This window comes from Rhodococcus ruber (assembly GCF_016804345.1).
In the GTDB taxonomy this organism is placed as follows: Bacteria; Actinomycetota; Actinomycetes; order Mycobacteriales; family Mycobacteriaceae; genus Rhodococcus; species Rhodococcus ruber.
Genome location: NZ_CP044211.1, coordinates 226,052 through 340,351, shown reverse-complemented (window position 1 = coordinate 340,351; position 114,300 = coordinate 226,052). Strand labels below are relative to the sequence as shown.

Genomic DNA, 114,300 nt, shown 5'->3' with positions numbered 1-114,300 from the left:
TGAGGATCAGGCTCACCGGTTCGTTCTCGATCTCCGCCGCCAACGCGCGCAGCACCGGCCGGGCCGCCCGGGTGAGGACGGTGTCGGTGGGAAGGGCTTCGACGTAGTCCGCGGCCGGGCGATCGGCGTCGACCTTGGCCTCCCGGGAACGCACCCAGGACACCCGCAGCCAGTTGCGGACCCGCCGATCGCCGAGATCGGGGAAGTCGCCCGCACGGACCGATTCGCCCGATTCCTGAAGCGAATGCCCGTCCCGGGAACCGCTCCGGTTGTGTTCACCCACCTCGATCTCCCGGTCGTCCGGAGTTGTCACGCCACCTTCTCCTCGGATCTCGCAAGAGCAAAGGTAATCACATCGATTGTGACCTGAGTCTCACATTGAGACAGATCGGGGTTGCACACCGGGGTTGTATCGGCACCCACACCCCACCGTCCACGGCTGGCACAGAGCCGGCTCCCGATCCAGGAGGCGCACATTGAGTAGGCAGAGCCTGACCAAGGCCCATGCAAAGATCACCGAGCTGACGTGGGAACCGACGTTCGCGACGCCGGCCACCCGCTTCGGCACCGACTACACGTTCGAGAAGGCCCCCAAGAAGGACCCTCTCAAGCAGATCATGCGGTCCTACTTCCCCATGGAGGAGGAGAAGGACAACCGGGTCTACGGCGCGATGGACGGCGCGATCCGCGGCAACATGTTCCGCCAGGTCCAGCAGCGCTGGCTGGAGTGGCAGAAGCTGTTCCTCTCGATCATCCCGTTCCCGGAGATCTCCGCGGCCCGCGCGATGCCGATGGCCATCGACGCGGTGCCCAACCCCGAGATCCACAACGGTCTCGCGGTGCAGATGATCGACGAGGTCCGGCACTCGACGATCCAGATGAACCTCAAGAAGCTCTACATGAACAACTACATCGATCCCGCCGGGTTCGACATGACCGAGAAGGCGTTCGCGAACAACTACGCGGGCACCATCGGCCGGCAGTTCGGGGAGGGCTTCATCACCGGTGACGCGATCACCGCGGCCAACATCTACCTGACCGTGGTCGCGGAGACCGCCTTCACGAACACCCTGTTCGTGGCGATGCCCGACGAGGCCGCCGCCAACGGTGACTACCTGCTGCCCACCGTGTTCCACTCGGTGCAGTCCGACGAGTCGCGCCACATCTCCAACGGCTACTCGATCCTGCTCATGGCCCTGGCCGACGAGCGGAACCGGCCGCTGCTCGAACGCGACCTGCGCTACGCCTGGTGGAACAACCACTGCGTGGTCGACGCCGCGATCGGCACGTTCATCGAATACGGCACCAAGGACCGCCGCAAGGACCGCGAGAGCTACGCCGAGATGTGGCGGCGGTGGATCTACGACGACTACTACCGCAGCTACCTGCTCCCCCTCGAGAAGTACGGGCTCACCATTCCGCACGATCTCGTCGAGGAGGCGTGGAAGCGCATCACCGAGAAGGGTTACGTCCACGAGGTGGCCCGGTTCTTCGCCACGGGCTGGCCGGTGAACTACTGGCGGATCGACGCCATGACCGACGCGGACTTCGAGTGGTTCGAGGAGAAGTACCCCGGCTGGTACTCCAAGTTCGGCAAGTGGTGGGAGAACTACAACCGCCTCGCCTACCCCGGCCGCAACAAGCCGATCGCGTTCGAGGAAGTCGGATACCAGTACCCGCACCGCTGCTGGACCTGCATGGTGCCGGCCCTGGTCCGCGAGGACATGGTCGTGGAGAAGGTCGACGACCAGTGGCGGACCTACTGCTCGGAGACGTGCTACTGGACCGACGCGGTCGCCTTCCGCGGTGAGTACGAGGGCCGGCCCACGCCGAACATGGGCCGTCTCACCGGTTTCCGGGAATGGGAGACCCTGCACCACGACAAGGATCTCGCCGACATCGTGCAGGACCTCGGGTATGTGCGCGACGACGGCAAGACCCTCGTCGGCCAGCCGCACCTCGATCTCGACCCGAAGAAGATGTGGACCCTCGACGACGTGCGGGGCAACACCTTCCAGAGCCCGAACGTCCTGCTGAACCAGATGACGGACGAGGAGCGCGCAGCGCACATCGCGGAGTACCGCGCCGGCGCCACGCCGCTCTGACACCGGGCCCGGCGGGCGGCGCCGCACCACATCCCGGCGCCGCCCGCCGACACCACCAGCACAGAAATTCACGAGCCCAGGAGACACCCCCGTGGCCGACACGCACCGTATCAACTTCGAGCCCGTCGACATCGAGATGGAGGTCGGCGAGGACGAGTACATCCTCGACGCCGCCTTCCGGCAGGGCATCCACCTGATGCACGGCTGCCGCGAGGGTCGCTGCTCGGCCTGCAAGTCCTTCGTCCTCGACGGCGACATCCAGATGGAGGACTACTCGACGTTCGCCTGCAACGACGCCGAGACCGACGAGGGGCACGTGCTGCTCTGCCGTTCGACGGCCTACAGCGACTGCACCATCGAACTGCTCAACTTCGACGAGGACGAACTCCTGGGTGGTATCCCCATCCAGGAGGTGCGCACCCGGATCACCGCGATCGAGCCGATGACCAAGGACATCGTGTCGCTGCAACTGCAGCCCGTCGAACCCACGGAGTACGACTTCAAACCGGGTCAGTACTCGGACCTGCAGATACCGGGAACCGAGGAACATAGGTCGTTCTCCATGGCGACGACCCGATCGACGCCGGGACACGTCGAGTTCCTCGTCAAGAAGTACCCCGGCGGAAAGTTCGCCGGCCTGCTCGAGGACGGTATCGCGGTGGGCGACGAGATCGCGCTCACCGGGCCCTACGGATCCTTCACCATCAAGGACGGTCACGTCCTGCCGATCGTCTTCATCGGCGGCGGCGCCGGCATGGCCCCGATCCTCTCGCTCCTGCGGCACCTGAGCGAGACCGGCAGCACGCGACCCGTCCGGTTCTACTACGGTGCCCGCACGCCGGCCGATCTGTTCTACGTCGACGAGATCCTCGAACTGGGAAAGACGTTGACGGACTTCGTGTTCACGCCCTGTCTCTCGGAGTCGTCGGAGCCGGCACCGTCCGGCCTGCCGGACGTCGAGGAGGGCAACGTCACCGACGTCGTGGGCCGCCGCGAACCGGAGATCCACCGGTGCGAGGTCTACCTGTGCGGGCCACCGCCCATGGTCGACGCGGCTCTGGAACTGCTCGAGGTGCACAACACCCCGAAGGACCAGATCTTCTACGACAAGTTCACCAGCTCGGCCTTCGAGTAGGCGCCGTAGGAAACCACACCGCTCCTTCACCGACAGAAGTGAGATACGAGATGACCGCAACCACCGAGTCCAAGCAACGCAGTTTCCCGAAGATCGAGTTCACCGACTCCGAGGCCGGCGCGCTGGAGTTCCCCAGCTCCCGCAGCCGCACCTTCACCTACTACACGCCCGCCAAGAAGCGCTCGACGATGTACGAGGACGTCACCGTCGACGTGCAGCCCGATCCCGAACGGCACCTGTCGCAGGGCTGGATCTACGGCTTCGGCGACGGGCCGGGCGGATACCCCAAGGAATGGACGACCGCGAAGTCGTCGAACTGGCACGCCTTCCTCGACCCCAACGAGGAATGGGACCAGACGATCTACCGCAACAACGCGGCGGTCGTGCGCCAGGTGGACCTGTGCCTGCAGAACGCCAAGCGTGCCCGCGCCTACGACGGCTGGAACACGCCGTGGCTGAAGTTCATCGAGCGCAATCTCGGCGCCTGGATGCACGCGGAGAACGGTCTGGCGCTGCACGTGTTCACCTCCATCCAGCGCTCCGGCCCCACGAACATGATCAACACCGCGGTGGCGGTCAACGCGGCGCACAAGATGCGGTTCGCGCAGGACCTGGCGCTGTTCAACCTCGACCTGTCCGAGGCCGGGATCCCGTTCGAGGGGGCCGCCCACCGGGAGGTCTGGCAGTCCGCGCCGGAATGGCAGCCCACCCGCGAGGTCGTCGAGCGGCTGACCGCGGTGCCGGACTGGTGCGAGCTGCTCTTCGCCACCAACATCGTCTTCGAGCAGCTCGTCGGCTCGCTGTTCCGCACCGAACTGATCATGCAGATCGCCGCCCGCAACGGCGACTACATCACGCCGACGATCGTCGGCACCGGAGAGCACGACTACGACCGGGATCTCGCCTACACGCGCAACCTCTTCCGGATGCTCGTCCGCGACGAGCAGCACGGGGAGTCGAACAAGGAGTTGTTCGGGGCATGGCTGGCGACGTGGGTGCCGCGCTGCCTCGACGCGGCCCGCGCCCTGCAGCCGATCTGGTCCCAGCCGGCGGACAAGGCGGTCACGTTCGCCTCCAGCCTCGACGCCGCCGAGGCGAAGTTCCGTTCCCTGCTCGAGGATCTCGGGCTCGACATCCCGAAGGAGTTGGACCAGTGAGCATGCAATTCGGATCGGCCACCGAGTTCTCCAACATGTGTGGCGTCACCCTGATGAACACCCCGATCGGACGTGTCGTCGCCGACGTCATGGGCGCCAAGGAGGGAGTGGAGCTGACGGAGTACCCGTCGATGATCCGCGTCGACGGCGTGAACCGCCTCGAATTCGACTACGCCGAGCTCACCGACGCCCTCGGTGAGGACTTCGACGGATCGATCTTCGAGGAGATCAGCTCCACCCACTACGGGCGCATGGTGCATCTCGACGACAAGACCATGCTCTTCGCCAGCCCCGAGGACGCCGCCGAGTACATCGGATTCGATCTCACGGCGCACTGACCGCAGCCGTCCGGGCCCGCCCGCCGGGCCCGGACGGCTCCCGATCCACCACCGGCACACGACAGAACGAGGGAAGCGATGTACGAGAAGGACGGCCAGCAGTACTTCATCGTGGACGGCCACGTGCACATCTGGGACGGCCGCGAGTCGAACCAGAAGAACGTGCACGGACGGCAGTTCATCGACTGCTTCTACGACTACCACAAGAACCTCAGCCCCGAGGAGGAGGTGTGGGACTACGACACCTACACCTACTACGGTGGCGAACGCCTCATGAAGGACCTCTTCGTGGACGGGCACGTGGATCATGCGATCTTCCAGGCCACCCTGCTGAGCGAGTTCTACCACAACGGGTTCGGGCAGACCGAGGAGGCGTTCGAGCTCACCCGCAAGCACCCGGACAAGCTCACCTACAACCACGCCTACGACCCCCGCCACGGCGAGGCCGGACTCGAGCAGCTGCGCCGGGACGCCGAGCGGATGAACCTTCAGGGCGTCAAGCTGTACACCGCCGAATGGCACGGTGACTCCCGCGGATACAAGCTCGACGACCCGTGGTCGAGGCGTTACCTCGAGGAGTGCATCGAGCTGGGCATCAAGAACATCCACGTGCACAAGGGCCCGACCATCCGCCCGCTCGACCGGGACGCCTTCGACGTCGCCGACGTGGACAAGGTCGCCACCGACTACCTCGAGCTGCGGTTCGTCGTCGAGCACGTGGGCCTGCCCCGGCTCGAGGACTTCTGCTGGATCGCGACCCAGGAATCGAACGTGTACGGCGGTCTGGCCGTGGCGATTCCGTTCATCCACACCCGTCCCCGGTACTTCGCCCAGATCATCGGCGAACTGCTCTACTGGCTCGGCGAGGACAAGATCCTGTTCTCCAGCGACTACGCGCTGTGGACACCGAAGTGGCTGATCGAGAAGTTCGTGGACTTCCAGATCCCCGAGGACATGACCGAATACGCGCCGATCACGATCGAGCAGAAGAAGAAGATCCTCGGTCTCAACGCCGCGGCGCTCTACGACATCGACGTTCCGGAACACCTGCGGCTGCCCGAGCCGGCCGGACAGGAGGGCGTGGAGGTGGCGGCGGGAGCTCGAGAGGCGGTGTCGTCGTGACCGCCGCACCGGTGTCGGGCAGCGACGTGCTCGCCGCGCTCGGCACCGTGGTCGACCCCGAACTGGACGAACCGATCACCGATCTCGGTTTCGTGCGGTCGGTGGTGCTCGACGACGACGGGGTCACCGTGCACCTGCGGCTGCCCACCGCGTTCTGTTCACCGAACTTCGCGTACCTCATGGCCTCCGACGCCCAGGACGCGCTGCGCGCGATCGAGGGCATCGGCGAGGTGCGGATCCTGCTGGACGACCACCACGACAGCGCCAAGATCAACGCGGGGCTCGCCGCCGACGCCGGCTACCGGGGCACCTTCGGGTCCGAGGCGGAGGAGAACCTCGACGAGCTGCGCCGCACGTTCCGGCGCAAGGCGCACCTCGCCGCGCTGGAGCGCTGCCTCGAATCCCTGTTGCAGCACTCGTCCCTCACCGTCGACGACATCCCGTCGCTCACCCTGAGCGACCTGCCGCCGGGCCGGCACAAGTCGGCGCTGATGCGGCGACGGTTCGACATCGGCCTGAGCCTGTGCCCGGCCGGCCGGGTGTTCGTCGACGACGACGGGCGGCCGATCCCCCACGAGGCGGTGCCGATGCGGCTGCGTTTCGCGAAGTCCGTGCGGATCTCCATGGAGGGGAACGCGCATTTCTGCCGGGGCCTGCTGGCCACCCGGTACGCCGACGACGGCGAATCGGCAGCGCCCCGGGTCGCCGACGTCCGTTGTTCCGAGATCGTCAGGAGAGTGTCATGAAGGCCGTGCAGGTCGTGGGTTACCACACCAAGCTTCAACTCGACGACATCCCCGAGCCGAAGGTCGAAGGCCCGCTCGACGTCATCGTCCGCATCGGCGGGGCGGGGGTGTGCCGCACCGACATCCACATCCTCGAGGGACAGTGGGCCGAGAAGAGCGGCGTCGTCCTGCCGTACACCATCGGCCACGAGAACGCCGGCTGGGTGCATGCCGTCGGCGACGCCGTCACCAACGTCGCCGTCGGTGACAAGGTCATCCTCCACCCCCTCATCACGTGCGGGCTCTGCCGCGCGTGCCGGTTCGGCGACGACGTGCACTGCGAGAACAGCCAGTTCCCCGGCATCGACACCCACGGCGGCTACGCCGAGTACCTGCGCACCACCGCGCGCAGCGTGGTCCGGATCGACGACTCGCTCGAGCCGTCCGACGTCGCGGCGCTCGCCGACGCCGGGCTCACGGCCTACCACGCCGTCGCGAAGGCGGCGCGTGCGACGCGGCCCGGCGACGTGTGCGTCATGATCGGCGCCGGCGGTCTCGGCCACATCGGCATCCAGGTGCTCAAGGCGATCTCCGCGGCCACCCTGATCGTGGTGGACCGCAATCCGGCCGCGGTCGCCCTGGCCGTCGAGATCGGCGCCGACCACGGCATCGTCGCCGACGGCACCCACGTGCAGCAGATCCTGGAACTGACCGGCGGGCGCGGCGCCGAAGCCGTCGTGGACTTCGTCGGTGAGGGCGGCGCCACGAAGGACGGTGTCGCGATGCTGCGCCGCGCCGGCAACTACTACGTCGTCGGCTACGGCGAGAACATCGACGTGCCCACGATCGACGTGATCTCCACCGAGATCAACTTCGTCGGCAACCTCGTCGGCTCCTACAACGACCTGCAGGAGCTCATGGTCCTCGCCGCGCAGGGCAAGGTCGCGCTGCACACGACCAAGTACCCGCTCGAGCAGTTCCAGCAGGCGATCGAAGACCTCGACGCGGGACGGGTCCGCGGCCGCGCGATCCTGGTCCCCTGAACCGCATCCACCGGTCGGCACGAAAGGAAACCCAGTCATGGCAAAGGATCTGCGGTTCGCTCAGGAAGCCCGCACCCTGCTCGAGTACGGCGTCAACGCCCTCGCCGACGCGGTCAAGGTGACGCTCGGTCCGAAGGGCCGCAACGCGGTGCTCGAAAAGCTCACCGGCCCACCCACCATCACCAACGACGGCGTCACGATCGCCCGGGAGATCCAGCTGCGGGACCCGTTCGCCAACATGGGTGCGCAGCTGGTCAAGGAAGTGGCGATGAAGACCAACGGCGTGGTCGGTGACGGCACCACCACCGCGACGGTGCTCGCGCAGGCCATGGTCCGCGAGGGCCTGCGCGCCGTCGATGCCGGCGCGAACCCGATGCGGGTGCGCCGCGGCATCGAACGCACCGTTCCCGTCGTCGTCGAGGCGCTGCGCGACCGGTCCGTGCCGGTGGAGGACCGCGCGGACCTGCGGCGCGTCGCGACGCTCGCCGCCAGCGACGACGAGTCCATCGGCGAGGCCATCGCCGAGGCCGTCTCGTACGTCGGCAGGTCCGGCATCGTCACCACCGAGGAGAGCGACACCCTCGGGATGTCGGTGAGCGTCGTCGACGGCATCGAATTCGACCACGGCTACATCTCCGGCTACATGGTCACCGACCCGGAACGCATGGAAGCGGTCCACGACAATCCGCTGATCCTGCTCACCAACAAGAAGATCAGCCAGGTGCAGGACATCATGCCGAGCATCGAGGCCGCCAAACGCGCCGACCGGCCCCTCGTCGTGCTCGCCGAGGACGTCGACGGCCCCGCCCTGCAGCTCCTCGTCGGCGGCAACATGCACAAGACGATGCAGTCCGTCGTCGTACGCGCGCCCGGATTCGGTCACCGGCGGGTCGCCGAGTTGCAGGACCTCGCGGTGGCGCTGGGCGGGCACGTGATCGCCAAGGACACCGGCGTCGAGCTGTCCGAGGTGACACGCGAGCATCTCGGGTCCTGCGACCGCATCACCGTCACCGAGAACGAGACCACCATCGTCGGCGGCCACGGCGACGCGAAGCTGCTCGAGGCCCGGATCGCGCAGCTCGAGACGCAGCTGGACCGCGCCCGGATCGACGCCGACCAGGACAGCCTCCAGCTGCGCATCGCCCGGCTCACCGGGCGGGTCGCGGTCATCCGGGTGGGCGGCGCCACGAGCGTCGAACTCAAGGAGCGCATGCTGCGCGTCGAGGACGCCCTCGCCGCCACCCGGGCCGCCCTCGAGGACGGCATCGTCGCCGGCGGCGGCACCGCGCTCGGTCAGGCGCACCGCGCGCTGGCCGATCTCGAGTTGCCCGGCGACGAGGCCATCGGCCGGGACGTCGTGCGGCGGGCCCTGCCCGAGCCGCTGCGGTGGATCGCGGTCAATGCCGGCTTCGACGGCGACGAGGTCGTCGAGGTCGTCGCGGGCCTGCCGTCGGGGCACGGCTTCGACGCCCTGACCGGTGAGTACGGCGACATGTTCGACGAGGGCATCGTCGACCCCCTCAAGGTCACGCGCGCCGCGCTCGAGAGCGCCGCGTCCATCGCGGCGCTGCTCATCACCACCGAGACCGCGATCGTGGAGGAGGTCGTCGGCAATCCCGGCGCGATCCACGCGCCCGGCTTCGGGGACCTGGCCGAGGGCATGGTCCGCCCGTCCAACATCTACTGAGCGCGGGGGACGGTCTCGGCGGCGGCCGGGCCCCGTCGGTCGCTTCCCTCCGGGGCGACCGGCCGCCGCCGTGTCCACCCGGCAGAATCGGAGTACGCAATGATCTTCATCGTGGTCAAGTTCCGGGTCCGTCCCGAGTACCGGGACGACTGGCTCTCGCTCACAAGGGAATTCACCGAGGCGACCCGCGCCGAACCCGGCAACCTGTGGTTCGAGTGGTCCCGCAGCGTGGACGATCCGTCCGAGTACGTGCTCGTCGAGGCGTTCCGCGACGGGGAGGCCGGCGCCGCGCACGTCGGTGCCGACCACTTCCGCAAGGGACTCGACGCCATGCGCCCCGCGCTGAGCGAGACGCCGAGGATCCTCAACACCGAGCTCCCCGGCGTCGAGTGGGCCCGCATGGGTGAACTCGAGATGGCCGGCTGAGGCGGTCACCGCTCCGTCGCGCGCACGAGCAGGCGCAGTTCCGCGCCGAGGGTGCACGCCCGCGGCAGATCGACGGGCCCGTTCTCACGCAGCTCGGTGGTCAGGCGCGTGACCCGGGCGATCGCGTCCGGGACTCGCGCCTGCCACCGCGCCAGGACCTCGTCGACGTCCGCCGGGCCGGTCGGCGCGCCGTCCCGGCGCAGGATCGCGGCGACGAGACCGTGGTGGCGATCGGCGAGTTCGTCCCGCGCGGTGGCGATCGCCGTGCTGTCCCACCAGGTGTGGGATCCGGTGGACAGGTCCGGTGACATCCCCTCGATCCCGAGCAGCGATCCCGTGGCGGCGTGCACCCGGGCGACGAGGCGGGCCGGGCAGTCCAGCGTGTGCGCGGTGTCGACCAGGGCCGGGCACTCGGCGAGAAACCGGAAGTCGGGGCCGTCGCCCGGCGCGTCGTCTGCGAGCAGATCCTCGACCCCGGCACGCAGCCGCGCGATCTCGGCGGTCACGTCGAGCGGCGACGGCCGCAGCCGCAGAATCCACGAGGCCGCATGCTCGACGAATCCCTGCACGGCGCCGAGCCGTTCCCAGCGGTCGGCGCCGTCGCGTGCCTCGGCCCACCACCGGTCGGTGTCGAACACCGCCCGGATCACCGCGTACGCCCGGGCGACCGCCGGGGTGCGCACCCCGAGCCGTTCCTCGAGCTGATAGATCATCCCCGGACCGACGTGGTCGACGAGATCGGAGGCGATCCGGGTCGCGACGATCTCGCGGCGCAGGGGATGGTCCCGGATCTCGTCCCGCAGCACGGCGCGCATGCCGGCGGGGAAGTACTCGAGGGCGACGTCGGCGAAGACGGGGTCGTCGGGCACGTCCGACTCGAGCAGATCCCGGCACACGACGTTCTTCGACCGGGCGAGCAGCACCGCGATCTCCGGCCTGGTCAACCCGCGGCCGGCGCCGGCGCGGGCGGCCAGTTCCTGCACGGTGGGCAGCACCTCGGTGCTGCGCCGGAGTCCGCCGCCGGTCTCGAGGTGGATGATGAGCCGCTCGTGCCTGCCGAGCAGCCGGGCCGCGCGCGAGACGGCGAGTCCGAGCGCCACCGCCTGGTCCCGGTTCGTGCGCAGCACCGTCCGGGCCACCTCGTCGCGGGCGTCGTCGAGCAGCCGGTTGCGTTCCTCGAGGGTCAGACCTCCCCTGCGCCGGGCGGATTCGAGGGCGATCTTCAGGTTCACCTCGGCGTCGGAGGTGGCCACGCCGGCCGCGTTGTCGATGAAGTCCGCATTGACGCGCCCGCCCGCGGCCGCGAACTCGATGCGGGCCCGCTGCGTGAAACCGAGGTTCCCGCCCTCGCCGACGACGCGGCACCGCAGCTGCGAGGCGTCGACACGGACGGGGTCGTTTGCCGGATCCGCTGCTTCGGTGTGGCTTTCGGAGGATGCCTTGACGTAGGTGCCGACGCCGCCGTTCCAGAGCAGATCCACCGGGGCCGTCAGCAGCGCCTTGATCAACTCGTCCGGGGTGGTGGTCGGGTGGGACAGTCCGAGCAGGCGCCGTGCCGGTTCCGGGACGGTGACGGACTTCGCGGAGCGCGGCCACACGCCGCCCCCGGCGGAGAGGACGTCGCGGTCGAAGTCGTCCCAGCTCGATCCGGGAAGCTCGAACAGCCGCCGGCGCTCCGCGTAGGCACGGGCGGTGTCCGGGTCGGGGTCGAGGAAGATGTGCCGGTGGTCGAAGGCGCCGACGAGGCGCAGGTGCGGCGAGAGCAGCATCCCGTTGCCGAACACGTCGCCGGACATGTCCCCGATCCCCACCGCCGTCACCTCGGTGGTCTCGACGTCGATGCCGAGGTCGGTGAAGTGCTCGCGGACCGCGACCCACGCGCCGCGCGCGGTGATGCCCATCGCCTTGTGGTCGTATCCGCTCGATCCGCCCGAGGCGAAGGCGTCGCCGAGCCAGTAGTCGTACTCCGCGGCGATGGAGTTCGCCAGGTCGGAGAACCGGGCCGTGCCCTTGTCCGCGGCCACCACCAGATAGGCGTCGTCCCCGCCGTGGACGACGGTGCGGTCCGGATGCACGATCCGACCGTCGACGATGTTGTCGGCGAGGTCGAGCATTCCCCGGACGAACGTCGAATATGCCTGGGCGGGAGAAGTATCCGGGTTTCTGCGGACGAACGCGCCCTTGGCGCCGACGGGGACGATGGGGGCGTTCTTCACGACCTGGGTCTTCATCAGGCCGAGGACCTCGGTGCGGTAGTCCTCCGGACGGTCCGAGAACCGCAGCCCCCCGCGGGCGACGGTGCCGCTCCGCACGTGGATGCCCTCCACGTCGTCCGAGTGGACGAAGATCTCGCGGTGCGGAACGACCGGTCCGGGGTCGGCCAGACGAGCGGAATCGAGCATGAATGCCCCGTACGGTTTCGCCGCACCGCGATCGTCGCGCTGGTACCAGTTGGTGCGCACGGTGGCGGTGACGAACGACTCGAGGCTGCGCAGGATGCGGTCCTCGTCGAGGCTTTCCGCCGCGCCGCGCCGTTCGGCGAGCGCCTGTCCGGCGGCGACGTCCCGATCGTGCCGGTCCGGGTCGAAGCGCGCGGCGAAGCAGGCGACGAGTGCCTCGACGAATCCGGCATGCCGGCAGAGCGTGTCGACGACGTACCGTTCCGACATGATCAGTCCCGCCTGGCGGGCGAAGCGGGCGGCGGCGCGGACCAGGGCGATGTCCCGCACGCCCACCTCGGCGACGACGGCGAGGCGGGAGTACCCGTCGACGACGGTGCGGCCCTGTGCGTGGGCGTCGAAGACCGCCGCCACCCGGCGCGGCGAACCCGGTTCCCACTCCGGGGGCGTGACGAACGCGAATCGATGCACCCGGCGGTCCGCGTCGCCGGTGGTCAGGAGTTCGTGATCGTCGATCCGCAGGCCGAAGTGCTCGAACGTGTGGACGGAGTCGGCGAGCAGCGGGTCCCGGCCCGGCCATCGCATGACGGCACAGGCGGTGCCGTCGGAGGACGAGTCCTCCACGAACAGCAGTGCCGGTCCGGCATCCTGTGCGCGCGCGAGGCGCCGCGCGGCCCCGGCGACGTCGGTGGGCGCCGGTTCGTACGGGTGCGTGGGGGCGGTGGTCATCGGTATGTCCTTTCGGTCACCCGGTGTGGGCCGTGGTGTGCCGCCAGTCTGCGGCGGACCGCCGAGAACGGACATGTACTCGATGTCCATGCAGACGGCTGAACTTGTACTCGAGGTCCATCAGAAACCCGGGTCTGCGCTCCTACAGTTCGAGGAAACCGACGAAGGGAGAAGGACATGACCGCAGTCGAACTCGTACGGGGTGGCCCCGGGCTCGAGCAGGCACGTCGCATCGTGACGGAGATCCCGGGACCCCGGTCCCGCGAGCTGGCGCAGCGCCGCGCCGCCGCGCTGCCGGCGGGCCTGGCCAGCGGCGCCGAGATCTACGCGGCCGCCGGGGGCGGGGGTGTGCTCGTCGACGTGGACGGGAACTCCTTCATCGACCTCGGCTCCGGCATCGCCGTCACCACCGTCGGCAACTCCGCGCCGCGGGTCGTCGAACGCGCCACCGCACAACTGCAGCAGTTCACCCACACCTGCTTCCTCGCCACCCCCTACGAGCCGTACATCGAGGTCGCCGAGGCCCTCAACCGGCTGACCCCGGGCACGCACGCCAAGCGCACGGCCCTGTTCAACACCGGCAGCGAGGCCGTCGAGAACGCCGTGAAGTACGCCCGCGCGGCGACCGGCCGGTCCGCCGTGGTCACGTTCGACCACGCCTTCCACGGCCGCACGCTGATGACGATGACCATGACGGCGAAGAACCAGCCCTACAAGCACTCCTTCGGCCCGTTCGCCCCGGAGGTCTACCGCGCGCCGATGGCCTACCCCTACCGGTGGCCGAGCGGGCCCGACCGCGCCGCGGACGAGGCGTTCGAGCAGTTCCGGCTGCTCGTCGACGCCCAGATCGGCGCGGACCAGGTGGCGTGCGTCGTCGTCGAACCCATCCAGGGCGAGGGTGGGTTCATCGTCCCCGCCGACGGCTTCCTGCGGCGCGTCGCCGACTTCTGCCGGGACCGCGGCATCCTCGTCGTCGCCGACGAGGTCCAGACCGGAATCGCCCGCACCGGAGCGTGGTTCGCGTGTGAGCACGAGGGCCTCGTGCCGGATCTGATCGTCACGGCGAAGGGACTCGCCGGCGGGCTCCCGCTCGCGGCCGTCACCGGCCGAGCCGAGATCATGGACCGTGCCCATCCGGGCGGCATCGGCGGCACCTACAGCGGCAACCCCGCCGCGTGTGCCGCGGCGCTCGGCGTCTTCGAGACGATCGAGGCCGAGCATCTGCTCGACCGCGCCCAGGAGATCGGCGCGCTGATGCTGCGGGAACTGCGCGAGATCGGCACCCGTCACCCCGTCGTCGGCGACGTCCGTGGCCGCGGCGCCATGGTCGCCGTCGAACTCGTCGAGCCCGGTACGACCACCCCCAACCGCGAAGCCGTCGCGGAGATCGCCCGGTACTGCCAGGCCCACGGAGTCCTCACCCTGACGGCCGGCACCTTCGGGAACGTGCTCCGGTTCCTGCCGCCGCTGTCGATCTCCGACGCGCTGCTCACCGAGGCGTTCTCGGTGCTGCGCGACGCGTTCGCCGCCCTCTGACCACCCCTACTTCCCCCCGAGGACCAGCACATGACCACCACCGCACCCGCACGCACGACCGGCCCCCTGCGGCCGCTCGAACTCCTCGGCGCCGACACCCTGCTCGACGCCGACGAACGCGACATCGCCGCCACCGTCCGGCGCTTCGTCGAGACCCGGCTCGCCCCCGAGGTCGGCAACTGGTTCGAATCCGCCACGCTGCCCAAGGAACTGGCGAAGGAGTTCGGCGCCCTCGGCGTCCTCGGCATGCACCTGGACGGATACGGGTGCGCCGGCACCAACGCCGTCAGCTACGGCCTGGCCTGCCTGGAACTCGAGGCCGGCGACAGCGGATTCCGCAGCTTCGTCTCGGTGCAGGGCTCGCTGTCGATGTTCTCGATCCACCGCTACGGCTCCGACGAACAGAAGGAGCACTGGCTGCCCCGGCTCGCCTCCGGCGACGCCATCGGATGCTTCGGCCTGACGGAACCCGACTTCGGTTCCAACCCCGGGGGAATGCGCACCCGCGCCCGCCGGGACGGGTCGGACTGGATCCTCACCGGCACCAAGATGTGGATCACCAACGGTAATCTCGCGGACGTCGCCACCGTGTGGGCCCAGACCGACGAGGGCGTGCGCGGGTTCGTCGTGCCCACCGACACCCCCGGCTTCACCGCCAACCCGATCCACCGGAAGCTGTCGCTGCGGGCCTCGGTGACCTCCGAACTGGTGCTCGACAACGTGCGTCTGCCGGCATCGGCCGAGCTGCCGCTCGCCCGCGGACTCGGCGCTCCCCTGTCCTGCCTCAACGAGGCCCGGTTCGGCATCGTGTTCGGCGCGCTCGGCGCCGCCCGCAACAGCCTCGAGACCGCGTTGGACTACGCCGCCTCCCGGGAGGTCTTCGATCGGCCGCTCGCCTCCTACCAGCTCACCCAGGAGAAGCTGGCCGACATGACACTCGAGCTCGGCAAGGGCTTCCTGCTCGCGCTGCACCTCGGCCGCCTCAAGGACGAGTCCGGGGTCACTCCCGAGCAGATCAGCCTCGGCAAGCTCAACAACGTGCGCGAGGCCCTGGCCATCGCCCGCGAATGCCGGACCATTCTCGGCGCCAGCGGAATCACGCTCGAGTACTCGCCGCTGCGGCATGCCAACAACCTCGAGTCGGTGCTGACCTACGAGGGCACCAGCGAGATGCACCTGCTCTCGATCGGCCGCGCCCTGACCGGTCACGCCGCATTCCGCTGACCCGCACCGTCGACGCGTCGAAGGGACACACGATGACGACACCCGTTCTGCTGCAGCACTACATCGACGGCGAGTGGTTCGACGGCGAGGCCGATGCCCTGGTGAGCATCAGCCCCGCCGAGCCGGACGTCACCGTCGCGCACGGCCGCGCGGCCACCGGCGACGACGTCGACCGGGCCGTCGCCGCCGCGCGGGCCGCGGCCCGGCACTGGGCGCGGACCCCGGCGCACGAGCGCGGTGCCGTCCTGGCCCGGGCGGCCGCCGTCGTCGAATCGTCCGCGTCACGGTGGGGTGCGGAGCTCGCCCGGGAGGAGGGCAAGACGCGGGGCGAGGGCGTCGCCGAGGTGCTCCGCGCGGCCCAGATCCTGCGCTTCTACGGCGGCGAGGGCGACCGGGAGGCCGGCGAGGTGTTCGCCTCCCCGCGCCGGGGGGAGCAGATCCTGGTCGCGCGCAAGCCCGTCGGCGTGGTGGGGGTCGTCACCCCCTTCAACTTCCCCATCGCCATCCCCGCCTGGAAGATCGCCCCGGCACTGACCTACGGCAACACCGTGGTGTGGAAGCCGGCAGGCACCGTGCCGCTGCTGGCGATGCGGCTCGTGCAGGCCCTCGCCGATGCGGGCCTGCCGCCGGGGGTGCTCAACCTCGTCATCGGCGGCCGGGAGGTCGGCGCCGGCATCGCCGACCATCCGGGGATCGACGCGCTGACCTTCACCGGTTCGACCGCGGTCGGCCGGAGCCTCGCGGCGGCCGGGGCCGCGCGGGGCGTGCCCGTGCAGGCGGAGATGGGCGGCAAGAACGCGGCCGTCGTGCTCGGCGACGCGGACCTCGATCTCGCCGCCGAACAGGTGCTCCTCGGCGCGTTCCGGTCGTCGGGGCAGAAGTGCACGGCGACCTCCCGGCTGATCGTCACCGACGACGTCGCCGACGAGTTCGTCGGTGAACTCGTTGCCCGGATCGGCAAGTGGACCGTCGGCAATCCCCTCGACGAGCACGTCCACATGGGTCCGGTGGTCGATGCCGCGGCGCGGACCTCGATCCAGGCAGGTGTCGACGAGGCGGTCCGGCAGGGTGCCCGCGTGCTGTGCGGCGGCCGGCTGTACGAGGACGGTGCACTCGCAGCCGGGTTCTACGTGCCGCCCACCGTGCTCGAACTGCCCGGCACCGGGCTCGACGTGTGGCGGGAGGAGTTGTTCGGACCCGTCCTGGCCGTGTGCCGCGCGGCGGACGCCGAGGCGGCGTTCGCGCTCGCCGACGACAGCGACTACGGCTTGTCGGCGGCCGTGTTCACCCAGGACCTCACCCGCGCGCTCGGGGCGCTCGAGGACCTGGACGTGGGCATCCTGCACATCAACTCCGAATCCGCCGGCGCCGATCCGCACGTCCCGTTCGGCGGCGCGAAGAAGAGCGGCTACGGCCCGAAGGAACAGGGCCGCGTCGCGCGGGAGTTCTTCACCCACACCACGACCGTCTACCTCCGCGGCGGGAGGCCGATCGCATGAGCCAGGGCGCACTCGACGGCATCGTCGTCGCCGATTTCACCCGGGTCCTCGCCGGCCCCTACGCCACGATGATGCTCGCGGACATGGGCGCCGAGGTCGTCAAGATCGAACGTCCCGGCACCGGCGACGACACCCGCGCGTGGGGACCGCCCTACGACGACGCGGGCTCGGCCACGTACTTCAACTCGGTCAACCGCAACAAGACCTCCGTGGTCCTCGACCTCGCGTCGGAGCAGGGCCGGGCCGAGGCCCGCCGGATTGTCGCGCGCGCGGACATCGTGGTCGAGAACTTCCGCGCGGGCACCATGGAGCGGCTCGGCCTGGGCTACGACGACCTGCTCGACGTCAACCCGGGGCTGATCTACTGCTCCGTCACCGGGTTCGGGAGCGGCGACGGAGCGGCCCTGCCGGGTTACGACCTGCTCGTGCAGGCCGTCGGCGGGCTCATGAGCATCACCGGACCCGAGGCCGGCACGCCGACGAAGGTGGGCGTCGCGGTCGTCGACGTGCTCACGGGCCTGCACGCCCTCGCCGGGATCCTCGCTGCGCTGCACCACCGGCAGCGCACCGGCGAGGGGCAGCGCGTCGAGACCAATCTCCTTGCTGCGCTGCTGTCGTCGCTCGTCAACCAGGGCTCGGCGTACCTCGGTGCCGGGGTGGTGCCGGGGATTCTCGGCAACCGGCACCCCAGCATCGCCCCGTACGAGGTGTTCCCGACCAAGGACCGGCCGCTGGCGCTGGCGGTGGGCAACGACAAGCAGTTCACCCGGCTCGCCGAGACGATCGGCGCGCCGGAACTGGCCACCGACCCGCGGTTCTGCAGCAACCCGCTGCGGGTCGCACACCGCGAGGAACTGTGCGAGGAGATCACCTCGATCCTCGCGACGGCCGGGGCCGACCACTGGTACGACGAACTCGCCCGCGTGGGTGTTCCGGCCGGACCCATCAACGACGTCGCCGAGGCCTTCGAGTTCGCGCGGCGACTCGGTCTCGACGCCGTCGTGTCGGTGCCCGGAAGTGCCACACCGCAGGTCGGAAACCCGTTGACCTTCTCCAGGACTCCGGTCCGGTACCGGTCGGCTCCGCCACCCCTGGGTGGAGCCGCGGACTGACCGGAGCGGCCCGGAGGAGTGCCCGTCCCGTCGCGTCCGGACGCGGCGGGACGGGCGTCGCGCGCCGACGGGAGCGCCGCCGGATCAGGGATGCGCGACGGCGCGATCCTCGGGCGCGGGAACGGCGGGCCGGCGGATCCCGAAGGACTCGAAACCGACGACGTACAGAAGGGTCACCAACGCGAACAGGTCCATGAACCCGAGGGCATTGCCGTGCAGGCCGTCGGCGACAGCCGGTTCGTGCAGCACGATCTCGGCGACCACGTAGTAGTACAGGACGAACGTGGTCACGGCGAGGGCGAACGTGATCGCCGCGCGGGACACCAGATTCGCTACGGCCCCGGCTGCCGTCGGCTTGTTACCGAAGGCGTTGGCCCACAGAATCATCCAGGCGACCCAGCACACGCCCAGCTGGGCCGGGAACTGATCGAGCGGGAAGCCCGGGTCGGCGGCTGTGCCGGAGCCGACGAGCACCGCACACACGGCGCGCAGTGCCACGAACAACACGGTGCCGAGCGCGATGTTGCCGATCGTCGAGACCAGCGCGACCCGCAGGCGGCTCCCGGCCAGTCGCCACGGCCAGTTCTCCAGGGTCTGCCCGGTGAGCACGATCGCGACGATGATCGAGTAGTACCAGCCGAGCAGTGTGTCGATGCCGAACAGAGCTGCGCCCTCTCGGACGGTGTCCGAGACCGCGGGTACTCCCAGGACGACGTAGAGCAGTGCGGTGGGGACGAGGAGGGTGACGATCTCGCAAGCACCGACCCACGGCTGTTTCAGGCCCAGATCGGTCCACGGCCAGTGCCCCCAGTTGAGCACCACCAGAACCCACGTGGAGAAGCCGAACAGGACGAACAGCGCGCCCGTGAAGTAGCCCAGGCCGTCGGGACGGTCGGCCGCGTAGGCGGGATACAGGTGACCGATCCCGCTCGCCAGGACGTAGGTGACGACGACGGCGAAAACCGAGGTGGCGCCGAGGAACACCAGTCCGCGCCACGGCTGCCGTAGCCGGTCGAATCCCCAGAACTCGAGGTTGAATCCGGCCCACACGACGAACAGGAGCGCCCAGAACAGGAGGGCATTGAACGGTAGCGGATACAGGTCGAACGGACTGAACTGCGGGTCGGCGAGCAGATACCACGCCGAGACGGAGACGGTGAGGACCACGGCGGTGTTGACGACACCGAATCCGAGCCACCCCGGGGACGTGTCGGCGTGCGAGCGTTCGGGCATGGGATACCGGAACCTTCTGTGATGCCCTCGAATCGAGGGGTGAGGGGAACGTCGGCCGAGGAGATCGGTGAGTGGCGTGGTGGCCGGAGCCGGCTGCCGGATCGCGGACCGTGTCCTCGACGGTTCTTCGTCAGCTCCGGCGGCGCAGTTCGGGACCGGCCGTGGGAGCGTGGAGCATCGGAGTGTCCTTCCCGTGAGGATGCGACTCGTGAGAATGTGACTCGGAGCACACTCGAAACGATCACGCGTCACAACCGTTGCGCCGCGTTGCATTCTCCGCCCGGGTCCGGATCGTCCGCCACCGCCGGCATCTGCCGGACCTCGACGGCCGCTCACCACTCCGTCGGGGTGTGGATCGCGTCGAGTTCCCGGCCACATCGTTCGCGGTGTGCGCGCTGTCGGTCACCCCGGACAACTCCCACTCTCACCTCACTAACAGCGCGATACACTGTTAGTGACTGTTAGGAGGTGGTGGGGATGGCCGACACGGAAGACCGCTACCTGGCCGGTGACGTCGACTTCGAAAGCGCCGCCGCCGACGCGCTCGGCACCCCGAGCATCGATCGCCGCGATCTGTTGCCCCTGTTGCGTGCGCTGCGGGCCGCGAAGCGTCCCGCAGCGTCCCTGCCCGCCCATGAAGCCGACCTCCTCGACGCCGGCGACGCACCCGAATCGCTCCTCGCCCTCGCCACCGCCGTCGCCGACCGGACCGCACGGATGCGCCGTCTGCTCGAGAACACCCTGACCGTCGAGCAGGCCGCCGAACGACTCGGCGGTGTCGGCCCCTCGCGCGTCCGACAGCGCGTCGGCGACCGCAGCCTGTGGGCGCTCAAGCGAGCGAACCGACTGCTGCTCCCCGCCGTGCAGTTCACCGACGACGGCCAGGTGCCCGGCCTCGACGCCGTCCTGCAGGCCCTGCCTGAGAACATGCAGCCCCTGTCGATCCACGGTCTGCTGACGACGCCGCAACCGTCCCTTGTCGTCGACGGTGCACCGACCTCGGTCGTCGACTGGCTGCTCACCGGCGGCGCCGTCGAGGACGCCCTGTCGGTCGTCGACCAGTACCTGACGGCCTGAGCCGCCGGTGCCCCCAGCTCTGCCCCATCCGCCGGGCGTGGAGGCGCTCCGCGCGGCCGAAATCACCCCTGACGAATACCTGATCCTCGACACCGACACGATCGTCTGGCGGGTGCACTCCACGAGCGGCGACCACGTCCTGCCGTGGAACACCCCGCGCACCTTCGGGCCGGTCCTGCGGTTCGACCCGCACCCGATGCCGCGCCGGGACCACGCCCGCCACGGGGTCTGGTACGGCGCCGCCGATGTGCCCGGTGCGTTGGCCGAGGCGTTCCAGACCACTCGAGTGATCGATACCCGCACCCGCGTCCCCTACCTGACCGCGGTGCGGTTCACCCGTCCCCTGCACCTGCTCGACGTCGCCGCCCACGGTCCCGGCCGACGGCCGACTCGCGTCGGAGCGAATTTCGCGCTCTCGACCGCAGCACACGGCATCGCCCAGCACTGGGCGCGCACCATTCGCGCCGCCCACCCGGATCTCGACGGGCTCGCCTACCGCGGCCGGTTCGCCGGTGGACTGTGCGTTGCGCTCTTCACGCCCGCCGCCCGGGCGTTCCCGGATCAGCCTGAGATGACCATCCCCCTCGACCACCCGGGATTCGCATCCCGGTTGGCCGGAGCTGCCGACCGAATCGGCTACGCGATCGAATAACCGGCCGGTCCACTCCAGTGCCTCGCTCGCCCCGCGCCTGCTCTGTCCCGCCCTGGACGGCTGTATCCCCGGGAGGCGCAGACGAGATGCCTCTGCTCTGGTGCCGGACTCTTCGTGTGGTAACTCGGACGCCGGCGCCTATCCGTCACGGCCGTCCAGCATCTCCCGGGCCTTGACGGCCAGCCACCACTCCACGCGGGTGTGGATCGAGTCGAGGTCGCGGCCGGTGAGTTCGGTGATGCGGGCGAGCCGGTTGCGCAGGGTGTGCCGGTGGATGCCGAGGGCAACGGCGGTGCTCTCGGCCTGACCGTTGTGCTCGAGGTACGCCGCAAGGGTCTCGACCAGTCGTCCACTCGCTCCGTGCTTCTCGTCGTAGTCATCGAGTGCTTCGAGACCCGAGCGGGCGATGGCGTGCAGCGCATCCGGATCCTGCATGCCCAGCAACACGGAGAAGGTGCCCAGCTCGGTGAACACCACCGGTTCCCGGCTGCCGTCCCGCGCCGCGTGGGCCGCCGAGAGCGCCTGATGCACACTGGTGTTCGCGTCTGTCACGGCGCCCGGACTACCCAGCCCGCACCGGACCGGGCGGCCGAGCTGCGCGCGGACGCGGTCCTGGACCCGGGTCGCGATCTCGCGGGCGCGGTCGGCCGGCAGGACCACCGCGACATCCGCGCCGACCGAGGCCGTGAGGTGGGGGATCCCCTCGACGGCGAGGGCGGCGCCGACCTGCCGTTCCGCCGGCAGCAGCGGACCGACGTCGGTCAGCACGGCGACCGCGACGGTGTCGGTCGGTTCGAACCCGAAGTACCGGAGCAGGCCGGCGTCCATGCGTTCGGGTGCGTCGAAGAGGGTCCGGGTGACGACGGCCCGCAACCGCTGCTCCGCGCTCTGCACCTTCGCGGGCTTGCCGAGTTCGATGGAGATCAGCGACACGGCGTGGGCGAGGAGCAGACGGTCGGCCGGCGGGAGCGGTTCCGCGGTGCCGACGGCGAGGTATCCGTAGAGGTCCTGGGCGGCCGCGATGCTCTGCACGGTGTAGTGCCCGCCGTCGTCGGCCAGCACCTTGCTCAGCTGCCGCCGCCGCGGGGATCGGGACGCCGACTCCGACACCGCGCGGGCGTGCCGGATCGCCCGGCTCGTGTCCGATCCGTACTCCGCGAGCACGCGATCGTCGGGGTCGACGACGGCGACGACGCCGGCGAGCGCCTGGCCGAGCGCGGTCACCACCGCGGGCACGCCCCCGCGCAGCGTGGCCCGGGCCAGCCGCTCCTGCTGGTCGACGACCCGCTGCACCGCCCGCACCTGATCGGCGGTCAGTTCGTCGATGACCGCCCGGGTGATGGCGATGAACGGCGTCGAGGCGGGCACGGCGAGCACCGGGAACCCGAGCGCGTCACCCGCGGCGCGCAGACCGTCGGGCACGCGGTCGAACCGGGTGCCGGTGTCGAACGCCAATGCCACGCAGCCGGCTCCGACCAGGCCCTGGAGGTACGCGAACTGCGCGTCCGCGTCGGCGCCGATCTCCAGGCCGGTGGTCATCACGAGCTCTCCGCCCGAGAGCCACGGGGTGGGGTCGGGAAGCTCGATCGGATGCGCCCACTCGATGACACGGTCGGCGCCGTCGCGACCGGCCACGAGAGTGAGCCCGAGATCCGGCAGCGTCGTGAGCCGACGCACGGTGACAGCCATGACGACGATCCTTCCGCACACCGGGCGACTATGAGGTGGGGCGTTCGGCGAGGACTTCGAGGGCCAGGTGGAGGTCGGTGACGTCCCGCGGGGAGCGCAGGGACCGGCCCAGCAGGTCCTCGACGCGTTTCACCCGGTGCCGCACGGTGTTCGGGTGCAGATTCAGCTCCCGTGCCGTGCGTCCCACGTCCAGGTCCCGGGCCAGGTGCAGCACGAGGAAATCGACCAGGTCGTCGTGGCCGTCGAGCAGGGGACCCAGCACCGCGGTGGCGCGCCCGAGGGCCTGCTCCGGGTCGCGGCCCGCCAGCAGCCAGTCGGCGAGGCTCACGTCCTCGAAGCGCTGGGCGGTCCTGCCGAGCCGCTCGGCGGACCGTCGTGCCCAGCGCGCCTCCCGCAGTTTGCCGGGCCCGCGCGCGGGATCGGTGAACGGCTCGCTCGAGCCGCACGTCAATCCCTGCGGGAGGTTGTGGGACCACGACTCGAAGGCCTCGGCCCGGGCCGGGACCACTCCGATCAGGCCGCCGTCGCCGCGGGCGAGCAGCAGGGTCAGCCCGATGTCGCGGGCCAGACCGGACACGTCCGACTCGACGGCGTCGAGCAGGGAGTTCGCCCGGAACACCCATCGGCGGTTGTCGTAGTCGGGGGCGGCGGACAGGACCAGCATCCGCATGTCGGGTTCGGGGCCGAATCGGAGCATCTCGAGCTGATCCAGGACGGTGTCGGTGTCGGATGGATCGCCCGACGCCAGTGCCCGCACCAGTGCGGCGTGCCGCGCACGGTTCTCGACGGTGGCGCGCTGGCGGGTGCGTTCGATCGTGTTGAGCAGCCGCAGCGACACCTCGACCGCGGGTGCGGTGAGCGGGTCGGCGAGTTCGTTGCTCTTGGACGCGAGGGCCAGCCAGTAGTGCTGGTCGCCCGGCGAGATCGAGTGCGCGCTCACCGACCAGCGGCCCACCCGGAACAGCAGCCGCCCGTCCCGGCCGCGCAACTGATTGCGGATCAGGTGCACGGGCGCGCCGCCGGCCGAGGCCACGACGTCGCCGACCTCGTTGTAGAGAACCACGCTGCTGCGGAGCAGTCCGGTGAGACGGGCCACGAGGTCGGCCTCGGGGGACTCGGCGGTCATCGCCTCGAGCAGGTGGTTCTGCATCTGCAGCGTACGTCGCAGCAGCATCGAGTCCTGCGCCTGCACTGCCGCATTGACGCGTCCGACCACCTCCATGAACGGCAGCTCCGGCGGGATCGCCACCACGGCGAACCGGTGGCGTTCGGCCTCGTCGAGCAGGGACCGGGGAATGTCGCCGGTGATCACTCCCACGCCGTACCCGAGTGCGGTGATGCCCGAACCGACGAGTTCGCGGATCAGCTCGCGGCAGGCCTGCTGCGGGTGCTCGAGGCTGGGAAAGCGCGAGCCGGTGGTGAGCATCATCGACCCCGGCCGCAGCCACCGGGTCGGGTTCTCGATCTCGATCGGGTGCGCTCCGGTGATTCCCACGTTCGGGTCGGCGTCGGTCACCAGCCGGAGCCCGAGATCGGGTTCGAGCAGCAGGTCGACGAGCCGGAAACGGTCCGGAAGCATGCCCGACATCTTTCCCCCTCCGATGTGAGAATCTCCAACGATTCGCCGAACTCGATTCACTTTCTCCAATTGATGAGGCGTCGACCAGGCCGAATACTGAGTCCACCCGATTCAGGAGTATGACGATGATCACATCTCGCAACCCCCACCTGCGCGTCGCCGTGGACGTCGGCGGCACTTTCACGGACGTGTGCATCTTCGACGAGAGCGCATCGACCACCCGCATCGCGAAGGTCCCCTCGACCCCCGACGACCCCATGCGCGCCGTGGTCGACGGTGTGCGCACCGCGGGCATCGACCTGACCGAGGTGACCCTGTTCTCCCACGGCACCACCGTCGCGACCAACGCGCTCATCACCCGCAACTTCCCGCCCGCCGCCCTGGTCACCACCCGCGGGTTCCGCGACGTGCTCGAGATCCGCGACGGCACCAAGGACGAGCTGTGGGACACGTACGTCGACGTCGGCACCCCCTACATCCGCCGCCGTGACCGGTACGAGGTCACCGAACGCATCGACTACGCCGGCGAGGTCGTCACCCCGCTCGACGAAACCGAGGTCCGCGAGATCGCCCGGATCCTGCGCCGCAAGGACATCAAGACCGTCGCGGTGTGCCTGATCAACAGCTACGTCAACAGCGCTCACGAGCAGCGTGTACGGGCCCTGCTCGAGGCCGAGCTGCCCGACGTCACCGTCTCGACGTCGAGCGAGATCCTCCCCGAGATCTTCGAGTACGACCGCGCCTCCACCACCGTCGCCAACGCCGTGCTCGCCCCGCTGGTCAGCGGATACGTCAACCGGCTCGAAGCGCAGTTGCGCACCGACGGGTACGACGGCGACCTGCTCCTGCTCCATTCCGGCGGCGGTTCCATGACCCCCGCGATGGTGGGGAAGTACCCCGTCCGGCTGGCCGCCTCGGGCATCGCCGCCGGCGCGATCGCCGTCGCGGACATCGCGACCCGCTGCGGATACCCCAACGCGATCGGCCTGGACATGGGCGGCACCAGCACCGACATCTCGCTCGTCTACGACGGTGAGGTCCGCACCACCAAGCAGTGGCAGGTCGAGTACGGCTTCCCCATCTCCTTCCCCAGCATCGAGGTGCTCACCATCGGGGCGGGCGGCGGCTCCCTGGCCTGGCTCGACGAGGCTGGCTCGCTGCGCAACGGGCCGCAGTCCGCCGGCGCCTCCCCCGGCCCGGCCTGCTACCTGCGCGGCGGCACCGAGCCGACCAACACCGACGCGAACGTGCTGCTCGGCCGCCTGGGCACCGCCCTCATCGGCGGCGGACTCACCCTGGACGTGGCGGCCGCGGAGAACGCGATCAAGCAGAGCGTGGCCGGACCGCTGGGTCTCGACGCCGACACGGCGGCGAGCAACATCATCCAGGTGGCCAACGCGAACATGGCGGATGCGGTGCGGCTGTTGTCGATTCGTAGGGGCTACGATCCGCGTGACTTCGTCCTCGTCGTCTGCGGCGGCGCGGGCGCCCTGCACGGCGCGGCCCTCGCGAAGGAACTGTCCATTCCCACCGTCGTGGTGCCGCCCCACCCGGGCATCACCTCGGCGCAGGGCTGCCTGCTCGTCGACATCCGCCACGACCTGTCGGCGATGTTCCAGGGCCGCGTCGACGAGATCGACACGACCGCACTCGAACGCGAGTTCCTGCGCCTCGAGCAGGAGGGCACGCAGCGTCTGCGCCACGAGGGGGTCGCACCCGAACGGATGGTGCTCGACCGTCACATCAGCATGCGCTACGCGGGGCAATGGCGCTCGCTCACCGTCACCGCCGGCAGCGGCCCCGGCTTCCTCGCGGAGGCCGTCGAACGATTCCACGAGGAGCACGAGCGGGACTACTCGTTCCGGCGCGACGACACGCCCGTGGAGATCTACCAGATCGGCCTGCGCGCGGTGGGCACCACGCCGAAGCCGAACTTCCCCCGCACCACCGAACCCACCACCGCGGAGCCGGTGCCCGTGGAACGGCGCAGCGTCTACTTCGACGAGGCGCGCGGGCGGCTCGACACCCCCGTCTTCGACCGCGACACACTGGAGTTCGGTACGCGCATTCCCGGTCCGGCCGTGATCACCCAGCTCGACTCCACCACCGTCGTCCCCCCGGGGACCACCGCCACCATCGACGAGTGGGCGAACATCCGCATCGACATCCAGGAGTCCTGATGACCACCACCTCCCCCACCCTCGATCCGGTCACGTTCGAGGTCCTCAAGAACGCGTTCGCCACGTCGGTCGACCTGATGTCCGAGCAGATCCTGCGCACCTGCTACTCGTTCGTCATCTACTCGCGGGACTTCTCTTCCGCGCTCTGCGACGCCGAGGGCAACACCGTGATGCAGGGCAGCCAGGACATCGCCGTCCACGTCGGCACCCTCCACTTCCAGTGCAAGGCCGTGCTGGAGGAATTCGGCTCCGACATCAACCCCGGCGACATCTTCATGGTCAACGACCCCTACAGGGGCGGCACCCACCTCAACGACGTCAGCTTCATCCGGCCCATCTTCGCGGACGGGGTCCTCATCGCCTTCGCGCAGAACAAGGGACACTGGGCCGACATCGGCGGCAGCGTCCCCGGCTCGTTCGACGTGACCGCCACCGAACATTTCGGTGAGGGCCTGCGGATCACCCCGGTGCGGGTGTGGCACGAGGGCCGCTTCCTCGCCGACGTCGCGAAACTGCTCGTCGCGAACACCCGGTCGCCGGAGATCAGCATGGGCGACCTGCACGCCCAGGCCGAGGCGACGGGCGTGTGTGAACGCGAAATCCACCGGCTGGTGGACAAATACGGTCGCGGCACCGTCACCGATGCGATGCGCGAGGTCCAGGACTACGTCGAGCGCATCGTGCGCAGCCGGGTCGCCGACCTGCCGGATGGCACCTGGACCACCGAGGACTACCTCGACTCCGATCCGGCGCGTCCCGAGGGCCTCGTCCCGATCCGCGTCACCATGACGATCGAGGGCGACCAGCTCAGCTACGACCTGACCGGCAGCGCACCCGCCGTCGCCAGCTTCCTCAACAGCGGCTACGGCACCGCGTTCTCCGGGATCGTGGCGGGTACCAAGTCGTTCTTCCCCGACGTGCCGCTGAACTCGGGTCTGTACAACGCGATCCGCACCGACCTCGGACCGGAGGGCACCGTCGTCAACGCGGGCTGGCCGCACGCGGTGACCGGGTTCTGTTCCGGTCCCTACGAGAAGATCATGAACGCGATCTTCGAACTGTGGTCGAAGGTCGTGCCCTCCCGGGCCATCGCCTGTTCGTTCAACCTCGAGTACCTGCTCGTCGGCGGGCGCGACGCCCGCACCGAGGAGCGGCCGTTCTTCATGTGGTACGACTGGATGGCCGGCGGCTGGGGAGGCCGCAGCTCGAAGGACGGATCGAGCGCCACGGCACCGGTGTTCGGCATCGGCCTGGCCGTGCAGCCGTGCGAGGGACAGGAACGCCTCACGCCCGTGCTCACCACCGAGCACGCCATCATCACCGATTCCGGTGGGCCCGGCGAATACCGCGGTGGGTGCGGCCTGTCCAAGGGCGGCGTCCTCACCGACAGCGACAACAGTGTGATGTCGTACTGCTGTGACCGTTCCCGCTCGGTCACGTGGGGCATCGAGGGTGGTCTGCCGTCCATCCCGCACGGCGTCTGGCTCAACCGCGGCACCCCCGAGGAGCGCTTCCTGGGGTCCGTGTTCTCGAATGTGCCGGTCCAGTCCGGGGATTCGTTCGAGCGGCCGTCGGCGGGCGGTGGGGGGTACGGGGATCCGCTGCAGCGGGACCCGGAGGCCGTGCTCGAGGACGTGATCGACGGCTACGTCTCCGTCGAGCGCGCTGCCCTGGACTACGGCGTCGTCGTCGTGCCGGTGGACCCCGAGATCGACCGCTACGAGCTCGACGACGACGCCACCGATCGGCTCCGCACGGAGATCCGTGCATCGCGCGAGGGCTGGCTCGGCGAGGACCCCGAAGCCGTCGCCGCCCGCTACCGTAGCGGGGAGCTGTCCATGCTCGACCTCGTGCGCCGTTACGGCGTGATCGTCGACTGGGGCACCGGCGCGCTGCTGCCCACCACCACCGCCCAGTTCCGCGACCTGCTGCGGACCCGCTCCGTCGCGCACTGGTCCTGACGCGTGAGGCGGGGCAGCGATCCCGCTGCCCCGCCTGAGGTTTCCCGCTCTCCCCTCCCCGAAGACTCTCCCCTCCCCGAAGACTCCCCTTGCCGAACCTCCCGTGCCGCGGGCGGTCGAGCGCCCCTGCGCCGGTTCGGATTCCCTCCCCTCGAGAGGCGACCCCCATGTCCGATCACCTCACCGACTCCGCCCCCGAATCCCCCGTGGACCGCCATCGCGTGCCCGAATCCGGCCGGCTGTCCCGCTGGTCGCTGACGATGGCCTGGTGGGCCATGTTCAGCGCCATGTTCTGGCTCTACATCGCGGTCGCCTCGGCCGGCGCGGTCGGGGTACCGGCCACCCTCGCCGGGATGGCCGCCTCCATCGCCACCTTCGGCGTCGTCAATCTGCTGCTCTCCCGCTATGCGATCCACACCGGCCTGTCCGTCGAGCTGCTGTCCCGGCGCATGTTCGGCGCCGTCGGCTCGCTGCTCGCCCCGGCGCTGTTCGCAGCCACCGCGCTCTACTACGGGGTCTTCGAAGGCTCCATCGTCGCGGTGGCGCTGCAGGAGTACTTCGGCGGCGACATCCGGCTGTGGTACCTGCTGTGCACGGTGTACATGATCCCGGTGGTGATCGGGGGCGTGGCCGCATGGCTCGACAAGCTCAACGGGATCCTGCTGCCGTTCTACCTCGTCGGCATGGTCGCCGTCGTGGTGGCTGCGACCGTGCAGCAGGGTTACCCCACCGGGTGGCTCACCGCCACGGTGGCCTCGGGTCCGCTTCCGGGCTGGCTCACCGCCTACCTCGTCTACATGGGCGTCTGGGTGCTGATGATGTACACCTTCGACTACGCGCGGCTCGGTCGCCGCGCCGACGCCGGCTTCCACGGCACCGTCACCTTCGGCTGGGTGTTCTACGCGCTGACCTTCGGCGTCAACGGACTCGTCGGGCTCTACCTCCTCGGCGCCTGGGACATCGCCGGCACCGAGACCGGCGTGGTCGAGGCGGTCGTCGGCTCCCTCGGCTTCGCCGGGGTGCTGCTGATCATCGTGTCCCAGACCCGCATCAACTCGGCCAACTTCTACCTCGCCTCCACCAACCTGCAGGTGTTCGTCCACCGGGCCCTGCGCCTCGACGTGCCCCGGGCGGTGTGGGTGGTGGTCACCGCCGTGCTCGCCTACCTGCTCATGCTCACCGACGTGCTGGGATACCTGCTGCAGGCCCTCGCCTGGCAGGGCGTGCTCATCACCGCGTGGGTGGCGATCGCGGTGGTCTACGTGCTGCGCGATCGGGGGCGCATCATGCCCCGCACCGCGTCCGGCGGCGCGCTGGCGTGGCTGCTCTCCTCCGTCGCGGGCATCGTGCTCACCGTGCAGGAGGTCAGCGCGACGTGGGCGCAGCTCGCCCCGGTGGTGACGGTGCTGCTGGCCGCGGGCAGCTACGTGCTGCTCACCCCGACGGATCGTGCGCCCTCGGAACCCGAGGCGGCGCAGGGACCCGAAACGCCGCAGGGACCCGAAACGCCGCAGGGACCCGAAACGTCGCAGAAGCCCGAAACGTCGCAGGCACCCGAGGCGGCGCCGGACGAGGCGCAACCGGTCTGAATCCGACGGACAATCGCCCCGACGGCGGATGTGACTCACGATTGTGTACATCACGGACATGTCGTGGGTCACATCGCGGTCGTAGGGTTCTCCCATCCGAGCGACAGCGCCGCCGGGACGCCGGAACCGGCACCCCACGGCGCCGCACACCAGGTCTCGAAGGGAGTGCCGTGCACACCGATTCACCGGCCGAAAGGTCCGACACCCTGGGTCACGCGCTGAAGAGGCGTCATCTCACCATGCTGTCCATGGGCGGGGTGATCGGCGCGGGATTCTTCGTGGGCATCAGCGCGATCATCGGCCAGGCCGGCCCCGGCGCGATCCTCACCTGCCTGATCTGCGGACTCATCGTCTTCCTGGTCATGCGCATGCTCGGGGAGATGGCCGTCGCCAAGCCCTGCACCGGCTCGTTCACCGAGTACGCCCGCGACGCTATGGGCAACTGGGCGGGCTTCGCCACCGGCTGGCTGTTCTGGTACTTCTGGGTGGTCGTCGTCGGAATCGAGGCCGTGGTCGGGGCCACCCTGCTCGGCCGCTGGCTCCCCGGTGTTCCGTTGTGGCTGATGGCGGCCGGCCTGCTGTTGATCATGACCGTGGTGAACCTGTTGTCGGTCGGCAACTTCGGTGAGGCCGAGTACTGGTTCGCCGGAATCAAGGTCGCGGTGATCATCGCGTTCCTCGTCCTGGCCGGTCTCTACGTGCTGGGCGTCTGGCCGGGGGCCGACCTGTCGTTCGTAAACCTGACCGCCCACGGCGGCTTCCTGCCGAACGGCTTCACCCCCGTCCTGGTCGGAGTGGTCGCCGTCATCTTCTCGATGACGGGAGCCGAGCTGGTCACGATCGCCGCGGCGGAGTCGAAGGAGCCGGCCGCGGCGATCCGCCGCGCCACCAGCACCGTCGTGTTCCGGATCCTCGCGTTCTTCGTCGGCGCGACGTTCCTGCTCGTCACCATGCTGCCGTGGGACCGCTACGTCGTCGGCGAATCCCCGTTCGTGTCCGCCCTCGAGGTCCTGGGCATTCCCGGCGCGGCCGAGATCCTCAACTTCGTGGTGCTGGTCGCCGTGCTCTCGTGCCTGAACTCGGGGCTCTACACCGCGTCGCGCATGCTGTTCGTGCTCGGTGCCCACCGCGACGCCCCCGCCTGGATGACGGCCGTCAACTCCCGCGGTGTCCCGCTGAAGGGCGTGCTGTCGTGCACGTTCGTGGGTTACGTGTGCATCGTCGCCGCCTACGTCTGGCCCGACACGATCTTCCTGTACCTGGTCACGTCGTCCGGTGCGATCTGCCTGTTCGTGTACATCATGATCTGCCTGTCCGAACTGGTGCTGCGTCGCCGCTGGGAACGCACGTCGCCCGAGATCCTGCAGTTCCGGGTGTGGCTCTACCCCGCCCTGCCCGTCGTCGTCACGGCCGTCATCGTCGCGATCCTCGTCGGCATGTGGTTCACCGGCGCCCGCGCCGAACTGGTGCAGTCGCTGATCGCGCTCGCCGTCATCGTCGCCGCGTACCACCTCAAGACCCGGTACCTGCGCCGGCGTGGTGCCGCACGGACCGCTGCGCCCGAGGAGGCGGCACTGGCCCGGGCGATGCACGTCGCGGCGGCGCCGCAGCCCGCCGCCTCGGGCGATCCGGCCCCCTGACGATCCGTTCCGCGCCGCCGGCTGCCTTCCGCAGCCGGCGGCTCTGTGTTTGTGCTCGGAGGACAACACCCGGCCGGAACTCGAGCCCGCGAGGCCGTAGCCGGGACGTGATCCCCGTCACTACCGTCGTGGTCAGCCGAAAACGAGAGGACCGACGGTAGTGACGATCGAATACCTGGTGTGGCACCGCGAATCGGACCGGCCCTGCGTGCGGGACGACAACCGGCAGCTCACTTACGCCGAATTCGCCCGCAGAGTCGACGGTTTCGCGGCGCAGCTCCAGCAGCACGGCATCGCAGCGGGTGACGTCGTCGCGGTGATGCTGCCCAACCGGGCCGAACTGCTCGTCGCCCTCATGGCGGCGTGGCGGCTGCGCGCGACGGCCACCCCCGTCAATCCGGCGTTCACCGCGAGCGAGGCCGGGTACCAGATCGACGACGCCGGAGCCGCACTCGTCGTGAACGCCGGTCCCGGCGCCCCGTCGGGCGGCCGACCGGTGATCCACGTGGACGACATGGCCGTCGCCGCTCCCGCCGGATGGGCGGCCGGCGCCGACCCGGAACCCGACGACACCGCCCTGCTGATCTACACCTCCGGCTCCACGGGCCGGCCGAAGGGCGTGCAGCTCACGCACGCGAACCTGCAGTTCATGGCGGACTCCTTCCGCACGCACCTGCGGCTGACCGAGACCGACCACTGCCTGCTGATCCTGCCGCTGTTCCACGTCAACGCGATCGCGGTCAGCTTCCTCGCGCCCCTGCTGGCCGGTGCTCAGCTCAGCATCACCGGCCGGTTCTCCCCGGACCGCTTCTTCGGCGACGTGGCCCGGCTGCGACCGACGTACTTCTCGGCCGTGCCCACCATCTACGCCCTGCTGGTCTCCCAGCCGCAGGACACCCCGGTGGACACCTCGTCGCTGCGCTTCGCGATCTGCGGCGCGGCCCCGATCTCGAAGGAACTCCTCGACCGCGTCGAGCAGCGCTTCGGGCTCGTCGTCGTCGAGGGCTACGGGCTCACCGAGGGCACCTGCGCGTCGGCGTGCAACCCGGTCGACGGCCCCCGCAAGCTCGGCACGGTCGGCCCCGCGCTGCCCGGTCAGCAGATCGCCGTCGTTGGACCCGACGGCCGGCACCTGCCGCCCGGCGCCACCGGCGAGGTGCTCATCAAGGGCCCCAACGTGATGCGCGGCTATCTCGGCCGGCCCGAGGAGACCGCCCGCACCGTCGTCGACGGCTGGTTGCACACCGGCGACGTCGGCCGGCTCGACGAGGACGGCTACCTCACCCTCGTCGACCGCATCAAGGACATGATCATCCGCGGCGGGGAGAACCTGTACCCCAAGGAGATCGAGAACGCACTCGCCACCCACCCCGCGGTCCTCGAGTCCGCCGTGATCGGCGCGCCGCACGAGGTGTACGGCGAGGTCCCCGTCGCGTACGTCGTGACCTGCCCCGGCCGGACCGTCACCGGGGCCGAACTGCTCACCCACGTCGCCGAGCGGCTGACGAGGGTCAAGGTGCCCGCCGAGGTACACGTCGTCGACTACCTGCCGCGCAACCCCGTCGGCAAGATCGACAAGCCCGGTCTGCGGCGCAGCCACGGGGCTCCCGTGCACGCCTGACCGCTCCCCGAGACACCACACGCTCCGACTCGCCGGCCCCGGGCCGGTGGGGCGGCCGCCCCTACCCGAAAGGCGAATTCCCATGGGTTTCAAGACCGGCCACTTCCCGGAAGTGGATCCCGCCACCTTCCGTCAGCTCCCGTTCCGGGATCGGCTGCGGGCCATGTCGACCCACTGGGTCGACCACGGATTCGGCACCCCGAAGATGGTGCACACCGTCTACATCCTCAAGCTGCTGGTCCTCTACGTCGGCGCCGGCACCGCCCTCGCGACGCTGACCTCGGGCCTGCCCTGGCTCGACGTGGCGTCGTGGTGGAACCAGCCGATCGTCTACCAGAAGCTGATCCTGTGGACGGTGCTGGTGGAGGCGCTCGGCGTCGGCGGCTCGTGGGGCCCGCTCGCCGGGCACTTCAAGCCGATGACCGGCGGATTCCATTCCTGGCTGAAGCCGGACACGATCCGGCTCCCACCGTGGCCGGGCAAGGTGCCGGGCACGGCCGGTGACCGCCGCACCGCCGGCGACGTCGCGCTCTACGCCGTCCTGCTCGTCAATCTTCTTGCCGCCATCGTTCTTCCGGGTGTCCACACCGCCTCGGTCGACGCGGTGATCGCCGACAACGCCGGACTGGTCCGGCCCGCGGTGGTGGCACCGATCGTCGTGCTGCTCGTCCTGATCGGCCTGCGCGACAAGGTGATCTTCATTGCGGCGCGCAGCGAGCAGTACCTGCCCGCGCTGGTGTTCTTCACCTTCCTGCCGTTCGTCGACATGATCGTCGCCCTCAAGCTGCTCATCGTCACCGTCTGGGTCGGCGCCGGCGTCTCGAAGTTCGGTCACCACTTCTCGATGGTGATCCCGCCGATGATCAGCAACACGCCGTGGATGCTGTCCAGGACGATCAAGCGCGCGCACTACCGCAGCTTCCCGAACGATCTGCGCCCGTCCGTGCTGGCCGGCGGCGTCGGGCACGTCCTGGGCACCCTCGTCGAGATCGCCACGCCGCTCGTGCTGCTGTTCTCCACGAACCGCACCCTCACGCTGCTCGCCGTGCTGCTGATGGTGGCGTTCCACTTCTTCATCGCGTCGACCTTCCCGCTCGCGGTGCCGCTGGAATGGAATCTGCTGTTCGCCTACGCCACGGTCTTCCTGTTCTGGGGCTTCCCCGCGTGGGACGGTTACGCCGTGACCGACATGTCGTCGCTGTGGCTGGCCGGGGGGATCACCGCCGGGTTGTGCTTCTTCCCGGTGCTGGGCAATCTGCGTCCCGACCTGGTGTCGTTCCTGCCGTCGATGCGGCAGTACGCCGGCAACTGGGCGTCCGCCACCTGGGCGTTCGCGCCGGGCGCGGAGGAGAAGCTGAATCGGCACATCGTCCGCGGTGCGCAGAACACCCGCACCCAGCTGCTCGCCACCTACCCCGAGGACGTCGCGGACGTGGTGATGCACCAGCTGCTCGGCTGGCGGTCCCTGCACAGCCAGGGCCGGGCACTGTTCTCCCTCATGATGCGGCACCTCGGGGACGACATCGACACCTACGACCTGCGCGAGGCCGAGTTCTCCTGCAACTCGATCGTCGCCTTCAACTTCGGGGACGGTCACCTGCACAACGAGCACCTCATCGCCGCCATCCAGCGCCGCTGCAACTTCGCCCCCGGCGAGTTCGTCGTCGCGTGGATCGAATCGCAGCCCATCCACCGGGGCACCCAGGAGTACAAGGTGATCGACGCGGCCCTCGGCGTGATCGAACGCGGCACCTACAGGGTGGCCGACGCCGTCGCCGAGCAGCCCTGGTTGCCCAACGGACCCATCCCGTTCGACGTGCAGTGGACAATGGACCGCACAGACGCCGAACAGCTGGAGGTGCAGGCGTGAGTACGGCGGTCGTGGTCGGCAGCGGGCCCAACGGGCTCGCCGCCGCCGTCCACCTCGCCCGTCGCGGCGTGGACGTCCAGGTCCTCGAGGCAGCCGAGGAGATCGGCGGCGGAACCCGCTCCGGCGAGCTCACCGTCCCCGGCCTGGTCCACGACCACTGCTCGGCCTTCCATCCGATGGGTGCCGGCTCCCCCTACCTGCAGACCCTCGGCCTCGAACGGTACGGCCTGCGGTGGCGGTGGCCGGAGATCGACTGCGCCCACCCCCTCGACGGGGGTGAGGCCGCCCTGCTGCACCGCTCCCTCGACGTCACCGCGGCCGGTCTCGGCGCGGACGGGCCGCGGTGGCGGCGGATGTTCGCCGACCTCGCATCCGGGTTCGACGCGCTCGCCGCGGACCTGATGCGGCCGGTGCTGAACGTCCCCCGCCACCCGCTGCGGCTGGCGGGGTTCGGGCCGCGGGCCCTGCTGCCCGCGACGGCCGCGGCCCGCTGGTTCCGCACGCCGAAGGGACGGGCCCTGTTCGGCGGCGTCGCCGCCCACGCCTACCACCGGCTGGACCGCCCGGCGACGTCCGCCGTGGGGCTGATGATCACCGCCGCGGGCCACCGCTACGGGTGGCCGGTGGCCGAGGGCGGCTCCGCGGCCATCGCGCGCGCACTGACCGCCCAGCTCGCCGAGCACGGTGGCAAGGTGCACACCGGCGTCCGGGTCCGTCGCGCGGCGGACCTGCCGCCGGCGGACGTCGTCCTCCTCGACGTCGCCCCCGGCGCCGCCCTCGACATCCTCGGTGACGCGGTGCCGTCGCGGATCGCCAAGTCCTACCGCAAGTTCCGTCACGCTCCCGGCGCCTTCAAGGTCGACTTCGCGATCGACGGCCCGATCCCCTGGACCGATCCGGACTGCGGGCGGGCCGGGACCGTCCACCTCGGCGGCGAGTTCGCCGAGATCGCCCGGGCCGAACGCGACGTCGCGACGGGCCGCATGCCGGCGAAGCCGTTCGTGCTGCTCGGTCAGCAGTACGTCGCCGACCCGACCCGCTCGGCGGGCGGCCTGAACCCGGTGTACGCCTACGCCCACGTCCCGGCCGGCTACACCGGTGACGCGACGGACGCGATCGTCGCGCAGATCGAGCGGTTCGCCCCGGGGTTCCGGGACCGCGTCGTCGCGACCTCGACGACGGCACCGGCCGACCTCGCGCGGCAGAACCCCAACCAGATCGGCGGGGACATCGTCGGCGGTGCCAACGCCGACCTGCAGGTGGTCTTCCGGCCACGAATTGCACTGGACCCCTACAGCACCGGGGTTCCGGGTGTCTACCTGTGCTCGGCTTCCACCCCGCCCGGGGCGGGCGCGCACGGGATGTGCGGTTACAACGCCGCCGAGTCGGCGCTGCGGCACCTGCGGAGCACGGGCCGTGGCTGATCCGGTGCTCTCGGGACAGCCGGCGGGCGCATCGTCGGCCGCCGACGACGTCCGGCGCGTCGTCGCCGAGGTCGCGCGCCGCTTCGACGCCCGCCAGCGGGAGATCAGCCGGTCCATGACCGCGATGATGGCGCGCGAGATCGCCCACCTCGACGAGGACCCGCAACTCGTCGAACTCCTCGAGGCGAGCGTGCACGGCAACATCGCGACGATCATCCACGTGCTCACCAACGAGATCCCTGCCGACCACCTCCAACCCACAACGGCGGCAGTGGAATACGCGCTCCGTCTCGCGCAGCGCGACGTGCCGTCGCACTCCCTCGTCCGGGCGTACCACATGGGGCAGAACGACCTCATGCGGCTGTGCTTCGACGAGGTGCGGTCGATGAACCTGCCGCCGCAGGTGACCCTCGACGTCGTCGAGTACATCTCCGCGGTGGTCTACCGGTACATCGACTGGATCACCCTGTACGTGTTCGACGCGTACGAGAAGGAACGTCGCCGGTGGTCGGCCGTGCGCGGCAACGTGCACTCCGCCCTGATCCACGGCCTCGTCGACGGATCCGAGACCGACGCCGCGGCGTTCGAGGCGGAGACCCGGTACCGGCTCGACCGCTGTCACGTCGGGGTGATCGCTTGGACCACAGTCGAATCCGCGGACGGTGCCATCAATCCGCTGGACCGGCTGGTGCGTGCGGTGGCGGTGCATCTCGGGTCGGACGCCCCGCCGATCCTCACCGCCATCGACCGGCGCACGGTGTGGGCGTGGCTTCCGTTCGATCGGCGCCGGCCGGTGATCGACACGGCGGCGCTCGACGCCGTCGTGCGCTCCCATCCGGCCGGCCGTCTCGCGGTGGGCCTGCCCGGTTCCGGCCTGGCCGGCTTCCGGCGCTCGCACGAGCAGGCCGAGGCCGCGTATTCGATTGCGGTGGCGCAGACCACGTGCACCCGGCGGGTCGTCGGCTTCGGGGATCGGGGCGTCGCGGTGGTGTCGCTGCTCGCCCGCAACCTCGACGCCGCGCGGGCATGGGTGGGCGAGATCCTCGGTCCGCTCGCCGACGACACCGAACAGGCCGCGATGCTGCGGGTCACCCTCGGCACCTACTTCGCCACCGGTGAGAGCCACCTGCACACCGCCGAACGGCTGAACCTGCACCGCAACACCGTCAAGTACCGGATCAACAAGGCGCTCGGCGACCCGACCGGGGCACCCGCGGTGCACGACAAGCTGGACATCGCGCTGGCGCTGCAGGCGTGCGAGTTCCTCGGGGCGGCGGTGCTGCGCTGACGCGCACCGGCCCGGCGGTGCTGGATGACGTGCACCGGCCCGGCGGTGCTGGATGACGTGCACCGGCCCGGCGGTGCTGGTTGACGTGCACCGGCCCGGCGGTGCTGGGAGGATGCGGCGTATGAGCATCTCCGGGGTGAAGGCACTGGTCTTCGACGTGTTCGGCACGGTGGTGGACTGGCGCACCAGCATCGCGCGGGAGGCGGCGCCCCTGCTGGCCCGCTACGACGAGTCGATCGACCCGGTCGTCTTCGCCGACGCCTGGCGGGCTCGCTACCAGCCGGCGATGCAGGCGGTGCGAGCGGGCACCCGGCCGTTCGTGCGGCTGGACGTGCTGCACCGAGAGAACCTGGACGAGGCGCTGCGTACGGTCGGCATCGATCCGGCCGCCGTGCCGGGGACCGATCTCGATCGGCTCAATCTCGCCTGGCACCGGCTCGATCCCTGGCCCGACGCCGTCGAGGGACTGACCCGGCTGAAGCAGCGTTTCGTCGTCGCCCCGTTGTCGAACGGCAACATCGGCATGATGGTGGACATCGCCAAACGGGCGGGCCTGCCCTGGGACGCCGTCCTCGGTGCCGAGGTCGCGCGAGCCTACAAGCCCATGCCCGAGGCGTATCTGCGCACGGTCGACATCCTGGGCCTGGAGCCGGGCGAGGTGTGCATGTGTGCCGCCCACAACGAGGACCTGGCGGCCGCGCGGTCCTGCGGCCTGAGGACCGCGTTCTTCGCGCGACCCACCGAGCACGGCCCGGCCCAGACCACGGACCTGCGCGCGGAACAGGACTGGGACGTGATCGCCGACGACCTGATCGACCTCGCCCGCCGCCTGGGCGCCTGACGGCACCCGTGCGCGCTTCTGGTAGCGGCTGCTACCAGAAGCGCGCACGGGGTCAGGCGCCGATCAGGCCGTCGGACTTCCAGGCCGCGACGACGGCCGGGCGCGGCTGCGAGGTGCCGCCGTCGGGCCAGTGCGACGACGGGGCGTCCCACGTGGCGTCGTCGGTCTCGCCCGGGTGCTGCACACACACGACGACGCGGTTCTCCTGCACGATCGGTCCGCACGTCTCCGCACCGACGGGCACGGTGAGGAACTGCTTGGTCTCCCCGCGGCGCGGGCCGTCGAGCGCGACGCTGAACAGTCCGTCGTTGGACTTCAGGGCGTTGCCGTCGGTGGAGATCCACAGGTTGCCGTGCGGATCGAAGGCGAGATTGTCCGGGCACGAGATCGGGCTGACCTGCGCCTTGTCGAAACCACCGAAGTACGTGTCGGCGGCCTCCGGATCGCCGCAGACCAGCAGCAGGCTCCACGTGAACGACGTGCCGGCGTGGTCGTCGTCGATCTCGAGCACCTGCCCGTTCTTGTTGTTGTTGCGGGGGTTCGCGACGTCGGCGGCGGCCTTGCCGTCCTCGCCGCGCTTGGTGTTGTTGGTCAACGCGACGTAGACCTTGCCGGTGACGGGGTTCGGCTCGAAGTCCTCCGGCCGGTCCATCTTGGTGGCCCCGACCTTGTCCCCGGCCAGACGGGTGAACACCGCGACCTCCTCGGCGGTCATGCCGTCGACCAGGGACTCGCCGCGGCCGTCCTCGGCGGTGCGCAGCAGGGGAATCCACTCTCCCGTGCCGGTGAACGTGCCGGAAGCGGGAAGCGCGCCGCTGCCGTCGATCTCGTCCGGTGATTCACCGGTCAGCTTGGCCACGTACAGGGTGCCGGCGTCGAGCAGCGTCATGTTGTGCCGCATCGCCGCCTGCGACGTGCCGGGCTGCATCTTGCGGGAGGAGACGAACTTGTACATGTAGTCGAAGCGTTCGTCGTCGCCGCTGTAGGAGACGACGGTGCCGTCGCCCGTGACGTGGATCGTCGCGGCCTCGTGCTTGAACCGTCCGAGGGCGGTGTGCTTGACCGGCACGGACGTCGCGTCCCACGGGTTCACCTCGACGACCCACCCGAACCGGTTGACCTCGTTGGGGGTGGCGACGATGTCGAAACGCGGGTCGAAGCGCTCCCACAGGCGTTCCGACGCGCCGCCCTCGAGGCCGTAGCGTGCCAGTCGCTCGGCGGCGACGGGGTCGGTGACGTTCTCGGCGTTGGCGAAGTACTGGTTGAAGTTCTCCTCGCCGGAGAGCACCGTGCCCCACGGGGTGAGACCGCCGGCGCAGTTGTTCAGGGTGCCGAGCACGCGGGTGCCGGTCGGGTCGGCGGCGGTCTTGACCAGGTCGCTGCCCGCGGCGGGACCGGTGAGAACGAACTCGGTCAGACCGGTGATACGCCGGTTGTGCGGGCCGAATTCGGGTGTGAGACGACCGGATCCGGCCTCACCCTTGACCTGCACGACGGACAGCCCGTGATTGGCCCATCCGATGCGCACCTGCTCCTCGGTGGGGTTGTCGGGATCGTAGCCGGCGAACATGAAGGGCTCGGACGTGTACTCGTGGTTGACCACCAGCAGGTAGGTGTTCGGCACGCCGTCGACGGGCAGCAGCCCCGCGAAGTCGTTGTTGTAGCCGAACTGCTTCTCCTGCGCGGCCGCGGTCTGGTTGCCGATGTCGAAGGCGGGCGCATCCGGCAGCACCGGGTCACCCCACCGGATGACGACGGACTGGTCGTAGCCCTCGGGAACGGTCACGACGTCGTCGGTGTTCGGGACGACGGCGGTGAAGTCGGTGCCGGTGGGCGCGGGGCCGAGGTCCGCCGGGCCCGACGTCGTGGCGCCGCCGGTGCTGCCCGCGTCGTCGGCACACGCGGCGAGCACACCGCCCGCACCGACCGCGAGCACCGCCATCGCGCCGCCGCGCAGCACGCCGCGCCGGCTCATGGCGGTGCGCACGACGTCACCGAAGTACTCGCCCCCGGAGGTGTTGGGCACGGCGTGGGAACACGCGTTGCCGCACTTGTAGCGGCAGGTGACGGCGGCGCGTGACGATTTGCCGTCGTGCGTGACGATCAGCGGCAGGGGCTTCGGACTCACAGGTACTCCCTCGTCGAATCGGTTCAACGCGGGCACCGTAGGAGACCGAAACCAGGCGAAGGGAAAGACGAGGTGAACGTCCGGTGTGCCCTTTGGGCTGCCCCAGCCGCCCAAAGGACACACCGGCCGCGGAGCGGCCTACAGGACCTGCGACAGGAACTGTTGCAGGCGCTCGGTTTTCGGGGCGTCGAACAGTTCCTCGGGTGGGCCGGTCTCGACTACCGCGCCGTGGTCCATGAACACCACGGTGTCCGACACCGAGCGGGCGAAGCCCATCTCGTGGGTGACGACCACCATCGTCATGCCGCCCGAGGCGAGGTCGGCCATGAGGGCGAGCACCCCCTTGACGAGTTCCGGATCGAGCGCCGAGGTGGCCTCGTCGAAGAACATCACCTGTGGGGCCATCGCGAGGGCGCGGGCGATCGCGACGCGCTGCTGCTGCCCGCCGGACAGGTTGCCGGGACGGGAGTCGGCCTTGTGTTTCAGCCCGACCAGGTCGAGCTGTTCGAGGGCGAGCGCGCGGGCCCGTTCCTTCGACAGCCCCTTGAGCTTGTGGGGGCCGAGCGCGATGTTCTCGGCCACCGTCTTGTGCGGGAAGAGGTTGAAGTGCTGGAACACCATCCCGATCCGCTGCCGCAGCTCGTCGGGGTTGTCCTTCAGCACCGAGCGGTCGTCGAGGAGGATGTCGCCGGCGTCGGGTTCGTGCAGCCGGTTGAGCACGCGCAGCAGGGTCGACTTGCCCGAACCGGACGGGCCGACCACGGTGACGGTCTTCCCGGCGTCGACGTGGATGTCGACCCCGCGCAGCACCCGGTTGGTTCCGAAGGCCAGGTGCAGCCCGGTCCCGGTGAGGGACACACTCTCGGGGACGGTGGTCGGCATCGGTCAGCCCCTCTCCACGACGAGTTCCTGTTCGAGCGGGTCGAGGGTGGCCTCGGGCCGGCCGGTGCGCAGGCGGTGGTCGATGTAGTTCACGAGGTGCGTCAACGGCACCGTGAGGATCAGGTAGAACAGGCCCGCCGCGACGAGCGGGGAGAGATTGCCGGTCTGGGCGTTCAGGTCGCGGCCGACGGCGAACAGTTCCCGCTGGGTGGCCAGCAGGCCGAGGAAGTAGATGAGCGACGAGTCCTTGATGAGCGAGATGAACTGGTTCATCAGCGCGGGCAGCACGCGCCGCACCCCCTGGGGGATCACCACCAGCGTCAGCGCCCGGCGGTAGCTGAAGCCCAGGGCGCGGGCAGCCTCCATCTGCCCCGGTTCGACCGACTGGATGCCCGATCGGAAGATCTCCCCGATGTAGGCGGCCGCGAGCAGCGCCAGGGCGGCGGCGCCGAGCCAGTACGGGTTGTTGCCCGTCAGGCCCTGCACCACCGGTCCGGCACCGAGGCCGACGAGGAGGATGATCACGACGGCGGGCAGCCCCCGGAAGATGTCGGTGTAGACGCGGGCGGGCCAGCGCAGCCAGCGGGTGCGGGAGATCCCGGCCATGGCGAGCAACATCCCGAGGATCGTCCCGGCGACGCCCGACGTGACGGCGAGGATCAGGGTGTTGGGCAACCCGGTCTTCAACAGATCGGGGAAGGCGTGCCGGTACAGCTCCCAGGAGAAGAACGTCTCGCGCAGCTGCTCGAGCGTGGACTTCGGTGCCGTCGCTCCCGGTTCCTCGCCGGCGTTCTCGGCGGCCAGCGCCGCGAAGTCCGGTAGGTCCGGTTCCGGCGCGGCCCTGCTGCCGGGCTTCCAGCCCTCGGGCAGTTCCCGGGGCACCCATCGGGTGTACAGCTCGGCCCAGGTGCCGTCGGCGATCACCGCGTCGAGCCCGGAGTTCAGGGCGTCGATCAGCGGCTGGTTCTCCCTCGCGACGGCCCAGCCGACGAAGTTGTTGAGGCTGAAGGTGTTCTGCACGATCGACGTGGGATCGCCGGGGGCGATGGCGCCCTCGGCCTGCTGCGACGGCGCCACCCACGCGTCGATCTGGCCGGTCTTCAGGTTCGCGTAGGCGGTGTTGTAGTCCGGGAACTTCACCGGATCGAGGCCGAGGGTGTTGACGACGTAGTCGTCCTGCACGGTGCCCTGCACGACCCCGATGCGCGTGGCGGCGTTCAGGTCGCCGAACCCGCGGATCGGGCTGCCGTTCTGCACGACCAGCGAGAAGTACCCGAAGTCGTAGCCGTTGGTGAAGCCGACCAACTGGCGCCGTTCGTCGGTGGTGGTGATCGACGACGAGCCGACGTCGAAGCGCCGGCCGGCCACCTGGGCGAGCAGGCCTGCGAACTCGGTGCCCACGAACTGCACACGCAGCCCGAGCTTCTCCGCGACAGCCTTCAGCAGTTCGTTGTCGTAGCCCGTGAACTCGCCGCTCGAGTTCACGCAGATGCTCGGTGGCGCGTCGGAGAGCGTGCCGACGGTGAGCACGCCGGGGGTGACGAGGTTCAGCCCCGCGACGTCGACCGAGTCCAGGGACACCACGTCCGGCGTCGTGTACCGGTCCTCCGCGGCGGCGGCCGACGTGTCCAGGTTCGCCGGCGCCGCGGACGCCGAGCCGACTCCGGGCGGGGAACACAGATCCTGGGGAGCAGACGGTCGATCACCCCCCGACGAGCAGGCCGTCGCAGTCAGCGCCAGGAGCACCGCCAGGAGCAGCGCCGCGACGGTGCTCCGTTTCGCGATCACGGATTCGGGCATGGTGGGAGCCTAATCCGAATCGAGCCGCCGGACGGGCGGGTCAACCGCCGGACGGCTCGATCGAGACCGTGGAGGCCCGCAGCCGCTCCCCGCAGTGACTGCACGTCAGGACAGGGGTGAAGGTGTGGTCGCACTCGCGGTGACACAGGACGATCGCGGGTCCCTCCGGTGCGCGGAACCAGCGCAGCCCCCAGTCGATCATGCAGGCGACGACGGGGAAGAACGCGCGCCCCTTGTCGGTCAGGTGATAGGTCACCCATGCCGGGCGGGCGGGATTGGGCAGTTCCTCGAGCACGCCGAGTTCGGTGAAGCGCCGGAGCCGGCCGGCCACCACCGCCGGCGGCGCACCCATGCGCTCGGCGAACTGCCCGTAGCGGGTGGCGCCGAGGAACGCCGCCCCGAGCAGTGCCGCCGACCACCGGTCGCCGAGCAGTTCCATCGTGTGCGGCAGGATCTCGGGCGAGCGAGCGCGGCCGGACCGGCGGCGCCCGGTCGCCGCGGGCACGCTCCGCGACCACTGCCCGCTGGGGCCGAGCTGCGCCTCGACGTCGGGTGCGCCGACGGGACGGTCGCAGTGGCCGCACACGAGGACCGGGGTGAACCGGGCGGCGCAGCCCGTGTGCCGGCGGGCCGGGAGCCGGCCCCTGTGGTCGGGCGCCCACTGCTGCTCCCACGCCCACATGGTGAGCAGGACCGGCCACACGCCGTGGCCGCGTGCCGTCAATCGGTACTCGTGCCGGGCCGGCCGCGCCTGGTATTGCACCCGCTCGAAGAGTTCCGCGTCGGTGAGGCGGGTCAGCCGCGCGGTCAGCACCGCGTTGGAGATCTCCCCCCGCTCGATCCAGTCCCGGTAGCGGCGGTCGCCCTGCAACGCGTACCGCAGGATCCACAGGTTCCATTCGTCGCCGAGGATGCCGAGGGTGACCGCGATCGCGTTGTCACCGCCCGGCTCGAGTTCGGTGACCGTGCCGGAACCTGCCATCGACACATGATCATAGGTTCAGGACGTCGCCGGCCCGGTCCGCGTCCCGCCACCCCGGCAGGTCCGAACCCGCCGCCCACGTCGAGTGGGTGCCGCTCGAGACCCGTTCGGGCAGCCCGATCCGCGCGAGCGGGCCATCCGCCGGTCGCCGTGCGTCGAAGACCAGGCATTCGGACCGGTCCCGGTTCATGTCGGTGGTGATCGTGATCAGGTAGCCGTCGTCCTCGCCCGCGGACCCGGTGCGGGGCGCCATCACCGTCTCGCTGCCGAAGACGCCCTCGCCGAACGAGTAGTGCTCCTCTGCTCCGGTCTGCACGTCGTGTTTGACGAGCCCGTCGAAGAGGAACCAGCCCGGCACCCCCGTCGCGGCGTAGGTGTAGCGGTGACGGATGCCGCCGTGATGCGGATTGATCATCCCGAACTCGGTGACGGACTCGGACAGCCGCTCCTCGGTGAGCGAACCGGTGCGCAGGTTCAACCGCCAGCGATGCAGGTGGGTGCCCATGCGGTCGAGCGCCAGCGAACGGAACAGCCGCCGGTAGAGCGTTCCGGTGCCGTCGTCCGGCGGTTCCGGCGTCTCCTGATGGAATCCCTCGAGCACGATCTCGTCGCCGTCCTCGTAGGCGTTGGTCCAGTGCAGCACGTAGGTCGGGTCGGCGTCGAACCAGACGATCTGGTCCGGGCGGCCGCGCCGGGGTAGGACGCCGAGCCGCATCGGCAGGTCGGGGTGGTAGCGCGGCACGTACTTGCCGTGCGCGAGGGACTCCGGGATCCAGAACAGGGGACAGTCGTTGAGGATCGCGTAGTTCTCGGTGAATGCCATGTCGTGAGGCAGGCGCGGGCCGGGCAGGGGGATGTCGACGTAGTGCGCCAGCCGGTCCTCGGCGTCGACCACGCCGTAGTGCAGGTACGGGGCGTCGGTGCCGTAGTTGAAGAACAGCAACTCGCCGGTGCGGGCGTCGGCCTTCGGATGGGCGGAAACGCCCCAGTCGGAGGGGAATCGGCCGTCCCACGTCGCCTTGCCCAGGGTCTCGAGGGTGGTCGGGTCGAGGCGGTAGAGGTCCCCGCACTGCCAGAAACTGGTCAGGGCGACGCCGCGATGCACGGTGACGTCCGTGCTGGAGGCGTCCTTCATGTGGCCGCGGGCGCCCCAGCCGTCCCGGCGGATCGAGTTCTGGGGCCGTTCGGCGATGCCCGCCCACAGCGGGCCGCCGGCCTCCTGCTCGGCCAGGAAACCGTCGGTCCTCACGAATCTGTTTCGGTAGAAGGCCTTTCCGTCCCGGAAGCCGACGACGTGCACCATGCCGTCACCGTCGAACGGATGGTAGAGACCTTCGAGTGCGGGGTGCGCCGGGTTCTCGGTGTTACGCAGGTACACGCCGTCCAGGTCGGCCGGCAGGTCGCCGACCACCTCGAGGTCGTCGGCGCGACGCTCGGTGTGCTGCGGACGCCACGGACCGGTGCGGTACGGGTGGTCGTCGTCCGCGGGCAGGGTGGACAGCGCCCGTCCCAGGATCTCGAGTTCCATGGAAGTCCTTTCAGCCGACGACGAAAGCGACCGTGGTGGTGGTACTTCCGCCGATATTCAGGGTCGCGGCTCGGGCGGCGCCGGGCACCTGGTAGTCGCCGGCGCGCCCGGTGATCTGGCGGTGGCAGTCGAGCAGCATCCGGACTCCGGTGGCGCCGACCGGATGCCCGCCGCCGAGAAGCCCGCCGCTGGGGTTCACGGGGATGCGGCCACCGATCTCGAGGTCGCCGTTCTCGATCGCCTGCCAGCTCCGGCCGGGGGCGGTGATCCCGAAGTGGTCGACGGGCAGGTATTCGCCGACCGTGAAGCAGTCGTGGGTTTCGATCAGGTCGAGGTCGCGGACGCCGCCGATGCCGCTCCGCTCGAACGCGTCGACGATCGTGGCGCGCACGTGCGGCATGACGAGGGGATCGTCGTCGTCGCGGGTGAGTTTGCCGGACAAGGACAGTCCGACCGTGCGGTGGCCCCAGCCGAGGATGCGGGTCATGTCGTCGACGGTGCGGGGGTGCCGGCTCAGATAGCGGTTGCTCAGCAGCACCACGCCTGCGGCCCCGTCCGTCAACGGACTGCAGTCGGTCCTGCGGAGGCGTCCTTCGACCACCGGATTGGCGGTGTCGTCCGGGCCGAAGCTCCCGGGTCCGTAGGTCCGGTTGCGGGTCTGCGCATTCGGATTGGCGCGCGCGTTGCGGATGTTCAGTTCCGCGATCGCCCGCAGGTGCTCGTCGTCGAGGCCGTAGCGGCGGTCGTACTCGTCGGCGATCCTGTCGAACATGTACGGCCACATGTACTTCGCCTCGGCACCTTCCTGTCCGACCCAGGCCGCGGCGTCCATGACCCGGGTGCCGGCGTCGCCGGGGACGCACCGTTCGAGTTCGACGCCGAGCACGAGGGCACAGTCGTAGCGCCCGGCCTCGAGATCGGCCGTCGCGGCGAGCACGGCGAGTGAGCCGGATGCGCAGGCCCCCTCGTGCCGGGTGGCCGGGATCCCCCACAGTTCGGGCAGCACGGAGGCCGGCATGCCGCCGAGGTGTCCCTGACCGGTGTAGAGCTGTCCGAAGGCGTTGCCGACGTGGATCACCCCGACGTCGGCGGCGTCGATGCGGGCGTCGTGCAGCGTTTCCGTCACCGTCTCGGCGACGAGGTCCGCAAGGTTCCGATTTTCCCTGGTCAGGTTCCGCGCGAAGTCGGATTGGTATCCACCGGCGATCCACACGCCCGCAGGGTTCACGCCGCTCACCGCCTGGGTTCGACCGTCCGTGGTTTCAACTACAGTAAACAGAGTGACTGGTTCGGCGCAACGGTGGGCTCGCGGGTAGCCGGGAACCCTGCACTCCGGTTGCCGCGTCCCCGGCGGCCCGAGCCCGCTGTCAGGCCAGGCCGGAGAGCGGCGGCGCGGAGTTCTCGTCCCGCCACCCGATCGCCTCGACGAGGTCCGTCAGGTCGTAGTCGGGTCCGCTCACTCCCACGGTGAACAGGGTGACGCCGGCCTCGACCAGCGGGGCCGCGTTCCCGGTACCGCGCCACGGCACGGACCGTTCGATCTGGTTCGGCGAACGGCCGACGTCGGCGCAGCGCGCGGCGAGGATCCCGGCCTTCTCCCTGTGGGTGTCGAGGTCGCCGAAGCTGTGCCAGATGTCGGCGTACTGCGCCACCAGGGGGATGGTCTTGCGGGGTCCGCCGCCGCCGATGAGCAGCGGGATGTGCCGGGTCGGCTGGGGGTTGAGCTTCGCGAGCCGCGCGGTGATCCGGGGCAGGTATTCGCCGAGCAGATTCAGCCGGGAACCCTTGGTGCCGAAGTCGTAGCCGTACTCGTCGTAGTCCTTCTCGAACCAGCCGGCGCCGATGCCGAGGATGAGCCGGCCGCCGCTGATGTGGTCGACGGTGCGGGCCATGTCGGCGAGCAGATCGGGATTGCGGTAGCCGCCGCCGGTGACGAGCGCCCCGATCTCGACGCGCTCGGTCTGTTCCGCCCAGGCCCCGAGCATCGTCCAGCATTCGAAGTGGGCGCCGTCCGGGTCCCCGGAGAGGGGATAGAAGTGGTCCCAGTTGAAGACGATGTCGGCGCCCGCGTCCTCGGCGCGGAGCACGGTGTCGCGGATCTTCCCGTAGTCGGGCTGGTGCTGGGGCTGGAGTTGGAGACCGATGCGTATGGGACGGTGCATGGGTCAACGGTAGGGCCGTCGCGCGGGTCTCGCAGCCGATCCGCGGCCGCGTTCCGGTGGTGCGGCCGACGGCTCGGGCGCACAGTGAAGGAATGCGCCTCACCGAACCTGCCGCACCACCGACCGGGCTGCGCCGCCGATTCCTGCGTGCTCCGATCCACCTCTACCGGATCGGGCTGGGGCGAGTGCTGGGTCGCAGATTCCTGCTGCTGCACCATGTCGGCCGGCGCAGCGGCGTGCCCCGGCAGACGGTGCTCGAGGTGGTGAACCACGAGGACACGTCCGGCGGATTCGTCGTGGCCGTCGGCTTCGGGAAGCAGACCGACTGGTACCGCAACCTGCGGGCGCACCCCGCGGCGCGGATCGAGTCGGGGCGCGAGAAGCTGGCGGTCACCGCCGAGTTCCTGCCGCCCGACGACGCCGCGGAGTTCATGGCGCGGTACGGGCGCCGGCACCCGAAGGTCGCGCCGCGGTTGTGCGCGGCGATGGGGTTCGAGGTCGACGGCAGCGAGGCCGACTATCGGGCGGCGGGCCGGCAGCTGCGGTTCGTGCGGTTGCGCCGTACCTGAGACCGCTCAGCGGTCCGCGCCGGTGAGGCTCGCGAACCGCTGTGCCAGGCCCTGCAGGAACGACTCGAGCGCCAGCTCGAATCCGTCGCGGTCGATCTCGTCCGCATGTTCGCGCAGCCGGTGTGCCTGGGACAGATGCGGATAGCGTTCCCGGTAGATGGTGAGATCGTCCAGGAAGCCCCCGGAGAACGAGGCGATGGCCGAGCCGACGACGAGGTACTTGATCGACGCGCCGATCAGGGTTGCGGTGCGCGGGGGCCAGCCGCAACGGGTGAGACCGCCGTGCACGGCATTGGCGTGGTCGAGGGCGAGCTCTCGCCGGCCGGGGCTGCGTGCGAGGAAGGGGACGAGGTTCGGGTGCTCGGCGAGGGCGGCGCGGTAGGACCTCGCCCAGCGCCGCAGCGCGTCGAGCCAGTCGTCGGCGTCGAACCCGCCGACGTCGACGGACTCCCCGATCCGGTCGGCGATGTCGTCGAGCAGTTCGTCCTTGTTCGCGTAGTGGCTGTAGAGCGACGGGGCGCGGACGCCGAGCTCCGCGGCGATCTTGCGCATGGACAGTTCGTCGAGGCCGTGCTCGTCGACGAGGCGCAGCGCGGTCTCGCGGATGAGCGGGCGGCTGAGAAGCGGGGTGCGGGGCCGGGCCATCGATGCTCCCTCCTCGTCGGATCCGGGACCTGGACAACCTAACACTGTCAGGTTACAGTCGGGGAGTAGGCAGCACCAGAGCGAACCACCCCCTCGTCCCGGCGAATCAGGTAGCGCGGCGCGGGGATCGGTCGTCGCCGGTGTTGCGCTCGCACAGGCACAACCGTGACGGAAGGCCCCCATGAACCTGAAGCTCACCGACGAAGAGCTCGCGTTCCGCGACGAACTGCGCACGTTCTTCACCACCGAGTTCCCCGCCGAGATCCGCGAGAAAGTCGCGGCCGGCCGGCACCTGGAACGCGACGAGGTCGTCCGGAGCCAGCAGATCCTCAACGCCAAGGGATTGGCGGTGCCGAACTGGCCGGTCGAGTGGGGTGGCAAGGACTGGACCCCCGTCCAGCGCCACATCTGGCTCGACGAGATGCAGCTCGCCTCCGTGCCCGATCCGCTGCCGTTCAACGCATCCATGATCGGACCCGTGATCGCGCACTTCGGGTCGCAGGAGCTCAGGGAGCGCTTCCTGCCCGCCACCGCGAACCTCGACATCTGGTGGTGTCAGGGATTCTCGGAGCCCGAGGCCGGCTCCGACCTCGCTTCCCTCAAGACCCGCGCCGTGCGCGACGGCGACGACTACATCGTCAACGGCCAGAAGACGTGGACCACCCTCGCCCAGCACGCCGACTGGATCTTCTGCCTGGTGCGCACCGACCCGGATGCGCCGAAGAAGCAGGCCGGCATCTCGATGCTGCTCATCGACATGAACACCCCCGGCCTGACCGTCCGTCCGATCAAGCTCGTCGACGGCAGCTACGAGGTCAACGAGGTCTTCTTCGAGAACGTGCGCGTCCCCGCCGAGAACCTGGTCGGCGAGGAGAACGCGGGCTGGAGCTACGCGAAGTTCCTGCTCGGCAACGAACGCACCGGTATCGCCCGCGTCGGGGCCACCAAGGTCCGGCTCGCCCGCGCCAAGCAGCTCGCCGCACGGACCCGTGCCGGATCCGGCACCTTGCTCGACGATCCGCTGTTCGCCGCGCGCCTCGCCGAGATCGAGAACGAGCTCCTCACACTCGAACTCACCCAGCTGCGGGTGGTCGCCGGTTCCGCCGACGGCAAGCCCAATCCGGCGTCGTCGCTGCTCAAGCTGCGCGGCTCGGAGCTGCAGCAGGCGGTCACCGAACTGCTCACCGACATCGCCGGACCCGACTCGCTGCCGGTCGGCGCGGAGGGTATCGACTCGCCGGAGTGGGCGCAGCGCACCGCCCCGACCTACCTGAACTACCGCAAGGTGTCCATCTACGGCGGATCGAGCGAGGTGCAGCGCTCGATCATTGCCTCCTCGATCCTCGGATTGTGAGCCACTGTCATGAACTTCGAACTCGATACCGAACAGGACCTGCTCCGCAAGACGGTCCGGGACGTGCTCTCGGGCACCTACGACACCGAGACCCGTAACAAGGTCGCCGATACCGACCGCGGCTGGAGCACCGACGTGTGGCGCCAGCTCGCCGAGCTCGGCGTGCTCGGCCTGCCGTTCGCCGAGGAGCACGGCGGAATGGGTGCCGGACCGGTGGAGATCATGGCCGTGATGGGCGAGATCGGCCGGGCGCTGGCCCCCGAACCGCTCCTGAACGCGGTGTTCCTGCCGGGCGGCCTCGTCGCCGAGGTCGGCACCGACGCGCAGCGCACGGACCTCCTGCCGCGCCTCTCGGAGGGCGCGCTGTTGCTCGCGTTCGCCCACGACGAGCCGGGCAGCCGCTGGCCGGCAGTCGAGGTCGCCACGAGCGCCGCCCACAGCGGCGGCGGCTGGACCCTGACCGGCCGCAAGAACCCTGTGCTGCACGGGGACTGCGCCGAGACGTTCGTGGTCTCGGCGCGGCTGCCGGAGGGTGGGGTCGGGCTGTTCCTCGTCGACGCCGACGCGGCCGGCGTCACCCGCACCCCGTACCGCACCCACGACGAGCGCCGCGCCGCGCAGCTCGTCCTCGACTCGGCCGCCGCCGTGCCGCTCGGTGAGGCCGCGGACGTCACCTCGGCGATCACCGCCGCCCAGGTGCGGGCGCAGGCCGCGCTGTGCGCGGAGGCCGTCGGTGCGCTGTCCGAGACGCTCCGCCTGACCACCGATTACCTGAAGCAGCGCAAGCAGTTCGGCGCCCCCCTCGCCCGTTTCCAGGCGCTGACCCATCGCGCGGCCGACATGTACGTCCTGCTCGAACTGGCGTCGAGCATGAGCCTGTACGCCACCATGGCCCTCGCCGACGGCATCGTCGACCCGACGATCGCGTCGCGGGCGAAGCTGCAGGTGGGCCGGTCGGCCCGGAAGCTCGGGCAGGAGGCGATCCAGATGCACGGCGGTATCGGGATCACCGCCGAATACCCGGTGGGCCACTACGTGAGCCGGCTGACCGCGATCGAGCACACGCTCGGCACCATGGAGGACCACGTGCGGGTGCTTGCCGGATCCGTCGCGGACTACGACCGCATCGAGGTCGCCGGCATGTGACGACACGGGCTCACTCCCGGGGCAGCAGCGTCCCCAGCGGTCCGAGGTCGATGTTGAGATCCTCGGGGGTGAGCCCGAAGTGGTCGCGCAACTCCCCCATGCGCTCCTCGAGCAGCATGAGGGTGGTGCCGATGCGCTCGATCTGCTCGTCGCTCAGGTCGCCCTCGTCCACGCGCCGCAACGCCTGCCGTTCCATCAGTTGCCGCAGCAACTCCACGAGGGTGAGCACGAGCGTGACCAGTCCACGCTCGACCGACTCGGGATCGGCGTCGATACGCGGTGGGATGCCCTCGAATTCAGTCATCGACCGGAGGCTCCAGGGCGTCCCGCGGGACGGGTGGCTCGATCGCCGTGACCGACAGCGTGCTGACGGAGGAGATGAGCGCCCGCAGCGAGATCTGCACCATGTCGACGTCCGCGATCGAAAGCTTGATGTCGCCCGTGATGACGACGCCGCCGGCGAGCACCCGGTCCAGCAGATCGATCAGGGCGATGCGACGCTCGCCGTCCACGGAGGGGTCGACGTGCTTCATGCCGTGTCCCGTTCGACGCCGGCGAACGAATACGGCGGCCACGGCCCGGTCAGCTCGAGCCGGATCCCGCGATACTCCTTGCGGAGTTCCTCGACGGCCCTCGCGAACTCGTCCGCGCGGTCGTCGTCCACCAGATAGGTGCCGTTGAGCACCATCCAGTCCCGGCGGCCGCTCAGCGCCGGATCCGTCGCGGGCTGCCGCCGACCGGCGGCGGCCTGCCGCAGCAACCGGGAGTGGATCTCGTCGGCGCGGGCCGCGGCGTCGCGTTCGACGGACTCCTGCGCGGCCAGCTGCGCGCGGCGTCGGAGCAGATACGCCGTTCCCGAACCCTTGGCGCTGCCTGCGATCTGCGCTTCCGCGACCGCGTCGGCGAGGGCCTGCCGGTCGCCGTACGCCTTGACACCCCATTCGGTGCGACCCGTCACGAGGGTCAGCGCCGACTCGAAGTCGGCCTGCCGCTCGTCGAGGAGGTCGCGCACACGGGCGTCGTCGAGGTAGACGGTCGCCAGGCGCAACGGGACCGCCGGACCGCGCTGGGCGACGGTCGAGACGACCGCGTCGTGCGCCCGGGCCGTCGCCTCGAGCCACGACAGGTCCTCGAGATTGCGTTTCAGCGGCTCCTCCCCGAACACCGCGAGCGGCACCGAACCCACGACGGCCGTGAGCCCCCCGGATCCCACGGCGCGCACCGACTCGCCGGCGACGCCGGCCAGCCCGCCGAGATCCCCCTCGGCGAGCCGGTCGTCCGTCACGGCGTACAGCCACACTCCCGTTCCGTCAGCCACGGTCCTCCTCTTCGTCACGGGCGCTCTCGACGGCCGCGCGCCGGCCCTGCCCGGCCTCGAGTTCGGCGATCCGCTCGCGCAGCCGCCGGTTCTCGAGTTCCAGCTTGTCGTCCTCCCGATCGAGCTCGCGGTTGCGGGCCTTGCTGCTGAGCCACGGATCCGATTCCCACCAGTCGATGCCCACCGCCTTCGCCGTTTCGAGCGACGCGACCACCAGCCGCAGTTTGATGGTGAGCAACTCGATGTCGAGCAGGTTCACCTGGATGTCCCCGGCGATCACGAGGCCCTTGTCGAGGACCCGTTCGAGGATGTCGCCGAGGTTCGTCGACTGATGGCCGCCCCCGTACGGCTGCGGCGACGAACTGCCCCCCACCACCGTCATCGCCGGTCCCTTTCGCCGATGTCGCTGCTGCCGCGGCCGTACCGTTTGGTCCGGCGGTACGCCAGCAGGTTTCCGTCCAGGTCGATCTCCACCTCGTAGAGGGCCAGCATGTCCGCCGACGACGGAATGCGCCGGTCCTCGAGCACCTCGACCTCCACGGTCCAGCCGTGATCCGTGGGTTCCACCGAGGTGGCCCCCTGCGCCTCCTTGGACGTCAGCTCCACGAGGTGCTCGAGGGCGGCCGCGGCGGCCTGCGCTGCCGTCAGGGGTGGCAGCTCGCCCGCTTCCTCGTCGTCGTGGACGTCGCCGGAATCCTCGGGCGTGGCCTTGGCGCTCACGGGTTCTCACTCCCCCCTCGCGGCGGGTGTCGTGCCGCCGCCCGGCCGGATCATGCGGTCCAGGACCGCCTGCTGTGCTTTCTCCTTCTCTTCTTCCGACAGATGTCCGGCCGCCGCCGCCTCGTCGATCTCCTCGAGTTCCTTGCGAATGGTCGCGGGGTCGTGCATCTTCTGCTCGACCTGGTCCTGGATGACTTCGCCGAGCCAGAGCACGCCTTTGACCGGTGCCAGCGGCAGCGTGAGGATGGCCGAGATCAGTCCCATGCGTCAGCCCTCCGGTTCCCGCTTCATCACGAAGTCGTACGCCGCCATGGGGCCCAGCAGCGTCATCTCGACGCGGCCGTCCCATTCCTGCGCGAGCGAGCCGACCGCCTCCTCGAGTTCGTCCTGCCGGTCGAGTTCGACGAGGACGGCAATGTGCGCCGCGTCCTCCTCGTGGGTGGGCTGCCGCTCGTTGACCATCGGTTCGAGGGCCTCGAGGGCGTCGATCACCCGGCGGGTGTCCTCGGCGCGTTTGGCCTCGATCGCCTGGTTGATGATCTCCCCGAGCGCCATTCGGGCGTCGCGGGTGGCGTCCTCCGACTTGTCGCGGATCTCCTCGCGCAGCCGGGCGGCCTCGGAGTTCTCGTCGAGCACCTCGCGCAGCACGGCGTTCTCGACGTAGCGGCCCTTGATCACGAACTGTGCCCGGCCCTCCAGCTCGTCGAGGGCAGCCTTCAGCTCGTCGTGGTTCTCCTCGAGGAGTTCCTTCTCGACCGCCTCGGCGTCGGTCATCACCGCCCCGAACCGCAACGGCAGTACGGGGACGACGGCCGCGGAACCGTCCAGCAGTTCCGCGTGCGCCTTCAGGTCGTCGGGCGTGCCGAGGGGCCTGTCGACCGAGATCTCGCTGACCAAGGCGGCGACGTCGCCGTGACGCACCACCGTGACGTCGCTCTGCGGATCACCCACACCCTTCGCGTGCTCCTCGGGCTCCACGTCGGCCGGCACGATGCCGTAGACGTACATGGCGGTGCTCTGCCCGCCTTCGCTCTCGGGTGCCTCTGCGGCCTGATCGGTGGACATCAATCCCCCCTTCGCTTCGGTCGGCTTGCCGTCTCCCGCTTGTCCTCGACGTCGCCGAGGAAGTCCATCACCTTCTCGCCCGCGGCCTCGAGCGCGCCCTTGGTCTTGTGCTTGGACCCGCCCTGGGTGATGTCACCGACGAGGTCGGGCAGGCCCTTCGGCTCGTTGTCGGCGATCTCCAGGCGGTTCACCGCCTCGGCGAACCGCAGATAGGTGTCGACGCTGGCCACGACGATGCGTGCGTCGATGGTCAGCAGCTCGATGCCCACCAGCGACACTCGCACGAACGCGTCGATGACGAGTCCCTTGTCCAGGATGGTGTCGATGACGTCGGCGAGGCCGGAGGAGTTCGGGCGGGCCATCGTGCCGCCGCCGCCCCCTCCGCCCCCGCCGCCGGCGGGTTGGATGGTCATGTGCGTGCTCCTCGCCTGGCGCCCCTACGTGTGCCCGTGCGCCGCCGCCGTGCCGGTGCCTCCTCCTCGTCCTCCTCTTCGGGCTCCTCCTCGGTCTCGTCCTGCATGCCTTCGTCCTCGTCGTCCTGCAGACCCTCGTCCTCCTCGTCCTGCTCCTCGGGGAGTTCGTCCTCGTCCTCTTCGTCGGAGAGTTCGTCCTCAGCGCCTTCGTCCTCGGCGCCTTCCTCTCCGACGTCCTGCTCCTGCTCTTCCTGTTCCCGTTCCTCCTCCTCGCGCCGGGCGGTCTCGTCGTCCTTGACTACCTCGCTGTCACGGATCTCCCCGTGCCAGCCCACGACGTCGTCCGGGTGCAGGACTGCCTCCGTCATCACGTGCCGCTCGAAGTGCTTGAGTTCCAAGCGCGCTCGTCGACCGACAGCGCGCCACAGGTTGGCGGTCTTCTCGAACAACCCCCGCGGGTGGTACTCGAGCACCATGATGATCCGGGTCAGATTGTCGGCGAGTTCGTGGAAGGTCACCGCCCCGTCGATGTAGCCCTTGGCGCCCTTCGAGCGCCACACGATCCGATCGAACGGAACCTGCTCGAGGATCGTCGACTCCCAGTTGCGCCGGGACCAGAAGACCTTCCCGGTCCATTGCAGCTTCTCGTCGGAGGCCTGCTCGACCTGCTCGACCTTCTTCATGAACTTCGGCCAGTCGGCGAATTGCGTCCACAGGTCGTAGGCGAGGTCGATCGGAACACCGACGTCGATCTGCTCGACGATGTTGGTGAGCTTGAGCTTCTTGTTGCCGCCGCCCTTACCCTTGCCTTCGCCGCCGCCGAGGGATTCCTTGACGTCGTCGAACTTGTCCTTGGCGGTCTGCTTGACGTTCTCGAACCCGCCGCTCAGCGCCGCGGTGATCGGCGACTTGCCCTCGGCGGACTTCTGCACACCGGTGATCGCGCCGAGCAGATTCCCGCCGCCGCCCTCGGCATAGTCGTTGAGACGTCCCGCCGTTCCGGTCACCTTGTCGGAGACCGTGGACAGGGCACGCTCGGCGAACGTGCCGGCCAAGCCCTGCAGCGACTTCTGCAGGTGCTTGGTGGGCGAGAGATCCTGTGCCGCTTTGCCGGCGCTGCCGGCCGCCCCCGTCGCCGTCTTTCCCGCCCGTCCCGCAGTGCCGGTGGCGGTCTTCCCGGCCTTGCCGGCCGTCTCCCTGGCGGTCTTGCCCAACCGGCGGGTGGCGTCTTCGAGTGATCGCGTCATCGGACTCACTTCCTCGTGCGCCGGACCGGAGCGCGCCCCGAGGCGGATGCCTCGGCGCGGGTACTACGGCGCCGGGGCTTCGCCGGCTCCTCGTCCTCGTCGCCGGACTCCTCCGGTTCCTTCGCCTTCTTGGCTCGGGATGTCTTGGGACGGCTCGCGGATTCGGCAGTGCGTCGCCTGGCGGCCGGCCGTCGGCGCGCGGGCTTGGGGGCTTCCTCTTCCTCCGCCTCTTCCGGAGCGCCCTCTTCCTCTTCCGGCGTTTCCTCCTCTTCGGACTCCTCCTCCGGGTACTCCTCCTCGGCGGACTCCTCGGCCGGTTCCTCCTCGTATTCGCCTTCTGTGTACTCGTCTTCGGGCTCCTCGCCGGCGTACTCCTCTTCCTCCGGCTCCTCCTCGGAAGCCTTGGGGCGCCCGGCGGCCCGCTGCTGGAGTCGCTCGTTGAGTGAGTCGATCCGATTGCTCGCGGCGGTGACCGCGGCCGCGCGGGCGGCGCTCATCAGCTCACCCCGCACCGAATCGGTGATCTTGACCAATTCCGGTGAGGACCCGACCATCGAGGCCCCACGCTTGAGGATGTCCTGCGGGTTGCTGGGCAGGCGTCCCGTCAGGCCTGCCCCCGCGAGCATCAACGCCAGCCGCATCTTGTGCGTGCGACCGAGGAAGTATCCGATACTCACCCCGGCGGCGACTCGTGCCCCACCTTTCATGACCATTCTCCTTCGCCTGCACGTGGCCGCGGTTGCGGGCAGGTTTCCGGTCGCGCACGGTGTCTCGTCCGATGCGGTGGGCCCGCGGTGCGGTTCGAATGTGATGTAGCCCACACTACGCATTTCAAACATCGATTCGCTGACGATCGACCGGAATACCCATCCGTCATGGCAGGGGTGTGATAACGAACCGATCGGTATGCCCATGGGGCGTTTCCGGGCGGTGCGCCGCGGGTATCGCAACACTCGATGGGGCGCGGCTCCGTCCTCGCCGGAATCCACAAGGAGGGCACCATGGCTCACCTCGCCAACAGGATGATGCACAAGGCCGAGGAAATGGTCGGCAAGACCCGCTACAACCTGGGCAAGCGGACCGGGAACAGGAACCTGCAGAGCGTGGGTCGGCGCGGTCAGGTCTCCGGGCGAATCAAGGGGTTCGGTGACAATCTCACGCATGCGGTAAGAAATGCCCAAGGGCGGTTCAAGAACAGGTCACATCGTTCCGATCTCCGCTGAGCCGTCACTCGCAGGCGGCGATGCCGCAGGCGCGCAGGGCGAACGCCGCCTCGGGCCCGACGATCTCGCCGACCAGGGTCAGGAACCGGTCGACGAACGCGGGCCCGTGCGGCGGTTCGGTCGGGTCGTCCGGATCGGACGGATCCAGATGGTGTGCCAGCTCGTGCAATACCACCAGCTCCCGGAACGCCCACGCGGTGTTGGCATGGTGCTCCGGGAGTGCGATTGTGGCGCAATCGCTTTCGTAGTGGGCGGCAGAATTTCCGGCGCGTGCCCGGACGCGTGCTCGCACCGACGCCCGCGGCCAGCGGGCCCGCACCCAGTTCAGCGCCAGCACCGCGTCCACGTACGCCTGGATGGACTCGAGGGAGGCGAAGCGCCGCTCCACCGGCAGGGTGACCTGCGATCCGGCCAGCTCCACCACCCGCAGGCCGCGCTCGTCGGCCCGGTCGAACATCGTGCGTACCAACGATTCCGCCTCGTAGACGGCAGTCCTCTGGGTGTCGCGCAACCGGGTCACCGCGGCAACCTCCGGGCCGCGGCCGGCAGTTCCGGGCCGGAACCGAGGCGCGCCTGCCGCCCCGCCCGGTCCCCGGCACGACGGGCGTCGGACGAGTGCCCTACCCCCACCGCGGGTCCGCGCCAGCTACCGCGCGCCTCGGACGTGCTGCGGTAGAAGTCCCGCAGCTCGATCTGCTTGTCGCGCAGCGCCAGGGCCGCCCCGGGGGTGTCGACGCTCGCCTCCCGCTCGATGTCCTGTTTGGCGTCCGACAGTCGCTGCCCGATGCGCGTCGCGAAAGCCGACTGGAAGTTCAGCCGCGCGGTGACGGCCGCGACGGGCCGGCGCACCCGCGTCCGCACCCGCCGCCCCCCGCGCATCTCGACCACCGTGCGCACGGTCGTCTCGTCCTTGTAGGTACCCGAACGCAGGTAGGCGTCGGAGGCGCGGACCATCTGCACGAGCAGCGACGAGTACAGGGCCTCGCACACGTCGATGTCGGAGGCGAAGCCGTAGGCGTAGATCACCGTCGACGTGGTGGTGATATCGCACTGCACGTCGTTGGCGGCGGCGATCGCCAGGAACAGCTGCGCGTACGTGCGCAACCCCTTCCTCCCGCTCTCCCCGATCGTGATCAAGCGCTGCACCGGCGTCGCCCGGCGCTCCCGGCTCGCCGTGTGGGCACGCGCGACCGCCAGATCCACCGATGCCGCCGTGGCCAGCCGCTGCGCGGCGGCGAGGAACGCGTCGGCCTCGTGGGGGTTGTCGGTGGATTCCGCCTGCCGGAGCAGGCCACCGATGCGGGTCAGCATCTTCTCCGAACTCACTCCGGCAGGTTACGCCTGCCGTGGTGCCTTTTCGGGCCTGCGGCGATCCGGAAGGACACCGGGGCGCCGGGGTCGCCTATTCTCCTGCCATGGCCCCAGTGACCTTCGACCATGCGACCTGTCTGTTCCCCGGGTCGACCACGCCTGCCGTCGACGCGCTGAACCTCGAGATCGAGGACGGGGAGTTCCTCGTCCTGGTCGGCCCGTCCGGCTGCGGCAAGTCCACCTCCCTGCGCATGCTCGCGGGACTCGAACAGGTGCACAGTGGGCGCATCCTCATCGGGGGCCGCGACGTCACGGCGCAGGAGCCCAAGGACCGGGACATCGCGATGGTGTTCCAGAACTATGCCCTCTACCCGCACATGTCCGTCGCCGAGAACATGGGCTTCGCGCTCAAGCTCGCCAAGACACCGAAGGCGGAGATCCGGGCGCGGGTCGAGGAGGTGGCGAAGATGCTCGACCTCGAGCAGTACCTCGACCGCAAACCCAAGGCACTGTCCGGCGGTCAGCGCCAGCGCGTCGCCATGGGCCGCGCCATCGTCCGCCAGCCGCAGGTGTTCCTGATGGACGAGCCGCTGTCCAACCTCGACGCGAAGCTGCGCGTGCAGACCCGCACCCAGATCGCGCAGCTGCAGCGCCGCCTCGGCACCACCACCGTCTACGTCACGCACGACCAGGTGGAGGCGATGACGATGGGCGATCGCGTCGCCGTGCTCGACAAGGGGATCCTGCAGCAGTGCGCCTCACCGCGCGTGCTCTACAACAAGCCCGCGAACGTGTTCGTCGCCGGATTCATGGGTTCGCCGGCGATGAACCTGTTCACGCTGCCGGTCTTCGACCGCGGGGTGATGCTCGGCGACACCGCCGTGCAGGTGCCGCGCGACGTCGTCGGCCGGGTCACCGAGTCCGAGGTGGTGGTCGGTATCCGTCCCGAGCACTTCGAGATCGCACCCGACGGCCTCGAGATGGACGTCGACGTCGTCGAGGAACTCGGCTCCGACGCCTACGTCTACGGCCGCGCCCAGGTCGCCGGCCGCCCGCAGCAGATCGTCGCGCGCGGGGACTGGCGGAATCCGCCGCAGAAGGGCGAGCGGGTGCACCTGCGGTTCGACCCGGACCAGGTGCACGTCTTCACCACGTCCGACGGTCGTCGCCTGGGCTGACCGGGTGCCGGGCGCCGACACGGAACCGATCAAGGTCGGGTGGAATGTCTGCGGTTCGGTGCCCTCCATGCCAGAGTAAGGGCCGATGTCGGTGGCCCGGTGCCGCCGACGACGGTTTTCTCACGATCTCAACGGGGAGTCATTCATGATTCTGAACTCGAAGGCGATGCGCCGCGCAGCGGTCGCGGCGTCGGCCGCGTCGATGCTGGTGCTCACAGCCTGTTCCTCCGACGGTGGCTCGGATTCGGGCAGCGAAGGAGGCACCGCCGCCGGCGGTGAGGGCCGCGGGCCGATCACGATCGTCGAGGGTCAGGATCCGCTGAACACGGCACTCGAGAGCATCATCGCCGACTGGAACGCGGAGCACCCGGACGAGCAGGTCACCTTCAAGCCGTTGGGCAAGGAAGCGGACCAGCAGCGCGACGACATCACCCAGCGCATGCAGGCCCAGAGCGACGAGTACGACCTCATCGCCGTCGACGTCACCAACACCGCCGAGTTCGCGGCCAACGGCTGGCTGCGGCCGCTCGAGGGCGACTACGCGATCGAGACCGACGGCCTGCTGCCCGCCACGGTCGACTCGGCCACCTACAACGGCACCCTGTACGCGGCGCCGAAGAACACCAACGGCGCGTTCCTGTACTACCGCACGGACCTGGTCGACCGCGCACCCGAGACGTGGGCGGAGCTGAAGGAGCAGTGCCCGAAGGCGCAGGAGGCGGGCATCGACTGCTACGTCGGGCAGTTCAAGAATTACGAGGGCTTGACGGTCAACGTCTCCGAGATCGTCAACGCCTACGGCGGGTCCTTCGTCGCCGAGGACGGCACCACCCCGGCCATCGACGACAAGACCGCCGAGGGCCTGCAGTTCATCGTCGACTCGTTCGAGGACGGCACCATCCCCGAAGCCGCACAGACCTACACCGAGGGCGAGTCGCAGAACGCCTTCGGCGAGGGCCGCGCCCTGTTCATGCGGACCTGGCCGGGCTTCTTCACCGACGGTGAGTCCTCGTCGGTCGCCGGCCGCTACGGCATCGCCGTGCTGCCGGGTGTGGACGGCCCCGGCGCCTCCACGCTGGGCGGCTACAACGTCGGCATCAGCGCGTTCTCCGACGCGCCGGCGACCGCCCGCGACTTCCTCGAGTTCATGCAGACGCGTAAGTCGCAGACCTACTACGCCGAGGCCGGCGGCGCGCCGGTCCTCGAGGAGGTCTACGACGACCCGCAGATCCTCGAGCAGTACCCGTACTTCGCGACCCTGAAGGAATCCCTGGCCAACGCGCAGCCGCGTCCGGTCACCCCGTACTACTCGCAGGTCTCCAAGGCCATCCGTGACAACGCCTATGCGGCGATCCGCGGCGAGAAGACGGTCGATCAGGCGCTCGCGGACACCCGCGCCGGCATCGAGACCGCCGGCAACTGATGCAGGAGTAGTACATGGCGAAGCCGCAGGTCGAGCCCGCGGATCAGTCGCCCCCCACCACGGTCGGGACCGCAGTGCTCGGTCCCGACCGTGGCCGTGGGGGCGGCCGGCACCGAGCCCCCGAACCCCCCGAGCCGCCGGTCGCGGCCGTGAAGCCGCGCCGGCGGATCCCGGTATGGGCGTTCGTCGCGCCGACGCTGGTCGTGCTGGCCGTCGTCATCCTGTATCCGCTCGGCCGGGCGGTGTGGATGTCGCTGCACGGCGACGCGAAGAAGCTCGACCCCGAGACGGGCCGGTTCGTCACCGGCGGCTTCGTCGGAGTCGAGAACTACGTCCGGTGGATCACGCAGACCTGCGGCACCGCGACGGGCTCGATCCCGTGCCCACCGGGCACCCTCGGCTCGCAGTTCTGGGGTTCGGTCGGCAACACCTTCTTCTTCACCGTGGTGACGGTGGCGCTCGAGACGGTCATCGGGTTCGCGATGGCGCTGGTGATGGCGAAGTCGTTCCGCGGGCGCGGCCTGCTGCGCGCGTCCGTGCTCGTGCCGTGGGCGATCCCGACGGCGGTCACCGCCAAGCTGTGGTTCTTCATCTTCGCCAACGACGGCATCGCCAACCAGATCCTCGGCACCGAGATCCTGTGGACCGCCGACCCGTGGCCCGCGCGTTTCGCGATCATCGTCGCCGACGTGTGGAAGACCGCGCCGTTCATGGCGCTGCTCATCCTGGCCGGGCTGCAGATGATCCCGTCGGACGTGTACGAGGCCGCGAAGGTCGACGGTGCCACCGCCTGGCAGCGGTTCACCCAGATCACGCTGCCGCTGGTCAAGCCCGCGCTCATGGTCGCGATCCTGTTCCGCACGATGGACGCGCTGCGCATGTACGACCTGCCCGCCATCATGATGGGCTCCAACCCGGCCACCTCGACCATCTCGGTGCTGGTGGTCGACCAGATGCGGCAGGGCGCGAACTCCGCGTCGGCCCTGTCGACGATCACGTTCCTCATCATCTTCGCGGTCGCGTTCGTCCTGGTCCGGTTCCTCGGCGCCGACGCGGTGCGCACGCAGGAAGAACAGCGGAAGGGGACCCCGGCATGAGCCGACCGGGCACCGGCAAGGCACTGCGCGGCAGTATCGGCACCTATGTCGGCGTCGCGCTCATCGTCGTGTGGGGCCTGGCCCCGTGCTACTGGATGATCGTCACGGCGCTGCGCGACCCGGCCGACACGTTCAGCACCACGCTGTGGCCGTCGAATCCGACGCTGCAGAACTTCGCGGATGCCCTGGATCCGTCGGCGAAGGTCAACTTCTCCCGGGCGCTGGTCAACAGTGTGATCATCGCCGGGGCCACCACCGCGATCGCGCTGCTGGTCGGTGTGTTCACCGCCTACGCCCTGTCGCGGTACGACTTCCGCGGCAAGTACTTCGTCACCGGCATCATCCTCGGTGCGTCGATGTTCCCCGTCGTCGCGCTGGTGACGCCGCTGTTCCAGCTGTTCACCGACCTGGACTGGATCGGCACGTACCAGGCCCTGATCATCCCGAACATCTCGTTCGTGCTGCCGCTGACGATTTACACCCTGACCTCGTTCTTCTCCGAGTTGCCGTGGGAGCTCGAGGAGGCCGCCCGCATGGACGGCGCCAGCCGGGGCCAGGCATTCCGGATGATCATGCTGCCGCTCGCGGCGCCCGCGTTGTTCACCACCGCGATCCTCGCGTTCATCGCGACCGTCAACGAGTTCCTGCTCATGTCGCAGCTGTCGACCGAGAAGACCGCCCCGGTGACGGTGGCGATGGCCCGCTTCACCGGAACCGACCCGTACGTCACCCCGTATGCGTCGATCATGGCGGGCGGCACCCTGGTGATGGTGCCGCTGGTGGTGATGGTGCTGATCTTCCAGCGTCGCATCATCGCGGGCCTGACCGCCGGCGGCGTCAAGTCGTGAGCCGACGGCCGTCGCGCCGGCAGCGGCTCGAGCTGCTGCTCGGGTTCCTGACGATGGTCACGCTGCTGACGCTGGTCGGCGCGGTCGCCGGGTTGCTGTCCGCCACGCCCGGGGTGGTCCCGTCGCTGCTGCTGCTCGCGTGCGTGGTGGCGTGGGGGCTGACGTTCCGGGCCTGGCGGCGCGCAGGTTCCTGAGGCCGGCGTATCGCCGCAGGCCGGGGGCGGTTTCTCCGCCCCGGCCCGCGGGCCGGGACGGGTCTGCGCGGCCTGCGGTACCCGTCACATCGGGACAGAACTCCGTACCATGCGATCGAGAGGGTGCGATTATTTCGTCGGACCCGGATCCATCCGAGAAAGTGGTACGTGTGAGTTCTACGACCCCGCCGAACCCCCAGCACAGAAAACCCACCGCCGCTGCGAAAGCGCGGCGGTGGCGCATCGTCGGCAACCTCGCGCTCGCCGTGGTGGCCGTTCTGGTGCTCGTGCCGGCGTTGATGTTCGCGGTGGCGTACCTGTCCACGGACGTGCCCCGCCCGTCGGACATGAAGACCAACCAGGTCGCGACCGTCTACGCCGCGGACGGTACCACCGAGCTGAGCCGGATCGTGCCACCCGAGGGCAACCGTGTCGAGGTCGACCTGGCGGAGATCCCGGAGCACGTGCGCAACGCCGTGCTCTCGGCCGAGGACCGCAACTTCTACAGCAACCCGGGCTTCTCGGTGAGCGGATTCGCCCGCGCGGCCCGCGACAACGTGCTCGGCAAGGAGACCGCCGGCGGCGGCTCCACCATCACCCAGCAGTACGTGAAGAACGTGCTCGTCGGCGCCGACCGGACCGTCACCCGCAAGATGCGGGAACTGGTGATCTCGACGAAGATGGCCAGGCAGTGGTCCAAGGACGAGATCCTGCAGGCATACCTGAACACCATCTACTTCGGCCGCGGCGCCTACGGCATCGCCGCCGCCGCGCAGGCGTACTTCGGCAAGCCGGTCGGTGAGCTGTCGGTCGCCGAGGGCGCCGTGCTCGCCGGGGTGATCCAGACGCCGTCGGCGCTCGACCCCGAGTTCAACCGGCCGGCGATCGAGGCGCGCTGGAACTACGTCCTCGACGGCATGGTCGAGATGGGCGAGCTCGACACCGCCGAACGCGACGCCCAGGAGTTCCCGCCGACGGTGCCGGCCGCGCAGGCGACGCAGGCGGACGCGGCCACCGGCCCGGAGGGGCTGCTGCGTACCCAGGTGATCCGTGAGCTCGAGGCGGCGGGGATCAGCGGCCAGGTGCTCAGCACCGAGGGCCTGCAGATCACGACGACGATCGACCCGCGGGCGCAGCAGGCGGCGATCGATTCGGCGCGCGAGACCCTCGAGGGGGAACCGGCGAACCTGCGCACGGCCGTCGTGTCGATCGACCCGCGCTCCGGCGCGGTGCGGGCGTACTACGGCGGCGAGGAGGGCGCCGGGTTCGACTTCGCGCAGGCCCCGGTGCAGACCGGCTCCGCGTTCAAGGTGTTCGGCCTCGTCGCGGCGCTGAAGGACGGCATCGGCCTGAACGCCCGGTTCAGCAGCGCCCCGCTGACCGTCGGCAATCTCGAGATCGGCAACGTCGAGGGCGAATCGTGCGGGGTGTGCACCATCGCCGAGGCGCTCAAGCGGTCGCTGAACACCAGCTTCTACCGGCTGATGATGGCCATGGAGAACGGGCCGCAGAAGATCGCGGACGCCGCTCACGAGGCCGGCATCCCGCTCGAGATCCCCGGCGTCGACGGCCGCACGCTCAGCCACAACGGCGGCGCGCCGGAGGGCGGCATCGTGCTGGGCCAGTACCAGTCGCGGGTGATCGACATGGCGTCGGCATATGCCACGCTCGCCGCGTCGGGGACCTACCACCAGCCCTACTTCGTGCAGCGCGTCGTCAACGCCGAGGGCGAGGTGCTGCTGGACCGGCCCGCGTCGCCGGGCGAGCAGCGCCTCGATCCGGCCGTCGCGGACAACGTCACGCAGGCCATGCAGCCGATCGCCGCGTACTCGCGCGGACACGCGCTCGCCGGGGGGCGGCCGTCGGCGGCCAAGACCGGCACCACCCAGCTCGGCGACACCGGCCTGAACAAGGATGCGTGGATGGTCGGGTACACCCCGTCGCTGTCCACGGCGGTGTGGGTCGGCACGCCGGACGGCACCGCCATCACGAACAGCTGGGGCGGGTCGATCTACGGTTCGATGCTGCCGTCGGACATCTGGAAGGGCACGATGGACGGCGCTCTCGAGGGCACCGAGGTCGAGAGCTTCCCGTGGCCCGATCCGATCGGGGGGCAGGCAGGTGTCCCCGTCGACACCGGGGTCACAGCCCCGTCGAACAACGTCCCGGCCCCGGTGCAGCTGCCCCAGCTGCAGCTGCCGGAGCTGCCGCCGATCACGATCCCGGCGCCTCCGGTGGAACTGCCACCGGAGATCCAGGTGCCGCAGCAGATCGAGGTGCTGCCGGGCGTGACGATCCAGATCCCGGGGTAGGACACCACGCCGCGAGCGCGGCTGTCACACAGTCGACGACGTCGTCGACCGACACCGACGGCTCGTCGAGCCGATCCATCGCCATGGACTCGACCAGCGACCACCACCCCCGCAGTTGCATGGTGACGAGCGGTGTGGGCGCGACGCCGATCGCGGCGACGGTGCGTTCGACCATCGTGTTCCGCATGTTCTCGTGGATGGTCCGGATCTGCGGATCGGTGCCGAACCCGCCGTGGAAGAACGCCTGGTAGTGCCGGCCGTGCCGGTCGATGAACGCCACGAACGGCTGCACCACCGCGCGCAGCGGGTCGGCGTCGTCGGGATCGGGGACCGCGGCCCGCAGCAGGCGACGAGCGGCCGCGGCCACGACCGCGACGTAGAAGTCCTGTTTGGTGGGGAAGTAGCGGAACAGCAGGCCGCGGGAGATGCCGGCGATCTCGGCGACCCGGTCGACGGACAGGGCGTGGATCGGGCGGGTGGCCAGTTCCTGCAGGCCGATGGCGACGAGCTGGCGTTTGCGCTCCTCCGGAGGAAGGCGCCGCCGCTTCTCGGTGCTCACGGGTGGTCCCTCCCTCTTGATGGTGTGCTGCGCGCCCGGCTAGTCTAACTAAGCATTGCTCAGTTAGAGCTACGGAGGCCTCATGGATTTCGGTCAGTCGGACCGCGCGCGCGACTACCTCGAGCGGCTGCGCCACTTCGTCGCCACCGAGGTGGTGCCCGTCGAGGAGACGCTGCGGCGGGAACGGATCGCCCCCTTCGCGGCGCGCGGCGACAGTTCGGGCGCCGCGACGTGGTCGGTGCCCGACGAGTTCCGCGAACTGCAGCGCAAGGCCCGCGCCCAGGGCCTGTGGAACCTCTTCCTCCCCGACGCCGAACTCGGAGCCGGGCTGACGAACGTCGAGTACGCGTCCCTCGCGGAGGAGATGGGTCGTTCCCCGTTCCGGTCCGCGATCTTCAACTGCGACGCCCCGGACACCGGCAACATGGAGGTGCTGTACCACTACGGCAGCGCCGAACAGAAGGAACGCTGGCTGCGCCCCCTGCTCGACGGCGAGATCCGCTCGGCGTTCTGCATGACCGAACCCGGGGTCGCGTCCTCGGACGCGACGAACATGGCCGCCACCGCCGTCGTCGAGGGCGACGAGGTGGTGCTCAACGGACGCAAGTGGTGGAGCACGGGCATCGGCAGTCCCGACTGCAAGATCCTGATCTTCATGGGGCTCACCGATCCCCAGGCGCCCAAGCATCAGCAGCACTCGATGGTGCTGGTGCCGATCGACACCCCCGGGGTGAAGGTCGAACGGATGCTGTCCACGATGGGCTTCTACGACGAGCCCGGCGGACACGGCGAGGTGTCGTTCACCGACGTGCGCCTGCCGCTCGACGCGATCATCGCCGGACCCGGCCGCGGATTCGAAATCGCCCAGGGCCGGCTCGGTCCCGGCCGCGTCCACCACTGCATGCGTCTGATCGGGCTCGCCGAACACGCCCTCGAACTCGCCTGCCGGCGCGGCCTCGACCGCGTCGCGTTCGGCAAGCCCCTGGTCAACCTCGGCGGCAACCGCGAACGCATCGCCGACGCCCGCATCGCGATCAACCAGCTGCGGCTGCTCGTGCTGCACACCGCCTGGCTGCTCGACACCCAGGGCCTGGCCGGCGCCCGCTCCGCCGTCTCCGAGATCAAGGTCGCCACCCCGCGCGTCGTCCAGCAGGTGGTCGACTTCGCCATCCAGATCCACGGCGGCGCCGGTCTTTCGGACGACTTCCCGCTCGCCGGTGCCTGGACGGCCGCGCGGGCGCTGCGCCTGGCCGACGGCCCCGACGAGGTGCACCAGGGACTGGTGGCCCGCTTCGAACTCGGCAAGTACACCAACCCGGAGGGTCGCAAGTGACAATTCCCGACAATGCCCGCGCCGTCCGTGACGAGGACGCCTTCGACGTCGCGGCCGTCGCGGCCTGGCTCGGCGAGCACGCCGGCATCGCCGGAATCCCGGAGGTGCACCAGTTCTCCGGTGGCGCATCGAATCTCACCTATCTACTGCGTTACCCCGACCGGGACCTCGTGCTGCGCCGACCGCCGGTGGGGGCCAAGCCGTCCTCCGGTCACGACATGGTCCGCGAGTACCGCATCCAGTCGCTGCTCGCGCCCGCATACCGGTACGTGCCGCGCATGGTGGGCCTGTGCACCGACCACAGCGTGCTCGGCAGCGACTTCTACGTGATGGAACGGGTGCCGGGGACGATCCTGCGGGCGAACCCCCCGGCCGAACTCGCCCTGACCCCCGAGCGCACCCGCACCCTGTGCCTGCGGATCGTCGACCTGCTCGTCGAGCTGCACGGCGTCGACCCCGCGTCCACGGGGCTGAGCGAATTCAGCCGCGGCTCCGGATACGTCGCGCGCCAGGTGTCGGGCTGGACTGCGCGCTACGAGAAGGCGCGCACCGAGAACGTTCCGGACTTCGCCCGGGTCACGAAGTGGCTGAACGACACCCAGCCCGCCGACGTGGCCTCGGCCGTCATCCACGGCGACTTCCGGCTCGACAACGTGGTGCTCGACGAGAACGACCCGCTGCAGCCCGTCGCGGTGCTGGACTGGGAACTGGCCACCGTCGGCGATCCGCTCATGGACCTCGGATCCTCCCTCGCCTACTGGGTGCAGGCCGACGACGATCCGATGCTGCTCGCCACCAAGCGGCAGCCGTCGGACCTGCCGGGCATGCTCACCCGCCGCGAGATCGTCGACTACTACTCGAGCAAGACCGGTCTGGCCGTGGACAACTGGGGCTTCTACGAGGTCTTCGGCCTGTTCCGGCTCGCGGTGATCGCGCAGCAGATCTACTACCGCTACCACCACGGGCAGACCACCAACCCGGCGTTCAAGGACTTCTGGGTGATCGTGGGCTATCTGGACTCGCGATGCAACACGCTGATCGACGACATCGAGGCGGGACGCGCATGAATACGCGGAGGAACATTCTCATCACCGGCGCGAGCTCCGGCCTCGGCGCCGGCATGGCCCGCGAGTTCGCCGCGCGGGGGCGCAACCTCGCCCTCGCGGCGCGACGGACCGAGCGGCTCGAGGAGCTGCGCGACGAACTGCTCGCGCAGCATCCGGGTATCACCGTCGCGGTGCGGCGGCTCGACGTGGACCGGCACGAGGACGTGTTCACCGTCTTCCGGGAGTTCGACGACGAACTCGGCGGCCTCGACCGCGTCGTCGTCAATGCGGGCCTGGGCAAGGGGCAGCCCTTGGGCACGGGCTACTTCCGTGCCAACGTGCAGACGGCGAACACCAATTTCCTCGGTGCGCTGGCACAGAGCGAGGCCGCCCTCGAGCTCATGCGCCCCCGCAATGCCGGTCACGTGGTGCTCATCTCGTCGGTGAGTGCGGTGCGCGGGATGCCGCGCAATCTCACGACGTACGCGGCGTCGAAGGCCGCCGTCGCGGCGCTCGGCGAGGGAATGCGTGCGGACCTGGCGCGCACGGGCATCCGGGTGAGCACGATCTTCCCCGGGTTCATCCGCTCGGAGATCAACGAGAAGGTGAAGAACGTGCCGTTCATCGTCGACACCGAGACCGGGTGCCGCGCACTGGCCGCCGCGATCGAGAAGGAACCGCACAAGGCGTACGTCCCGGCCTGGCCGTGGACACCGCTCGCCTATGCGATGAAGGTACTGCCGCTGTCCGTCGTCAGCCGGATGGTCTGACGACGCAACGTGTGTGGACGCGTGTGTGTGGCCGAATGTCACATTCGGTCGATCGAGTCGACGCGATGTGACATTCGGCCACCACCCGCGAGGGGTGTTGTGACGCTACGGATCAGGCGTCGGCGCCGATGATGAAGGCCTCGAGCTCGGTGCGGGCCTTGTCGTCGGCCATCTGGACCGGCGGGGACTTCATCAGGTAGGCGGACGCCGGCAGGACAGGACCGCCGATGCCGCGGTCCTTGGCGATCTTCGCGGCGCGGATCGCGTCGATGATGATGCCGGCCGAGTTGGGCGAGTCCCACACCTCGAGCTTGTACTCGAGGTTCAGCGGCACGTCGCCGAAGGCGCGGCCCTCGAGGCGGACGTACGCCCACTTGCGGTCGTCGAGCCAGCCGACGTGGTCGGACGGGCCGATGTGGACGTCGTTGGTGCCCATCTCCTTCTTGAGGTTGGAGGTGACGGCCTGGGTCTTGGAAATCTTCTTCGACTCGAGACGCTCACGCTCGAGCATGTTCTTGAAGTCCATGTTGCCGCCGACGTTGAGCTGCATGGTGCGGTCGAGCTGCACACCGCGGTCCTCGAACAGCTTCGCCATGACGCGGTGGGTGATGGTGGCGCCGACCTGCGACTTGATGTCGTCGCCGACGATCGGGACACCGGCGTCGGTGAACTTGGCGGCCCATTCCGGGTCGGAGGCGATGAACACGGGCAGCGCGTTGACGAACGCGACACCGGCATCGATGCAGCACTGGGCGTAGAACTTGTCGGCCTCTTCGGACCCGACGGGGAGGTAGGACACGAGCACGTCGACCTTCGCGTCCTTCAGCGCCTGGACGACGTCCACGGGCTCGGCCTCGGAGAGCTCGATGGTCTCGGCGTAGTACTTGCCGATGCCGTCGAGGGTGTGGCCACGCTGGACGGTGACGCCGCTCGGCGGAACGTCGGCGATCTTGATGGTGTTGTTCTCGCTGGCGAAGATCGCCTCGGAGAGATCGAAGCCGACCTTCTTCGCATCCACGTCGAATGCCGCGACGAACTGGACGTCGCGCACGTGGTACGGGCCGAACTCGACGTGCATCAGGCCGGGAACGGTCGTGTTCGCTTCCGCGTCCTTGTAGTACTCGACGCCCTGGACCAGGGACGAGGCACAGTTCCCCACGCCTACAATGGCCACGCGCACCGAGGTGCTGTTCTCACCCATGGTCGGGTTCTCCTTCTGTGTTGCGTTGTGCTGTCGACTGCTCGGCGGCGATCAGTTCGTTGAGCCAGCGGACCTCGCGCTCACTGGACTCGAGGCCGAGCTGATGAAGCTGACGGGTGTAGCGATCCAACGTCCCGCTGGCCCGTCCGATTGCGTCGCGGAGCCCTTCCCTGCGCTCCTCGACCTGGCGGCGCCTGCCCTCGAGGATCCGCATCCGCGCCTCGGCGGGGGTGCGGCTGAAGAAGGCGAGGTGCACGCCGAAACCGTCGTCGGTGTAGTTCTGCGGACCGGTGTCGGCCACCAGCTCGGAGAAGCGCTTGCGCCCCTCCGGAGTGAGCTGGTACACGCGACGCGCTCGTCGCTTGACGGTGCCGGGTGGTCCTGCGTCCTCCTCGATGAGTCCGTCGGCCTGCATCCGTCGCAGCGTCGGATAGAGGGAACCGTAGGAGAAGGCGCGGAACGCGCCGAGCAGCCCGGTCAGTCGTTTGCGGAGCTCGTAGCCGTGCATGGGCGACTCGAGGAGCAGCCCGAGAATTGCCAGCTCGAGCAAGAGGCCTCCTCCACCGTGTCGTCGAACTATCCGAGTGATGCGATCACCGATTATATCGCACCGATATATAGGACGATAACCGACAGCAGTGCATGTAACAACGGGTAGCGGTAATTTTCCTCAGGGCTCGTAGGGAAACACCGCGATCGGCGTACCGTCGAACGCCAGCACCAGGTGCCCGCCCTGATCGGTGCCCGGACGCCGCGCGTGGACCGCGACCGTCGCCCGGCCCGCGTCGTCGACGTCGAAACCGACCTGCTCGACCCGGCCGTCGGGCACCCGCAGGGTCGCTGGAGCGCCGAGGATCACCTGCGACACCGCGACCAGGTCGAGGCCTGCCAGATCGAAGGCCACCGCATCCGACGGCCGGGTGTGCGGACTGCTCCACGAGGCGAACTCGCCGTCGAAGGTGTACGAGAGATACCGGTGCGGTTCGTCGGCGACCGCCCGGTCGAACGACGCGTGCTCCGGGAACAGCGTCACGTCGTCGACGAGCGTGTCACCGAACTCGGCCCGGTAGTCCTCCACGAACCGGGCCAGTCCCTGCGGCGACGTCAACTCCGGTGGCGGCGGCGGTCCGTCCGCCGCGTTCGCGGCCAGTCCCGCCAGCGCCCCCGTCACCGCCCCTGCCGCGACCGCGGTCGCCGCGACCACCACTCGACGAGTCCTCACCGGGTTCCCCGGTTCTCGAACCGGTGCAGTTCGATCAGCTCGCCCTGCGGCGTCACCTCGAGAAAGCCGGTCTCGCGAGCCGTATTGCTCACGAATATGCGCACCGACGGCTGGTCGTACGACACGTCGACGGAGATGTGGCCGACCGTGCCGTCCGGTACGCCGACACTCTGCGGCGCCCCCGCGACGTACCCCGCGAGGGCGTCGACGTCCAACGTCGCCAGGTCGACCACCGCGGTGTCCACGGCGCGGGTGCGGGGCACGTCGTCCGCGTCGAAACCGCCGCGGTAGGTGTACGACACCATGCGGTCCGGGCTGCCGGGCACGGAACGGGTGACGCGCGCATGTTGCTCGAAGAAGTCCACCTCGTCGACCAGCGTGTCCCCGAACGCCGCCAGGTGGTCGGCTCGGAACTGCTCGAGGCCGGCCCGCGTCACCGGGCTCGGCGTCGGCACCACGACGGGCCGCAGCGCTGCCGGATCGAGCGCCGGCCCCAGCGGCGCGGACGGTGCATCGACGCGTACCCAGGAGAACGTCGCCACCCCTGCCGCCACGGCCGACGCCACCACGACCGCGGTGAACACCCCGGGACCGCGCGCGCGGACCCGTGCCGTCGCGGCGACGTCCGAACTCGCCTGCAGGTCGGCGACCAGCTCGTCCAGTTCGCCGAGCGTGCCGGCGACGTCGGCACGCGCATCCCGGGCCTCGTGTTCGGGACCGGTGAGCTGCCCGCCCGCGTACGCCGCGTCGAGACGCGCCCGGACCGCCGCCCGATCGACGTCGCGTGCCCTGGTGGAAGGCGAACGGCGGCCGATCATGCGGGAGATCGTAACGATGCAGTTCAGAACACGCGCTGCACGGTGCCGTCGAACAGAACCTTCACGTATCGGGTGCGGTCGCCGGACTCGACGTAGATGTTCGCCGTCGGCGTGCCGTCGTGGGCGAACGAGACGTGCGAGACCGCGCCGTCGGGCAGTCCGACCAGCGCGGGGGCTTCGGCGATCCGGGTGGTCAGGGCCCCGGGGTCGACCCCGCCGAGGTCGACATCGCGGTAGCCGGGGAGGCGCTGCGTCGTCACCGGTTGGGCCCGTAGCGCCCCGCCCGCGTAGCTGTACGTGGCGATCCGGCCGGGGTCGTCCGGCAGCGCCCGTTCGATGTGAGCCCGATCCGGACGGAGGACCAGCCGATACACGACCGTGTCACCGAAGCGGTCCCGCACCGACGCGAGAACCCCCTCGAATCCGCCGGGTTCGAGCGGCCGCACCGGAGTCACCACGATCGGGTCGACGCCGTCGCCGGGAACTGCCACCGGTGCGGCGGGCTGCTCCCGCACGGCCGCGGGCTCCGGCGCCGGACCCGCCGACAGCAGCAGCACCGCGCCGGCCACCGCGGCCGCCACCGCGACGGCCACCGCCACGATCCGGCGCAGCCCGGGCCGCCGGGCCGAAGACGGGACCGCCGGATTCTCGGGTGGCTGCAGGTCCCGGACCAGGTCCGCGAGCTCGCCCAGCGTCTTCGCGGACATGGCCCGGGCCGTCCGGTCCCGGTGTTCCCCGAAGTCGAGCTGACCGTCGGCGTAGGCGGTGTCGAGGCGGCCGCAGGCCTGCGCCCGGTCGATGTCGCGTGCCCGCGTTCGCGGCGTGTGTCGGCTCACCATCCGGGCAGCGTAGAACGTCCGATATGGGCGCGTCGCACAGTCACGCGGCCCACACCCTGCCCACCCGCGTGCCGTCCGCACGTACTCTGGACCCGTGCGGATACAGCGGCAGGTGGTGGACTACGCGCTGCAGCGCAGGTCGCTGCTCGCTCAGGTCTACTCGGGACGGACCGGCGTCTCGGAGGTGTGCGACGCCAGCCCCTACCTGCTCCGTGCCGCCAAGTTCCACGGCCGCGGCAGTGACGTGGTCTGCCCGATCTGCCGCAAGGAGCAGCTGACACTCGTGTCGTGGGTGTTCGGCGACAAGCTCGGTCCGGTGTCCGGGTCGGCCCGCACCGCGGAGGAACTGGTCCGCCTGGCCGCCAGCCAGGAGGAGTTCTCCGTCCACGTGGTCGAGGTGTGCCGCACGTGCAGCTGGAACCACCTCGTCCAGTCCTATGTCCTGGGGGCGGAACCCGCGCCGAAGCGGCCCCGCCGCAGGTCGACCGGCCAGAGCCGCCGCACCGCGAGCGAGTGAGCCGTGCGCGACCCCTGCTGAACCGCCGCGCCCGGTGAGGTCCCCGGGCGACACTGCACTGCCCGAAAACACTGCACTGCCCGAAAACACTGCACTGCCCGAAAACACTGCACTGCCCGAAACACTGCACTGCCCGAAACATTGCACTGCCCGAACGCGCGCTGCCCGACGAGACCGAAGTCTGCAGACGTGAAACGAGGACGCGTGCCGCGCGTCCGCGCTACCGGTTGGAGATGAGTACGTGAGTTCCCCCCACAACGACCCGCAGGGCGACCGGCCGATGCCGCCGCACGGGAACGGACCGGCAGGTCCCCCGCCGCCGCGGCGACCGGGACCTGTGGGGGGTCCCCCACCGCAGCGCGGTCCCGGCGGGCCGCCGCCCGCCGAACGGCGGATGCCCCCGCCGCAGGGACGTCCGTACCCGCCGCCGCCGCGCCCCCAGCCGGGCGGCCCGCGGCCCCAGCCGTATCCGCCGCAGCAACGTCCCCCGCAGCAGTACGGGGCCGCAGGGATGCCGTCGCCGGACGCTCACGGGCCGCGACCGCAGCAACCACCGGCCGACCGGACCCGGCAACTCCCGCCGCAGAACCGGCCGCCGGTGCAGAACCGCAACCCTCAGCAGCCGCCCGACCGGCCCGCAGGCGCGCCCCCCGGCGGGCGCCCACCGACCCCGCCCCCGACCGCGCGCGGCGGGGGTGACGAGCCCCCGCGTGGTCCGGGCGACCCCAAGTCGACGCGCTGGCGCACCGTGCGGCGTGTCGGCTACGTGGCCGTGGCCCTGGCCCTGGTGCTGCCGATCCTCGCGTTCATGCTGGCCTACGTCGTCCAGGAGGTTCCGCGTCCCGGTGACCTGAAGACCAACCAGGTCGCCACCGTCTACGCCGCCGACGGCTCGACCGTCATCACCAAGGTGGTGCCGCCCGAGGGCAACCGCACCGAGGTGGGCCTCGACGAGATCCCCGAGCACGTCCGCAACGCCGTACTCGCCGCCGAGGATCGTGACTTCTACAGCAATCCCGGATTCTCGGTCAGCGGCTTCGCCCGCGCGGCCCGCGACAACATCCTCGGCCGGGAGAGCGCCGGCGGTGGTTCGACCATCACCCAGCAGTACGTGAAGACGGCGCTGGTCGGCTCCGAGCGCACCCTGACCCGCAAGATGAAGGAACTCGTCCTCGCGTCCAAGATGGCCAACCAGTGGTCCAAGGACGACATCCTCGCCGCCTACCTGAACACCATCTACTTCGGACGTGGCGCGTACGGCATCGCCGCTGCCTCCACGGCGTACTTCGGTAAGCCCGTCGGCGAGCTCACCGTCGAGGAGGGTGCCGTGCTCGCCTCCTCGATCCAGCTGCCGTCGCTGCTGGATCCGGAGACCAACCCCGAGGGCGCCCAGGCGCGCTGGAACTACGTCCTCGACGGGATGGTGACCGCCGGCACCCTGAACGAGGCCGACCGGGCCTCGATGCAGTATCCGCGGTACGTGCCGCTGGCCGAGGTCGACAACGGCGGACAGTCCAACGGGCCGGAGGGCCTGCTACGCACCCAGGTGCTGCGGGAGCTGTCCGAGGAGGGCATCGACGAGAACCTGCTGAACACCGAGGGACTCCAGATCACCACCACGATCGACCCGCAGGCACAGGAGGCCGCACTCGACGCGGTCCGCACGAACATGGACGGCGAGCCGGAGGAGCTGCGCACCGCCGTCGTATCCGTCGACCCGCGCAGCGGCGCCGTCCGCGCTTACTACGGCGGCGACAACGGCGGTGGCTTCGACTTCGCCCAGTCCGGTCTGCAGACCGGATCGTCGTTCAAGGTGTTCGGCCTGGCCGCCAACCTCGACCAGGGCAACCCGCTGTCCGCGATGTACGACAGCGGCCCGCTCACCGTCAACGGCATCTCGATCGGCAACGTCGAGGGCGAGAACTGCGGCACCTGCACCATCGCCGAGGCGCTGAAGCGGTCGCTCAACACCAGCTTCTACCGGATGATGCTCGAGATGGACAACGGCCCGCAGGCCATCGCCGACATGGCACACCAGCTCGGCATCCCCGAGGAGATCCCCGGCGTCGGCGAGACCCTCACCGAGCCGGGCGGCGTCGGCCCCAACTACGGCATCGTGCTCGGCCAGTACCAGTCCCGCGTGATCGACATGGCGTCGGCGTACGCGACGCTCGCCGCGTCCGGCACCTACCACGAGCCCTACTTCGTGCAGAAGGTCGTCACCGCCGACGGCACCGTGCTGCTCGACCGCGGCACCCCCGCCGGGGAACAGCGGGTCGACGAGGCCGTGGCAGACAACACCACCGCCGCGATGATGCCCATCGCCGCGTACTCCAACGGGCATGCCCTTGCCGGCGGCCGCCCGTCCGCCGCCAAGACCGGCACCGCGCAGCTCGGCGACACCGGCTCGAACAAGGACGCCTGGATGGTGGGCTACACGCCGTCGCTGTCGACGGCCGTGTGGGTCGGCACCGAACAGGGCCTGCCCCTGGAGAACAGCTGGGGCGGCATGATCTACGGGTCCGGCCTGCCGTCGGACATCTGGAAGGACACGATGGACGGTGCCCTCCAAGGCACCGACGTCGAGAAGTTCCCGACTCCCGAACCGATCGCCGGACAGGCCGGCGTCCCGGCGTACTCGGCGCCGGCGCCGCCGAGGACCACGACGCAGACCCCGACGACGACCGAGCGGACGACGCCGGAGCTGCCCACGCCGCCGGAGATCACGACCCGCAACGTCGAGATCCTCCCGGGCGTGACCATCCCCATGCCGGGCGTGGCGCCGCAGACCACCACCCAGCAGGTGCCCACACCGACCCCCACCACGGAAGAGGACACGCCGGGCTTCGGGACGCAGGACGAGTCGACCGGTGCCGGCGGGGACGAGCAGTCCGGCAACAGCCGCTTCCAGGAGGACCCCGTCGGCGCCACACCCGGCGGGTAGCCTCGCGGGGTGACCGAGAAGAGAGAGCTCGCGTCGCCGGGTCCGCTCGTTGCCGACCGCCGCTCCGCGGACTGGCGCGACGCACCCGGATGGACCGATCCGACGGTGTCGCGTCTGTCCACCGGCATCGGCGGCCCCGTCGGACGGTACGCCCTGCTCGGACGCACCCGGTTCTTCACGCCGCTGCGCGCGCTGCTGCTCCTGGCGGTCGTGTTCCTCGCTCTCGGCTGGTTCACCAAGGCCGCCTGCATCCAGCAGGGGCCGGTGGGCGAGAACGGTGCCCTCGGGCTGGACTGGGGCGACAACCGGCAGTACGTCGCCATGTGCTACTCCGACGTCGTGCCGCTCTACGGCGCCGAACGCCTCAGTGCCGGTGCCTTCCCGTACAAGACGTCGTGGGAGGAGCCCGGACCGGACGGGCAGTCCCAGGTCCGGTACATGGAGTATCCGGTCCTCGCCGGCCTCTACCAGTACGTCTCGATGCGCGCAGCGAAGGCCTGGGACGCCGCGTCGTGGCTTCCGGGCGGCCTGCAGGTGGCGATCTACTTCGACATCGTCGCGGTGGGTCTCGCCGCGGCCTGGCTCGTCACCGTGTGGGCCACCGCGCTCTCCGCCGGCCGCCGCATCTGGGACGCGGCGCTCGTCGCCGCCTCGCCGCTTGTCGCCGTGCACGCCTTCACCAACTTCGACGCCCTCGCCACCGCCTTCGCGGCCGGTGGGCTGCTGGCCTGGGCGCGGCGGCGGCCGGTGCTCGCCGGGGTGCTGTTCGGGCTCGGTGCCGCCACCAAGCTGTACCCGCTGCTGCTGTTCGGTCCGCTGCTGCTGCTGTGCCTGCGCACCGGGAAGCTGCGGGCACTGGGCCAGGCGGCCGGTGCCGCGGCGGCCGCCTGGCTCGCCGTGAACCTGCCGATCATGGTCCTCTACCCGCGCGGCTGGGCCGAGTTCTTCCGGCTCAACACCGAACGCGGGGCGGACCCCGATTCGATCTACAACGTCGCGCGGTCGCTGACCGGGTGGTCCGGCTGGGACACCTCCACGCTGAACTCGGTGTCGCTGCTGCTGTTCGCCGCGGCCTGCGGCGGCATCGCGTGGCTCGCGTGGACGGCTCCGCGCCGCCCCCGCCTCGCCCAGTTGTGCTTCCTCGTGGTTGCCGCGTTCCTGCTCACCAACAAGGTGTGGAGCCCCCAGTATTCGCTGTGGCTGGTGCCGCTCGCCGTGCTGGCCCTGCCGCACCGGCGGATCCTGCTCGCGTGGATGACGATCGACGCCCTCGTCTGGGTGCCGCGCATGTACTTCTATCTCGGCGCCGAGAACAAGGGCCTGCCCGAGCAGTGGTTCACGACGACCGTGCTGCTGCGCGACCTCGCGGTCGTGGCGCTGTGCGCGCTCGTCGTCCGGCAGATTCTCCGTCCGGCCGAGGATCTCGTGCGCTACGGCTTCGTCGACGACCCCGTCGGTGGTGTGCTCGACCACGCCCCCGACGCTCCCCCGCGGTGGATTCCGGAGGGAGTGCGGCCCGGCGCCCGGCGGACATCACCTCCCGAATCGGCCGAGCGGCGGACACCCGCCTCGAGCGCCGCACCGTAGCCCGGCCGGAGCCGCGCGCGACGGGTGCTGCCCGCGCGCGTAAAAACCTGCGCGGGAAGCATTTTCGCGCGCGAGTGCTCGTCCGCGACGAGCGTCGTCTACACGCGCAGCGCGTCGAAGGGCGCGACGGGGAGGTTGCGGACGACGAACCAGCCCAGCACCGCCCACAGCACGATCTGCGGCGCCCACCGCCACTGGTACCACTGGACGATCCGGTGTCCACGGACCCGGGCGGCCGTCCACACGACGAACGACCACCCCAGCAGCAGCACCGCGGCCACGCCGAGGGCGTTGTAGCGCAGCGCGGCCGGAACATCGAGGTGCAGCAGCGAATACAGCATCCGCGACGATCCGCACCCGGGGCACCAGATACCGAACAGGGCGCGGGTCGGGCACGGCGGAATCGGGCCACCCGGCGTCGTCGGATCCGCCCACGCGACGGCCGCGCACACGCACACCGACACGGCCGCCACCCCGACGGGAGCGGCGAGCCGGGCGGTGAGCGTCTGCACGGCCGGGTCCCTCAGTAACCCGACGACGAGACCGCCGCGGCGAGGACGACGATGTAGAAGACGACGACCACCGCCCATACCGCGACGCTCGCCACCACCGACCAGATCGCCCACTTCTTCGCGTCGTCGGCCGATCGGCGCGCGGCATCGAACTGGCCCTGCGCCCAGAGGGAATTGACCTGGCTCGCCTTGATGATCGAAACGACGCCGAGCGGCAGGCAGCACAGGATCGTCGTGAGAATGCCCCACACCAGGTTGTTGTCGGGTGGCGGCCCGAACTGCGGCCCCGGGTAGTACCCGTAGCCGCCCGGCGGGGGATACCCGCCCGGATTGTTCGGCGGGTACTGCGGATAGTCACTCATCTTCGTCCTCGATCACCCCGTCGGGATCCCGGCCTGTTCCGGTTCCCCCCGCGCGGAAGGGTAGACCAGCCGCGGTGCTGCCGCACTCACCACGACCGCGCCGGCCGCCCGGCCCGGGACGTGTTCACCGATTTTCTCCGCTCATAGCCGGCATCCGGGGTTGCTCCTCGTCGGGTGGGGGCTGGCCGGATCGGCGCAGGGGTGCGCCGGCGAACACGAAGAACAGCACGACGAGCAGCGCGGCCCGCCCCCACACCCCGACCAGGGTGAGCAGCAGCGGGATCGTGGTGTCGCTGTGGGTCATGGTCGCGTCGAACCACAGGAACACCCCGATCCCGATGGCGAGGTCCACGGTGAGGTACGAGGCGATCAGCGGCCAGCGCACCCGCAGCAGCACCAGGAACGGCAACAGCCACAGGGTGTACTGCGGTGAATGGACCTTGTGCAGCAGCAGGAATCCACACAGCATCGCGGCGCCGACCGCGACCCACGGGTAGCTGCCGTCGCGGCGGTACCGCCGCCACCCCAGCCACAGCGCCAGCGCGAAGGCGGCGCAGATCGACAACGGCGAGACGACGGCGACGATGTCGTTGTACTCGGCCGTGACCTCGGTGTCCTGATAGCCGCCGACCAGCGGCCGCAGCCCCCAGTACCAGATCGAGTTGCTCGTGGCGTCGGCCGCGCGGTTGCCCTGGAACTCGAACGATGCGCGCCATCCCGGATAGCCGAGCAGCGCGAACGGCAGGTTCACGGCGATCACCGTTACCGCCGCTGCGGCGCCCACCGTCACCGCGCCCCGCACGTCGCGCCGGGGTCGCGGTTCGTCCCCGCCGGTCAGGACGTACGCGATCAGCGGCAGCACGAAGATGCCGGGATACACCTTGAGGCAGAACCCGACCGCGAGCAGGACGGCCGCGGCCACCGCGCGGGTGCGCAGGGACCACCGTCGCACCCCGAGCACGGCCACGGCCCCGACGGTGGTCGCGACGACGGGCAGGTCCCAGTTGTGGAAGCCGTACAGCACCAGCGGCGGCGTCACCGACCAGAGCAGCGCGGCCCATCCGGCCAGCCGGCCGAGGAGCCACGCGACGAGCAGGCCGAACGGGGCCAGCAGCAGCGCGGAGTGCAGGAGGAACTCGGCGTCGGTGTCGGCGCGCAGGGCCCCCACCCACATCAGGATGCCGCTCAGTACCGGGTACTCGACGGTGCCGCCGGTGAGCACGCCGTCGCGGGTGATCCCGCCGTCGAGGAACGGGAACAGGTGCAGGTTGATGCCGCGTCCGATCCACAACTGCTGGATGTCGGAGTAGCAGACCGTGGCGTCCTTGACCGCGTCGAACCGCACGCTGCGGCCCTGCGGGTCGAACGGCGGCCCGGCGCAGCGGGCCTTGTTCAGGTAGCCGAGCCACATGGCGAGCGCGCACGTCACGACGGCGACGAGCGCGGGCGTCCGGGAACTCGTGCGCATGTTCTTCACCCTAGGCCAATTTCGCTGGTCAAGGGCGCGTCGTGTAGCCTGCATGGGTTGCTGACGCAACGACCCTCCTGTCACGGACCGTCCGTGACCGCCCATAGTCCATAGGAGGTGATGAGGTCTTATGCGTCATTACGAACTGATGGTCATTCTCGACCCCAGCCTGGACGAGCGCACTGTCGCCCCGTCGCTGGATACGTTCCTCAACGTTGTTCGCCAGGACGGCGGCAAGATCGACAAGGTCGACGTGTGGGGTAAGCGTCGTCTCGCGTACGAGATCGCCAAGCACAGCGAAGGCATCTACGCGGTGATCGACATCAGCGCTACGCCCGCCACTGTCGCGGAGCTGGATCGCCAGCTCGGCCTGAACGAGTCGGTGCTCCGCACCAAGGTTCTGCGCCACGGCAAGTGAGTCTGTCGGCGTCCGGCCGTAGGCTCGGGCGCATCAGGACTCCACACACAGCAGGAGGAACCACATGGCAGGCGACACCGTCATCACCGTCATCGGCAATCTGACGGCTGATCCCGAGCTGCGTTTCACCCCGGCGGGGGCCGCGGTCGCGAACTTCACCGTCGCGTCCACGCCCCGCATCTTCGACCGTCAGTCCAACGAGTGGAAGGACGGCGAGGCGCTGTTCCTGCGCTGCAACATCTGGCGTGAGGCAGCGGAGAACGTGGCCGAGAGCTTGACCCGTGGCTCGCGCGTGATCGTGCAGGGCCGGCTCAAGCAGCGCAGCTACGAGACGCGTGAAGGCGAGAAGCGCACTGTCGTGGAGCTCGAGGTCGACGAGATCGGCCCCTCGCTCCGCTACGCGACGGCCAAGGTCAACAAGGCCAGCCGTGGCGGGGGCGGTGGCGGGGGCGGCTTCGGCGGTTCCTCCGGAGGATCGGGCGGGGCCCGTGCCGGCGCGAGCACCGGCGGGGACGACCCGTGGGGCAGCGCCCCGGCGGCGGGCTCCTTCGGCGGGGACGACGAGCCCCCGTTCTGATCCGACCTTCGATCGGAACATTCGGAAAGTACGGAGAAAGACCATGCCTAAGGCGCCCGCGCGCGAAAAGGTTTTGAAGAAGAAGGTCTGCACCTTCTGCAAGGAAAAGAACGTGCAGATCGACTACAAGGACACGACGTTGCTGCGCAAGTACGTCAGCGACCGCGGCAAGATCCGCGCCCGTCGTGTCACGGGTAACTGCGTGCAGCACCAGCGCGACGTTGCCATCGCTGTGAAGAACTCGCGTGAGGTGGCCCTGCTTCCTTACGTCTCGACGGCTCGCTAAGGAAAGGGAGGGACACACGATGAAGCTCATTCTCACTGCCGACGTGGACAACCTCGGTGCGCCTGGCGACACCGTCGAGGTCAAGGACGGCTACGGCCGCAACTACCTGCTGCCCCGCGGCCTGGCGATCGTCGCCACCCGTGGTGCCCAGAAGCAGGTCGAGGGCATCCGCCGGGCCCAGGAGGCTCGTGCGGTGCGCGGCCTCGATCACGCCAAGGAGCTCAAGGCCGCGATCGAGGGCCTCGAGAGCGTCACCTTGGCCGTGAAGACCGCCGGCGACTCGGGCAAGCTGTTCGGCTCGGTCACCGCCGCCGACGTTGCCGGTGCCGTCAAGGCCGCCGGTGGCCCCGTCGTCGACAAGCGCATCATCGAGCTGCCCAAGGCGCACATCAAGTCGACCGGCAAGCACACGGTGATCGTGAAGCTGCACCCGGACGTGACCGCGAAGTTCGATCTGAACGTCGTGGCCGCCTGATTCCGGTCCTCGAAGAGCCCTGCGCCCCTGGTGCAGGGCTCTTCGTCGTCTGTCCACAGGCTTGTGGATAACCCGACGGGGGTACCGGTAGGTTTGTGACCTGCAGCATAGCGGCGGGGTGCCGGAACCGCGTAACACGCCCGGAAACACATCCGGCACGACACGCCGAGCGGGTTGTTCTCCACACTTGTGAAACACGATTTGTGCCGTCTGAACAGCAGCGATGCAAAGTGTGAGATGCGTTGTCCCCAGGTTGTCCCCAAGGGGTGCACAAGGTCGTCCTCCTGTTTCCACAATTCATCCACAGATGTGTGCACAGGCGGATTTGGACGGGGCGTTCCCAGTGCCTAACGTCGAGCGCGCGCGTCCGGAGGACGTGTCGGTGGGGCCGGGTAGAAGTGGTGACGAGCGCGGGTGGACAGGGCCTGTCCCCCGCGAAGGTGCCGAGACGGGGAAGGACGGCGTCGCGTGGCTGTAGTGGACGATCGGGGCCATTCCGAGTACCCGGGACCGCCGGAGGAGCCGGCGGGCGACTTCGGCCGCCAGCCCCCGCAGGACATGGTCGCCGAGCAGTCGGTGCTCGGGGGCATGCTGCTCAGCAAGGACGCCATCGCCGACGTGCTCGAGGTGCTGCGGCCCGGCGACTTCTACCGTCCCGCCCACCAGGCGGTGTACGACTCGATCCTCGATCTCTACAGTCGCGGTGAGCCGGCCGACCCCGTCACGGTGTCCGCGGAACTCGACCGGCGCGGAGAGCTCCGCCGCATCGGCGGCGCCGCCTACCTGGTGACGCTGACCCAGACCGTGCCTACCGCCGCGAACGCCAGCTACTACGCCGAGATCGTCGCCGAGAAGGCCATCCTGCGCCGCCTCGTCGAGGCCGGCACCCGCATCGTCCAGTACGGGTACGCCGGCTCCGATGGGCAGGACGTCGCCGAGGTCGTCGACCGCGCCCAGGCCGAGATCTTCGAGGTCTCGGAGCGCCGCACGTCCGAGGACTTCGTCCCGCTCGAAGAGCTGCTGCAGCCCACCATGGACGAGATCGACTCGATCGCCAGCCGCGGCGGCATCTCCCTGGGTGTGCCCACCGGGTTCGCCGAACTCGACGAGATCACCAACGGTCTCCACGCCGGGCAGATGATCATCGTCGCCGCCCGCCCGGGTGTCGGAAAGGCGCTGTCCCTCGACACTGCACTGCCCACCCCCGGCGGCTGGACGACCATGGGCGAGGTCGCCGTCGGCGACGAACTTCTCGACGCCCACGGTCGCCCCACCCGGGTGCTGGCCGCCACCGAGGTGCTGCACGGCCGCCCCTGCTTCGAGGTGGAGTTCTCCGACGGCACGGTCCTCGTCGCCGACGAGCAGCATCAGTGGCTCACCTCCGACGGCGGCCCGTCGCGGGTACGCACCACCGGGGAGCTCGCGGCCTCACTCTCCACCGGCCACATCGTCGGCAACGTCGCTCCGCTGCGCCTGCCCGTCGCCGATCTGCCCGTCGCCCCGTTCACTCTCGGCGCCTGGCTCGGTGGCCCGTCGGCCGATCCCCACGTGCACATGCGGGTGCAGGGCGAGGGCGGATTCGCCGAGGAACTCATGACGCTCGGCGCGCACATCCCCGGCGCCTACCAGCGGGCGTCGGAACAGCAGCGGCGTGAACTGCTCGCCGGTCTGCTCGACGCCGGCGGCCACGTCGAGGACGACGGCACCGTGCGATTCGAGTCGGACTGCGCCCGCCTGCGGGACGACGTCGCCGAGCTGCTGGCCGGCCTCGGCTACACCTGCGCCGCCGCCGGGTCGGCGGTGCGATTCGCCACCGACGACGACGTGTTCGTCCTCCCCAGCAAGGCCAAGGCGCACAAGCAGACCCGTACGACGGTGGCGCGGCAGCGGCGCATCGTCGCCGTCCGTCCCGTCGAGTCCGTACCGGTGCGGTGCGTCGAGGTCGACGGTGAGCACCTGTATCTCGCCGGGCGGTCGATGGTGCCCACCCACAACTCCACGCTCGGCATGGACTTCCTGCGGTCCTGCTCGGTCAAGCACGGCATGGCTTCCGTCATGTTCTCCCTCGAAATGGGCAAGACCGAGATCGTCATGCGGCTGCTCTCCGCCGAGGCGAAGATCAAGCTCGGTGACATGCGTTCGGGCCGCATGACCGACGACGACTGGACGCGCCTCGCCCGGCGGATGAGCGAGATCAGCGAAGCGCCCCTGTTCATCGACGACTCCCCCAACCTGACGATGATGGAGATTCGCGCAAAAGCGCGGCGCCTCAAGCAGAAACACGACATCCGGCTGGTCGTCGTCGACTACCTGCAGCTGATGACCTCCGGTAAGAAGGTCGAGTCCCGCCAGCAGGAGGTCTCCGAATTCTCCCGTAGCCTCAAGCTTCTCGCGAAGGAGCTCGAGGTCCCGGTGGTCGCGATCTGTCAGCTCAACCGCGGTCCCGAGCAGCGCACCGACAAGAAGCCCATGGTCTCCGACCTGCGTGAGTCGGGTTGCCTCACCGCGAGCACCCGCGTCCTGCGCGCGGACAACGGCTGCGAGGTCACCCTCGGCGAGTTGCTGGTCAGTGGGGAACAGCCCGTCGTCTGGTCGCTGGACGAGCGCATGCGCATGGTTGCGCGCTCGATGACCAAGGTGTTCCCGAGCGGACGCAAGGAGGTGTTCCGGCTGACGCTCGACTCCGGTCGTCAGGTGGAGGCCACCGCGAACCATCCCTTCCTCACCGTCGACGGGTGGATTCCCCTCGGCGAGCTCACGGTCGGCGAGCGGGTCGCGGCGCCCCGCGCCGTTCCTGCTCCTCTCGACACGCACGCCGTCTCGGCGGACGACGTCGTCGCGCTGGCCGAGCGCGCCGTCGTCGAAAGTTCTGTTCCGTCCCAGGCGTTCGCGCTGCCGAAGGAACAGGTCGCCGCGCTCGTGTGCCACGTGTGGGAGGGCAACGGAATCGTCGCGTGGGACGGAGCCCGAGGGCGGGCCGATGTCCGGTATCCGTGCGCAGCCCGGTGCCTCGCCGACGACTTGGCCCGTCTGCTCCTGCGAATCGGCGTCTTCGCTCGGATCGCTGCGGCCGAAACAGGGTGGGATGTCGTCGTCACCGGCCCGGAGAATCAGGCCGTCTTCCTGCACGACGTGGGCGCCCACGGCACCGCGGCACAGTGGGTGCTCGCGCAGCTCGGCCCGAAGCTCGTACGTCACGACGCCGACACCGTGACACCCGACGTCGAGGCGGCGCTGGGCCGGCTCCTCGCTGTCGAGGAACTCGCTCCCAGCGAGCTCGTCGCGGCCGCGGCTTCGCGGTCCGTTGGGGGTTCACGGTCGAGTCTGGCTCAGGTGGCAGGCGTCCTCGACACCGCCGACATCGACATGCTCGCCACCAACAATGTGTACTGGGACGAGATCGTATCCATCGTCAGCCTCGGTGAGCAGGACGTGTACGACGGGACCGTCCCGGGCACGCACAACTTTGTTGCCGATGGCATCTCGGTGCACAACAGTCTCGAGCAGGATGCCGACATGGTGATTCTGCTGCACCGGCCAGACGCGTTCGAACGTGACGACCCGCGCGGCGGTGAGGCGGATCTGATCCTCGGCAAGCACCGCAACGGTCCGACGGCCACGATCACCGTCGCGCACCAGCTGCACTTGTCGCGCTTCGTGGACATGGCGCGGGGCTGAGGGTTCGCCTCACAGCCCGGACGGCGTCCGACGGGATTCGCGCACCGATTCGGAACTTGCCCACGCAATTCACGCGGCAAGTTCCGATTCGGTGGGCAAGTTCCGAGCGCTACCGCACCGGCCGGCTCGTCGACAGTGCGACGGCGCCGAGTACGCCGACGGCGGCGAAGGCGTAGAAGCCCCAGGGGTAGGCGACGCCGGCCTGCAGGAGCGCACCGCCGAGGATCGGACCGCAGATGGCGCCGATGCGGCCCACGCCGGCGGACCAGCCGAGCGCCGTGGCGCGTGCCTCGGCCGGGTAGGCCGCGCTGGTGAAGGCGTAGACGAGCACCTGGGAACTGAAGACGAAGCAGCCGGCAAGGAACACCAGCACGTAGACGCCGTAGGCGAGGTTGATGCTGAGCGTGGCGAGGAACAGCGCGGCGAGGGTGAACCACACGAGGCCCGCGGTGCGTGCGCCGATCCGGTCGGCGACGCGGCCGGCGACGAGCAGGCCCGCGACGGCACCGGCGTTGAGCACGAGCAGCAGCGACAGCGACGCACCGAGGTCGTATCCGGCTTCGCGCATGATCGTCGGCAGCCAGGTGTTGAGGCCGTACACCAGGAGCAGCCCCATGAAGGAGGTGACCCAGATGGACACGCTGGTGCGCAGCAACTGCGGCGAGAACAGGGCCCGCACCGGCGACGCCGGCTTCGCGTCCGGGGTGTGGCCGGGGCCCGGTGGCACGACGTCGGTGGACGGAAGTCCGTAGTCGGCAGCGATGCGTGCGGCTTCGTCGTGCCGGCCTCGGGCGGAGAGGTACGCGGGCGACTCGGGCAGGTAGCGGAACATCAGGGGGACGAGAACGAACGCCGGCAGTGTGCCCGCGACGAACATCGAACGCCACCCGGAACTCTCCAGCAGGACGAGGGCGAGCAGGGCCGTCGCCACGGCGCCGACGTGGTAGCCGGTCATGACGGTGGTCGACGCGGATCCCTTTTTCCCGGGCGCGAATTCGGCGACGATGGCCAGCGCGGTGGGCAGTGCGCCGCCGAGGCCGAGGCCCGCGAGGAAGCGCAGGACGCCGAGCATCTCCGGTGATGTCGCGAACGCGCATGCGAGGGTCAGCACCGAGAAGGCGGTGACGGAGAAGATGAGGGTGCGTCGCCGGCCGAGGACGTCGGTCAGTGTGCCGATGGCCAGGGCTCCGAGTGTCATGCCGACCAGGCCGGCGGTCGAGATGACCGTGAGGCCGCCGGCATCGACGTTCCAGTCCGGGTAGTCCAGCAGCGCCGGGTTCACGGCGCCGAGAACGACGAGGTCGAAGCCGTCGAGGAGTACCGCGACCCAGCACAGCGCGATGACGAGTCGCGCGGAGCGGGTCGTGTGTCGGGGCGCCTCGGTGGCGACCCCGTCGGAGCTTGTTCGCATAGTGCACACCTGTTCGTAACCGAGTGATCGTTCGGATTGTGACTGCGTGCACTGCCGTACGTCAACTCCGCTGTGGGACAGGGCCGATCGGGAAAATCGATCAGGCAGAAGCTATTTCACTCAGTGAAAACGACCGTTGTGTCGGCGGTCCCGAGATGGATCAGACGCGCTCGGTGTGGGCCGCGAGAGTGAAAGGCGATTCCCGGAACGACGGGACCGAGCGGAGCCTGCGCCGCACGCGCAACGAATCCTCGCGCCGAATCGGATCGCGCTGCGGTCGTGCAGGGCGCGCATCCCGGATCGCGGTCGACGGTCGCACCCGGACGGCCTCGGAGGTCGCGGCTCAGGTTCCGGTGTCGGAGGGATGGTGGAACGGGAGGTCCTGCAGGTGAACTCGCTCGGGTTCGATGAGCGAGACGATCGCCGAGCGCATCGGGAAGTCGGTGCCGACGTAGCGGTTGCTCATCCGGTCCATGATCTCGACCGCTTCGTCGCCCTGGAGTTCCTCGACGACCCGGCCGCGGACGACGACCGACCGATACGGATTGTGCTCGTCGCAGACCGACACGGCGACGCGCCCGTCACGGCGTAGATTGGCGACCTTCCGGTTCTCGCGAGCGGAGAAGATCGCCAAGCGATCACCCTCGACCGCAATCCACACGGGAGAGACATGCGGTGAGCCGTCGGGCATGAGCGTCGCGACGTGTGCCATGTTCCGCGCCCCGAGCAGAGCCCGCACCTCGGCGGACAGTTCGGCCATGACCGGCAGCCTACTCGCGCCCACATGGATGCACAGGCTGTTGCCGCAGGACAGGGGGACCGCCCCCGGACGACGGTGCTGCCCGAGCGGAACGACGCGGGGGACAGAAGCCTCGACCGCGTATCGCGGCCCCTCCCGCGATACGGACATGTAACACGACCGAGTCCCCGAGCGACGTTCCGTCCGACGCGTCGACACCGCAACCGGGGTCGTCGGCACGGACCGAGATCGGATGGGGTGGGACCATGGCACTCGATTGGGCGGTGCGAAACAAGCGGATTGCCGCGGCTGCGGTGGCTCCCGTGGCGCTGGGCGCGGCGGCGGTGATAGCGGTGGCGGTCTCGGAACCGTCGGCGCCGTCGACGACCCCGACGACGCTGACCGCGTCGGTCACCGAGTGCCACGACATGGTGAGCATCGCGGTCGGCGGGCGCAACGACAGCCCCCGCCCCGGAACGCATGCGATGCTCCTCGACGCCGACGGGAACCCTCTGCCCGCCGCATCGTCCACCGACTTCAGCAGCCCCTGGGTCGACGAGGTCGTCAACGCGCCGCGCGACGACGTCCCGGAGGGCTCCTACTCCGCGGTGTACGTCGAGTACCCGGCGAACATGTCGTCGTACGACGACGCCGTCGAGACCGGCGTGGACAACGCCCAGACCGTGATGCAGGCGATCCGCGAGGCATGCCCGGACACGAAGTTCGCCGTCGTCGGGTACAGCGAGGGCGCCGATGTGGCGCGCCGGGTGGCGATGGAGATCGGTAACCAGGAGGTCGCCGAGGACGGGTCGTACGAGATCGTCGATCCGGATTCGGTCGTGGGTGTGGTCATCCTGGCCGACGCCGGTCGTGAGGCGGGCGAGGGACCGTTCCCCGGCGCGGAGGACGAGTTCCGCAACCCGGACGGGTTCGACCTCGCCTACCAGTCGGGCCGCAACAGCGCGTCGGGCAGCGGTTCGCTGCCGGGCACCTCGGGCAGCTTCGGGGCGCTGGACGGCAAGGTGGCGTCGTTCTGCTCGGAGGGCGACCTCACGTGTTCTGCCCCGGAGAACATCGCCCTGCTGCAGCTCGCGGTGAACGTGGGCCGGCAGTTGAACGTCGACGCGCTCGAGCGCGAGGGCCTCACGCCGCAGACCGCGCTGGACGTCGCCACGGTCCTCGGGCGGATCGCCATGGCCGCGTTCGCCGACATCCAGTCGCAGGAGAACTGGATGCAGAGCGACGAGACGTTCCTCGACGTGCTCATCAAGGTGTCGGATCCGTCCTACGAGCCGGCCGTCCGCGATGTCGCCTCGGACGGCACGGACGACGAGATCACCTCCGGTGAGCTGATCGACCTGGCCTATCTGCCGGCGAAGCTCCGCAACGAGGTCATCGGGTTCCTCGCCGACAACGAGAACACCCTCGAGGTGGCGCTGAGCGATCCCTACCAGCAGACCCTCGGTCCCGATACCGGGCACCACTTCGACTACTGGCGCGACTCCGACCCCGAGAACGGCAAGCCCCTGACCTCGGCGCAGTACGCGGCAGCCTGGCTGACGCACCTGGCGAAGCAGGCCGAGAGCGGCGAGCTCGACAAGGCCGAGGCCGAGTCGACCGCCCCGAAGCTCGTCGTCTCGTCGAAGCCGATCGATCCGGCGCCGATCCCGCCGACGGTGGACGAGGACGCGGAGAAGGCCGCCGCCGAGGCCACCACGACCGCCCCGACGACCACCTCGCGGACCCCGGCCGCGACCACCACGACGGCGGCGTCGCCGGCGCCCGTCCAGGCCCCCGCGCCCGCCCAGGCGGCGGCTCCCGCTCCGACGGCGACCACGACGTCCCCGGTTCCGTCCCCTGCAGTGCAGTCCCCGGTCGTCGAGCCGCTGCCGCCCGTCGAGTCCACGACGACGGAGTCGAGTGCCGCCGAGACCACGACGCCGGCGGCCACCACCACCGCGACGACCACCACGCCGGTGCCTCAGCCGTAGGCCGGTCGAAGGCTCGCCTCGCGGATCGTCCTGGCCCTGGTCGTCGACGCGACGACCAGGGCCACCGCGGAGAAGGCGGGCAGTGGATGGCCCAGCAGCACCGCGACGGCCAGATCGGCGGCCACTGCGCCCGTCGCCATCGTGAAGACCCACGGCGGCGCGGTGGGCAGTTTCGCCTTCCCGGCCGTCCACGGGGTACGGGCCCAGGGTTTCGCGACCGACAACCACGCCTGGAAGGCGAGCGCCCCGACCATCAGAGCGGTACCCGCGATCATCGGCCCCGCCGGTCCGGACGCGCCGTCGCGGGCGGCGTCCACCGAACTGTTCAGGCCCGCCGACAGCAGGAAGATCCCGAGGTTCACCTGGACCACGGTGAGGACGAACTTGATCGCGACCCACCAGTAGCGCAGGAAGCCCCACGGCGTCGCCGCCGCGAGCAGGAAGCCCGTGAACGCCGACGCGTTGGCCAGCGGGGCGAGCAGCGTGCTGTCGAGGTGCTGCGCCATCGTCGTTCCGGCCACCCGCACCGCGGGATCCACCGCGGTGCCGCTCAGTGTCAGCAGGACGAGCAGCGCGAGGGCCTGGCTCATCCATCCCACGGACGTGACCACGTGCAGCCACACCGTCGCCTGCCGCCACCGCTGTCCCGGACGCTTCGCCATGTGGTCCACTGTCGCCCGGCGCACGCTGGAGCGAATCCGGGATCACCCGGAGAATCCCCCTGAAATCTGGCGCTGAAATCTGGCGCTGAAATCTGGCGCTGAAATCTGGTGCTGAAATCTGGTGCCCGGGTTCAGCCGTGCTCGATGTACGACTCGAGTTGGTCGCGTTCGCACTGCAGTTCGTCGATCCGGCTCTTCACGACGTCGCCGATGCTGACGATCCCCACCATGCGGCCGTCCACCACGACGGGCAGGTGCCGGATCCGGCGTTCGGTCATGGTCTCGGCGAGGCTGTCCACCGTGTCGGTGGGCAGGCAGGTGGACACCGTCGTGCTCATGATGTCCCGGACGCGGGCGTCGAGCAGGGCGGGACCGTGCTGGTGGAGCCGGCGCACGACGTCGCGTTCGGAGACGATGCCGATCACGGCGCCGCCCTCCATCACGACGAGGGCGCCCACATTGTTGCGGGCCAGTTCGCCGATCATGTCTTCGACCGAGAGGTCCGGATCCACCGTGGCCACGACCGGCCCCTTGTTCCGCAGCACGTCCGCGATCCGCATCCCGGTACCCCGATCCATCCGTTCCCACCCGCCGTGACGGCGATCGATGGTTGTCGATCTTATTCCCGCAGATCGGCGAAACCCCGTGTGGTTATTCAGTCGTGACTCGGCGCCCGGACCTTCGCCCCGGATCGTTATCCGGTGGTGTCGCCCATCACGGCGCCCTCTCGACGGGGGTCCGCGCCGCCGATCCACCCGGTCTCGTCCCGCCGCAGCGCGCTGAGCCCGCTGGACTGGGGGAGCACCGCCACCTGATGACCTCGTGCGCGCAACTCGGCGACCAGCGGATCGCGGGCCCCGTCGTCGCTGCCGTCGATCGCCGGATGCTCACCGCCGACCCCGGTGACGGGCGTGTTGGCCGCGCCGAAGGCGACCGCCGACACCGCCTGCTGGGGATCCAGACCCCAGTCGAGCATGCCGACGAGGGTCTTGACCACGAACTGGATGATGACTGAACCACCCGGCGAGCCGACGACGATGCGCACGTCGCCGCGGGTGCCGTCGGGGTTGCGGTCGAACACGAGGGTCGGTGCCATCGAACTGCGCGGCCGCTTGCCCGGTTCGACGCGGTTGGCTACCGGGACCCCGGCCTCGTCCACGGGTTCGGCGGCGAAATCCGTCAGCTGGTTGTTCAAAAGGAAGCCGTCGACCATGTGGAACGAGCCGAACGCCGATTCGATCGTCGTGGTCATCGAGGCCACGTTGCCGTATTCGTCCGCGATGGAGATGTGACTGGTGCCGTGTTCGCGGTCCTGCGCCGGAACCCCCAGGGGCACCGGCCCGAAGTCGCCGGGCTGTGCCGTGCCCATGCTCCGGCCCGGGTCGATGAGATCGGCCCGTGCGCGCAGGTAGTTGTCGTCGAGCAGGGTCTGCGGCGAGTTGCCGGGCAGGGGAACGAAGTCCGAGTCCGCCACGTACTTGTCGCGGTCCGCGTACGCGAGCCGCTCGGCCTCGGAGATCAGGTGCACGGCGTCGGCGGTCGGCTCGCCCCCGTTCTCGTCGACCTCGGTCGGTCCCAGCGCGGACACGTCGAAGTTCTCGAGAATGCCCATCGTCGCCGCGACGGCGATGCCTCCCGATGACGGGTTCGGCATGCCGCAGATCTCGTGCTCCCGGTAGGGCGTGCACACGGGGGTGCGCGTCTTCACCTCGTAGCCGGCGAGGTCGTCGACGGTCATCGTCCCGGGGGTGCGGCCCCCCGTGGCGGTGGCGGTGGCGTCGACGATGTCCTGAGCGAGGGCTCCGGTGTAGAACGCGTCGGCTCCGTCGGACGCGATGGCGCCGAGCGTCTTCGCCATGGCCGGGTTGACCAGGACGGTGCCCGCGGTCTTGGGCGTGCCGTCGGGGTTCAGGAAGTACGCCCGTGCCTCGTCGTCGACGGCGAGGTCGGGTGCCGCGTCGGCGATCGCCGCGGCCATCCGGTCGCTGATCACCACCCCGTCGTCGGCGAGGGCGACGGCCGGGTCGAACAACCGGGCCCACTCGGTGCTGCCGTGGTCGCGGTGCACCTCCTCGAGCAGGCGCACCACGCCGGGCACCCCGATCGAACGGCCGCTGGCACGGGCGTCGGGCCGGGGTTCGGTGCGGTCGGTGTCGCTGATCCAGCGCAGGTAGTTCTCGGTGGCCGACATCGGTGCCGTCTCGCGGCCGTCGTACGCCTGCACCTGCCCGGTCTCCGCGTCGTAGTAGAGCAGGAAGGCGCCGCCGCCGATCCCCGACGACTGGGGTTCGACGAGTCCGAGCACCGTCTGCGCGACGACCAGTGCGTCGGCGACGGTGCCGCCGTCGCGCAGCACCTTGCAGGCCGCCTCCGTCGAGACCGGATTGGCTGTGGACACCGCGTACGACGCGGTCGTCACGGCCGTCATCTCGTCCCGGTAGCCGGTGGCGACCTCGGGGTTGGTGGCCAGGTCCCGGTCACCGGTGGCCGGGGCGGGCGGCGCGGCGGACAGGGGGGTGCCGTTGGGAACCGAGACGCACTCGGCGGGTCCCGCCGGGTCGTCACCGGCCGACGTGCAGGCGCCGAGCAGCGCGACCGACAGGGTCGCGGCGATCGCGACGCGGATCGTGGAGCCCACCTTCGCCGGCGCTGTCATCCCTCCGACGGTAACAGCGGCCGTCGGTGCCCGAAGTGCTTCCGGCGAACTCCGTTTCGGCCGGGCCGTCGTTCCGGGCCACCGCGTCCAGCCGCGAACCTTCCGGTCATCCGCGCGCGGCACGACTGTTGCCTGTGGCCGATCGGCGCGCGGCTGTGGAGCGTATCCGCTATCCCAGCAGCACAATTCCGGTGAGGGCGATCGCCGAGACCCACACCGTGGATGCGGCGGCGAGCGCGAAGGGCCGCCAGCCCACGCCCCGCAGGACGTCGATGCGTACGGCGGTGCCGAGCGCGAACATGGCGGCGGTGAGCAGCGCCGTCTGCGCGAGCCGGGCGACGTCCAGAGCCGGGTCGGGGAGCAGGCCGGTGGCGCGCAGGGCCACGCAGCCGAGGAAGCCGAGCAGGAACAGCGGCACCAGCGGGGGCCGCCGCATTTCGGTCTGCTCGCGGCTGCGGCGGCGGGACACCGCGCCGATCCAGGCGACCACGGGCGCGAGCATCGCGACCCGGGCGAGCTTCACGGTCACGGCCACCGCAAGGGCACTCGCGCCCAGCGCCCCGGCGTTGCCGGCGTCCACGGCTTCCCCGGCGGCGACAACCTGCGCCACCTCGTGGATCGCGGCGCCGGCCCACATGCCGGCCTGGGTGGTGTCGAGTCCCAGCGCGGAGGCCGCGAGCGGCAGGCCGGGGATCATGGCGGTGCCGAAGACGACCACCAGTGCGACGGCGGTGACCACGTGCTGCTTGCGGGCGTCGACGACCCCGTCCACCGCGGCGACGGCGGCGGCGCCGCAGATCGAGAAGCCGCAGGCGACGAGCAGGCGTTGCGTCCAGTCGAGCCCGAGGATCCTGCCCAGTGCCATCGTTCCGGCGATGCCGCCGACCACCACGGCCACGACGAGGCCGAGCACGCCCCAGCCGAGGGCGAGCACGTCGGTGACGAGGAGTTGCAGACCGAGGAGGGCGACCCCGATCCGGAGCAACCGGCGCGAGGCCACGGCCAGGCCGGGTTCGGTGGACGCCGGGAGCGAGGTCGTGTTGGCCAGGAGTGCGCCGAGGACGATGGCGATCAGCAGGGGGCTGATGCCCCCGGCGAGCCGGGCGGCGACGAGGGCCGCCGCTGCCGCCGCGGCACAGACGGCGAGTCCCGGAAGCGGAGCGCGCAGGCGTACCGCGGCCGGGGCCGAGAGCGCCTGGAGAGAAGTGGCCATGGTCTCCACCCTGGCGGGTGGCGCGCGTCGCGGATAGACGGTGTTTCGGCATCACCTCATATCGATTCGATATGAGACGGGGCCGCGGTAGGCACGGCCGCGCCGCCGCGAAGCGAACTTCATCGCCGGTGTGCGAGCGCCCGCACCGCGACGTCTCCCACGGTCTGCAGCGCCTGCACGAGCACGATCAACACCACCACCGCGACCATCAGGACCGGGGTGTTGAAGCGCTGGTACCCGTAGACGACGGCGAAGTCGCCGAGCCCGCCGCCACCGACGACCCCGGCCATCGCGGAGTAGCCGACCAGCAGAACCGCGGTGAGGGTGGCACCGGAGATCAGAGACGAAAGCGATTCGGGAAGAAGTACTTTGGTGACGATCTGCCGGTTCGAGGCCCCCATGGCCCGGGCCGCGTCCACCCGCCCACGCGGAACCTCTCGCAGCGCGCTCTCGACGATGCGGGCAAAGAACGGGATCGCGCCGATCGTCAAGGGGACGAGCGCGGCGGTCGGCCCGATCGCAGTCCCGACCACCAGACGGGTCACACCGATCAGCGCGATCAGCAGGACCAGGAACGGCAGCGAACGGAACACGTTGACCACGGCCCCGACCACGAGATACAGCGTGCGGATCGGGCGCAGCCCGTCCGGCGCGGTCACGTGCAGCAGAACACCCACGAGCACCCCGCCCACGACGGTGAGGAGGAAGGCGACGCCCACCATGTAGAGGGTGTCGAGCGTGGCGGCCCACACCTCGGGCAGGGCGTCGTACCAGCTGAGTTTGTTCATGCCCCGACCCTCGCCACGACGCCGGTCGTCCACGCGACGGTGACGTCGGGCAGGGCGGCGAAGAATCGGTCCACCGCGTCGCGATCCACGTCGCCGTCGAAACGCACGTGCAGCTTGCCGATGTCGGTACCGGCGACACGGTCGACCCGGCCACCGACGACCGCGACGTCGACCCCGACGTCGCGGGAGAGCCGGGACAGCCACGGCGTGGCGACGGCAGAGCCGCGGGCGGTGACGAGCGCGGTCACGTCCCCGTTCTGCTCGCCGACGCCCGCCGGCAGCAGCGCATCACCGAGGCGGGAGAGGGGGTCGGCCACGAGATCGGCCACGGGACCGGATTCGACGATGCGGCCCCCGTCCAGCAGCGCCGCCGACGTGCAGATCCGGCGCACCACGGACAGCTCGTGGGTGACGACGACGATGGTGACGCCGAGGGTCCGGTTGACGGTCGCGATCAGATCGAGCACCTGCTCCGTGGTGGCCGGGTCGAGGGCACTGGTCGCCTCGTCGCACAGCAGGACGTCGGGCTCGGCGGCGAGTGCGCGCGCGACGCCGACGCGCTGCTGCTGCCCGCCGGACAACTGCGAGGGGAAGGCGTCCCGCTTGTCGGTGAGCCCGACCAGCTCGAGCAACGTCTCGGCCCGGTCCCGTCGCTCCGTCCTCCGTACGCCGGCGACCTCGAGCGGAAACTCGACGTTCGCGCGGACGGTGCGGGAGTGCAGGAGGTTGAACTGCTGGAACACGGTGCCGATGCGGCGACGGGACGCGCGCAGCCGGCCTTCGGACAGGTGCGAGAGGTCCTCGCCGCGCAGGAGGATGCGTCCGCTCGTGGGGCGTTCCAGCAGGTTCAGGCACCGCAGCAGCGTGGACTTGCCGGAACCGCTGGGGCCGACGATGCCGAAGACCTCTCCCTCGTCGATCCTCAGGTCGATTCCGCGGAGTGCGTCGATCGTGCCGGTGCCGCCCGTTGCCGGGTACGACTTGGTGAGTCCGTCGACGACGATCACGCGCCGACCTCGTGGACGGGTACGACCGCGCCGTCGTAGTTCTCGGCGATCCAGGCGGCGACCTCGGGCGACTCGAGGGCGTCCGCGAGGGCGGTGACGGCGGGATCGGACGCATCCTCCGATCGCACCACGAGGATGTTCTCGAACGGGTTGTTGTCGACGGATTCCCGCACGATGCTGTCGTCCGCGGGGTTGAGCCCCGCTTCGAGCGCGTAGTTCGAGTTGACGACCGAGGCCGTGATCGCCGGATCGTCGACGGTGCGCGCGAGCTGCGCGCGTTCGAGCTCGACGAACCTCAGGTTCTTCGGATTCGAGACGATGTTCGCGGCAGTGACCGTCGCGATGTCCGCTTCGGACAGCGGCTTGTCGAGTTCGAGCAGGCCCGCCGACTCCAGGAGGTAGAGCGCACGCGCGAAATTGGTCGTGTCCTTCGGCAGCGCGATCGTGTCGCCGTCCTTCAGGTCCGCGACCGCGGCGATCTTGTTCGAGTACAGGCCGAGCGGTTCGAGGTGTACGGCGGCGACCGACTCGAGGTTGTCCACGCCCTTCTGCTGCTGCCAGTCGGCGAGGTACGGGTGGTGCTGGAAGAAGTTGGCGTCGACGTCACCGGCTTCGAGCAACTCGTTCGGGTCCACCTCGCCGGTCACGGGCTTGATGTCGAGGACGACGTCGCCGAGCGCACCGGATTGCCGCACGTGTTCCAGGATTTCGACATGCGGTGTCGCGGAGGCGGAGATCACGAGCGTGTCCTCACCGGTCCCGGAGGCGGAGCAGGCGGCCAGCCCGGTGGCCAGGGCGACGGCGGAGACCACGGACAGGGTGCGGCGCAGAGTCATTCGGAGTGTTCGCTTTCGTCGAGATCGCCGGGCCGGCCGGCGAGGAGGGGGGAGTTCGAGAGGTCGGCGTGATGGCGCTCGGTGACGTTGGGGTGTGCCCGCAGCCGTGACTTGAGCGCGTTGAGCCCGTACACGGCGTGCAGGGCGTCACCGTGCTCGTCCGCACCCACCCCGCGGGCCTCGGCGGCGAGTGCGCCGGGCAGCGGCACATGCGGCAACGCCTGATCCAGTGCGGGATTGAGGAAGAACGGCAGGGATACCCGGTCGGTGCCGGGAGCCGGCGGAAGGACCCGGTGCGTCGTCGCCTTCAGGTAGCCGCCGGTGGCCAGTTCGAGGAGCTCGCCGATGTTGACGACGAAGTGTCCGGGCAGGGGTTCGACGTCGACCCAGGTGCCGTCGATCTCCACCTGGAAGCCGGTGCTTCCGGGTTCCGGATAGAGCAGCGTGAGAACTCCCACGTCCTTGTGACTGCCCACACCCTGTCCGGTGATCGATCGGTCGTGGCCCGGGTACCGTACGATCTTCAGCAGCGGATCGGGGTCCGCGAACGCGCCGTCGAAGAAATCGGCTGGTGCGGAGAGGGATTCGGACCATGCCCGGAGGAGTCGACGGCCGACCGCGCCGGCCTGCTCGATCCACTGCAGCGCGAGCGTCCGCAGCTGCGGCACCCGGCTCGGCCACAGGTTCGGACCGTGCAGCACCTCCCACGGCCGCTGGGGGTCGAACTGTGCCACCGGAGCCCGTTCGGGGCCGATGTCGAGTTGCTCGCGCCAGTCCACATATCCCTGGGTTCGTTCACCCCCGACGCGGGTGTAGCCGCGGAAATGAGGCGAGTGGGAGTTCTCGATCTCCAGCTTCACGGGGTCGGGCAGGGCGAAGAACGCGCGTGCCGCCGCGATCAGCCGGTCGGCGAGGGCCGGGTCGATGCCGTGGCCGGCCAGGTGGAAGAAGCCGACCTCGTGCGTGACCCGGCGCAGCCGGTCGAGCAGGGCGGCCCGGGTGGCGGCATCGCCGTCGAGGCCTGTGAGGTCGACGACGGGCAGGGTGGTCGAGGGAGGCATCGCAGGGAGTCCTTTCGGGCCACGTCGAGCGCCGGGTGCCCGGGAAACGGGCAACGCGGCACCGGCGGCCGGAGGAGATGTCGGTATCGGGAGACGCGGGTGCGTCCGGTGGGACGGCTGTCAGCGACAACAACACGCCGGGGCGTGCGTGCCCACGACGCGTGCGATCACGACCTGCGCGTGACTGGTGCCGACCATCTTTCCTCCGATGGGCCGCGGGCGCGGCCCGTTCGTGGCGGGAATCCGCCCTCGGTGCTGCCGGACGGTCACGCTATCCAGTGGACGGGTCTCGGACAACCCACGCCCTTTCGGGCGGGTCCGACCTGCACCGATTTCGGATCACGACGATCGCAATCCTGGTCCGCACCCCGGTGCACGGCTACCGTGACGCCGATGCCGAGACGACGACGGCGACGTGTCCGGCCGGGCGCAACGGTTCCGATCACCTCGAGGACAACCCTTCGCGGACGCCCACCGGGACGGCAGACTCTGTAGTTCGTGCGCTTCCAGATCCTCGACATCATCTTCAACCCGCCGCATCCGGTCACCGGCGACGTCGTCGCTCCCGCGGAGCGCCTGAACCGCGTCGTCGAGATGGCCGTGCTCGCCGAGCAGCTCGGCATCGACAGTTACTCGGTCGGCGAACGTCATGCCGGCGACGTGCTCTCGTCCAGCCCGATCGTCGTCCTCGGTGCCATCGCACAGGCCACCGAGCGGATCCTGTTGTCCACGGGTGTGACCGTGCTGTCGGTGCTCGATCCCGTGCGCGTCGCCGAGGATCTGTGCACCGTCGATCAGCTGAGCCGGGGCCGCCTCGAGATCGTCATCGGCAAGGGCAACGAGGTGCTCCAGTACCCCCTGTTCGGCCTCGACATCGGCAAACAGTACGACTACCTCACCGAGAACTACGAACTGCTGCGCCGGCTGCTGCGGGAGGAACACGTCGACTGGTCGGGTGAGTACCGAGCGGCACTCGCCGATGTCACGACGCTGCCCCGCCCGTTCGACGGGCCGTTCCGCATCTGGCACGGATCCGCCACGTCGGCGCGGGCAGTGGACCTGGCGGCGAAGTGGGGAGACCCGATCGTGACGGCCAACGCCCTGCAGCCCCGGGAGAACTACAAGGTCCTGATCGATCGATACCGCGAGCACTACGCCGCACACGGTCACGACCCGGCGAAGGCCTACGTCGGATCGGGTTCGGGCGGGTTGTTCCTCGCGGACACCACGGAGAAGGCGATCGAGGAGTACCGGCCCATCTACGAAGGTGCGGTACGCCAGGCCGACAAGAGGAAACATGATCCGGGCGCCGTCGGCAAGACCACCAGCTTCCGCACGATCGAGGAGGCGGTCGAGCGGGGTCCGGCCCTGGTCGGTTCGCCGGATCGCGTGGCCGAGAAGATCCTCGACTACCACGAGTGCTTCGGCCACGTCCTCCAATCCGTATCCGTCAACCACGTGCTCGACTTCGAACGCCAGAAGGACACCCTGCGTCGATTCGCCGAGGAGGTCGTGCCGCTGGTGCGCGCGGAGGTACCGCCGACGACGCTGTGGAGCGAATCCGACACCGAGCGCGCCAGAGGGTTCACCGCCGATTCGCCGGTGGGCAGCCGATAGCGATCCGTCGACCGGCCGGGAACCGGCCAGAAGGGCTCCACTCGTGACCACGTCTCACCCACTCACAGCGAACCCCGGCGCCGGCGCGGATCGGGTGGTCGCTCGCTCCGATGCTCTCGAACGACGCGGTGCTCTCGAACGACGCGGTGCTCTCGAGCGACGCTTCGGTGCTGCCGACACGACCGGTCCCTGGAACGCGGTGCTGGCGACTCAGCTGGCGCACCGGTCGGTGCGCCGGTTCCTCGACCGTCCCGTCCCCGAGGATCATCTGCGCGCCGTCGTCGCCGCCGCGTCGTCCGCGGCCAGCTCGAGCAATCTGCAGCTGTGGTCCGTCGTCGCCGTCACCGACCGCGAGCGGATCGATGCGCTCGCCACCCTTGCGGGCGATCAGGATGCGGTCCGCCACGCGTCGCTCTTCCTGGTCTGGCTCGCAGACTTCGCCCGCTCGGAGCGCATCGCTACGGTCCACGGCCGAGAACTCGTCAACGCGGACTTCGCCGAGGGCACCCTGCTCGGCGTGGTCGACGCGGCCCTGGCCGCGCAGAATGCCGTGGTCGCGGCGGAATCGGTCGGCCTGGGCACCGTGTACATCGGTGGCATCCGCAACGAGCCCGAGCGCGTCGCCGACGTCCTGGAGCTGCCGCAGCGGGTCTTCCCGGTCGTCGGCCTCTCGGTCGGCTTCCCTGATCCCGCGGAGCGGGCCGAGGTCAAGCCGCGCCTCGGATTCGACGTGGTGTGCCACCGGGACCGTTACCGACTCGAGGCGCAGGACGCGGGTATCGTCCGGTACGACACCCGCGCCGAGGACTTCTACCGTGGACAGGGCCTGCCGGGCAGCTGGACCGGGCGAATCGTGGCACGACTGACGGATCCGGGTACCCTGGGATCGCGCCGCCGACTTCGAGACGCGTTGCGCGAAAGGGGTTTCCCGACGAGCTAGGGGCGCCGGCAACCCCGGCACCGCCTCGGCTGTGCCCCGACGAAGACCGTCGGGGACGGCCACGATCGACTGCAGACAGGTGAGGATCGAGCACTATGACCGAAACAGCGTGGAGCCGCAGGCACGTGGACCTGTGCCGCACCCGCTCGTGTCTCTGTGCCTCCTGACCTGAGTACGTGTCTTCCCGACTCCTCCCTCCGTCTCGGTATGTACCTCCTTCAAGGAACGGCTATGTCCCTGTCGATGTCGAATGCCCTCGAATACTCCGCCACCGCCGCATCGGAGCACGCTCCGGGCGTCCGTGGCGACGAATACCGCTCGGCCCTTCGGCGGCACCCCGCCGGGGTCACGATCGTCACTCTCGAATCCGGCTCCGGCCCGGTCGGGTTCACTGCGACGTCCTTCGCTTCGCTCTCCCTCGATCCGCCGCTGGTCTCGTTCAACATCACCGACACGTCGTCGAGCATCGACGCCGTCCGCTCGGCCGAGTCGTTGGTGATCCACCTGTTGGGCGACCATCAGCAGCATCTCGCGCAGCGCTTCGCGCGCAGCGCGGCGGAGCGGTTCTCCGACGAGTCACTCTGGACCCGAATCGAATCCGGTGAACCTGTCCTGCACGGCACGCCGGTCTGGCTCCGGGTTGTCGTCGACCGGTTGATTCCGCTCGGTGACAGCACTCTGGTCGTCGGTGTCGTGGTTCGTGCGCACGAGGACCCGAATCCGGCGGAGGGCAAGAGTATTCCGTTGCTCTACCACGAGGGCGCCTACCACCGCCCCGTCGCATTGGAGGAGTGAATCATGAGTCGCCTGCCGAGTCTCCGGAACGAGTGTCCGAGCTGTCGCCGCACCGCATCGCCCGTCAGCTCGTCGGATCCCCTCCTCGACCGGAGCCTCACATGGAAATCCTCGCCACTCGCAATGACGTAGTCACCGCCGCCGGTGCCGAACTCGTTCTCGTCCTGCGGCTGCCCGACATCGGAACACACTCCTCGCGTGACCTGGCGGCGCTCGCCGACGCCCTTCGCGAGGCCGCCCACGATCTGGTTCCGGGCGTGAGCACCCATACAGTGCTCAGCCCGACCCCCATCCCGTTGATCATCGACCTTCCCGCCCGCGACGTCCTGCTCGACGGCCGGCGAGTGCTGCTCAGCCACAGCGAGTTCGAGATCCTCGCCTATCTCGTCCGCAACCCGAGGACCGTGGTGTCCCGGGCCGTCCTGCGCGACCTCGGCACCGGGGTGCGGGAGGTGGACAGTCGCGGCCGGAACGTCGATGTCCACGTCTCCCGGATCAGGACCAAATTGCAGCAGTTCGGCAGCATCATCTCCACGGTCCGCGGCAGCGGATACCGCTTCGACCCGCACCCGGCCGTTCACATCACGGAACTGCTGACGAGGCGGTGCGCATGACGCCCGGGCACGACGACCTCCCCACAGGTCGCCCTTCGGCGGCCGCACGCGAATCGGAGTGCGAGAGGCAAGGTCTACTGCGGCGGCTGTTCGCCGAGGTCCGGTGGCCGGACGTCGCCACCACCTACGCGGTGATAGAGCTGTGCACATGGTGAGCGCGGTCCGACCAGAACCTCCCGGCAGCGCACCGCGCCGGGATATCCCGAATGTATGTGGAAAGGCCCCTGCGTGAAGACCACCGTCGTCGCCGGCAACCCCAGGCCCGGCTCCCGCACCCTCGACGCCGCCACCCTCCTGGCCACCGAACTCACCGGCTCCGCACCGGACCACGTCGTCGACGTGATCACCCTCGGACCCGGCCTGCTCGGCTGGGGCGACGACGCCGTCACGGCGGCGGTGGACACCGTCGCCGCCTCGGACCTCGTGGTCGTCGCCAGCCCCACCTTCAAGGCCACCTACACCGGCATCCTCAAGCTCTTCCTCGACCAGTTCGCCACCGGCGACGGCCTGCGCGACGTCACCGCCGTGCCGCTCATGCTCGGCGCCGGCCCGGCCCACGCCATGGCCCCGGACCTGCTGCTCAAGCCGGTGCTCGTCGAACTCGGCGCCACCACCCCGGCGCCGGGTCTGTGCCTGCTCGACTCCACCTACACCACCGACACGCGGATCGCGGACTACGCCGAGCGCTGGGCGCCTGTCCTGCGATCCGCGTGGCGGTGATCGGGCCGGGTCAGACGACCACGGGCTCGCGGTCGTCCTGATCGGCGGCCTCGAGTTCGCGCACGAGCGGCAGCACCTTCTCGCCGAAGTACTCGATCTCCTCCTGGAAATGGAGGAAGCCGGACAGGATGAGATCGACCCCGCGCCGGCGGTATTCGACGATGCGATGGGCGATCTGCTCAGGCGTGCCGATGAGCTGGGTGCGGAAGCCGTCGTTGTACTGGACCAGGTCCTCGAATGTCGAGTCGGCCCACATACCCTTCTTGTCCCCGGTGGACGCGCCGGCCTGCTGCACGGCGCTGTGGAAGCCCTCGACCGCCGGGCGGTTCGCCTTCTCGATGATCTCGCGGAGCGTGTCGCGCGCTTCCTTCTCGGTGTCGCGGGCGATGATGAACCCGTTGAGGCCGACCTTTACCTCGCGCTGGTGCTCGCGGGCGACGGCGCGCAGGTCGGCGATCTGGTCGCTGATGCCGTCGTAGTCTTTGCCGTTGCTGAAGTACCAGTCCGCGTAGCGGCCACCGTTGGCGATCGCGGCAGTGGAGTTACCGCCCTGGAACAGTTCGGGATTGGGCCGCTCGGGCGTGTTGGCGGGCTTGGGCTTGAGGGTGAAGTCGTGGATGCGGTAGAAGTCGCCGCGGAAGTCGACATCGTCCTCGGTCCAGATCCTGCGCAGCACCTGCAGGAACTCGGCACTGCGGCGGTAGCGTTCGTCGTGCTCGAGCCACGGCTCGCCGAGGTGGGTGAACTCGTCCTTGAACCAGCCGCTGACGACGTTGACGGCGAACCGGCCGCTGGAGAGCTGGTCGGCGGTGGCACCCAGTTTGGCGAGCACCGCCGGCTGCCACAGTCCGGGATGGACGGCGGCGATCACCTTCAGGCGCTCGGTGGCCAGCAGGAGAGCGAGGGAGAAGCTGGTGGACTCGTGCTGGAACTCCGCGCCGTAGCTGGCCTCGTACCGCACCTGGCTGAGTGCGTACTCGAAGCCGTTGTTCTCGGCGGTGCGGGCGAGCCGGACGTTGTAGTCGTAGTCCCAGCTGGTGCGCTGTTCGATGTTCGAGGTGACCAGGCCGCCGCTGACGTTGGGCACCCAGTAGGCGAATTTGATCTCGGGGGTGATGTGTTCGGTCGACATGGGCACCAATTCAAGCGTCCGCACCCGCCGCACCCAATCGTTGGAATCAACCCGATCCCAACCGTCGCGAGCGGTCGCGACGGTCGGGACCGGGTCGTCGTCAGGCGGGCTGGACCGCTGCGCCGGCGAGCGGCGACGCGCTGAAGCCGCCGCTCGGCTGGAACCGCGCCAGCACGTCCTCGGCCGGCTCGCCGGCATGCGCGGTGATGAACGCCAGCACGTCGTCGCGGGTGCCGATGCCGAGCAGCGTGCCGGGTTCGGACAGGAACCCGAACAGCGCGGCGGCCACCGGCTCACTCACGGTCGCCGCGGGGAAGAGCAACTCCGCGTGCACGGCGTACTTCGGATCGCCGAGGAACAACCGGGTCACCTCCGCGGCGGCGTGACCGCGGGCGTCCCAGTGCTTTTCGAACTGCTCCGTGAGCCAGCCGGCGGTGAACTCGCCCTCGTGGCCGCGTGCCGCCTCGACCAGCGCCGCCACCTGCACCACGGTGTTCTGTGCGCCCTGGCCGGCGATGGGGTCGAACGCGATGGCGGTGTCGCCGATCGCGGCGACGACGTGGCCCCCGGCCGTGCGGCCCACCGCCCGCCGCACCGTCGGGGTGACGGCCCCGCGCAGCCACGAGTGCGGATCGGCCTCGATGACCTCGAGCTTCTCCACCTCGGGGGCGTCCTGCGGGAAGTAGTCGCGGTACAGCTCGACGACGGTGCGACGCGCGCTGTGGACGTCGGTGACCGCCTCGAACCGCTCGACCCACGGGCTGCCCGGCTTGGCGAAGCCGAGGAAGCTCCACGTCGGACCCGCGTCCTTGTGCAGGTACGGGCCGAGCCAGGCCTCGCCGTACTCGGTGTGCAGGTTGAACAGGTTGTGGGCGCCCCCCGCCTCGGAGCGGTAACCCCACGTGTCCGGGCCGTGCCCGAGTCCCCGGAGCGTCACCAGCAGCAGGGTGCGCTGGGGCTTGCGGTAGACGGTGCGCTCGGCGTCGACGGGAAACAGCGACGACAGGCCGCCCTTGCCGGTCGCGACGAGCGTCAGGTCGTGCTCGGCGGCGATCGCATCGAGACTCTCCGGCGTCACCGCGCGCACCTCGAACCGGCCACCCCGGTCGAGGAAACGGCCCAGCCGGTCGTCCGCCCGAAGCCGGACGTCGACGCCCTGCGCGACGTACCGGAAATCCGGGTCGAACTCGAGGACCTCGGCGCGGGTGTCGCCGTCGCCCGAGTACAGGCGCGTGCTCATGCCGGTCGAATGGGGTCCGTCGGCGTACAGATCCTCGATGATCCGGGCGTCGGACTCGCGGGACTTGCCGAAGTAGACGGCCGTTCCGGTCGCCGGCACGTCGTTGCGCAGCGACTCGCGATCCCGATCGCTGAGGACGGTGACGTCGAATCCGGCATCGAGGAAGCCGAGCGCGGCCGTGGTCCCGGCCAGTCCGGCGCCGACGACGGCGACGGAACGTCGAGTGGTGGTCATGGAATCTCCTCGTGGTGGGCGGTGATGGATCAGCCGACGTAGGCGCGGTGGCGGTCGGTCACGGTCGAGAGGGGCGCGCCGAGCCGGTAGCGGGCGCCCCGATGCTCGTCGGGGAGGCGGTCGCCCTTGCCGAAGAGCTTGTGGCGCAGCGTTCCCTCGGTGTAGGTCGTCGGGTAGGCACCGCGCTCCTGGAGGACGGGGACGACGTGGGTGATCACGTCCTCGAACGAGCCGGGCGTGACGGCATAGGCGAGGTTGAACCCGTCGACGTCGGTTTCGGCCACCCACTCCTGCAACCGGGTGGCGACGGACTCGCCGGAGCCGACGAAGCGGGGGCCCAGTCCGCCGATGCTCGCCCACTCGGCGATGTCGCGGACGCGCCATTCGCGGCCGTCGTCGTCGGCCTCCTGGAACGCCGCGACCGCGGAGCGGATGGCGTTGCTCTCGACGTTGCCGATCGGCTCGTCGAGGTCGTAGCGGGACAGGTCGATACCCATCCAGCCGGAGGTGAACACCAGCGCGCCCTCGAGGCTGGCGTACCGCTTGTACTCCTCGTGTTTGGCCGCGGCCGCCTCGTCGGTGGCGTCCGTGACGATCGTGGCGAGGGCGTAGATCCGCGCGGAGTACGGATCGCGGCCGGCGTCGACGAGCGCGGCCCGGATGCGGGCCACGGTGTCGCGCAGGACCCGCTTGGACGGCGGCCCGACGAAGATCGCCTCCGCGTTCTCCGCCGCGAAGCGCACGCCGCGCGGCGACGCCCCGGCCTGATAGATCACCGGGGACCGCTGCGGTGACGGTTCGGACAGGTGAATGCCGGGCACCGTGAAATGCGCACCGCGATGCCCGATGTGGTGCACCTTCTCCGGGTCGATGTAGAGGCCGCGCTCGGCGTCCCGGACGACGGCGTCGTCCTCCCAGGAGCCCTCCCACAGCTTGTAGAGCACCTCGAGGTACTCGTCGGCGTGGTCGTAGCGGGTGTCGTGATCGAGCTGGTCGGCCTCGCCGAAGTTGCGGGCCGCGGACGGCAGGTATCCGGTGACGACGTTCCATCCGATGCGGCCGCGGGTGAGGTGGTCGAGGGTCGAGAGCCGCCGCGCGAACGGGTAAGGATGCTCGAATCCTGTTCCGGTGGTGATGCCGAAGCCGAGATGCTCGGTCGCCGCGGCCATCGCGGAGACGAGCAGGAGCGGATCGGCCACCGGGACCTGCGCCCCCTGCCGCAGCGCCGCCTCGTCGGTGCCGCCGTAGACGTCGTACGTGCCGAGCACGTCGGCGATGAACAGGCCGTCGAACAGGCCGCGTTCGAGGAGCCGGGCAAGTTCGGTCCAGTACCCGAGGTCGGTGTAGCGATGCGACCGGTCCGCGGGGTGGCGCCACAGTCCGGGGGACTGGTGGGCCACGCAGTTCATGTCGAACGCGTTGAAGCGGATGTGCCGGGTCACGCGATGACTCCGGGGCGACGGCCCGCGCTCCACGCGTAGGGGAGCGGATCTCCGTTGAGCACATGGGCGCCGACGGCCTGCTGCTTGTAGATCAGCGGGTTGTGCGCCGCGACGGTCCGTGCGTTGCGCCAGTGCCGGTCCAGCGCCGCCTCCGACGAGGTGATGGATGCGCCGCCGACCTCGAACAGCTGCGCCGTCGCGTCGAGGACGAGCCCGATCACCACCGACTGGGCGCGGGCGGCGGAAGCCTCGGCGCGGTCGAGCAGTTCGGGGTCGTCGGCGCCCGCGTCGAGAAGGACGTCGAGGTCGTCGGCGACGGCGAGCACGGCGGCGCGGGCACCGAAGGCCGCGGCCGACAGCTTCCCGATCACCTGCTGGACCAGCGGGTCGTGCCGTGGCAGGTCGGCCACGGCGTGGGTGAACGTGCGGGTGCGCGCCCGAACCCAGTCGACGGCGTCGGCCTCGGCGCGCCGGGCGATGCCGGCGAGCACCGCGAGCTGCACCAGCTGCAGGTAGGCGGTCGCGTAGGTGCGGCCCGGGGCGCCGTAGCCGGGCCCGAGGATGCGGTCCTCCGGCACCACGACTCCCGTGAAGGTGGTGGTACCGCTCGCGGTGAGCCGCTGGCCGAAACCGTCCCAGTCGTCGGTCTGCTCGACGCCCTCCTGCCGCGCGTCCACCAGTACCGAGACCCGCTCGCCGTCGCGGTCCGCGGCGACGAGGATGTGGTCGGCGTACAGGCTTCCGGTGCTGTAGTACTTGATTCCGTCGAGGACCCAGTCGCCGCCCTTGCGGGTGAGGGTCGTGCGGTAGCGGTCGGCGGCACCCACGCCCGGTTCGGTGATGGCGTTGCCGACGAGCGTGCCGTCCGCGGCGGCCGCGAGCCAGTGCCGGGCTCGTCCGTCACCCGCGAGCCGCTGGTCCTCGACGAAGCTCCAGTGCACGCGCAGCGCCTGTGGCAGGTTCGACTCGGCGGCAGCGAGGTCGATCAGCAGGTCGAACAGCTGACGGATCGTGGCTCCGAAGCCGCCGAACTCGACCGGCACCCGCAGGGCGCCGAAACGGGCCTCCCGCAGCCACTGCACCTCGTGGAACGGCAGCCGGCGCTCGTGCTCGCGCTGGACGGCTCCCTCGGCGATCCGGTCGAAGATCGGCCGGAAGCGCTCCCGGAGTTCGTCGTCGGTCACGGCCGGCGTCTGGATCGTTGAACTGCTCACCTGTCATGCTCCTCGGTGTGGCGTCGATGTCGACACAACGATGGACAATCGGGCCCGCGATGGCACCGGTTGCGATCGGCCAGAGTTCAATACTGGCGCCGGGGAACGGGCGTGCGGTCGTCTCAGATCACCCCGTGCCGTGGTGGAGATGTCCCGTCCAGCGTCCAACGGCCGATGTGCTGCAGTTTCCAGCGCGTCGCGTCGTGCAGGGTGTGGGTGCGTGCGTCGCGCCAGTAGCGGGACAGGTTGGCCGCGCCGGATGCGCTTCGGGTGCCGCCCAGTTCGAACACCGCGTTCGCGGCGTCGAGCGCGGCGCGGGTCGCCGCGACCTTCGCGGTGGCGACGTCGATCGATGCCGCCGTGGCGGTGTCGGCGTCGAGGTCGGTGCGCGCGGAGTCCACCGCGCGGGCCGCGACGGTCAGCAGGGCCTGGGCCGCCCGCACCGTGACGGTCACCTCGCCGGCGAGCTGAGCCAGTAGCGGATCGTCCACCGCGCGGTCGACTCCCGCCTCGAAGTGGGGACGGGCGCGGCCGGCCTGCACGACCGCCTCGCGCAGGGCGCCGGTCGCGATCCCCACGTCGATCGCGGCGTGCAGGATCTGTGCCTGTGCCCCGTAGGTGGTGGGCCCGTCGAACAGCCCCGAGTACGGGACGATCGACGAGGCGGGCACCGTCACGCCGTCGAGGGTGACGGTGCCACTGGCGGTGGTGCGCTGCCCCATGCCGTCCCAGTCGTCGACGACGGTGAGCCCGGCGGCGTCGCGGGGCACGAACGCCACGGCCTTCGGAGTGCCGCGGCCCGGGGTGCCGCCGTCGCCGACCACACTGGCGCGCACGGCGATCCAGTCCGCGAACAGGGCGCCCGTGCTGTAGAACTTGCGGCCCGAGAGGGTGAAATCCGCACCGGACGGGACGAGCACCGTGGTGTCCACGTCGACGGGATGGGGGCCGCGTTCGCTCTGCGCGTTCGCGAACAGGGCTCCGGACCGCACCTCACCGTAGAAGAACTCCTGCTGATCCGGGGTTCCCTGCGACCGGAGCAGTTCGAGGAAGGTGAAGTGGGACTGGGGGATCTGCGCGATACTCGGATCTGCCTCGGCGAGGAGCCGGAAGATCTCCACGAGCGTCTCGGTGGGCACGTCGAGCCCGCCGTACGCGCGGGGCACCGTCACCGCGCCGAGGCCCGATCCGGCGAACTCGCGGATCTGGGTGTGCGGCAGTTCGCGGTTCGCGTCGCGGAGCGTGGCGTTCTCGGCGAATCGCCGGCCCAGCACCGTGGCCGTCTCGAGCGCGTGGTCGCCGTCGACGATCCCGGATGTGACCTCGGCAGTGCCCATCTCAGCGGACCCCGGCGGGAAGGAAGGGAACGCTTCCGGATACGGCGCCGCCGGCACCGCCGGTGAACAGTCCGCGTTCCCGCAGGACCGGTAGCACCCCCTCGCCGAACCAGTACAGCTCCTCGAGGTGCGGGTATCCCGAGAGGACGAACTCGTCGATGCCCAGCGCGGCGTATTCGGCGATCCGGTCGGCGACTTCGGTATGGCTGCCGACCAGCGCCGTCCCGGCCCCGCCGCGCACGAGACCCACCCCGGTCCACAGGTTCGGCGCCACCTCCAGGTTACGGGCGTCGCGCCAGTCTCCGCTGCGCCGGTTGTTCTCGTGCAGGGCGAGCATGCGGCGCTGTCCTTCGGACTCACTGCGTGCGAGACCCGCCTGTGCCGCGGTCACCGTGTCGGGGCCGAGTGCCGCGATCAGCCGGTCGGCCTGCGCCCACGCATCGGCGGCGGTGTCCCGGGTGATGACGTGCAGGCGGATGCCGAACCGGATGGTGCGTCCGCGCCGGGAGGCGAGTTCGCGGATCCATGCGATCTTTTCGGCGACGGCCGTCGGCGGCTCACCCCAGGTGAGGTAGACGTCGGCGTGCTCGGCGGCCACCGGGCCCGCCGCGGCGGACGATCCACCGAAGTACAACGGGGGGACAGGGCTCGGGAGCGTGGCCAGCGCGGCTTCCGAGATGTTCAGGTGCGTGCCGGAGTGGGTGACGGTCTCGCCGGCCCACAACCGTCGGACGATCGAGAGGAACTCGTCCGCTCGGGCGTACCGCTCGTCCTTGCCGAGGTGGTCGCCGTACGCGCGCTGCTCGTGGGCCTCGCCGCCCACCACCACGTTGAGCAGGATCCGCCCCGGGGCGTGCAGTGAGAACGTCGCCGCCATCTGCGCGGCGAGGGTGGGGCTGATCAGTCCCGGGCGGAACGCCACGAGGAAGGCGAGTCGCTCGGATTCGCGCGCCACCATTGCCGTGGTGAGGAAGGCGTCCTCGCACCATGCGCCGGTAGGGGTGAGTGCGCCGGCGAATCCGAACTCCTCGGCGGCGCGGGCGATCGACGCCAGGTACCCGACGGTGGCGCGCCGATCACCGCGGGCCGCCCCGGCGGGCGTTCCGTGGCCGCCGCCGACGATCAGGCGGCTGTCGCCGTAGGTGGGAAGAAACCAATGGAATGCGAGGGACATTGTTGCGAGGTTAAGGGCGGGGCGGAGCGCGGGCCACGGTTGAAATCGGTCCGATTCCAATTCTGGTCCGCGCCGGACGGCGCCCGGCGCCCCTGCCGAGCGGGACGCGTGGACCGGACGACGAAAGGCGGGGCGAGAGAAGAAACTCTCGCCCCGCGTCTCGAACGACGGTCAGGAGGCCAGGATGAGCCCGCGGTCCCCGGTGCCGAAGCGGCGCAGGACCTCCACCACAGCGGGCGACGGCGTTGCCAGCCCCCGTGATTCGAGCCACGGCAGGGTGCCGTCGACGATGTGCTCGATCGTGAACTCGGCACCGAGTGGGAGGATCGTCACGCCGTCGGCCACGCGGGTGGTGTGGATGTCGGCGATCAGTCCGGCGAGGCCGTGCGGGGTGCCGATGTAGGACAGGGTGTCTGCGCGACGACGGCCGTCGAGCAGCGCATACTGCTTGCGGGCGCCGCGGGCCTCCTCGGCGACGAGCACCTCGAGATCGACCAGGACGCTGATGCTGTCGGGATCGCGACCGTCGGCGCGGGCTTCGGAGCGTGCCCGTTCGCGGAGCTTCGCGCTCTCCCTCAGGTCGGCGGCGCGGATCCGGACCACGTTCGACGGCGAGGCGCTCAGGTCGAGCGCCGGTTCGTCGGCGCGTCCGGTGGTCAGATCGGCCCAGTAGTGCGGTCCCTCGGGTCCGGCAAGCTCGACGGCGATACGCAGGGGGCGATGAATGGTCCGGATAGCGTTGTGCGACAAGGGTTTTCTCCTGGAGAATGCGCCGCTCCGGTGGTACTCCGGCGCGACGTGGCGGAAGGGGCTGTGAGCGGTCAGCCCGTACAGATGCCCGAGGAGGTCCGGCCCAGATCGACGTGACGACGGCACCAGCGGGCGACGACGGTCGCTGCGGTCTCGGGTGCCATGGGCGATATCCTACACAATTGGTCGGGAATGCTCGATTCGGTGGTGAACCCGCCGTCCGGGCGGGTTCACCACCGGGGTCATGCGGCGCGGAGCGCGGCGAGCCCCCACTCGCGCGCCAGCAATTCGTACGAACGCAGCCGGTCCTCGTGCCGGTGCGTCACCGACGTGACCACGAGCTCGTCCGCCCCGGTAACGCGCTGCAGCGACTCGAGCCGCTCCGCCACGGTGGCGGGAGCGCCGACGAACTGGGTGATCAGCCGGTCGTCGACGAGGCTGCGCTCCTCGTCGCTCAGCGGTGCCGACGTGGCCGGGTCCGGGTACGGGACGGCCCCGTGGCCGGACCGGATGCTGTGCGTCCAGTGCCCGTACGTGGCCGCCAGGTCACGCGCGGTGGCGTCGTCGTCGGCGACGACCGCGTCGGCGGACACCACCACGTACGGTCGGTCGAGGAAGCGGGACGGGCGGAACGCCGCGCGGTACGCCTCGACCGCCTCGACGGTGGTGCCGGGACTGACGTGGTAGTTCGCACCGAACGGCAGACCCAGCCGTCCGGCCAGCGACGCCGACGGCCCCGCACTGGTCCCGAAGACCCACAGCTCGACGTCCGCGCCCTCGCCGGGGCTGGCGTGCAGCTCGATCCCGTCCTCGGTGCGATAGGTCCCGTCCAGCAGAGCGAGGATGTCGTCCACCTGCCCGTCGAAGTCCGGGGCCTGCGCCCCCGGCTGCTGCAACGCGGCGAACCCGGCGACCAGGCGCGGCGAGGACAGCAACGGCCCGGGCTGGTACGGCGGCGGAATGACCAGGCCGTCGCGCACCTCGGTGGCGCGGTGCGATTCCTCTTCGGCGGCCCCGGACCGGGCGGCCGCGAGCGCCTCCGCCCGGCGTTGTCCCGACCGGCCGAGTCCCAGGTCGATCCTGCCCGGATGCAGCGCGTCCAGCGTGCCGAACGCCTCGACCACACCGGCCGCGGTGTTGTGACCGAGCTGAACCGCGGCGGCGCCGACGCGGATGGTGCTGGTGGCGGCGGCGATTGCGCCGATCAGCACGGCCGGCGACGACGACGCGACGGCGACGAAGTGGTGCTCGGCCACCCAATACCGGCGGTACCCCCACCCTTCCGTCCTCCGGGCCAGGTCGACGGTGTTGTGCAACGCCTGCGCCGTGGTGGATCCCTCGCTGACGGGGGAGAGGTCGAGGACCGAGAGCGGCACCGGATTCGATGCGGTCGTCACCGGGCCTCCTCGTCGCGCGGAGTGCGTTCGCCGGCCTCGACGGCGAACGGCAGCCGGTTCTCCGCCGGGGCGATGGGGCACGTCGCCGCGTCGGTGAACGCGCACGGCAGGTTGGCTGCCCGGGTGAAGTTGAGCGTGACCGAGCCGTCGGCGGTCGGCGCGGCGACCTCGAGGATCCGCGCGGCCGGGTAGGTCGTCACGCCGCTGGTTCCGTCGGTGAACAGCACGCGCAGCGGACCCGAGCCGTCGCCGAAGGCGACGAGGCGGTGCTCGGCGCCGTCGTGGGTGAAGC

105 protein-coding genes (2 of these 105 only partly in view) are annotated in these 114,300 nt (G+C 69.9%); 52 read left to right on the top strand and 53 right to left on the bottom strand.

Annotation, left to right across the window (positions count from 1 at the left end; translation table 11 throughout):
* A protein-coding gene (locus F1734_RS01605; protein WP_119700230.1) for a sigma-54-dependent Fis family transcriptional regulator crosses the window boundary here: on the bottom strand, positions 1-313 show its start. Its footprint begins 1,499 nt before the window's first position; 313 of the gene's 1,812 nt are visible here — the first part of the coding sequence; the start codon lies at positions 311-313; its stop codon lies beyond the left edge, outside the window.
* A gap of 163 nt (positions 314-476) precedes the next feature.
* On the opposite strand from F1734_RS01605, the gene F1734_RS01600 reads away from it, so the two are divergent.
* From F1734_RS01600 to F1734_RS01560, 9 genes are all read left to right on the top strand, one after another.
* Positions 477-2,105, top strand: coding sequence for a ferritin family protein (locus F1734_RS01600; RefSeq protein ID WP_010596327.1), 1,629 nt, complete (start codon positions 477-479; stop codon positions 2,103-2,105).
* A gap of 91 nt (positions 2,106-2,196) precedes the next feature.
* Entirely contained in the window at positions 2,197-3,240 is a 1,044-nt protein-coding gene (locus F1734_RS01595; RefSeq protein WP_203011276.1) for a 2Fe-2S iron-sulfur cluster-binding protein, read from the top strand.
* Between the two features lie 50 nt (positions 3,241-3,290).
* Positions 3,291-4,397, top strand: a complete 1,107-nt coding sequence (locus F1734_RS01590) for an aromatic/alkene monooxygenase hydroxylase subunit beta (RefSeq protein ID WP_203011275.1) — start codon at positions 3,291-3,293, stop codon at positions 4,395-4,397.
* 2 nt (positions 4,398-4,399) lie between these two features.
* The gene (gene mimD, locus F1734_RS01585) at positions 4,400-4,735 is read left to right on the top strand and encodes a propane 2-monooxygenase effector subunit MimD (protein ID WP_085997962.1); all 336 of its coding nucleotides are present in this window, start codon (positions 4,400-4,402) and stop codon (positions 4,733-4,735) included.
* A gap of 78 nt (positions 4,736-4,813) precedes the next feature.
* Positions 4,814-5,857: an amidohydrolase family protein gene (locus tag F1734_RS01580; protein ID WP_010596322.1), complete on the top strand. Its 1,044-nt coding sequence runs from the start codon at positions 4,814-4,816 to the stop codon at positions 5,855-5,857.
* Positions 5,854-6,603, top strand: coding sequence for an iron-sulfur cluster assembly protein (locus F1734_RS01575; RefSeq protein ID WP_010596321.1), 750 nt, complete (start codon positions 5,854-5,856; stop codon positions 6,601-6,603). The genes F1734_RS01580 and F1734_RS01575 overlap by 4 nt, the downstream gene beginning before the upstream one ends.
* A complete protein-coding gene (locus tag F1734_RS01570) occupies positions 6,600-7,625 on the top strand; it encodes an NAD(P)-dependent alcohol dehydrogenase (protein ID WP_010596320.1) in 1,026 nt (341 codons plus the stop codon). Before F1734_RS01575 ends, F1734_RS01570 begins: the two co-directional genes overlap by 4 nt.
* 37 nt (positions 7,626-7,662) lie before the next feature.
* Positions 7,663-9,312 (top strand): chaperonin GroEL, encoded by a 1,650-nt coding sequence (gene groL, locus F1734_RS01565; protein ID WP_010596319.1) that lies wholly within the window; start codon positions 7,663-7,665, stop codon positions 9,310-9,312.
* A 99-nt stretch (positions 9,313-9,411) separates the two neighbouring features.
* The gene (locus F1734_RS01560) at positions 9,412-9,738 is read left to right on the top strand and encodes a putative quinol monooxygenase (RefSeq protein ID WP_010596318.1); all 327 of its coding nucleotides are present in this window, start codon (positions 9,412-9,414) and stop codon (positions 9,736-9,738) included.
* A 5-nt stretch (positions 9,739-9,743) separates the two neighbouring features.
* On the opposite strand, the gene F1734_RS01555 is transcribed toward F1734_RS01560, so the two are convergent.
* Entirely contained in the window at positions 9,744-12,866 is a 3,123-nt protein-coding gene (locus tag F1734_RS01555; protein ID WP_203011274.1) for an NAD-glutamate dehydrogenase domain-containing protein, read from the bottom strand.
* 177 nt (positions 12,867-13,043) lie between these two features.
* Between F1734_RS01555 and gabT the strand changes: the two genes are divergently transcribed.
* The 4 genes from gabT to F1734_RS01535 are packed head-to-tail and all read left to right on the top strand — an operon-like array spanning position 13,044 to position 18,237.
* Entirely contained in the window at positions 13,044-14,402 is a 1,359-nt protein-coding gene (gabT, locus tag F1734_RS01550; RefSeq protein WP_048771209.1) for a 4-aminobutyrate--2-oxoglutarate transaminase, read from the top strand.
* A gap of 30 nt (positions 14,403-14,432) precedes the next feature.
* Complete coding sequence (locus F1734_RS01545; protein WP_003934993.1) at positions 14,433-15,626, top strand: acyl-CoA dehydrogenase family protein; 1,194 nt, start codon at positions 14,433-14,435, stop codon at positions 15,624-15,626.
* Positions 15,627-15,658: 32 nt separating this feature from the next.
* The gene (locus F1734_RS01540) at positions 15,659-17,125 is read left to right on the top strand and encodes an aldehyde dehydrogenase family protein (protein ID WP_203011273.1); all 1,467 of its coding nucleotides are present in this window, start codon (positions 15,659-15,661) and stop codon (positions 17,123-17,125) included.
* Entirely contained in the window at positions 17,122-18,237 is a 1,116-nt protein-coding gene (locus tag F1734_RS01535) for a CaiB/BaiF CoA transferase family protein (RefSeq protein ID WP_017682277.1), read from the top strand. The genes F1734_RS01540 and F1734_RS01535 overlap by 4 nt, the downstream gene beginning before the upstream one ends.
* Before the next feature lie 84 nt (positions 18,238-18,321).
* Here the strand turns inward: F1734_RS01535 and F1734_RS01530 are convergent, their stop codons facing one another.
* Positions 18,322-19,470: a hypothetical protein gene (locus F1734_RS01530; RefSeq protein ID WP_040273015.1), complete on the bottom strand. Its 1,149-nt coding sequence runs from the start codon at positions 19,468-19,470 to the stop codon at positions 18,322-18,324.
* A 477-nt stretch (positions 19,471-19,947) separates the two neighbouring features.
* Here F1734_RS01530 and F1734_RS01525 point away from each other — a divergent pair, with 477 nt between their 5' ends.
* Both F1734_RS01525 and F1734_RS01520 read left to right on the top strand, forming a co-directional pair.
* Entirely contained in the window at positions 19,948-20,547 is a 600-nt protein-coding gene (locus F1734_RS01525; protein ID WP_010596311.1) for a hypothetical protein, read from the top strand.
* Between the two features lie 37 nt (positions 20,548-20,584).
* The gene (locus tag F1734_RS01520) at positions 20,585-21,199 is read left to right on the top strand and encodes an RES family NAD+ phosphorylase (protein WP_010596310.1); all 615 of its coding nucleotides are present in this window, start codon (positions 20,585-20,587) and stop codon (positions 21,197-21,199) included.
* A gap of 138 nt (positions 21,200-21,337) precedes the next feature.
* Here the strand turns inward: F1734_RS01520 and F1734_RS01515 are convergent, their stop codons facing one another.
* Positions 21,338-22,888, bottom strand: coding sequence for a PucR family transcriptional regulator (locus F1734_RS01515; protein WP_203011272.1), 1,551 nt, complete (start codon positions 22,886-22,888; stop codon positions 21,338-21,340).
* Positions 22,889-22,916: 28 nt separating this feature from the next.
* On the bottom strand, positions 22,917-24,476 hold the full coding sequence (locus F1734_RS01510) for a PucR family transcriptional regulator (RefSeq protein WP_010596308.1): 1,560 nt from the start codon (positions 24,474-24,476) through the stop codon (positions 22,917-22,919).
* 110 nt (positions 24,477-24,586) lie between these two features.
* Between F1734_RS01510 and F1734_RS01505 the strand changes: the two genes are divergently transcribed.
* From F1734_RS01505 to F1734_RS01465, 9 genes are all read left to right on the top strand, one after another.
* Complete coding sequence (locus F1734_RS01505; protein ID WP_203011271.1) at positions 24,587-26,647, top strand: hydantoinase/oxoprolinase family protein; 2,061 nt, start codon at positions 24,587-24,589, stop codon at positions 26,645-26,647.
* Complete coding sequence (locus F1734_RS01500) at positions 26,647-28,608, top strand: hydantoinase B/oxoprolinase family protein (protein ID WP_203011270.1); 1,962 nt, start codon at positions 26,647-26,649, stop codon at positions 28,606-28,608. The genes F1734_RS01505 and F1734_RS01500 overlap by 1 nt, the downstream gene beginning before the upstream one ends.
* Positions 28,609-28,775: 167 nt before the next feature.
* On the top strand, positions 28,776-30,197 hold the full coding sequence (locus tag F1734_RS01495) for a permease (RefSeq protein ID WP_203011269.1): 1,422 nt from the start codon (positions 28,776-28,778) through the stop codon (positions 30,195-30,197).
* Positions 30,198-30,367: 170 nt separating this feature from the next.
* Positions 30,368-31,837 (top strand): amino acid permease, encoded by a 1,470-nt coding sequence (locus F1734_RS01490; RefSeq protein ID WP_203011268.1) that lies wholly within the window; start codon positions 30,368-30,370, stop codon positions 31,835-31,837.
* Between the two features lie 160 nt (positions 31,838-31,997).
* Entirely contained in the window at positions 31,998-33,458 is a 1,461-nt protein-coding gene (locus F1734_RS01485; RefSeq protein WP_203011267.1) for a class I adenylate-forming enzyme family protein, read from the top strand.
* Between the two features lie 82 nt (positions 33,459-33,540).
* Positions 33,541-35,328, top strand: a complete 1,788-nt coding sequence (locus tag F1734_RS01480; protein WP_010596301.1) for a DUF3556 domain-containing protein — start codon at positions 33,541-33,543, stop codon at positions 35,326-35,328.
* The gene (locus F1734_RS01475; protein ID WP_017681618.1) at positions 35,325-36,752 is read left to right on the top strand and encodes a phytoene desaturase family protein; all 1,428 of its coding nucleotides are present in this window, start codon (positions 35,325-35,327) and stop codon (positions 36,750-36,752) included. Before F1734_RS01480 ends, F1734_RS01475 begins: the two co-directional genes overlap by 4 nt.
* A complete protein-coding gene (locus F1734_RS01470) occupies positions 36,745-38,040 on the top strand; it encodes a PucR family transcriptional regulator (protein WP_010596299.1) in 1,296 nt (431 codons plus the stop codon). The genes F1734_RS01475 and F1734_RS01470 overlap by 8 nt, the downstream gene beginning before the upstream one ends.
* Before the next feature lie 121 nt (positions 38,041-38,161).
* Positions 38,162-38,881 carry a haloacid dehalogenase type II gene (locus F1734_RS01465; RefSeq protein ID WP_010596298.1) on the top strand — a complete coding sequence of 240 codons (720 nt, stop codon included), beginning with the start codon at positions 38,162-38,164 and terminating at the stop codon, positions 38,879-38,881.
* Between the two features lie 52 nt (positions 38,882-38,933).
* Here F1734_RS01465 and F1734_RS01460 read toward each other — a convergent pair whose 3' ends face one another.
* The 7 genes from F1734_RS01460 to F1734_RS01430 form a co-directional block, all read right to left on the bottom strand.
* Positions 38,934-41,009: a PhoX family protein gene (locus tag F1734_RS01460; protein ID WP_102031769.1), complete on the bottom strand. Its 2,076-nt coding sequence runs from the start codon at positions 41,007-41,009 to the stop codon at positions 38,934-38,936.
* A 138-nt stretch (positions 41,010-41,147) separates the two neighbouring features.
* Positions 41,148-41,891 (bottom strand): amino acid ABC transporter ATP-binding protein, encoded by a 744-nt coding sequence (locus F1734_RS01455; RefSeq protein ID WP_010596296.1) that lies wholly within the window; start codon positions 41,889-41,891, stop codon positions 41,148-41,150.
* A 3-nt stretch (positions 41,892-41,894) separates the two neighbouring features.
* Positions 41,895-43,691: an ABC transporter substrate-binding protein/permease gene (locus F1734_RS01450; RefSeq protein WP_017681621.1), complete on the bottom strand. Its 1,797-nt coding sequence runs from the start codon at positions 43,689-43,691 to the stop codon at positions 41,895-41,897.
* A gap of 40 nt (positions 43,692-43,731) precedes the next feature.
* Complete coding sequence (locus F1734_RS01445; protein ID WP_172603522.1) at positions 43,732-44,673, bottom strand: winged helix-turn-helix transcriptional regulator; 942 nt, start codon at positions 44,671-44,673, stop codon at positions 43,732-43,734.
* Positions 44,674-44,683: 10 nt separating this feature from the next.
* Positions 44,684-46,201: a carotenoid oxygenase family protein gene (locus F1734_RS01440; protein WP_048771235.1), complete on the bottom strand. Its 1,518-nt coding sequence runs from the start codon at positions 46,199-46,201 to the stop codon at positions 44,684-44,686.
* Between the two features lie 10 nt (positions 46,202-46,211).
* Positions 46,212-47,438 (bottom strand): acetyl-CoA acetyltransferase, encoded by a 1,227-nt coding sequence (locus F1734_RS01435; RefSeq protein WP_191902519.1) that lies wholly within the window; start codon positions 47,436-47,438, stop codon positions 46,212-46,214.
* Positions 47,439-47,568: 130 nt separating this feature from the next.
* The gene (locus F1734_RS01430) at positions 47,569-48,363 is read right to left on the bottom strand and encodes an LLM class F420-dependent oxidoreductase (RefSeq protein ID WP_010596289.1); all 795 of its coding nucleotides are present in this window, start codon (positions 48,361-48,363) and stop codon (positions 47,569-47,571) included.
* A 92-nt stretch (positions 48,364-48,455) separates the two neighbouring features.
* On the opposite strand from F1734_RS01430, the gene F1734_RS01425 reads away from it, so the two are divergent.
* Entirely contained in the window at positions 48,456-48,932 is a 477-nt protein-coding gene (locus tag F1734_RS01425; RefSeq protein WP_010596288.1) for a nitroreductase family deazaflavin-dependent oxidoreductase, read from the top strand.
* Between the two features lie 6 nt (positions 48,933-48,938).
* Here F1734_RS01425 and F1734_RS01420 read toward each other — a convergent pair whose 3' ends face one another.
* Positions 48,939-49,577 carry a TetR/AcrR family transcriptional regulator gene (locus tag F1734_RS01420; RefSeq protein WP_203011266.1) on the bottom strand — a complete coding sequence of 213 codons (639 nt, stop codon included), beginning with the start codon at positions 49,575-49,577 and terminating at the stop codon, positions 48,939-48,941.
* Positions 49,578-49,758: 181 nt separating this feature from the next.
* Here F1734_RS01420 and F1734_RS01415 point away from each other — a divergent pair, with 181 nt between their 5' ends.
* Together F1734_RS01415 and F1734_RS01410 are read left to right on the top strand one after the other, a co-directional pair.
* The gene (locus F1734_RS01415) at positions 49,759-50,931 is read left to right on the top strand and encodes an acyl-CoA dehydrogenase family protein (protein ID WP_119700214.1); all 1,173 of its coding nucleotides are present in this window, start codon (positions 49,759-49,761) and stop codon (positions 50,929-50,931) included.
* Between the two features lie 9 nt (positions 50,932-50,940).
* On the top strand, positions 50,941-52,077 hold the full coding sequence (locus F1734_RS01410) for an acyl-CoA dehydrogenase family protein (RefSeq protein ID WP_017681628.1): 1,137 nt from the start codon (positions 50,941-50,943) through the stop codon (positions 52,075-52,077).
* 10 nt (positions 52,078-52,087) lie between these two features.
* Here the strand turns inward: F1734_RS01410 and F1734_RS01405 are convergent, their stop codons facing one another.
* From F1734_RS01405 to F1734_RS01360, 10 genes are read right to left on the bottom strand one after another with little or no spacing between them, the layout of a single operon-like run.
* Complete coding sequence (locus tag F1734_RS01405; protein WP_003934962.1) at positions 52,088-52,381, bottom strand: gas vesicle protein K; 294 nt, start codon at positions 52,379-52,381, stop codon at positions 52,088-52,090.
* Positions 52,374-52,610 carry a gas vesicle protein gene (locus F1734_RS01400; RefSeq protein WP_010596284.1) on the bottom strand — a complete coding sequence of 79 codons (237 nt, stop codon included), beginning with the start codon at positions 52,608-52,610 and terminating at the stop codon, positions 52,374-52,376. Before F1734_RS01400 ends, F1734_RS01405 begins: the two co-directional genes overlap by 8 nt.
* Complete coding sequence (locus F1734_RS01395) at positions 52,607-53,395, bottom strand: GvpL/GvpF family gas vesicle protein (RefSeq protein ID WP_203011265.1); 789 nt, start codon at positions 53,393-53,395, stop codon at positions 52,607-52,609. The genes F1734_RS01400 and F1734_RS01395 overlap by 4 nt, the downstream gene beginning before the upstream one ends.
* On the bottom strand, positions 53,388-53,777 hold the full coding sequence (locus tag F1734_RS01390; RefSeq protein ID WP_119700212.1) for a gas vesicle protein: 390 nt from the start codon (positions 53,775-53,777) through the stop codon (positions 53,388-53,390). The genes F1734_RS01395 and F1734_RS01390 overlap by 8 nt, the downstream gene beginning before the upstream one ends.
* Positions 53,774-54,115, bottom strand: a complete 342-nt coding sequence (gvpO, locus tag F1734_RS01385) for a gas vesicle protein GvpO (protein ID WP_003934958.1) — start codon at positions 54,113-54,115, stop codon at positions 53,774-53,776. The genes F1734_RS01390 and gvpO overlap by 4 nt, the downstream gene beginning before the upstream one ends.
* Before the next feature lie 6 nt (positions 54,116-54,121).
* On the bottom strand, positions 54,122-54,379 hold the full coding sequence (locus F1734_RS01380; protein ID WP_003934957.1) for a gas vesicle protein GvpG: 258 nt from the start codon (positions 54,377-54,379) through the stop codon (positions 54,122-54,124).
* Positions 54,380-54,382: 3 nt separating this feature from the next.
* On the bottom strand, positions 54,383-55,180 hold the full coding sequence (locus F1734_RS01375; protein ID WP_124258483.1) for a GvpL/GvpF family gas vesicle protein: 798 nt from the start codon (positions 55,178-55,180) through the stop codon (positions 54,383-54,385).
* Positions 55,180-55,593: a gas vesicle protein GvpJ gene (gvpJ, locus tag F1734_RS01370; RefSeq protein WP_124258484.1), complete on the bottom strand. Its 414-nt coding sequence runs from the start codon at positions 55,591-55,593 to the stop codon at positions 55,180-55,182. The genes F1734_RS01375 and gvpJ overlap by 1 nt, the downstream gene beginning before the upstream one ends.
* Positions 55,590-56,840 carry an SRPBCC family protein gene (locus F1734_RS01365; protein WP_203011264.1) on the bottom strand — a complete coding sequence of 417 codons (1,251 nt, stop codon included), beginning with the start codon at positions 56,838-56,840 and terminating at the stop codon, positions 55,590-55,592. Before F1734_RS01365 ends, gvpJ begins: the two co-directional genes overlap by 4 nt.
* Positions 56,841-56,845: 5 nt before the next feature.
* Positions 56,846-57,547 (bottom strand): hypothetical protein, encoded by a 702-nt coding sequence (locus tag F1734_RS01360; RefSeq protein WP_203011263.1) that lies wholly within the window; start codon positions 57,545-57,547, stop codon positions 56,846-56,848.
* A gap of 294 nt (positions 57,548-57,841) precedes the next feature.
* On the opposite strand from F1734_RS01360, the gene F1734_RS01355 reads away from it, so the two are divergent.
* The gene (locus F1734_RS01355) at positions 57,842-58,063 is read left to right on the top strand and encodes a hypothetical protein (protein WP_054371778.1); all 222 of its coding nucleotides are present in this window, start codon (positions 57,842-57,844) and stop codon (positions 58,061-58,063) included.
* A gap of 4 nt (positions 58,064-58,067) precedes the next feature.
* Here the strand turns inward: F1734_RS01355 and F1734_RS01350 are convergent, their stop codons facing one another.
* Positions 58,068-58,583, bottom strand: a complete 516-nt coding sequence (locus F1734_RS01350; RefSeq protein ID WP_203011262.1) for a TIGR04338 family metallohydrolase — start codon at positions 58,581-58,583, stop codon at positions 58,068-58,070.
* Positions 58,580-59,389, bottom strand: coding sequence for a DUF2786 domain-containing protein (locus tag F1734_RS01345; RefSeq protein WP_203011261.1), 810 nt, complete (start codon positions 59,387-59,389; stop codon positions 58,580-58,582). The genes F1734_RS01350 and F1734_RS01345 overlap by 4 nt, the downstream gene beginning before the upstream one ends.
* Positions 59,390-59,478: 89 nt before the next feature.
* On the opposite strand from F1734_RS01345, the gene F1734_RS01340 reads away from it, so the two are divergent.
* The 6 genes from F1734_RS01340 to F1734_RS01315 all read left to right on the top strand — a co-directional run bounded on the left by F1734_RS01340 (position 59,479) and on the right by F1734_RS01315 (position 66,426).
* Positions 59,479-60,552, top strand: a complete 1,074-nt coding sequence (locus tag F1734_RS01340; RefSeq protein WP_010596271.1) for an ABC transporter ATP-binding protein — start codon at positions 59,479-59,481, stop codon at positions 60,550-60,552.
* Positions 60,553-60,697: 145 nt separating this feature from the next.
* Positions 60,698-61,975 carry an ABC transporter substrate-binding protein gene (locus F1734_RS01335; RefSeq protein WP_010596270.1) on the top strand — a complete coding sequence of 426 codons (1,278 nt, stop codon included), beginning with the start codon at positions 60,698-60,700 and terminating at the stop codon, positions 61,973-61,975.
* Positions 61,976-61,989: 14 nt separating this feature from the next.
* On the top strand, positions 61,990-63,072 hold the full coding sequence (locus F1734_RS01330) for a carbohydrate ABC transporter permease (protein ID WP_017681639.1): 1,083 nt from the start codon (positions 61,990-61,992) through the stop codon (positions 63,070-63,072).
* A complete protein-coding gene (locus F1734_RS01325) occupies positions 63,069-63,920 on the top strand; it encodes a carbohydrate ABC transporter permease (RefSeq protein ID WP_010596268.1) in 852 nt (283 codons plus the stop codon). Before F1734_RS01330 ends, F1734_RS01325 begins: the two co-directional genes overlap by 4 nt.
* Positions 63,917-64,114, top strand: a complete 198-nt coding sequence (locus F1734_RS01320) for a hypothetical protein (RefSeq protein ID WP_010596267.1) — start codon at positions 63,917-63,919, stop codon at positions 64,112-64,114. Before F1734_RS01325 ends, F1734_RS01320 begins: the two co-directional genes overlap by 4 nt.
* Before the next feature lie 170 nt (positions 64,115-64,284).
* Positions 64,285-66,426 (top strand): transglycosylase domain-containing protein, encoded by a 2,142-nt coding sequence (locus tag F1734_RS01315; RefSeq protein ID WP_010596266.1) that lies wholly within the window; start codon positions 64,285-64,287, stop codon positions 66,424-66,426.
* Here F1734_RS01315 and F1734_RS01310 read toward each other — a convergent pair.
* Positions 66,329-66,985: a TetR/AcrR family transcriptional regulator gene (locus F1734_RS01310; protein ID WP_102031764.1), complete on the bottom strand. Its 657-nt coding sequence runs from the start codon at positions 66,983-66,985 to the stop codon at positions 66,329-66,331. The genes F1734_RS01315 and F1734_RS01310 overlap by 98 nt on opposite strands.
* Before the next feature lie 82 nt (positions 66,986-67,067).
* Here F1734_RS01310 and F1734_RS01305 point away from each other — a divergent pair, with 82 nt between their 5' ends.
* Genes F1734_RS01305 through F1734_RS01295 form a run of 3 tightly spaced genes read left to right on the top strand, consistent with a single transcriptional unit; the run spans position 67,068 to position 70,134 of the window.
* On the top strand, positions 67,068-68,318 hold the full coding sequence (locus F1734_RS01305) for an acyl-CoA dehydrogenase family protein (protein WP_102031763.1): 1,251 nt from the start codon (positions 67,068-67,070) through the stop codon (positions 68,316-68,318).
* Positions 68,315-69,385 carry a phosphotransferase family protein gene (locus F1734_RS01300; protein ID WP_010596263.1) on the top strand — a complete coding sequence of 357 codons (1,071 nt, stop codon included), beginning with the start codon at positions 68,315-68,317 and terminating at the stop codon, positions 69,383-69,385. The genes F1734_RS01305 and F1734_RS01300 overlap by 4 nt, the downstream gene beginning before the upstream one ends.
* Positions 69,382-70,134, top strand: a complete 753-nt coding sequence (locus tag F1734_RS01295; protein ID WP_017681644.1) for an SDR family oxidoreductase — start codon at positions 69,382-69,384, stop codon at positions 70,132-70,134. The genes F1734_RS01300 and F1734_RS01295 overlap by 4 nt, the downstream gene beginning before the upstream one ends.
* A gap of 112 nt (positions 70,135-70,246) precedes the next feature.
* Here F1734_RS01295 and F1734_RS01290 read toward each other — a convergent pair whose 3' ends face one another.
* The 5 genes from F1734_RS01290 to F1734_RS01270 all read right to left on the bottom strand — a co-directional run bounded on the left by F1734_RS01290 (position 70,247) and on the right by F1734_RS01270 (position 74,214).
* Positions 70,247-71,335, bottom strand: coding sequence for an inositol-3-phosphate synthase (locus F1734_RS01290; protein WP_010596261.1), 1,089 nt, complete (start codon positions 71,333-71,335; stop codon positions 70,247-70,249).
* Entirely contained in the window at positions 71,328-71,885 is a 558-nt protein-coding gene (locus tag F1734_RS01285; protein WP_010596260.1) for a PadR family transcriptional regulator, read from the bottom strand. Before F1734_RS01285 ends, F1734_RS01290 begins: the two co-directional genes overlap by 8 nt.
* A 120-nt stretch (positions 71,886-72,005) precedes the next feature.
* Complete coding sequence (locus tag F1734_RS01280; RefSeq protein ID WP_235435224.1) at positions 72,006-72,557, bottom strand: hypothetical protein; 552 nt, start codon at positions 72,555-72,557, stop codon at positions 72,006-72,008.
* Complete coding sequence (locus F1734_RS01275; RefSeq protein WP_059174484.1) at positions 72,554-73,375, bottom strand: DUF1707 SHOCT-like domain-containing protein; 822 nt, start codon at positions 73,373-73,375, stop codon at positions 72,554-72,556. Before F1734_RS01275 ends, F1734_RS01280 begins: the two co-directional genes overlap by 4 nt.
* Positions 73,376-73,398: 23 nt before the next feature.
* Complete coding sequence (locus F1734_RS01270; protein ID WP_010596257.1) at positions 73,399-74,214, bottom strand: DUF1707 SHOCT-like domain-containing protein; 816 nt, start codon at positions 74,212-74,214, stop codon at positions 73,399-73,401.
* A gap of 94 nt (positions 74,215-74,308) precedes the next feature.
* On the opposite strand from F1734_RS01270, the gene F1734_RS01265 reads away from it, so the two are divergent.
* The 3 genes from F1734_RS01265 to F1734_RS01255 all read left to right on the top strand — a co-directional run bounded on the left by F1734_RS01265 (position 74,309) and on the right by F1734_RS01255 (position 79,262).
* Positions 74,309-74,731, top strand: coding sequence for a DUF5318 domain-containing protein (locus F1734_RS01265; protein WP_048771266.1), 423 nt, complete (start codon positions 74,309-74,311; stop codon positions 74,729-74,731).
* A gap of 511 nt (positions 74,732-75,242) precedes the next feature.
* Complete coding sequence (locus F1734_RS01260; RefSeq protein ID WP_230831593.1) at positions 75,243-77,675, top strand: transglycosylase domain-containing protein; 2,433 nt, start codon at positions 75,243-75,245, stop codon at positions 77,673-77,675.
* 9 nt (positions 77,676-77,684) lie between these two features.
* A complete protein-coding gene (locus tag F1734_RS01255; RefSeq protein WP_048771270.1) occupies positions 77,685-79,262 on the top strand; it encodes a glycosyltransferase family 87 protein in 1,578 nt (525 codons plus the stop codon).
* 98 nt (positions 79,263-79,360) lie between these two features.
* Here F1734_RS01255 and F1734_RS01250 read toward each other — a convergent pair whose 3' ends face one another.
* The 3 genes from F1734_RS01250 to F1734_RS01240 all read right to left on the bottom strand — a co-directional run bounded on the left by F1734_RS01250 (position 79,361) and on the right by F1734_RS01240 (position 81,604).
* Positions 79,361-79,774 carry a DUF2752 domain-containing protein gene (locus F1734_RS01250; protein ID WP_010596253.1) on the bottom strand — a complete coding sequence of 138 codons (414 nt, stop codon included), beginning with the start codon at positions 79,772-79,774 and terminating at the stop codon, positions 79,361-79,363.
* Positions 79,775-79,785: 11 nt separating this feature from the next.
* Positions 79,786-80,136: a CD225/dispanin family protein gene (locus F1734_RS01245; RefSeq protein ID WP_010596252.1), complete on the bottom strand. Its 351-nt coding sequence runs from the start codon at positions 80,134-80,136 to the stop codon at positions 79,786-79,788.
* A 124-nt stretch (positions 80,137-80,260) separates the two neighbouring features.
* Positions 80,261-81,604 carry a glycosyltransferase 87 family protein gene (locus F1734_RS01240; protein ID WP_040273033.1) on the bottom strand — a complete coding sequence of 448 codons (1,344 nt, stop codon included), beginning with the start codon at positions 81,602-81,604 and terminating at the stop codon, positions 80,261-80,263.
* A 130-nt stretch (positions 81,605-81,734) separates the two neighbouring features.
* On the opposite strand from F1734_RS01240, the gene rpsF reads away from it, so the two are divergent.
* The 5 genes from rpsF (at position 81,735) to dnaB (ending at position 87,038) form a co-directional block, all read left to right on the top strand.
* Positions 81,735-82,022: a 30S ribosomal protein S6 gene (rpsF, locus tag F1734_RS01235; RefSeq protein WP_003938619.1), complete on the top strand. Its 288-nt coding sequence runs from the start codon at positions 81,735-81,737 to the stop codon at positions 82,020-82,022.
* 64 nt (positions 82,023-82,086) lie between these two features.
* Positions 82,087-82,599 (top strand): single-stranded DNA-binding protein, encoded by a 513-nt coding sequence (locus F1734_RS01230; protein WP_010596250.1) that lies wholly within the window; start codon positions 82,087-82,089, stop codon positions 82,597-82,599.
* 43 nt (positions 82,600-82,642) lie between these two features.
* On the top strand, positions 82,643-82,885 hold the full coding sequence (rpsR, locus tag F1734_RS01225; protein WP_003938621.1) for a 30S ribosomal protein S18: 243 nt from the start codon (positions 82,643-82,645) through the stop codon (positions 82,883-82,885).
* Between the two features lie 19 nt (positions 82,886-82,904).
* Positions 82,905-83,360: a 50S ribosomal protein L9 gene (gene rplI, locus F1734_RS01220; protein WP_017680194.1), complete on the top strand. Its 456-nt coding sequence runs from the start codon at positions 82,905-82,907 to the stop codon at positions 83,358-83,360.
* Positions 83,361-83,828: 468 nt separating this feature from the next.
* Positions 83,829-87,038 carry a replicative DNA helicase gene (gene dnaB, locus F1734_RS01215; protein WP_228287133.1) on the top strand — a complete coding sequence of 1,070 codons (3,210 nt, stop codon included), beginning with the start codon at positions 83,829-83,831 and terminating at the stop codon, positions 87,036-87,038.
* A 109-nt stretch (positions 87,039-87,147) separates the two neighbouring features.
* Here the strand turns inward: dnaB and F1734_RS01210 are convergent, their stop codons facing one another.
* Both F1734_RS01210 and F1734_RS01205 read right to left on the bottom strand, forming a co-directional pair.
* Complete coding sequence (locus tag F1734_RS01210) at positions 87,148-88,449, bottom strand: MFS transporter (protein ID WP_040272951.1); 1,302 nt, start codon at positions 88,447-88,449, stop codon at positions 87,148-87,150.
* Positions 88,450-88,792: 343 nt separating this feature from the next.
* Positions 88,793-89,209, bottom strand: a complete 417-nt coding sequence (locus tag F1734_RS01205; protein ID WP_017680192.1) for a TIGR03618 family F420-dependent PPOX class oxidoreductase — start codon at positions 89,207-89,209, stop codon at positions 88,793-88,795.
* 245 nt (positions 89,210-89,454) lie between these two features.
* On the opposite strand from F1734_RS01205, the gene F1734_RS01200 reads away from it, so the two are divergent.
* Positions 89,455-91,179, top strand: coding sequence for a cutinase family protein (locus tag F1734_RS01200; RefSeq protein ID WP_203011260.1), 1,725 nt, complete (start codon positions 89,455-89,457; stop codon positions 91,177-91,179).
* Here the strand turns inward: F1734_RS01200 and F1734_RS01195 are convergent.
* The 8 genes from F1734_RS01195 to F1734_RS01160 form a co-directional block, all read right to left on the bottom strand.
* Positions 91,170-91,841 (bottom strand): hypothetical protein, encoded by a 672-nt coding sequence (locus tag F1734_RS01195; RefSeq protein WP_048771278.1) that lies wholly within the window; start codon positions 91,839-91,841, stop codon positions 91,170-91,172. The two genes, F1734_RS01200 and F1734_RS01195, sit on opposite strands and share 10 nt — an antisense overlap.
* A gap of 131 nt (positions 91,842-91,972) precedes the next feature.
* Positions 91,973-92,401 (bottom strand): CBS domain-containing protein, encoded by a 429-nt coding sequence (locus F1734_RS01190; protein ID WP_010596244.1) that lies wholly within the window; start codon positions 92,399-92,401, stop codon positions 91,973-91,975.
* A gap of 134 nt (positions 92,402-92,535) precedes the next feature.
* Positions 92,536-94,497, bottom strand: coding sequence for a gamma-glutamyltransferase (gene ggt, locus F1734_RS01185; RefSeq protein ID WP_064066156.1), 1,962 nt, complete (start codon positions 94,495-94,497; stop codon positions 92,536-92,538).
* 169 nt (positions 94,498-94,666) lie between these two features.
* Positions 94,667-95,710, bottom strand: coding sequence for a YeiH family protein (locus tag F1734_RS01180; protein WP_124258562.1), 1,044 nt, complete (start codon positions 95,708-95,710; stop codon positions 94,667-94,669).
* 119 nt (positions 95,711-95,829) lie between these two features.
* Positions 95,830-96,498 carry a methionine ABC transporter permease gene (locus tag F1734_RS01175; protein ID WP_203011259.1) on the bottom strand — a complete coding sequence of 223 codons (669 nt, stop codon included), beginning with the start codon at positions 96,496-96,498 and terminating at the stop codon, positions 95,830-95,832.
* A complete protein-coding gene (locus tag F1734_RS01170) occupies positions 96,495-97,505 on the bottom strand; it encodes a methionine ABC transporter ATP-binding protein (protein WP_102031753.1) in 1,011 nt (336 codons plus the stop codon). Before F1734_RS01170 ends, F1734_RS01175 begins: the two co-directional genes overlap by 4 nt.
* On the bottom strand, positions 97,502-98,341 hold the full coding sequence (locus tag F1734_RS01165) for a MetQ/NlpA family ABC transporter substrate-binding protein (RefSeq protein WP_006943671.1): 840 nt from the start codon (positions 98,339-98,341) through the stop codon (positions 97,502-97,504). Before F1734_RS01165 ends, F1734_RS01170 begins: the two co-directional genes overlap by 4 nt.
* On the bottom strand, positions 98,338-99,402 hold the full coding sequence (locus F1734_RS01160) for an isopenicillin N synthase family dioxygenase (RefSeq protein WP_010596238.1): 1,065 nt from the start codon (positions 99,400-99,402) through the stop codon (positions 98,338-98,340). The genes F1734_RS01165 and F1734_RS01160 overlap by 4 nt, the downstream gene beginning before the upstream one ends.
* A 498-nt stretch (positions 99,403-99,900) precedes the next feature.
* Between F1734_RS01160 and F1734_RS01155 the strand changes: the two genes are divergently transcribed.
* The 6 genes from F1734_RS01155 to F1734_RS01135 all read left to right on the top strand — a co-directional run bounded on the left by F1734_RS01155 (position 99,901) and on the right by F1734_RS01135 (position 104,088).
* On the top strand, positions 99,901-101,019 hold the full coding sequence (locus F1734_RS01155; RefSeq protein WP_010596237.1) for an LLM class flavin-dependent oxidoreductase: 1,119 nt from the start codon (positions 99,901-99,903) through the stop codon (positions 101,017-101,019).
* Positions 101,020-101,113: 94 nt separating this feature from the next.
* On the top strand, positions 101,114-101,959 hold the full coding sequence (locus F1734_RS01150; RefSeq protein WP_203011762.1) for an NADPH-dependent oxidoreductase: 846 nt from the start codon (positions 101,114-101,116) through the stop codon (positions 101,957-101,959).
* A gap of 95 nt (positions 101,960-102,054) precedes the next feature.
* On the top strand, positions 102,055-102,126 hold the full coding sequence (locus F1734_RS26515) for a putative leader peptide (protein ID WP_353852504.1): 72 nt from the start codon (positions 102,055-102,057) through the stop codon (positions 102,124-102,126).
* A gap of 64 nt (positions 102,127-102,190) precedes the next feature.
* Positions 102,191-102,754 carry a flavin reductase family protein gene (locus F1734_RS01145; protein WP_010596235.1) on the top strand — a complete coding sequence of 188 codons (564 nt, stop codon included), beginning with the start codon at positions 102,191-102,193 and terminating at the stop codon, positions 102,752-102,754.
* A 101-nt stretch (positions 102,755-102,855) separates the two neighbouring features.
* Positions 102,856-103,368 (top strand): winged helix-turn-helix domain-containing protein, encoded by a 513-nt coding sequence (locus F1734_RS01140; protein WP_010596234.1) that lies wholly within the window; start codon positions 102,856-102,858, stop codon positions 103,366-103,368.
* Between the two features lie 228 nt (positions 103,369-103,596).
* On the top strand, positions 103,597-104,088 hold the full coding sequence (locus F1734_RS01135) for an NADPH-dependent FMN reductase (RefSeq protein ID WP_203011258.1): 492 nt from the start codon (positions 103,597-103,599) through the stop codon (positions 104,086-104,088).
* A 10-nt stretch (positions 104,089-104,098) separates the two neighbouring features.
* Here the strand turns inward: F1734_RS01135 and sfnG are convergent, their stop codons facing one another.
* From sfnG to F1734_RS01090, 9 genes are all read right to left on the bottom strand, one after another.
* Complete coding sequence (gene sfnG / locus F1734_RS01130; RefSeq protein WP_010594218.1) at positions 104,099-105,220, bottom strand: dimethylsulfone monooxygenase SfnG; 1,122 nt, start codon at positions 105,218-105,220, stop codon at positions 104,099-104,101.
* Positions 105,221-105,320: 100 nt separating this feature from the next.
* Positions 105,321-106,694, bottom strand: a complete 1,374-nt coding sequence (locus F1734_RS01125) for a styrene monooxygenase/indole monooxygenase family protein (RefSeq protein ID WP_203011257.1) — start codon at positions 106,692-106,694, stop codon at positions 105,321-105,323.
* A 29-nt stretch (positions 106,695-106,723) separates the two neighbouring features.
* The gene (locus F1734_RS01120; RefSeq protein WP_006943659.1) at positions 106,724-108,136 is read right to left on the bottom strand and encodes an LLM class flavin-dependent oxidoreductase; all 1,413 of its coding nucleotides are present in this window, start codon (positions 108,134-108,136) and stop codon (positions 106,724-106,726) included.
* On the bottom strand, positions 108,133-109,350 hold the full coding sequence (locus F1734_RS01115) for an acyl-CoA dehydrogenase family protein (RefSeq protein ID WP_050036148.1): 1,218 nt from the start codon (positions 109,348-109,350) through the stop codon (positions 108,133-108,135). Before F1734_RS01115 ends, F1734_RS01120 begins: the two co-directional genes overlap by 4 nt.
* Before the next feature lie 122 nt (positions 109,351-109,472).
* Positions 109,473-110,687, bottom strand: coding sequence for an SfnB family sulfur acquisition oxidoreductase (locus F1734_RS01110; protein ID WP_203011256.1), 1,215 nt, complete (start codon positions 110,685-110,687; stop codon positions 109,473-109,475).
* A gap of 1 nt (position 110,688) precedes the next feature.
* Positions 110,689-111,861 (bottom strand): LLM class flavin-dependent oxidoreductase, encoded by a 1,173-nt coding sequence (locus F1734_RS01105; protein ID WP_203011255.1) that lies wholly within the window; start codon positions 111,859-111,861, stop codon positions 110,689-110,691.
* Between the two features lie 171 nt (positions 111,862-112,032).
* On the bottom strand, positions 112,033-112,611 hold the full coding sequence (locus F1734_RS01100; RefSeq protein WP_010594213.1) for a hypothetical protein: 579 nt from the start codon (positions 112,609-112,611) through the stop codon (positions 112,033-112,035).
* A 242-nt stretch (positions 112,612-112,853) separates the two neighbouring features.
* Positions 112,854-114,008: an LLM class flavin-dependent oxidoreductase gene (locus F1734_RS01095; protein ID WP_010594212.1), complete on the bottom strand. Its 1,155-nt coding sequence runs from the start codon at positions 114,006-114,008 to the stop codon at positions 112,854-112,856.
* Positions 114,005-114,300, bottom strand: partial view of a DUF1684 domain-containing protein gene (locus F1734_RS01090; protein ID WP_040272923.1) — the end only. The gene runs 481 nt beyond the window's last position; only the last 296 of its 777 coding nucleotides appear in the window; its start codon lies off the right edge, out of view; it ends in the stop codon at positions 114,005-114,007. The genes F1734_RS01095 and F1734_RS01090 overlap by 4 nt, the downstream gene beginning before the upstream one ends.

What these genes read in the sequence shown, in the direction of transcription:
- F1734_RS01240 (WP_040273033.1), bottom strand. Translation starts at nt 81,604, where the DNA reads ATGCGCACGAGTTCCCGGACGCCCGCGCTCGTCGCCGTCGTGACGTGC.
- F1734_RS01205 (WP_017680192.1), bottom strand. Translation starts at nt 89,209, where the DNA reads ATGGCCGAACTGTCCGCCGAGGTGCGGGCTCTGCTCGGGGCGCGGAAC.
- F1734_RS01190 (WP_010596244.1), bottom strand. Translation starts at nt 92,401, where the DNA reads ATGCGGATCGCGGACGTGCTGCGGAACAAGGGGCCGGTCGTGGCCACG.
- sfnG (WP_010594218.1), bottom strand. Translation starts at nt 105,220, where the DNA reads ATGTCGACCGAACACATCACCCCCGAGATCAAATTCGCCTACTGGGTG.
- groL (WP_010596319.1), top strand. Translation starts at nt 7,663, where the DNA reads ATGGCAAAGGATCTGCGGTTCGCTCAGGAAGCCCGCACCCTGCTCGAG.
- F1734_RS01440 (WP_048771235.1), bottom strand. Translation starts at nt 46,201, where the DNA reads ATGGAACTCGAGATCCTGGGACGGGCGCTGTCCACCCTGCCCGCGGAC.
- F1734_RS01260 (WP_230831593.1), top strand. Translation starts at nt 75,243, where the DNA reads ATGCCGTCGCCGGACGCTCACGGGCCGCGACCGCAGCAACCACCGGCC.
- F1734_RS01305 (WP_102031763.1), top strand. Translation starts at nt 67,068, where the DNA reads ATGGATTTCGGTCAGTCGGACCGCGCGCGCGACTACCTCGAGCGGCTG.
- F1734_RS01325 (WP_010596268.1), top strand. Translation starts at nt 63,069, where the DNA reads ATGAGCCGACCGGGCACCGGCAAGGCACTGCGCGGCAGTATCGGCACC.
- F1734_RS01420 (WP_203011266.1), bottom strand. Translation starts at nt 49,577, where the DNA reads ATGGCCCGGCCCCGCACCCCGCTTCTCAGCCGCCCGCTCATCCGCGAG.
- F1734_RS01295 (WP_017681644.1), top strand. Translation starts at nt 69,382, where the DNA reads ATGAATACGCGGAGGAACATTCTCATCACCGGCGCGAGCTCCGGCCTC.
- F1734_RS01450 (WP_017681621.1), bottom strand. Translation starts at nt 43,691, where the DNA reads ATGCCCGAATCCGTGATCGCGAAACGGAGCACCGTCGCGGCGCTGCTC.
- F1734_RS01340 (WP_010596271.1), top strand. Translation starts at nt 59,479, where the DNA reads ATGGCCCCAGTGACCTTCGACCATGCGACCTGTCTGTTCCCCGGGTCG.
- F1734_RS01245 (WP_010596252.1), bottom strand. Translation starts at nt 80,136, where the DNA reads ATGAGTGACTATCCGCAGTACCCGCCGAACAATCCGGGCGGGTATCCC.
- F1734_RS01355 (WP_054371778.1), top strand. Translation starts at nt 57,842, where the DNA reads ATGGCTCACCTCGCCAACAGGATGATGCACAAGGCCGAGGAAATGGTC.
- F1734_RS01410 (WP_017681628.1), top strand. Translation starts at nt 50,941, where the DNA reads ATGAACTTCGAACTCGATACCGAACAGGACCTGCTCCGCAAGACGGTC.
- F1734_RS01360 (WP_203011263.1), bottom strand. Translation starts at nt 57,547, where the DNA reads ATGAAAGGTGGGGCACGAGTCGCCGCCGGGGTGAGTATCGGATACTTC.
- F1734_RS01555 (WP_203011274.1), bottom strand. Translation starts at nt 12,866, where the DNA reads ATGACCACCGCCCCCACGCACCCGTACGAACCGGCGCCCACCGACGTC.
- F1734_RS01180 (WP_124258562.1), bottom strand. Translation starts at nt 95,710, where the DNA reads ATGGCCACTTCTCTCCAGGCGCTCTCGGCCCCGGCCGCGGTACGCCTG.
- F1734_RS01495 (WP_203011269.1), top strand. Translation starts at nt 28,776, where the DNA reads ATGTCCGATCACCTCACCGACTCCGCCCCCGAATCCCCCGTGGACCGC.
- F1734_RS01390 (WP_119700212.1), bottom strand. Translation starts at nt 53,777, where the DNA reads ATGACGGTGGTGGGGGGCAGTTCGTCGCCGCAGCCGTACGGGGGCGGC.
- F1734_RS01560 (WP_010596318.1), top strand. Translation starts at nt 9,412, where the DNA reads ATGATCTTCATCGTGGTCAAGTTCCGGGTCCGTCCCGAGTACCGGGAC.
- rplI (WP_017680194.1), top strand. Translation starts at nt 82,905, where the DNA reads ATGAAGCTCATTCTCACTGCCGACGTGGACAACCTCGGTGCGCCTGGC.
- rpsF (WP_003938619.1), top strand. Translation starts at nt 81,735, where the DNA reads ATGCGTCATTACGAACTGATGGTCATTCTCGACCCCAGCCTGGACGAG.
- F1734_RS01330 (WP_017681639.1), top strand. Translation starts at nt 61,990, where the DNA reads ATGGCGAAGCCGCAGGTCGAGCCCGCGGATCAGTCGCCCCCCACCACG.
- F1734_RS01275 (WP_059174484.1), bottom strand. Translation starts at nt 73,375, where the DNA reads ATGATCGGCCGCCGTTCGCCTTCCACCAGGGCACGCGACGTCGATCGG.
- F1734_RS01290 (WP_010596261.1), bottom strand. Translation starts at nt 71,335, where the DNA reads ATGGGTGAGAACAGCACCTCGGTGCGCGTGGCCATTGTAGGCGTGGGG.
- rpsR (WP_003938621.1), top strand. Translation starts at nt 82,643, where the DNA reads ATGCCTAAGGCGCCCGCGCGCGAAAAGGTTTTGAAGAAGAAGGTCTGC.
- F1734_RS01405 (WP_003934962.1), bottom strand. Translation starts at nt 52,381, where the DNA reads ATGACTGAATTCGAGGGCATCCCACCGCGTATCGACGCCGATCCCGAG.
- mimD (WP_085997962.1), top strand. Translation starts at nt 4,400, where the DNA reads ATGCAATTCGGATCGGCCACCGAGTTCTCCAACATGTGTGGCGTCACC.
- F1734_RS01505 (WP_203011271.1), top strand. Translation starts at nt 24,587, where the DNA reads ATGACGATGATCACATCTCGCAACCCCCACCTGCGCGTCGCCGTGGAC.
- F1734_RS01365 (WP_203011264.1), bottom strand. Translation starts at nt 56,840, where the DNA reads ATGACGCGATCACTCGAAGACGCCACCCGCCGGTTGGGCAAGACCGCC.
- F1734_RS01210 (WP_040272951.1), bottom strand. Translation starts at nt 88,449, where the DNA reads ATGCGAACAAGCTCCGACGGGGTCGCCACCGAGGCGCCCCGACACACG.
- F1734_RS01535 (WP_017682277.1), top strand. Translation starts at nt 17,122, where the DNA reads ATGAGCCAGGGCGCACTCGACGGCATCGTCGTCGCCGATTTCACCCGG.
- F1734_RS01375 (WP_124258483.1), bottom strand. Translation starts at nt 55,180, where the DNA reads ATGTCCACCGATCAGGCCGCAGAGGCACCCGAGAGCGAAGGCGGGCAG.
- F1734_RS01545 (WP_003934993.1), top strand. Translation starts at nt 14,433, where the DNA reads ATGACCACCACCGCACCCGCACGCACGACCGGCCCCCTGCGGCCGCTC.
- F1734_RS01540 (WP_203011273.1), top strand. Translation starts at nt 15,659, where the DNA reads ATGACGACACCCGTTCTGCTGCAGCACTACATCGACGGCGAGTGGTTC.
- F1734_RS01145 (WP_010596235.1), top strand. Translation starts at nt 102,191, where the DNA reads ATGTCCCTGTCGATGTCGAATGCCCTCGAATACTCCGCCACCGCCGCA.
- F1734_RS01430 (WP_010596289.1), bottom strand. Translation starts at nt 48,363, where the DNA reads ATGCACCGTCCCATACGCATCGGTCTCCAACTCCAGCCCCAGCACCAG.
- F1734_RS01480 (WP_010596301.1), top strand. Translation starts at nt 33,541, where the DNA reads ATGGGTTTCAAGACCGGCCACTTCCCGGAAGTGGATCCCGCCACCTTC.
- F1734_RS01510 (WP_010596308.1), bottom strand. Translation starts at nt 24,476, where the DNA reads ATGTCGGGCATGCTTCCGGACCGTTTCCGGCTCGTCGACCTGCTGCTC.
- F1734_RS01445 (WP_172603522.1), bottom strand. Translation starts at nt 44,673, where the DNA reads ATGGCAGGTTCCGGCACGGTCACCGAACTCGAGCCGGGCGGTGACAAC.
- F1734_RS01515 (WP_203011272.1), bottom strand. Translation starts at nt 22,888, where the DNA reads ATGGCTGTCACCGTGCGTCGGCTCACGACGCTGCCGGATCTCGGGCTC.
- F1734_RS01230 (WP_010596250.1), top strand. Translation starts at nt 82,087, where the DNA reads ATGGCAGGCGACACCGTCATCACCGTCATCGGCAATCTGACGGCTGAT.
- F1734_RS01525 (WP_010596311.1), top strand. Translation starts at nt 19,948, where the DNA reads ATGGCCGACACGGAAGACCGCTACCTGGCCGGTGACGTCGACTTCGAA.
- F1734_RS01105 (WP_203011255.1), bottom strand. Translation starts at nt 111,861, where the DNA reads ATGTCCCTCGCATTCCATTGGTTTCTTCCCACCTACGGCGACAGCCGC.
- F1734_RS01140 (WP_010596234.1), top strand. Translation starts at nt 102,856, where the DNA reads ATGGAAATCCTCGCCACTCGCAATGACGTAGTCACCGCCGCCGGTGCC.
- F1734_RS01415 (WP_119700214.1), top strand. Translation starts at nt 49,759, where the DNA reads ATGAACCTGAAGCTCACCGACGAAGAGCTCGCGTTCCGCGACGAACTG.
- gvpJ (WP_124258484.1), bottom strand. Translation starts at nt 55,593, where the DNA reads ATGACCATCCAACCCGCCGGCGGCGGGGGCGGAGGGGGCGGCGGCGGC.
- F1734_RS01110 (WP_203011256.1), bottom strand. Translation starts at nt 110,687, where the DNA reads ATGGGCACTGCCGAGGTCACATCCGGGATCGTCGACGGCGACCACGCG.
- F1734_RS01200 (WP_203011260.1), top strand. Translation starts at nt 89,455, where the DNA reads ATGGCACTCGATTGGGCGGTGCGAAACAAGCGGATTGCCGCGGCTGCG.
- F1734_RS01425 (WP_010596288.1), top strand. Translation starts at nt 48,456, where the DNA reads ATGCGCCTCACCGAACCTGCCGCACCACCGACCGGGCTGCGCCGCCGA.
- F1734_RS01125 (WP_203011257.1), bottom strand. Translation starts at nt 106,694, where the DNA reads ATGACCACCACTCGACGTTCCGTCGCCGTCGTCGGCGCCGGACTGGCC.
- ggt (WP_064066156.1), bottom strand. Translation starts at nt 94,497, where the DNA reads ATGACAGCGCCGGCGAAGGTGGGCTCCACGATCCGCGTCGCGATCGCC.
- F1734_RS01335 (WP_010596270.1), top strand. Translation starts at nt 60,698, where the DNA reads ATGATTCTGAACTCGAAGGCGATGCGCCGCGCAGCGGTCGCGGCGTCG.
- F1734_RS01270 (WP_010596257.1), bottom strand. Translation starts at nt 74,214, where the DNA reads ATGGTGAGCCGACACACGCCGCGAACGCGGGCACGCGACATCGACCGG.
- F1734_RS01500 (WP_203011270.1), top strand. Translation starts at nt 26,647, where the DNA reads ATGACCACCACCTCCCCCACCCTCGATCCGGTCACGTTCGAGGTCCTC.
- F1734_RS01570 (WP_010596320.1), top strand. Translation starts at nt 6,600, where the DNA reads ATGAAGGCCGTGCAGGTCGTGGGTTACCACACCAAGCTTCAACTCGAC.
- F1734_RS01580 (WP_010596322.1), top strand. Translation starts at nt 4,814, where the DNA reads ATGTACGAGAAGGACGGCCAGCAGTACTTCATCGTGGACGGCCACGTG.
- F1734_RS01175 (WP_203011259.1), bottom strand. Translation starts at nt 96,498, where the DNA reads ATGAACAAACTCAGCTGGTACGACGCCCTGCCCGAGGTGTGGGCCGCC.
- F1734_RS01400 (WP_010596284.1), bottom strand. Translation starts at nt 52,610, where the DNA reads ATGAAGCACGTCGACCCCTCCGTGGACGGCGAGCGTCGCATCGCCCTG.
- F1734_RS01530 (WP_040273015.1), bottom strand. Translation starts at nt 19,470, where the DNA reads ATGCCCGAACGCTCGCACGCCGACACGTCCCCGGGGTGGCTCGGATTC.
- F1734_RS01195 (WP_048771278.1), bottom strand. Translation starts at nt 91,841, where the DNA reads ATGGCGAAGCGTCCGGGACAGCGGTGGCGGCAGGCGACGGTGTGGCTG.
- F1734_RS01590 (WP_203011275.1), top strand. Translation starts at nt 3,291, where the DNA reads ATGACCGCAACCACCGAGTCCAAGCAACGCAGTTTCCCGAAGATCGAG.
- F1734_RS01160 (WP_010596238.1), bottom strand. Translation starts at nt 99,402, where the DNA reads ATGCCTCCCTCGACCACCCTGCCCGTCGTCGACCTCACAGGCCTCGAC.
- F1734_RS01380 (WP_003934957.1), bottom strand. Translation starts at nt 54,379, where the DNA reads ATGGGACTGATCTCGGCCATCCTCACGCTGCCGCTGGCACCGGTCAAA.
- F1734_RS01465 (WP_010596298.1), top strand. Translation starts at nt 38,162, where the DNA reads ATGAGCATCTCCGGGGTGAAGGCACTGGTCTTCGACGTGTTCGGCACG.
- gabT (WP_048771209.1), top strand. Translation starts at nt 13,044, where the DNA reads ATGACCGCAGTCGAACTCGTACGGGGTGGCCCCGGGCTCGAGCAGGCA.
- F1734_RS01165 (WP_006943671.1), bottom strand. Translation starts at nt 98,341, where the DNA reads ATGACTCTGCGCCGCACCCTGTCCGTGGTCTCCGCCGTCGCCCTGGCC.
- F1734_RS01455 (WP_010596296.1), bottom strand. Translation starts at nt 41,891, where the DNA reads ATGCCGACCACCGTCCCCGAGAGTGTGTCCCTCACCGGGACCGGGCTG.